This is a genomic window from Methanorbis rubei (genome assembly GCF_032714495.1).
Classification (GTDB): Archaea; Halobacteriota; Methanomicrobia; order Methanomicrobiales; family Methanocorpusculaceae; genus Methanocorpusculum; species Methanocorpusculum rubei.
This window is the reverse complement of sequence record NZ_JAWDKB010000004.1, coordinates 1-113,862: the sequence shown is the minus strand read 5'-3', so window position 1 is coordinate 113,862 and position 113,862 is coordinate 1. Positions and strand designations below refer to the sequence as shown.

General features: G+C 50.7%; 114 protein-coding genes and 3 tRNA genes (1 of these 117 only partly in view). 56 read left to right on the top strand and 61 right to left on the bottom strand.

All coding sequences use genetic code 11. The features are described from left to right. The 7 genes from McpCs1_RS05505 to prf1 form a co-directional block, all read right to left on the bottom strand. On the bottom strand, positions 1–1,034 hold the 5' portion of the coding sequence (locus McpCs1_RS05505; protein WP_338096259.1) for an NADH-ubiquinone oxidoreductase-F iron-sulfur binding region domain-containing protein. Its footprint begins 760 nt before the window's first position; 1,034 of the gene's 1,794 nt are visible here — the first part of the coding sequence; the start codon lies at positions 1,032–1,034; its stop codon lies beyond the left edge, outside the window. Then, on the bottom strand, positions 1,031–1,579 hold the full coding sequence (gene nuoE / locus McpCs1_RS05500) for an NADH-quinone oxidoreductase subunit NuoE (protein ID WP_338096258.1): 549 nt from the start codon (positions 1,577–1,579) through the stop codon (positions 1,031–1,033). Before nuoE ends, McpCs1_RS05505 begins: the two co-directional genes overlap by 4 nt. Before the next feature lie 12 nt (positions 1,580–1,591). Further along, positions 1,592–1,864, bottom strand: coding sequence for a MoaD family protein (locus tag McpCs1_RS05495; RefSeq protein ID WP_338096257.1), 273 nt, complete (start codon positions 1,862–1,864; stop codon positions 1,592–1,594). Positions 1,865–1,871: 7 nt separating this feature from the next. Then, on the bottom strand, positions 1,872–3,668 hold the full coding sequence (locus McpCs1_RS05490; RefSeq protein ID WP_338096256.1) for an aldehyde ferredoxin oxidoreductase family protein: 1,797 nt from the start codon (positions 3,666–3,668) through the stop codon (positions 1,872–1,874). After that, entirely contained in the window at positions 3,665–4,081 is a 417-nt protein-coding gene (locus McpCs1_RS05485) for a 4Fe-4S dicluster domain-containing protein (protein ID WP_338096255.1), read from the bottom strand. The genes McpCs1_RS05490 and McpCs1_RS05485 overlap by 4 nt, the downstream gene beginning before the upstream one ends. Before the next feature lie 715 nt (positions 4,082–4,796). Next, positions 4,797–6,473: an arginine--tRNA ligase gene (argS, locus tag McpCs1_RS05480; RefSeq protein ID WP_338096254.1), complete on the bottom strand. Its 1,677-nt coding sequence runs from the start codon at positions 6,471–6,473 to the stop codon at positions 4,797–4,799. 4 nt (positions 6,474–6,477) lie between these two features. Further along, entirely contained in the window at positions 6,478–7,764 is a 1,287-nt protein-coding gene (gene prf1 / locus McpCs1_RS05475; protein WP_338096253.1) for a peptide chain release factor aRF-1, read from the bottom strand. 145 nt (positions 7,765–7,909) lie between these two features. On the opposite strand from prf1, the gene McpCs1_RS05470 reads away from it, so the two are divergent. Both McpCs1_RS05470 and McpCs1_RS05465 read left to right on the top strand, forming a co-directional pair. Then, the gene (locus tag McpCs1_RS05470) at positions 7,910–8,560 is read left to right on the top strand and encodes a hypothetical protein (protein ID WP_338096252.1); all 651 of its coding nucleotides are present in this window, start codon (positions 7,910–7,912) and stop codon (positions 8,558–8,560) included. A 279-nt stretch (positions 8,561–8,839) separates the two neighbouring features. Further along, positions 8,840–10,522, top strand: a complete 1,683-nt coding sequence (locus McpCs1_RS05465; protein WP_338096251.1) for a sodium:solute symporter family transporter — start codon at positions 8,840–8,842, stop codon at positions 10,520–10,522. Between the two features lie 446 nt (positions 10,523–10,968). Here the strand turns inward: McpCs1_RS05465 and McpCs1_RS05460 are convergent. The 5 genes from McpCs1_RS05460 to McpCs1_RS05440 form a co-directional block, all read right to left on the bottom strand. After that, positions 10,969–11,040 (bottom strand) — tRNA-Ala (locus tag McpCs1_RS05460). A gap of 32 nt (positions 11,041–11,072) precedes the next feature. Then, positions 11,073–12,092: a transcription initiation factor IIB gene (locus tag McpCs1_RS05455; RefSeq protein WP_338096250.1), complete on the bottom strand. Its 1,020-nt coding sequence runs from the start codon at positions 12,090–12,092 to the stop codon at positions 11,073–11,075. A gap of 436 nt (positions 12,093–12,528) precedes the next feature. Further along, a complete protein-coding gene (locus McpCs1_RS05450) occupies positions 12,529–13,173 on the bottom strand; it encodes a histidinol phosphate phosphatase domain-containing protein (RefSeq protein WP_338096249.1) in 645 nt (214 codons plus the stop codon). A gap of 7 nt (positions 13,174–13,180) precedes the next feature. After that, positions 13,181–13,453, bottom strand: coding sequence for a signal recognition particle subunit SRP19/SEC65 family protein (locus McpCs1_RS05445; RefSeq protein WP_338096248.1), 273 nt, complete (start codon positions 13,451–13,453; stop codon positions 13,181–13,183). 79 nt (positions 13,454–13,532) lie between these two features. After that, positions 13,533–13,886 carry a hypothetical protein gene (locus tag McpCs1_RS05440; RefSeq protein ID WP_338096247.1) on the bottom strand — a complete coding sequence of 118 codons (354 nt, stop codon included), beginning with the start codon at positions 13,884–13,886 and terminating at the stop codon, positions 13,533–13,535. Between the two features lie 226 nt (positions 13,887–14,112). On the opposite strand from McpCs1_RS05440, the gene hypB reads away from it, so the two are divergent. The 4 genes from hypB (at position 14,113) to McpCs1_RS05420 (ending at position 16,226) form a co-directional block, all read left to right on the top strand. Then, complete coding sequence (hypB, locus tag McpCs1_RS05435) at positions 14,113–14,760, top strand: hydrogenase nickel incorporation protein HypB (RefSeq protein WP_338096246.1); 648 nt, start codon at positions 14,113–14,115, stop codon at positions 14,758–14,760. A gap of 113 nt (positions 14,761–14,873) precedes the next feature. Further along, entirely contained in the window at positions 14,874–15,251 is a 378-nt protein-coding gene (locus tag McpCs1_RS05430) for a 30S ribosomal protein S8e (protein WP_338096245.1), read from the top strand. An 85-nt stretch (positions 15,252–15,336) separates the two neighbouring features. Beyond that, positions 15,337–15,759, top strand: a complete 423-nt coding sequence (locus tag McpCs1_RS05425) for a hypothetical protein (RefSeq protein ID WP_338096244.1) — start codon at positions 15,337–15,339, stop codon at positions 15,757–15,759. Further along, complete coding sequence (locus McpCs1_RS05420) at positions 15,756–16,226, top strand: DUF2240 family protein (RefSeq protein ID WP_338096243.1); 471 nt, start codon at positions 15,756–15,758, stop codon at positions 16,224–16,226. Before McpCs1_RS05425 ends, McpCs1_RS05420 begins: the two co-directional genes overlap by 4 nt. Positions 16,227–16,288: 62 nt before the next feature. Here McpCs1_RS05420 and McpCs1_RS05415 read toward each other — a convergent pair whose 3' ends face one another. Together McpCs1_RS05415 and infB are read right to left on the bottom strand one after the other, a co-directional pair. Beyond that, positions 16,289–16,687, bottom strand: coding sequence for a 30S ribosomal protein S6e (locus McpCs1_RS05415; protein ID WP_338096242.1), 399 nt, complete (start codon positions 16,685–16,687; stop codon positions 16,289–16,291). A gap of 71 nt (positions 16,688–16,758) precedes the next feature. Continuing rightward, complete coding sequence (gene infB / locus McpCs1_RS05410) at positions 16,759–18,531, bottom strand: translation initiation factor IF-2 (RefSeq protein WP_338096241.1); 1,773 nt, start codon at positions 18,529–18,531, stop codon at positions 16,759–16,761. 684 nt (positions 18,532–19,215) lie between these two features. On the opposite strand from infB, the gene McpCs1_RS05405 reads away from it, so the two are divergent. Further along, positions 19,216–19,288 (top strand) — tRNA-His (locus tag McpCs1_RS05405). Between the two features lie 387 nt (positions 19,289–19,675). Here the strand turns inward: McpCs1_RS05405 and McpCs1_RS05400 are convergent. From McpCs1_RS05400 to McpCs1_RS05385, 4 genes are all read right to left on the bottom strand, one after another. After that, positions 19,676–20,035 carry a winged helix-turn-helix transcriptional regulator gene (locus tag McpCs1_RS05400; protein ID WP_338096240.1) on the bottom strand — a complete coding sequence of 120 codons (360 nt, stop codon included), beginning with the start codon at positions 20,033–20,035 and terminating at the stop codon, positions 19,676–19,678. 73 nt (positions 20,036–20,108) lie between these two features. Continuing rightward, positions 20,109–22,022 (bottom strand): ABC transporter ATP-binding protein, encoded by a 1,914-nt coding sequence (locus McpCs1_RS05395; protein ID WP_338096239.1) that lies wholly within the window; start codon positions 22,020–22,022, stop codon positions 20,109–20,111. Next, positions 22,022–23,758 (bottom strand): ABC transporter ATP-binding protein, encoded by a 1,737-nt coding sequence (locus McpCs1_RS05390; RefSeq protein WP_338096238.1) that lies wholly within the window; start codon positions 23,756–23,758, stop codon positions 22,022–22,024. The genes McpCs1_RS05395 and McpCs1_RS05390 overlap by 1 nt, the downstream gene beginning before the upstream one ends. Continuing rightward, positions 23,755–24,198 carry a MarR family winged helix-turn-helix transcriptional regulator gene (locus McpCs1_RS05385; RefSeq protein WP_338096237.1) on the bottom strand — a complete coding sequence of 148 codons (444 nt, stop codon included), beginning with the start codon at positions 24,196–24,198 and terminating at the stop codon, positions 23,755–23,757. Before McpCs1_RS05385 ends, McpCs1_RS05390 begins: the two co-directional genes overlap by 4 nt. A 204-nt stretch (positions 24,199–24,402) precedes the next feature. Between McpCs1_RS05385 and hcp (McpCs1_RS05380) the strand changes: the two genes are divergently transcribed. Continuing rightward, positions 24,403–25,941, top strand: a complete 1,539-nt coding sequence (gene hcp, locus McpCs1_RS05380; protein ID WP_338096236.1) for a hydroxylamine reductase — start codon at positions 24,403–24,405, stop codon at positions 25,939–25,941. A gap of 14 nt (positions 25,942–25,955) precedes the next feature. Here the strand turns inward: hcp (McpCs1_RS05380) and McpCs1_RS05375 are convergent, their stop codons facing one another. Next, complete coding sequence (locus McpCs1_RS05375; protein WP_338096235.1) at positions 25,956–26,588, bottom strand: GyrI-like domain-containing protein; 633 nt, start codon at positions 26,586–26,588, stop codon at positions 25,956–25,958. A gap of 69 nt (positions 26,589–26,657) precedes the next feature. Beyond that, positions 26,658–27,116: a peptidylprolyl isomerase gene (locus McpCs1_RS05370; protein WP_338094288.1), complete on the bottom strand. Its 459-nt coding sequence runs from the start codon at positions 27,114–27,116 to the stop codon at positions 26,658–26,660. 103 nt (positions 27,117–27,219) lie between these two features. Between McpCs1_RS05370 and McpCs1_RS05365 the strand changes: the two genes are divergently transcribed. The 3 genes from McpCs1_RS05365 (at position 27,220) to McpCs1_RS05355 (ending at position 29,512) form a co-directional block, all read left to right on the top strand. Further along, positions 27,220–27,624, top strand: coding sequence for an acyl-CoA thioesterase (locus McpCs1_RS05365; RefSeq protein ID WP_338096234.1), 405 nt, complete (start codon positions 27,220–27,222; stop codon positions 27,622–27,624). A gap of 243 nt (positions 27,625–27,867) precedes the next feature. After that, entirely contained in the window at positions 27,868–29,022 is a 1,155-nt protein-coding gene (locus McpCs1_RS05360; RefSeq protein WP_338096399.1) for a TIGR04083 family peptide-modifying radical SAM enzyme, read from the top strand. 1 nt (position 29,023) lies between these two features. Next, entirely contained in the window at positions 29,024–29,512 is a 489-nt protein-coding gene (locus McpCs1_RS05355; protein WP_338096233.1) for a VOC family protein, read from the top strand. A 167-nt stretch (positions 29,513–29,679) separates the two neighbouring features. Here McpCs1_RS05355 and McpCs1_RS05350 read toward each other — a convergent pair whose 3' ends face one another. Both McpCs1_RS05350 and McpCs1_RS05345 read right to left on the bottom strand, forming a co-directional pair. Continuing rightward, the gene (locus McpCs1_RS05350) at positions 29,680–30,771 is read right to left on the bottom strand and encodes a hypothetical protein (RefSeq protein ID WP_338096232.1); all 1,092 of its coding nucleotides are present in this window, start codon (positions 30,769–30,771) and stop codon (positions 29,680–29,682) included. An 88-nt stretch (positions 30,772–30,859) separates the two neighbouring features. After that, a tRNA-Val gene (locus McpCs1_RS05345) sits at positions 30,860–30,933 on the bottom strand. A 111-nt stretch (positions 30,934–31,044) separates the two neighbouring features. On the opposite strand from McpCs1_RS05345, the gene McpCs1_RS05340 reads away from it, so the two are divergent. Beyond that, a complete protein-coding gene (locus McpCs1_RS05340; protein WP_338096231.1) occupies positions 31,045–32,241 on the top strand; it encodes an MFS transporter in 1,197 nt (398 codons plus the stop codon). Positions 32,242–32,263: 22 nt separating this feature from the next. Here McpCs1_RS05340 and serA read toward each other — a convergent pair whose 3' ends face one another. Next, the gene (gene serA / locus McpCs1_RS05335; protein ID WP_338096230.1) at positions 32,264–33,847 is read right to left on the bottom strand and encodes a phosphoglycerate dehydrogenase; all 1,584 of its coding nucleotides are present in this window, start codon (positions 33,845–33,847) and stop codon (positions 32,264–32,266) included. 211 nt (positions 33,848–34,058) lie between these two features. On the opposite strand from serA, the gene ppsA reads away from it, so the two are divergent. Both ppsA and mfnA read left to right on the top strand, forming a co-directional pair. Further along, positions 34,059–36,344, top strand: a complete 2,286-nt coding sequence (ppsA, locus tag McpCs1_RS05330; RefSeq protein WP_338096229.1) for a phosphoenolpyruvate synthase — start codon at positions 34,059–34,061, stop codon at positions 36,342–36,344. A 30-nt stretch (positions 36,345–36,374) separates the two neighbouring features. Then, on the top strand, positions 36,375–37,472 hold the full coding sequence (mfnA, locus tag McpCs1_RS05325; protein WP_338096228.1) for a tyrosine decarboxylase MfnA: 1,098 nt from the start codon (positions 36,375–36,377) through the stop codon (positions 37,470–37,472). 146 nt (positions 37,473–37,618) lie between these two features. Here the strand turns inward: mfnA and McpCs1_RS05320 are convergent, their stop codons facing one another. Then, positions 37,619–38,329, bottom strand: coding sequence for a YkgJ family cysteine cluster protein (locus tag McpCs1_RS05320; protein ID WP_338096227.1), 711 nt, complete (start codon positions 38,327–38,329; stop codon positions 37,619–37,621). Between the two features lie 123 nt (positions 38,330–38,452). Here McpCs1_RS05320 and tsaA point away from each other — a divergent pair, with 123 nt between their 5' ends. From tsaA to McpCs1_RS05275, 9 genes are all read left to right on the top strand, one after another. Beyond that, complete coding sequence (tsaA, locus tag McpCs1_RS05315) at positions 38,453–38,959, top strand: tRNA (N6-threonylcarbamoyladenosine(37)-N6)-methyltransferase TrmO (RefSeq protein WP_338096226.1); 507 nt, start codon at positions 38,453–38,455, stop codon at positions 38,957–38,959. 74 nt (positions 38,960–39,033) lie between these two features. Further along, entirely contained in the window at positions 39,034–39,243 is a 210-nt protein-coding gene (locus McpCs1_RS05310; protein WP_338094297.1) for a TOBE domain-containing protein, read from the top strand. Between the two features lie 182 nt (positions 39,244–39,425). After that, on the top strand, positions 39,426–39,611 hold the full coding sequence (locus McpCs1_RS05305) for a hypothetical protein (RefSeq protein ID WP_338096225.1): 186 nt from the start codon (positions 39,426–39,428) through the stop codon (positions 39,609–39,611). Beyond that, entirely contained in the window at positions 39,608–40,813 is a 1,206-nt protein-coding gene (locus McpCs1_RS05300; RefSeq protein ID WP_338096224.1) for a molybdopterin molybdotransferase MoeA, read from the top strand. The genes McpCs1_RS05305 and McpCs1_RS05300 overlap by 4 nt, the downstream gene beginning before the upstream one ends. Beyond that, positions 40,804–42,315 (top strand): molybdopterin-binding protein, encoded by a 1,512-nt coding sequence (locus McpCs1_RS05295; protein ID WP_338096223.1) that lies wholly within the window; start codon positions 40,804–40,806, stop codon positions 42,313–42,315. The genes McpCs1_RS05300 and McpCs1_RS05295 overlap by 10 nt, the downstream gene beginning before the upstream one ends. Positions 42,316–42,414: 99 nt before the next feature. Next, positions 42,415–43,230, top strand: a complete 816-nt coding sequence (modA, locus tag McpCs1_RS05290) for a molybdate ABC transporter substrate-binding protein (protein ID WP_338096222.1) — start codon at positions 42,415–42,417, stop codon at positions 43,228–43,230. Positions 43,231–43,246: 16 nt separating this feature from the next. Further along, positions 43,247–44,068, top strand: coding sequence for an ABC transporter permease (locus tag McpCs1_RS05285; RefSeq protein ID WP_338096221.1), 822 nt, complete (start codon positions 43,247–43,249; stop codon positions 44,066–44,068). After that, positions 44,061–45,125 carry an ABC transporter ATP-binding protein gene (locus McpCs1_RS05280; RefSeq protein WP_338096220.1) on the top strand — a complete coding sequence of 355 codons (1,065 nt, stop codon included), beginning with the start codon at positions 44,061–44,063 and terminating at the stop codon, positions 45,123–45,125. The genes McpCs1_RS05285 and McpCs1_RS05280 overlap by 8 nt, the downstream gene beginning before the upstream one ends. A gap of 1 nt (position 45,126) precedes the next feature. Further along, positions 45,127–45,657 carry a nucleoside-triphosphatase gene (locus McpCs1_RS05275; RefSeq protein WP_338096219.1) on the top strand — a complete coding sequence of 177 codons (531 nt, stop codon included), beginning with the start codon at positions 45,127–45,129 and terminating at the stop codon, positions 45,655–45,657. A gap of 254 nt (positions 45,658–45,911) precedes the next feature. On the opposite strand, the gene McpCs1_RS05270 is transcribed toward McpCs1_RS05275, so the two are convergent. Both McpCs1_RS05270 and McpCs1_RS05265 read right to left on the bottom strand, forming a co-directional pair. Continuing rightward, positions 45,912–46,595, bottom strand: coding sequence for a hypothetical protein (locus McpCs1_RS05270; protein WP_338096218.1), 684 nt, complete (start codon positions 46,593–46,595; stop codon positions 45,912–45,914). Further along, positions 46,592–48,313: a formylmethanofuran dehydrogenase subunit B gene (locus McpCs1_RS05265; RefSeq protein WP_338096217.1), complete on the bottom strand. Its 1,722-nt coding sequence runs from the start codon at positions 48,311–48,313 to the stop codon at positions 46,592–46,594. The genes McpCs1_RS05270 and McpCs1_RS05265 overlap by 4 nt, the downstream gene beginning before the upstream one ends. 105 nt (positions 48,314–48,418) lie before the next feature. Between McpCs1_RS05265 and mobB the strand changes: the two genes are divergently transcribed. Next, complete coding sequence (mobB, locus tag McpCs1_RS05260; protein ID WP_338096216.1) at positions 48,419–48,844, top strand: molybdopterin-guanine dinucleotide biosynthesis protein B; 426 nt, start codon at positions 48,419–48,421, stop codon at positions 48,842–48,844. 263 nt (positions 48,845–49,107) lie between these two features. Here the strand turns inward: mobB and thiC are convergent, their stop codons facing one another. Further along, entirely contained in the window at positions 49,108–50,373 is a 1,266-nt protein-coding gene (thiC, locus tag McpCs1_RS05255; protein WP_338096215.1) for a phosphomethylpyrimidine synthase ThiC, read from the bottom strand. A gap of 38 nt (positions 50,374–50,411) precedes the next feature. On the opposite strand from thiC, the gene McpCs1_RS05250 reads away from it, so the two are divergent. From McpCs1_RS05250 to mutM, 5 genes are read left to right on the top strand one after another with little or no spacing between them, the layout of a single operon-like run. Beyond that, on the top strand, positions 50,412–51,014 hold the full coding sequence (locus McpCs1_RS05250) for an MBL fold metallo-hydrolase (RefSeq protein ID WP_338096214.1): 603 nt from the start codon (positions 50,412–50,414) through the stop codon (positions 51,012–51,014). Further along, the gene (locus tag McpCs1_RS05245; protein WP_338096213.1) at positions 51,007–51,510 is read left to right on the top strand and encodes a GIY-YIG nuclease family protein; all 504 of its coding nucleotides are present in this window, start codon (positions 51,007–51,009) and stop codon (positions 51,508–51,510) included. The genes McpCs1_RS05250 and McpCs1_RS05245 overlap by 8 nt, the downstream gene beginning before the upstream one ends. Next, the gene (locus McpCs1_RS05240) at positions 51,507–52,433 is read left to right on the top strand and encodes a DUF1848 domain-containing protein (protein ID WP_338096212.1); all 927 of its coding nucleotides are present in this window, start codon (positions 51,507–51,509) and stop codon (positions 52,431–52,433) included. The genes McpCs1_RS05245 and McpCs1_RS05240 overlap by 4 nt, the downstream gene beginning before the upstream one ends. A 9-nt stretch (positions 52,434–52,442) precedes the next feature. Then, positions 52,443–53,348, top strand: a complete 906-nt coding sequence (locus McpCs1_RS05235) for a radical SAM mobile pair protein B (protein ID WP_338096211.1) — start codon at positions 52,443–52,445, stop codon at positions 53,346–53,348. Further along, positions 53,326–54,165, top strand: a complete 840-nt coding sequence (gene mutM / locus McpCs1_RS05230; protein ID WP_338096210.1) for a bifunctional DNA-formamidopyrimidine glycosylase/DNA-(apurinic or apyrimidinic site) lyase — start codon at positions 53,326–53,328, stop codon at positions 54,163–54,165. Before McpCs1_RS05235 ends, mutM begins: the two co-directional genes overlap by 23 nt. 224 nt (positions 54,166–54,389) lie before the next feature. On the opposite strand, the gene fmt is transcribed toward mutM, so the two are convergent. Further along, the gene (fmt, locus tag McpCs1_RS05225; protein WP_338096209.1) at positions 54,390–55,322 is read right to left on the bottom strand and encodes a methionyl-tRNA formyltransferase; all 933 of its coding nucleotides are present in this window, start codon (positions 55,320–55,322) and stop codon (positions 54,390–54,392) included. Next, positions 55,319–55,810 (bottom strand): peptide deformylase, encoded by a 492-nt coding sequence (gene def, locus McpCs1_RS05220; RefSeq protein WP_338096208.1) that lies wholly within the window; start codon positions 55,808–55,810, stop codon positions 55,319–55,321. The genes fmt and def overlap by 4 nt, the downstream gene beginning before the upstream one ends. Positions 55,811–56,629: 819 nt before the next feature. Between def and McpCs1_RS05215 the strand changes: the two genes are divergently transcribed. Continuing rightward, entirely contained in the window at positions 56,630–58,315 is a 1,686-nt protein-coding gene (locus McpCs1_RS05215) for a hypothetical protein (RefSeq protein ID WP_338096207.1), read from the top strand. Positions 58,316–58,577: 262 nt separating this feature from the next. On the opposite strand, the gene McpCs1_RS05210 is transcribed toward McpCs1_RS05215, so the two are convergent. Together McpCs1_RS05210 and McpCs1_RS05205 are read right to left on the bottom strand one after the other, a co-directional pair. Then, entirely contained in the window at positions 58,578–58,850 is a 273-nt protein-coding gene (locus McpCs1_RS05210; protein WP_338096206.1) for a type II toxin-antitoxin system YafQ family toxin, read from the bottom strand. A gap of 3 nt (positions 58,851–58,853) precedes the next feature. Then, complete coding sequence (locus tag McpCs1_RS05205; protein WP_338096205.1) at positions 58,854–59,129, bottom strand: type II toxin-antitoxin system RelB/DinJ family antitoxin; 276 nt, start codon at positions 59,127–59,129, stop codon at positions 58,854–58,856. Between the two features lie 121 nt (positions 59,130–59,250). Between McpCs1_RS05205 and McpCs1_RS05200 the strand changes: the two genes are divergently transcribed. The 4 genes from McpCs1_RS05200 to McpCs1_RS05185 all read left to right on the top strand — a co-directional run bounded on the left by McpCs1_RS05200 (position 59,251) and on the right by McpCs1_RS05185 (position 65,906). Next, positions 59,251–59,916 (top strand): HAD family hydrolase, encoded by a 666-nt coding sequence (locus tag McpCs1_RS05200; RefSeq protein WP_338096204.1) that lies wholly within the window; start codon positions 59,251–59,253, stop codon positions 59,914–59,916. Positions 59,917–59,969: 53 nt separating this feature from the next. Then, a complete protein-coding gene (locus tag McpCs1_RS05195; protein ID WP_338096203.1) occupies positions 59,970–61,940 on the top strand; it encodes an ATP-binding protein in 1,971 nt (656 codons plus the stop codon). Between the two features lie 88 nt (positions 61,941–62,028). Then, on the top strand, positions 62,029–65,235 hold the full coding sequence (ileS, locus tag McpCs1_RS05190) for an isoleucine--tRNA ligase (protein ID WP_338096202.1): 3,207 nt from the start codon (positions 62,029–62,031) through the stop codon (positions 65,233–65,235). Positions 65,236–65,423: 188 nt separating this feature from the next. Continuing rightward, positions 65,424–65,906 (top strand): GNAT family N-acetyltransferase, encoded by a 483-nt coding sequence (locus McpCs1_RS05185; protein ID WP_338096201.1) that lies wholly within the window; start codon positions 65,424–65,426, stop codon positions 65,904–65,906. 468 nt (positions 65,907–66,374) lie between these two features. Here McpCs1_RS05185 and McpCs1_RS05180 read toward each other — a convergent pair whose 3' ends face one another. Together McpCs1_RS05180 and cls are read right to left on the bottom strand one after the other, a co-directional pair. After that, the gene (locus McpCs1_RS05180; protein WP_338096200.1) at positions 66,375–67,031 is read right to left on the bottom strand and encodes a flavodoxin family protein; all 657 of its coding nucleotides are present in this window, start codon (positions 67,029–67,031) and stop codon (positions 66,375–66,377) included. 50 nt (positions 67,032–67,081) lie between these two features. Beyond that, positions 67,082–68,584, bottom strand: coding sequence for a cardiolipin synthase (cls, locus tag McpCs1_RS05175; protein ID WP_338096199.1), 1,503 nt, complete (start codon positions 68,582–68,584; stop codon positions 67,082–67,084). Between the two features lie 63 nt (positions 68,585–68,647). Here cls and McpCs1_RS05170 point away from each other — a divergent pair, with 63 nt between their 5' ends. The 3 genes from McpCs1_RS05170 (at position 68,648) to purC (ending at position 70,647) form a co-directional block, all read left to right on the top strand. After that, positions 68,648–68,845, top strand: coding sequence for a hypothetical protein (locus McpCs1_RS05170; protein WP_338096198.1), 198 nt, complete (start codon positions 68,648–68,650; stop codon positions 68,843–68,845). Between the two features lie 70 nt (positions 68,846–68,915). Next, positions 68,916–69,890 (top strand): 7,8-didemethyl-8-hydroxy-5-deazariboflavin synthase subunit CofG, encoded by a 975-nt coding sequence (cofG, locus tag McpCs1_RS05165; RefSeq protein WP_338096197.1) that lies wholly within the window; start codon positions 68,916–68,918, stop codon positions 69,888–69,890. Between the two features lie 43 nt (positions 69,891–69,933). Then, on the top strand, positions 69,934–70,647 hold the full coding sequence (gene purC, locus McpCs1_RS05160) for a phosphoribosylaminoimidazolesuccinocarboxamide synthase (RefSeq protein WP_338096196.1): 714 nt from the start codon (positions 69,934–69,936) through the stop codon (positions 70,645–70,647). Between the two features lie 285 nt (positions 70,648–70,932). On the opposite strand, the gene McpCs1_RS05155 is transcribed toward purC, so the two are convergent. From McpCs1_RS05155 to McpCs1_RS05130, 6 genes are all read right to left on the bottom strand, one after another. After that, the gene (locus McpCs1_RS05155; protein ID WP_338096195.1) at positions 70,933–71,769 is read right to left on the bottom strand and encodes a PHP domain-containing protein; all 837 of its coding nucleotides are present in this window, start codon (positions 71,767–71,769) and stop codon (positions 70,933–70,935) included. Between the two features lie 119 nt (positions 71,770–71,888). Continuing rightward, positions 71,889–72,653 carry a protease inhibitor I42 family protein gene (locus McpCs1_RS05150; RefSeq protein ID WP_338096194.1) on the bottom strand — a complete coding sequence of 255 codons (765 nt, stop codon included), beginning with the start codon at positions 72,651–72,653 and terminating at the stop codon, positions 71,889–71,891. Positions 72,654–72,872: 219 nt separating this feature from the next. Further along, positions 72,873–75,071: an elongation factor EF-2 gene (locus McpCs1_RS05145; RefSeq protein ID WP_338096193.1), complete on the bottom strand. Its 2,199-nt coding sequence runs from the start codon at positions 75,069–75,071 to the stop codon at positions 72,873–72,875. Between the two features lie 32 nt (positions 75,072–75,103). Continuing rightward, entirely contained in the window at positions 75,104–75,691 is a 588-nt protein-coding gene (locus McpCs1_RS05140; RefSeq protein WP_338096192.1) for a 30S ribosomal protein S7, read from the bottom strand. A gap of 5 nt (positions 75,692–75,696) precedes the next feature. Continuing rightward, positions 75,697–76,125: a 30S ribosomal protein S12 gene (locus tag McpCs1_RS05135; RefSeq protein ID WP_338096191.1), complete on the bottom strand. Its 429-nt coding sequence runs from the start codon at positions 76,123–76,125 to the stop codon at positions 75,697–75,699. A gap of 202 nt (positions 76,126–76,327) precedes the next feature. Further along, complete coding sequence (locus tag McpCs1_RS05130; protein WP_338096190.1) at positions 76,328–77,467, bottom strand: type III PLP-dependent enzyme domain-containing protein; 1,140 nt, start codon at positions 77,465–77,467, stop codon at positions 76,328–76,330. Between the two features lie 57 nt (positions 77,468–77,524). Here McpCs1_RS05130 and McpCs1_RS05125 point away from each other — a divergent pair, with 57 nt between their 5' ends. The 3 genes from McpCs1_RS05125 to queC are packed head-to-tail and all read left to right on the top strand — an operon-like array spanning position 77,525 to position 79,211. Then, positions 77,525–77,932 (top strand): 6-carboxytetrahydropterin synthase, encoded by a 408-nt coding sequence (locus McpCs1_RS05125; protein WP_338096189.1) that lies wholly within the window; start codon positions 77,525–77,527, stop codon positions 77,930–77,932. After that, entirely contained in the window at positions 77,929–78,546 is a 618-nt protein-coding gene (locus McpCs1_RS05120; protein ID WP_338096188.1) for a 7-carboxy-7-deazaguanine synthase QueE, read from the top strand. Before McpCs1_RS05125 ends, McpCs1_RS05120 begins: the two co-directional genes overlap by 4 nt. Beyond that, on the top strand, positions 78,543–79,211 hold the full coding sequence (gene queC, locus McpCs1_RS05115) for a 7-cyano-7-deazaguanine synthase QueC (RefSeq protein ID WP_338096187.1): 669 nt from the start codon (positions 78,543–78,545) through the stop codon (positions 79,209–79,211). Before McpCs1_RS05120 ends, queC begins: the two co-directional genes overlap by 4 nt. 215 nt (positions 79,212–79,426) lie before the next feature. On the opposite strand, the gene McpCs1_RS05110 is transcribed toward queC, so the two are convergent. The 3 genes from McpCs1_RS05110 to McpCs1_RS05100 are packed head-to-tail and all read right to left on the bottom strand — an operon-like array spanning position 79,427 to position 81,246. Continuing rightward, the gene (locus McpCs1_RS05110; RefSeq protein ID WP_338096186.1) at positions 79,427–79,771 is read right to left on the bottom strand and encodes a hypothetical protein; all 345 of its coding nucleotides are present in this window, start codon (positions 79,769–79,771) and stop codon (positions 79,427–79,429) included. Between the two features lie 9 nt (positions 79,772–79,780). Continuing rightward, the gene (locus tag McpCs1_RS05105; protein WP_338096185.1) at positions 79,781–80,293 is read right to left on the bottom strand and encodes a GNAT family N-acetyltransferase; all 513 of its coding nucleotides are present in this window, start codon (positions 80,291–80,293) and stop codon (positions 79,781–79,783) included. Further along, positions 80,242–81,246, bottom strand: a complete 1,005-nt coding sequence (locus tag McpCs1_RS05100) for a 2-hydroxyacid dehydrogenase (RefSeq protein WP_338096184.1) — start codon at positions 81,244–81,246, stop codon at positions 80,242–80,244. The genes McpCs1_RS05105 and McpCs1_RS05100 overlap by 52 nt, the downstream gene beginning before the upstream one ends. A 136-nt stretch (positions 81,247–81,382) precedes the next feature. On the opposite strand from McpCs1_RS05100, the gene McpCs1_RS05095 reads away from it, so the two are divergent. Then, entirely contained in the window at positions 81,383–81,883 is a 501-nt protein-coding gene (locus tag McpCs1_RS05095) for an NUDIX hydrolase (protein WP_338096183.1), read from the top strand. Position 81,884: 1 nt separating this feature from the next. Here McpCs1_RS05095 and McpCs1_RS05090 read toward each other — a convergent pair whose 3' ends face one another. Continuing rightward, the gene (locus tag McpCs1_RS05090) at positions 81,885–82,991 is read right to left on the bottom strand and encodes a hypothetical protein (RefSeq protein ID WP_338096182.1); all 1,107 of its coding nucleotides are present in this window, start codon (positions 82,989–82,991) and stop codon (positions 81,885–81,887) included. A gap of 64 nt (positions 82,992–83,055) precedes the next feature. On the opposite strand from McpCs1_RS05090, the gene McpCs1_RS05085 reads away from it, so the two are divergent. Beyond that, complete coding sequence (locus McpCs1_RS05085) at positions 83,056–83,988, top strand: cation diffusion facilitator family transporter (RefSeq protein ID WP_338096181.1); 933 nt, start codon at positions 83,056–83,058, stop codon at positions 83,986–83,988. Between the two features lie 504 nt (positions 83,989–84,492). Here McpCs1_RS05085 and hcp (McpCs1_RS05080) read toward each other — a convergent pair. The 4 genes from hcp (McpCs1_RS05080) to McpCs1_RS05065 all read right to left on the bottom strand — a co-directional run bounded on the left by hcp (McpCs1_RS05080) (position 84,493) and on the right by McpCs1_RS05065 (position 89,612). Further along, positions 84,493–86,106: a hydroxylamine reductase gene (hcp, locus tag McpCs1_RS05080; RefSeq protein WP_338096180.1), complete on the bottom strand. Its 1,614-nt coding sequence runs from the start codon at positions 86,104–86,106 to the stop codon at positions 84,493–84,495. A gap of 559 nt (positions 86,107–86,665) precedes the next feature. Then, the gene (locus tag McpCs1_RS05075) at positions 86,666–88,312 is read right to left on the bottom strand and encodes an ABC1 kinase family protein (RefSeq protein WP_338096179.1); all 1,647 of its coding nucleotides are present in this window, start codon (positions 88,310–88,312) and stop codon (positions 86,666–86,668) included. 54 nt (positions 88,313–88,366) lie between these two features. Then, positions 88,367–88,885 (bottom strand): DUF367 family protein, encoded by a 519-nt coding sequence (locus McpCs1_RS05070; protein WP_338096178.1) that lies wholly within the window; start codon positions 88,883–88,885, stop codon positions 88,367–88,369. A gap of 10 nt (positions 88,886–88,895) precedes the next feature. After that, complete coding sequence (locus McpCs1_RS05065) at positions 88,896–89,612, bottom strand: nucleotidyltransferase domain-containing protein (RefSeq protein WP_338096177.1); 717 nt, start codon at positions 89,610–89,612, stop codon at positions 88,896–88,898. A 626-nt stretch (positions 89,613–90,238) separates the two neighbouring features. On the opposite strand from McpCs1_RS05065, the gene McpCs1_RS05060 reads away from it, so the two are divergent. Next, a complete protein-coding gene (locus McpCs1_RS05060) occupies positions 90,239–91,057 on the top strand; it encodes a nucleoside 2-deoxyribosyltransferase (RefSeq protein ID WP_338096176.1) in 819 nt (272 codons plus the stop codon). Positions 91,058–91,318: 261 nt separating this feature from the next. On the opposite strand, the gene McpCs1_RS05055 is transcribed toward McpCs1_RS05060, so the two are convergent. Genes McpCs1_RS05055 through McpCs1_RS05030 form a run of 6 tightly spaced genes read right to left on the bottom strand, consistent with a single transcriptional unit; the run spans position 91,319 to position 96,061 of the window. Next, the gene (locus tag McpCs1_RS05055; protein ID WP_338096175.1) at positions 91,319–91,591 is read right to left on the bottom strand and encodes a DUF3781 domain-containing protein; all 273 of its coding nucleotides are present in this window, start codon (positions 91,589–91,591) and stop codon (positions 91,319–91,321) included. Continuing rightward, positions 91,591–92,436 carry a deoxyribonuclease IV gene (locus McpCs1_RS05050; RefSeq protein ID WP_338096174.1) on the bottom strand — a complete coding sequence of 282 codons (846 nt, stop codon included), beginning with the start codon at positions 92,434–92,436 and terminating at the stop codon, positions 91,591–91,593. Before McpCs1_RS05050 ends, McpCs1_RS05055 begins: the two co-directional genes overlap by 1 nt. Further along, a complete protein-coding gene (locus tag McpCs1_RS05045) occupies positions 92,429–93,244 on the bottom strand; it encodes a DUF7714 family protein (RefSeq protein WP_338096173.1) in 816 nt (271 codons plus the stop codon). The genes McpCs1_RS05050 and McpCs1_RS05045 overlap by 8 nt, the downstream gene beginning before the upstream one ends. Before the next feature lie 48 nt (positions 93,245–93,292). Further along, on the bottom strand, positions 93,293–94,252 hold the full coding sequence (locus McpCs1_RS05040) for a radical SAM protein (RefSeq protein WP_338096172.1): 960 nt from the start codon (positions 94,250–94,252) through the stop codon (positions 93,293–93,295). Continuing rightward, positions 94,237–95,124 carry a methanogenesis marker protein 11 gene (gene mmp11, locus McpCs1_RS05035; RefSeq protein WP_338096171.1) on the bottom strand — a complete coding sequence of 296 codons (888 nt, stop codon included), beginning with the start codon at positions 95,122–95,124 and terminating at the stop codon, positions 94,237–94,239. The genes McpCs1_RS05040 and mmp11 overlap by 16 nt, the downstream gene beginning before the upstream one ends. Next, on the bottom strand, positions 95,108–96,061 hold the full coding sequence (locus tag McpCs1_RS05030) for a tRNA(Ile2) 2-agmatinylcytidine synthetase (RefSeq protein WP_338096398.1): 954 nt from the start codon (positions 96,059–96,061) through the stop codon (positions 95,108–95,110). The genes mmp11 and McpCs1_RS05030 overlap by 17 nt, the downstream gene beginning before the upstream one ends. Before the next feature lie 522 nt (positions 96,062–96,583). Here McpCs1_RS05030 and McpCs1_RS05025 point away from each other — a divergent pair. Genes McpCs1_RS05025 through McpCs1_RS04980 form a run of 10 tightly spaced genes read left to right on the top strand, consistent with a single transcriptional unit; the run spans position 96,584 to position 106,520 of the window. Continuing rightward, positions 96,584–96,865, top strand: a complete 282-nt coding sequence (locus McpCs1_RS05025) for an indolepyruvate ferredoxin oxidoreductase subunit alpha (protein WP_338096170.1) — start codon at positions 96,584–96,586, stop codon at positions 96,863–96,865. A 28-nt stretch (positions 96,866–96,893) separates the two neighbouring features. After that, positions 96,894–98,063: a 4Fe-4S binding protein gene (locus McpCs1_RS05020; protein WP_338096169.1), complete on the top strand. Its 1,170-nt coding sequence runs from the start codon at positions 96,894–96,896 to the stop codon at positions 98,061–98,063. Positions 98,064–98,072: 9 nt separating this feature from the next. Next, positions 98,073–98,657 (top strand): CoB--CoM heterodisulfide reductase subunit C, encoded by a 585-nt coding sequence (gene hdrC, locus McpCs1_RS05015; protein WP_338096168.1) that lies wholly within the window; start codon positions 98,073–98,075, stop codon positions 98,655–98,657. Continuing rightward, positions 98,657–99,583 carry a CoB--CoM heterodisulfide reductase subunit B gene (hdrB, locus tag McpCs1_RS05010; RefSeq protein WP_338096167.1) on the top strand — a complete coding sequence of 309 codons (927 nt, stop codon included), beginning with the start codon at positions 98,657–98,659 and terminating at the stop codon, positions 99,581–99,583. Before hdrC ends, hdrB begins: the two co-directional genes overlap by 1 nt. Position 99,584: 1 nt before the next feature. Continuing rightward, positions 99,585–101,630, top strand: a complete 2,046-nt coding sequence (locus McpCs1_RS05005) for a 4Fe-4S dicluster domain-containing protein (protein ID WP_338096166.1) — start codon at positions 99,585–99,587, stop codon at positions 101,628–101,630. After that, entirely contained in the window at positions 101,630–102,064 is a 435-nt protein-coding gene (locus tag McpCs1_RS05000; RefSeq protein ID WP_338096165.1) for a hydrogenase iron-sulfur subunit, read from the top strand. The genes McpCs1_RS05005 and McpCs1_RS05000 overlap by 1 nt, the downstream gene beginning before the upstream one ends. A gap of 1 nt (position 102,065) precedes the next feature. Further along, the gene (locus McpCs1_RS04995) at positions 102,066–102,638 is read left to right on the top strand and encodes a molybdopterin dinucleotide binding domain-containing protein (protein WP_338096164.1); all 573 of its coding nucleotides are present in this window, start codon (positions 102,066–102,068) and stop codon (positions 102,636–102,638) included. Then, positions 102,631–103,998 carry a formylmethanofuran dehydrogenase subunit B gene (locus tag McpCs1_RS04990; protein ID WP_338096163.1) on the top strand — a complete coding sequence of 456 codons (1,368 nt, stop codon included), beginning with the start codon at positions 102,631–102,633 and terminating at the stop codon, positions 103,996–103,998. Before McpCs1_RS04995 ends, McpCs1_RS04990 begins: the two co-directional genes overlap by 8 nt. A gap of 2 nt (positions 103,999–104,000) precedes the next feature. Further along, entirely contained in the window at positions 104,001–105,710 is a 1,710-nt protein-coding gene (locus McpCs1_RS04985) for a formylmethanofuran dehydrogenase subunit A (RefSeq protein WP_338096162.1), read from the top strand. A 3-nt stretch (positions 105,711–105,713) separates the two neighbouring features. Continuing rightward, positions 105,714–106,520 carry a formylmethanofuran dehydrogenase subunit C gene (locus tag McpCs1_RS04980; protein ID WP_338096161.1) on the top strand — a complete coding sequence of 269 codons (807 nt, stop codon included), beginning with the start codon at positions 105,714–105,716 and terminating at the stop codon, positions 106,518–106,520. 282 nt (positions 106,521–106,802) lie between these two features. On the opposite strand, the gene McpCs1_RS04975 is transcribed toward McpCs1_RS04980, so the two are convergent. From McpCs1_RS04975 to McpCs1_RS04940, 8 genes are all read right to left on the bottom strand, one after another. Further along, the gene (locus McpCs1_RS04975; protein WP_338096160.1) at positions 106,803–107,702 is read right to left on the bottom strand and encodes a 4Fe-4S dicluster domain-containing protein; all 900 of its coding nucleotides are present in this window, start codon (positions 107,700–107,702) and stop codon (positions 106,803–106,805) included. 69 nt (positions 107,703–107,771) lie between these two features. After that, entirely contained in the window at positions 107,772–108,293 is a 522-nt protein-coding gene (locus McpCs1_RS04970) for an OsmC family protein (RefSeq protein WP_338096159.1), read from the bottom strand. A gap of 39 nt (positions 108,294–108,332) precedes the next feature. Further along, positions 108,333–108,551, bottom strand: a complete 219-nt coding sequence (locus McpCs1_RS04965; protein WP_338096158.1) for a hypothetical protein — start codon at positions 108,549–108,551, stop codon at positions 108,333–108,335. A gap of 22 nt (positions 108,552–108,573) precedes the next feature. After that, complete coding sequence (locus tag McpCs1_RS04960; protein WP_338096157.1) at positions 108,574–108,798, bottom strand: sulfurtransferase TusA family protein; 225 nt, start codon at positions 108,796–108,798, stop codon at positions 108,574–108,576. A gap of 10 nt (positions 108,799–108,808) precedes the next feature. Then, positions 108,809–109,330, bottom strand: a complete 522-nt coding sequence (locus tag McpCs1_RS04955; protein ID WP_338096156.1) for a YeeE/YedE thiosulfate transporter family protein — start codon at positions 109,328–109,330, stop codon at positions 108,809–108,811. A 1-nt stretch (position 109,331) separates the two neighbouring features. Then, positions 109,332–109,865, bottom strand: a complete 534-nt coding sequence (locus tag McpCs1_RS04950; RefSeq protein WP_338096155.1) for a YeeE/YedE thiosulfate transporter family protein — start codon at positions 109,863–109,865, stop codon at positions 109,332–109,334. A 780-nt stretch (positions 109,866–110,645) separates the two neighbouring features. Further along, positions 110,646–111,281: a formate dehydrogenase accessory sulfurtransferase FdhD gene (locus McpCs1_RS04945; RefSeq protein ID WP_338096154.1), complete on the bottom strand. Its 636-nt coding sequence runs from the start codon at positions 111,279–111,281 to the stop codon at positions 110,646–110,648. A gap of 2 nt (positions 111,282–111,283) precedes the next feature. Beyond that, positions 111,284–112,492, bottom strand: coding sequence for an aminotransferase class V-fold PLP-dependent enzyme (locus tag McpCs1_RS04940; protein ID WP_338096153.1), 1,209 nt, complete (start codon positions 112,490–112,492; stop codon positions 111,284–111,286). A 142-nt stretch (positions 112,493–112,634) separates the two neighbouring features. Between McpCs1_RS04940 and McpCs1_RS04935 the strand changes: the two genes are divergently transcribed. The 3 genes from McpCs1_RS04935 to McpCs1_RS04925 form a co-directional block, all read left to right on the top strand. Beyond that, a complete protein-coding gene (locus McpCs1_RS04935; RefSeq protein WP_338096152.1) occupies positions 112,635–113,201 on the top strand; it encodes a hypothetical protein in 567 nt (188 codons plus the stop codon). A gap of 48 nt (positions 113,202–113,249) precedes the next feature. Further along, positions 113,250–113,423: a rubredoxin gene (locus tag McpCs1_RS04930; protein ID WP_338096151.1), complete on the top strand. Its 174-nt coding sequence runs from the start codon at positions 113,250–113,252 to the stop codon at positions 113,421–113,423. 328 nt (positions 113,424–113,751) lie between these two features. After that, on the top strand, positions 113,752–113,862 hold a 111-nt coding region (locus McpCs1_RS04925; RefSeq protein WP_338094946.1), incomplete at its 3' end, for a hypothetical protein.

Genomic DNA, 113,862 nt, shown 5'->3' with positions numbered 1-113,862 from the left:
GTACTTCCCTCGGTGCCGATCTCGGCAAACTTTTTGCCGCCAGCATTAATGATGAACGGAATGTTGGTCCAGGTCTCCACATTGTTGATGACGGTCGGGCATCCCCACAGACCCTTCTCAACACTGTGGATGTACTTTGCCCGCGGCTCACCAACGTTTCCTTCAATAGATGACATCAAAGCGGTTGACTCGCCGCAGACAAATGCTCCTCCGCCCCGGACGACGGAGAAGTAGAGTTTTCTGTTGGTTCCAAGAATGCTCTCGCCAAGAAGTCCGCGTTTTTCTGCGGCACGGATGGCTTTTTTCATGCTCTTCACTGCCTGAATGTACTCGTCGCGGATGTAGAGGAATCCCTCTTCAGCACCAATAGCAAGAGCGCCGATCATCATTCCTTCAAGAACGCTGTGCGGATCGCCGTCCATGATCGAGCCGTCCATGAAGGCGCCGGGATCGCCTTCATCGCCGTTACAGATCACATACTTCGGCGACGACTCAAGGACTGCCGCACTCCGCCATTTTCTGCCGGTCGGAAACCCTGCGCCTCCGCGTCCGCGGATACCTGACTCTTCTACTTCGCGGATGATTTCATCAGACGTCATCTCAAGAGCGCGGGCAAGCGCTGAGTAGCCGCCGTGTGCGATGTACTCATCGATACTGCGGGAGTCAATGATGCCGACATTGCGAAGAGCGATTTTTTTCTGATGGCCGTAGAACGGATTGTCTGCCTGATGCAGAACATGATTGCCGGAGCTGTCTTTAAACAGCAGACGCTCGATCGGCTCACCCGCAAGAACGGTTTTTTGAATGATCTCATGAGCGTCGAAAGGTCGGACGCGGTAGTACATGATATCATCAGGCATGATGCGAACGAGGGGCCCAAGTTCGCAGAGGCCGCTGCATCCAGTCTCGGTCACGCAGCAGACGTTGGCGTCAGCCGCAGCTGCGGCAACTGCCGCAGTAAGAGCGAGTGATACATCCATGCTGCCGTTTGCCCGACAACCCGTGCCGCAGCAGACAAGAATTGTCCGCGTCATGATGCTTCCTCCTTCTCGTTCTTCTCCCCGTTCTCCATCCCGCTCTCCTTCTCTATCTCCTTCTCCCGCTCCTCCTCCATCTTCCGATATTTATTCAGAATAGCCGGAAGATCAGCAGGCGTAAGTTTTCCGTAATAGGTCTCGTCGATCAGGATTGCCGGAGCTATCGCACAGGTTCCGATACAGTTGACCAGCTGAAGAGAAAACAGCCGGTCGCTGGTGGTCTCGCCGTCACGGATTCCGAGAAGTCTCGTGATCTCGTCCCGCAGCTGGACGGATCCTTTGATGTGGCAGGTTGTTCCGTCGCAGAGTCTGATGACATGTTTGCCTTGAGGAACAAGCGAGAGCGCTTTGTAAAACGTTGCCATCGAGTAGAGGTGGGCCTCGGAACAGGAAAGGTAGAGGCCGATTTTTTTGAACGCATTGCGTGGAATGTAGCCGAATTTCTTCTGCAGATCCTGCATGATAGGAAGAGAGTTCTGACGTTCCGGCGGATAAGCTTTGATAACTTCGTTGATTTCGGTGTCTGATTCGTTGAGGTTCATGAATATATTCGCTCATCCTCCGGCTACAAGCGGAAATAGTGCGACGGTATCGTCGTCGGTGATTTTGGTGTCAACACCATTCAAGTGAACGATGTTTCTGCCGTTTACCAGAATGATCGCTTCAAGGCCAATGTCGGTTCCTTCACTGTTGAGGATTTTATTCCGAAGGCCTGGATAAATTCTGGAGACCTCGTGCAGAAGAGAGAGGATGTCCTCTTCTGCTGGGAGATTTGTTTCGCTGCAGCGGGTGATCGCCCGATAGGTTGCAAAAAATTTGATTTTCATGAAACCATCAGATGCTGAGTTCGTCCTTTTTGTCTTTTGACGGAACTCCTTCGCTGTCCCAGCCGCGGAGTTCATAATACTCCTTGAGCATCACGTCAAGCTCGGCAACTTTTCCTTTGGCAGGGCCGGACGGGAGTTGCTCCCGCAGAAGCCGCGGCGGCAGGGTATCCTTCTCAACACCTGCGGTGATGTTGAAAAGTTTTTCAAGATTCCAGCACCGTTCTCCTTTCAGGAGAATGTCAGCATCCGACTCATCGCTGCCGATGCATTCGCGGTACTGGGCTGCAATCTCCGGAAGGCCGAGGGCGAATGTGGTGAACAGACACATGCCGAGGCTGTCGACGAGAGCGGTCAGGTCCTGGAATGTTTTCAGCAGAGACGCTTTTCCTTCGGTGACGAGCGGATCGGTCTTGACTGGAATGCCGAGAATCTCAGGGGACGTGAGATAGCCGCGGACGTGACAGCCGCCGCGGTTGGATGTCGCGTACTCAAGCGCCATTCCCTGAATGGCACGACCGTCGTAGGCAGGCATCTCCTGTTTTTTCACGCTCATGGAGAGTTCGGGATGACCGTACTGTTCTGCGAGCCGATAGGATCCAAGCGAGAGAGTTTTCCCGAAACCTTCGTTTCTGCCGACCAGCTCGGTGAGTTTCACCACGGCCGCGGCATCGCCGAACCGAAGCGGCATACCGATATCTTCCTCAGGGAGTGCACCCATCTCGAACAGCTCCATCGCACAGGCAATGGTTGACCCGAGCGTGATCGGGTCCATGCCGTACTCGTTGCAGAGATGGTTTGCCCGAACGATTGCGGCGAGATCGCTCACACCGCTGTCGGCACCAAACGACCAGCCTGCTTCGTACTCGGGTCCTTCGCCAAAGGATTGATAGGGTCCGGTTGCAACGCGGGTGATGCGGCCGCAGGCGATTGAGCAGCCGAAACATCCTTTGTTTTTGAGCAGGAACTTATCGGCAAGCCGTTCGCCTGAGGTGTCATCGGCTTTGTCAAAGACCGAGCCGTCACGCCAGTTGTGAAGCGGAAGAGCGCCGCTTTCATTGATGATGTTGACGAGGACTTCGGTCCCGAGCAGACCAAGTCCCTCTCCTGCAACAGGATGTACGGCAATTTTTGCACGGGCGTCGCTGAACGCTTCGTAGAACTCTGCCAGACGGGCAACACGAACCGAACCGGTTCCTTTCACTGCGACCGCCTTGAGATTTTTTCTGCCCATGACGGTGCCAAGGCCGCCTCGTCCTGCTGCCCGGTGTTTTTCATTCATGACGCAGGCATACAGACAGCCGTTCTCTCCGGGAGGGCCGATGCAGGAGATCCTGAATGATTGCCCAAGAGCTGCATTCAGCTCGTCGGTTGTTGCATGGACTGACTTTCCCCAGAGTTCGGCAGCGTCACGAAGTTCAACATCTGCATCATTGATGTAGAGATAGACCGGTTTTTCACTGACGCCTTCAAAGATGATTCCATCATATCCGGCAAACTTCAGCTCTGGTCCGAACTGTCCGCCTGAGTTTGCGGCACCTATTGTTCCGGTCAAGGGAGACTTTGCGACGACTTCGTATCTGCCGCAGGATGCAGCAGCTGTCCCCGTTAAGGGACCGGTCATGAAGATGAGTTTGTTGTCAGGGCCGAGCGGGTCGACTCTTGGGTCAACTTCGTCGCAGAAGTATTTGGTGCCAAGGCCGCGGGCACCAACATAGTCTGTTGCGTGCTGTTGGTTGAGCGGCTCTTTGGTTATCACTCCCGTGGCAAGATTTACTCTGAGTATGGTTCCGATATAGCCGTTCATGACTTCACCTCCGAGAATGCTTCTTTGAACTGATCAGCGATGCGTTTCTTGCGGTCCGAGTCTTCGTGCGGATCGACATATACAATTGCCCCTGCATGGCAGTATCTTGCGCACTGAGGCGTGCCGCCGCAGAGATCGCACTTGAAGACCGAACGCGTGATCGGCGAGAACTTCATGTTTCCGAGCGGGCACGCGTTGACGCAGAGTTTGCAGACGATACATTTTGCCGGATCGATGACGACCGCGTCGTTTTTGTCGCGGTAGATTGCCCCGACCGGGCAGACGTTCTGGCAGACGGCGTCCTCACACTGCAGGCACATGAGTGGTATGGTGACTGCTGACTCAGGATAATCGATGACGCTCACTGAGGAGAGACGCGGATTGAAAACTCCGTTGTGGCCAAAGGAGCACATGAGCTCACAGGTTCTGCATCCTACGCAGTTTTCCGGTTTGAGTATGAGTTGTTGTGTCATTATAGTATGATTGAGAAGCGCTGCGGCTCCTTTGTACCTCCAAACAGATATGTTGTTATGGTACCTTATGAAATGAACGCTCACTGCAGATTGGGGGGTGCGGGTTGGGAAATTATTTTTTGTTTTTTGGAATTTTTTGTATGTGGTTACTCCAAACAAAGCGACATGTCAAAGATCAAAATCAAAAAAATTTCTGCAAAAAAATTTCACAAAAATATTTTCAAATAGGAGTTACGCGGTGATGAGTTTCATTGTTTGGGATTTTTCTGTAGATAGTCTCGCTTGGAGTAACCACGGAATGCACTGAGCACACAGAGCTTCACGGAAAAAAAATGAAATGCACGGAGAACGCCTGCGGCGCCGGAATGCACGGAATATATTTTTCATATTTTGAGAGAGTAAAAGAGAATAAATTGTCTTGGAAATCTTTCCGTGCATTCCGGCGCCGCAGGCGTTCTCCGTGCATTCAGTGAAGCTCCGTGATATTTCCGTGCATTCCGTGGTTATTTCAAACAAAACTCCATGTCACAGAACCACACCGCGTAAGTTCTATTCAAAAAAATTTCTGCGAAAAAAATCCGCGAAAATATTTTTCCACAAAAAAATAATCCGATCAATGGCGAGAAAAAAAATTTCCACCCCACTGATTCAGAAATCACATCGACTTCAGTGCTTCAATGCCAAGAACATCAAGCGCTGATGCAAGCGTGTTCCGGCTTGCATCAACAAGCGTCAGCCGTGCATCGCGGACAGAACCCTCAGCCTTCAGCACAGGAGCGAACCGATAGAACGAGTTGAAGAGATCCGCAAGATCGCGGACATAGGTTGCAAGAAGATGCGGACGAAGCTCCATCACCACTTTCTCAATCACATAGGGGAAATGTGCGATGTGTTTGGCAAGTGCAATCTCGTACGGATCTGCATACGAATAATTCTCTGCAAACCCTCCTTCGGCTTTTGCCTTCTCCAGAATCGAACAGGCACGGGCGTGGGCGTACTGAACGTAAGGCGCACTCTGCCGCTCAAAGTCCAGTGCCTCCTTCCAGTCAAACACCGTCGACTTCTCAGCAGACACCTTCACAATATCATACCGCACCGCACCAATCGCGACTGCGGATGCGATTTGCTGACGTTCTGATTCAGAAAGTTCAGGGCGACGGACCGTCACCTCTTCAAGAGCACGCTTCTTCGTCTCTGCGATCAGCTCGTCAGCCGTAATGAACACGCCGCCGCGGGTCGTCATTGAGCCTTCCGGCAACGACACAAACTCAAAGTGCACAATCTCCGGCGGTCGCTCACCGATCAGTGAAAGCGTTGCCTGAAGTTGTGCGCCGATCAGTTTGTGGTCAGCACCAAGCACATCGATGCTGCGGTCGCACTGACCATTCTTCCAGAGATGGAACGCAAGGTCGCGGGCCGCATACACCGAAGTTCCGTTGCTGCGGCGGAGCACGTACTTGTTGCCGAACCCTTTGTCCGAAAGATCCAGATACATCATCTGATCTTCGTGATTGGCCTCGGGCAGTTTTTCGATTCTGGCCATAACCTTCTGCATCTCGCCGTTCCAGAGGAAGGTCGTCTCGCGGACAAATCTGTCGTGATGAACATTCATCGCTGCAAGAGTCTCTTTGATGCCTTCAGCACAGATGTCAACCGAGTCATGGAACAGCTTCACGGTCTCAGGGTCGCCTGCCTCGATCTTTTCCATCATCACATCAAACTCAGGCTCGATCTCAGGTTTTTCCTTCGCGATTTTATTGGCCTCCACATAATGGCGCACAATAAACTCATCGCCCTTCTCGTTCGGCAATCTATCGTAATGGAGATTTTTCACGCCCCATGCAACGATTGCAATCTGGCGGCCCATATCATTGAGATAATACTGGGCCTCAACCGAATACCCTGCCTTTCGGAACGCACGCACCAGCGTGTCCCCGATAACAGTGTTTCTGATGTGGCCCACATGCAGAGGACCGTTCGGGTTCGCGCTCGTGTGTTCAAGAATTACCCGCTCGGTCCGTGCCGGAAGCTGGCCGTAGTCCGCTCCGCGAGCAGCACGAACAGAGTCTGCCACATACTCTCCGCCGAACACGAAGTTAATGTACGGACCTTTTGCAGAAACCGCAATTCCCGCAGCGTCAGGCCGGGCGGAAACTTTTGCGACAATCTCTGAAGCAATTGCCGCAGGATTTTTTCGTTCTTTTTTTGCCAGAGCAAACGCAACGGTCGATGCAATATCGGCATGGTCGCCGCCGTCAGTAAGCAGCACATCCTCTTCTCCGGTAATTTCCCGGAGAAGAGCCTCAACTTTTTGAATATATTCCCGATACATAAACTTACATCCCTGTTGGGTACCGCAGCACTGCGGCAATTCCGCCGAATGCATTGAACAGCATGGAACCTTCCTCGAAATCATCAGAGATGATCTCAACGCGGGTGTTGGACGTATCCGCGAGGTTCGTCAACTCATCAATAATATCACTCTCGTCAGCAAGGATAAGCGGCGACTGACACTTCGGGCAGTGGCCGAGCGGAAGGTCCTTGAACTTTTTGCCGGCTTCAACCTGCATTGTCTTGATCTCCTGATAGCCGCAGTTGCCGCACTGAATGGTCAGCCGTGCTTTTCTGAGTTTCTCGGAAAGCAGCAGAGTGTCAACTGCTCCTGCGTCAAGGTTTGCCCGGACGCTGTCCTCACCATATGCTGCGCATCCGTTTTCTTTGATGAGCTCTTTGAAGAACCGCGTCATCTCCTTCTTCTCGTCCATGATGCCGACACCGCGAAGGGCGTCTTGGGCATTGTCGACGAGTTCACGCAGACCGAACTCGTTGGTGTAGGATGCGTCAAAGAGACCAATAAGGCGCTTCTTTACCTCGTGATGCAGGAAGTCGCCTTCGGCGAACTCTTCTTTGGTCGGCATCGGGCCGCCAATGAGGAGGCCTTTGAACTTTTCGAAGAAGTTCGGTTCAGCCAGGAATGCTTCGGATGCACGTTCGCCGACTTTTTTATAGAAGTCATGGATGGCGATCAGACGCAGGCGTTCGAAACGAATACTTGACTGACCACCTTTACGCTGTTTGCCGGGAACGGTCGAGGTGGTTCCATTGATTGGTTCGATGTGGGTACCGCGTAAAAATCCCCAGTAGGCTTCACGGCGGTCGATGACAAGAAGTCCATAGACGAACTTGTCGTCCAGCATCGCTTTGAGAGGTTCAAGCTCGAAGCTTGAACTGCATCGGTAGCTGTAGGTGCGGATTACCTCCGGCGGTTCAACAATGATCGATTCGAGATCGGTTTTGTCTCCACCGATGTTGATGGCTCCGCAGAAGACTGCCATGCCGTTCGGCGGCGGGTTTTTGAAATATTTCAGCCGTGCGAGAATCGAGGAGATTGCACTCTGCACGTTTGACCTTGTTTGTTTGCTTTTGATGTTGGCGCACTGGCCGTACTCGTCGCGGAGCTGGGCGGTGACGTCGTAAATCTGCTTGTCCGGCGGGATGTATAAGGAGATCAGTTCGGTTCCTGAGCCCTCTTTTTCTTCCAGCTTTTCCAGCGATTTTTTGAATTCATACCGCTTTCGCGCTTCGTCCTTCTCAATTTGTGCCTGGGGTATTTCCTCTGCCATTGTATATGCAAATCCTGAAACTGTATTCGTTTATAGAATGTGGTGTATCATTTGTCTGGAAAGATGATTAATTAGAGGGTATCCGCAGTGTTTTCAGTCAGCCTTTCCATAAGCTTGTTAATGTATAGTAACCTATACATTACGCATGAAACATATCGCAGCAATTCTTGCTGTTCTTCTTCTCGGCGGTCTTGTGTTTGCTGCCGGTTGTATCGGGACGACCCCGTCAGAGCCGATACAGGCAGGCGACAACGTCACCGTCGAGTTCACTATGTACATCGGTGACACCGTCATGGTCACCTCAAATGAAACAAAGTACAAGGAAATTCTTGATGCAGGAAAAATGCCGGTCCCGATTATTTTGACCGAAGACCCAGTAATTACCGCTGGGGCAACCACGGAAAATGACGACCTTACTATCCCGACCAAGACCCACAAGAGTCCGTACTGGTTCCTGATGGGAGAGTATAATGTCATTGCCGGAAACGTCATGGGACTTGAAAAGGGCGACACCATTCGTATTCCGATTTATGCCGAAGGAACCGAGAAGACTGGCTTCTGGACAAATGAAGAATGCGAGGAAAAGGGCATTGACACACGAATGGTAAAAGCAGGCGATCGGCTTACCTACACACGGACGATTGGTGATGCAATCGATGTCGGTGACGGCCAGTACGATCAGAATAATCTTGCTAACGAACAGACCATGATTCGTGATATGCTGATAACCAAAGTTACCGCAGACGGCATTGAGTATCAGGAGATCTATGACACTATAGAGATCACCATCGTCTGAGACCCGGAGATATCTGCGCGGCAGAAGATATCTGCCGATAAAAAAAATATTTTTTTCAAAAAATAATTTTCAAAAAAATTTTGTGACGAAACAAATACATTTTTTCCAGAAAAAATTCCGGGCCGGATGTTTCACAGACCACAGAGTATCAGACACAATGCAGGAGACACCTTTAAGAAATTACGAGGGCAACAAAGTTAGTATAACACGTGTGATGTCACGGGGGTGGCAGCAGGCGTTTATCCAATATATTTTCCCATCAAATCTGGAGTGTGGTCTATGGGTTTAGAGCAGGTAAGTCAGTTCTTTATCGACAATCTCGTACTGATAATTGTCGTCATTTACATGGCATCGATGATTGCCATCGGATACTTTGTACAGCGGAAAGGCGCAGATAAAAGTGCAGCAGATTATCTGGTCGCAAGCAAAGGTGTCGGCCCCTTAATGGTCGGCGGAACAGTTTTTTCTACCAACTGGTGCGGCGGCGTACTTCTTGGAGCTGCGGGAACCGCATATACAGGATACGTAGTATCCACCATCGCAGACCCCTGGGCAACCTGTCTGACGCTTGTCTTGATGGCGGTCTTCTTCTGTGCGATTCTTCGAAAACTCAAGATCGCATCCTTAAGCGAGATGTATCGTCTGCGGTTTGGCAAGCGAGGCGCAACTGTTGCCACGCTGATGTGCATCCCTTCCATGATAACCTGGACCGCGGCAAACATCGTCGCCCTGACCACCATCTTCAAACTGTTTCTGGACTTTGATCCTCTCATCTGTGCGATCATCTCAGGACTCATTGTGGTATTGTACACCTATCTTGGCGGAATGCTTGCGGTCGTCTACACCGACAACATTCAGGCAGTGATGATTATGCTTGGACTGATCATCCTGATTCCGACCGGAATCATCTTTGTCGGAGGACTTGAGGCCTTGAATGCTGCAACGCCGTACAATTTCTGGAATTTGTTCCCCAATGACGGGGCAGGCGCAGTGAGTACCGGATTCACGGTTGATCCTCTCGGTATCTTCACCTGGATTGCAGGCCTTTCGGGAATGGGATTTGGATATCTTGCCTCGGTTGAGCTGACGCAGCGCGTTCTCTGTGCTCGCGACACTAAATCCGCACAGCAGGGTCTTCTTATCGGCTCAGGAATGTATGCAATTGCAGGATTTTTTTCGATGCTGATCGCCTTGATTGCAATCGTGATGGTCTCGCAGGGAGCGACAACTGCTTCGGGTGCTCCCATGGCAGACGTTCTTGCAGAGGATGGAAACTATGTTCTCTTGGTTCTTGCGGAGAAGCTGTTTGATCCAAGCGTGATGGGCATGATCGGTGTTCTTCTGATGGCAGTGTTTATCGGCTCGCTTCTTGCGGCGATTATGTCAACCTCAAGTTCCACGATCTTTGCAGCGTCAGCGGCAATCTCTACACTGATGCTGCATGGTTCGCTCTCCAAATATGCAACGACCTCGTTGCAGGTTCTTCGACTTACCCGTTTGCTGGTGCTGGTGATAGGCATATTCTGTGTGTTCTTCAGTTTCGTAATCGATAGTTTGTACTGGATGATGATCTTCTCGTTTACGATTCTCTTCAACTGCATGTTCTGGGCACTGATAGGCGCTCTCTTCTGGAAGAGATGTAATGCATCGTCTGCGATCGCGTCGATTGTTGTCGGATTTATTGGTGTGATCGGCTGTATTATTGCCCAGTCGATTTACTTCGGCCAGATTGCAATCGAGCCGCAGGACAATCTCTGGATCGGTATTCAGACCTTCGTGCCCTGGGCAATGAGTGGTATTGCAATGCTGGTGACGGCATTCCTGACTCAGAAGTCCGACCCACCGGTTGCTCTCTGTGATGTCGATGGTGACCTGGTTAAGTGGGAGGATCTTCCTCTTTCAGCAGATACTATTGCTGTCCGTAGACATATCGCAGAGATCAATGCAGCGGAAGAAGAGTAGAAATATTTTTCAACCAATTTCATTTTTCTTTTTTTGTGTCTTTGGTCTCGTTTGGAGTAACCACGGAATGCACGGAGCACACAGAGTTTCACGGAAAAAATGCACGGAGAATGCCTGCGGCGCCGGATTCGCATGCCTTCGGCCTGCTCACCGCTTTGCGGGAATGCACGGAAAAATAAGGAAGTCTGAGTCTTTGATCACACAAAAATCATCTTCGCCCAACATCTCCTCCAAAAAAACGAACTAAATTTTTTGTAGAATCAGAAAGTTTCCAACCTCCTTAGGTCTTCCGTGCATTCCCGCAAAGCGGTGAGCAGGCCGAAGGCATGCGAATCCGGCGCCGCAGGCATTCTCCGTGCATTTTTTCCGTAAAGCTCCGTAAATTTCTGTGTGATCCGTGGTTACTCCAAGCAAAACCACATCACAGAAAATGAAATAAACAAAAATGGACCCGGCGGGATTTGAACCCGCGGCATCTACGTTGCGAACGTAGCTATCTACCCCTGATATACGAGCCCGATAAAAAGTATTGTTGGGAAGTTAATCCCGATCAGAGAATAATCTCAATATCTAATTGTTCTGCCAATTCCTTATATCTGTTCCGAATCGTGACCTCGGTCACACCCGCAACATCAGCGACTTCACGCTGAGTTCTGCGTTCTCCGGAAAGAATTGAGGAGATATAGATGGCAGCGGCAGCTACACCCGTTGGACCGCGCCCGCTCGTAAGCTCGCGTTCGCCTGCCTGCTTCAAGATCTCCATCGCACGCGACTGGACCTCACCCTTCAGGTTCAGACCTGAACAGAATCTCGGCACATAGTCGCCCGGAGAAGTCGGCAGAAGTTTCAAGCCAAGCTCACGGGAAATGAACCGGTAGGTTCTGCCGATCTCTTTTCTTGAAACACGCGACACTTCCGCAATCTCATCAAGCGTTCGCGGAACATTACACTGACGGCATGCCGCGTAAAGGGCGGCTGCTGCCACTCCTTCGATACTTCTTCCGCGAATCAGGTTCTTGTCAACCGCGTCACGGTAAACAACTGCTGCGGTCTCACGCACGTTTCTTGGAAGACCAAGAGCAGATGCCATACGATCCAGTTCGGATAAGGCAAATGCAAGGTTACGCTCGGTAGCATTTGAAACTCTGATACGGCGCTGCCACTTTCTCAGCCGGTAGAGCTGGGCACGGTTCTTCGAAGAGATTGCACGACCATAACTGTCGCGGTTTCTCCAGTCGATCATGGTGGAAAGACCCTTATCGTGAATCGTAAAGGTCATGGGCGCTCCAACACGAGACCTCTTCATTCTCTGATCATGATCAAACGCACGCCATTCCGGTCCGCGGTCGATGAAATCATCGTCCAGCACAAGACCGCACTGCTGACAAACCAGTTCTGCACGCTCATAGTCATGGACAAGCTGGCGGCTGCCGCACTCTGGACAGACCGTCGCGGTAGTGTCATTGCCTCCCTGCTTCTCCTTTACCTTTTCCACAGCGGTGTTCTGCCGCTGTTTCATCTTTTCGCGCTCTTCTTTTAACTGTTTCAGCTTCTCGATTTCTTTTTCCATATTGAACCCCCGGTCTTCGGGCGGCGGTTATTGTCCGCCCCCGTGCGTCCGGACGCATGATGATGTTTTTTCCCTGGCATTTCTGGTTTTGACTCGGGGATCACGTAAAGATCATCCCCAATACCTGTACAAACACCTTCATTGCACAGAACGGTAAGATATGGGCGTGAAACACTTCCATAAAGATCTACAATTCTACCAACAGGGCGATTTTTTGCATCGGCGACCCCGGTGTAGAGAGGAGGAAGCTGGCCCGCATCACTTCTGACAACTAACAGTCGTCGACCAAGTACTGCTGTAACACTTCCTGCAAACTTCACAAATCAGCCTCGAATATCATACCGCATATATCGCAGATTCAAACCACAGAATATATATGCAATATATTATGATGAGCGAGACCCATATAAACTTATTCCAGAATAGTAAAATAGAGTCAGATATTTCTGACTTCATTTGCCGAAAGGGAAAGAACCGCTCTGGCCTCTTCCTCACTCATCCCGGCCCCCCGCGCAACAAGATACTTCACCGATTCACTCAACAGATCGTCCGGACCATGGGCATCAGACTCGACGACAAGAGATGCGCCCGCGCGACGGGCTTCGGACACCACATGACCGTTTGTTCGGTTGTGTCCGCCCCGCGCAGTAATTTCCAGAAATATATTGTTCCGTGCGGCAAGTCTGGCCTCTTCTTCGGTGATGAGGCCAGGGTGTGCGAGGATGTCCACATAACTGCTGGAGAGTGCTGCCATATTAGTTCCCGGAGCTACCGGTTCAGAAACCGTCTCGCCATGTACCACCACAATCTCTGCCCCAAGCACTTTCGCATATCCTGCCAGTTCATCGATCTGTTCTGGTGGCACATGCGTAATCTCAATGCCTGAGTAAAGACAGAGACCATAAAGTTCTGCGGATTTTTTTACCGCTGCCTGCGCAGAAAGCAGTGCTTTGACATTGGAGAAGTCCGCATGATCCGAGATGGCAACTTCAGTATAGCCGAGAACAGAAAGTCTCCGAAGAAGTTCGGTTGGCAGAAGCTCTCCGTCGCTCATGGTGGTGTGGCAGTGGAAATCGTACATGATGGTGTTAGTTCCCGCTCAGTTTGTGTGCAACTTTCTGGAGAAGTTCCTCTTTGCTTCCCTCATACTCAACCCGCAGCCTGCCTTCCCGGGAGAACCAGTGGGCAGGATGCATGATATCGCGTTCTTCGTCAAGAACAGTTACACTGCATTGTTTGACCGCACGCGCAACCTGGGCAAGGTTCGGTGAGGCTACGGCAAGAGTCTTTGCCACGCGTCTGCCTTGAGCGCGGGTCAGTCCTGCGTTGAAATAACAGGGGTAGAGAAAACGAATCGCCATGGATGGAGTACTGTTTGGCGTGAAGATCTATAAGGTAATTGGCGGGGCCCTGAAAAAAATTGGATATTGATATTTTCGTTTACGGAATTGCCGCATACTCGTACGTTACCGATGCAGCAGTGTTGTCTGAAACAGTGCTTGGCCGAAGCGTAGTCATTTCGGTCATGATCATATTTTCATCGGTTGGACGATCTTCAGCATCAATGACCACGAACTCAGGATCACTGTCCCGGAAGTAGGGGCGAAGTTCCATGTGTTCGGGGATTTTTTCATGCTCATCGAGTGGAATGTATTTCAAATATGCAATAGGGTGGTCTGCGTCGGTAGACACGACGAAAATGCCGTGTTCCCCCTCTGTTTCGACTGCTGCTATCGGCATGACCAGCAATGTCAGTGCAAACAGAACCGCAGTAATTTTTGCCAGAGTGTTCATAATGACGTTTCTCCTTTATCGTGTGTCTATTGGGGTGTCAGAATTTTTCTGACATAACATAATGGATCGTTTATGTTAATATAACTTTACACATTGTTTTCATAAGATTACTTTGTGTCAGCACAACTCGACCAAAAACATATTTTTCTTGTTTTCGGTATGACGCACTCATACGCAGAATAAAAATAGTGCATCTATAAACCAGACGCACACCAATACTACGATTATGCATCACGTGGATGTTCACATGGAAGCCGAGATTTACGGCGCAAACAACCGTCTTGCGGAACATAACGCAGAACATTTCAAGGCGCACGGCGTTCGCGCATTTGATCTTCTTGGAGCTATTGGCTCTGGCAAAACCTCTCTTGTCGAACAGGTAGTTCCTGAACTCAAACGCCGCAACCTCAATGCCGCAGCAATTGCAGGCGATGTTTACGGAGACGACGACTTCCAGAGAATCGTCAAGACCGGCATTCCGGCATTCAATGCAAACACCGGAAAAGAATGCCACCTTGACGCGCATCTCGTTCACCACGCACTTGACCACCTTGACCTGCATGGAATCGATGTCGTCTTAATCGAAAACGTCGGCAACATGGTCTGCCCGACCGACTTCAAGCTTGGCGCAGAGAAACGCATCGTCGTTATCTCCACCACCGAAGGTGACGACGTAGTCAACAAACATCCTATGATGTTCCGCGACTGCCAGATTGCGGTCATCAACAAAGTCGATCTCGCAGAAGCGGTCGGCTGTAATGTCGAACGCATGATAAACGACATCAAACGCTACAACCCTGAGATGATCATCATCAAAACCAATCTCAGAAAAGGTGAAGGTGTCAAAGAAGTCGTCGACGCGATCCTTGCCTAAAGGATTTTAAATATTCGGAGAACCAACACATATAGGACTCTGTAAAAGACTGAGATGTCTGGACACTTCCAGACATTCGTTCAGAGAAACACATTATAGGAGATAATTAATTCATGCTTTGGCAAGGAAGATCCGTTAGAAAGTCTACCGGCGGCCGCTACCACGCAAACCGTGGCAAGAAACGGTTCGAGATCGGCAGATCCCCGGCAGACACCATCGTTGGGGTAACCCGCGTAAAGACCATCAGAGTTACTGGCGGCAACACGAAAGTTCGCGCACTCCGCTGTGAGTTCGCCAACGTCAGCGACAAGAAGACCGGAAAAGTCCAGAAGGCAAAGATCACTTCTGTGGCAGAGAATGCAGCAAACCCGAACTATGTTCGTAGAAGTCTGATGACCAAGGGCGCAATCATCATCACCGATCTCGGTAAAGCCCGCATCGTCAGCCGCCCAGGTCAGGACGGCGTTATCAACGCAGTCCTGCTTGAATAACCATAATATTTTTTTTCTTTTCCCGGTGCTTCGCCGGTTTCACAGCAGAATATACTTATCCGTAGCAGATGCCAATATCTGATACATGAGAAGAGTGTCCTATCAGTTCCCCAACCGCTGCGATCTTGAGTTCGAAGCAGACGTTCACTTTCCGGTATTTCTGAATGCGGTAGAGTCCCTTGCCGGACGGCAGGACAACTTCCGGACAGAGCGCGGACCTATCAAGCGGGAGATCAGCGTTTTGCTCGCGAATGACCGGCTTGGATTTGAAAAGATTGAACAAGGCTCTCAGATGAGCAAAATTGCAACCGATGCTGCTGACATTGTCGTCATCCTCACCGACACCGTGCTCAAGGCGTCCGGCAATGTGCCGTTAAATGATCACCGATTTATGATCCGGACAATTGAGAAAGGCGACAGAACAGAGGTCTTCATCACCAAGTCCCCGTCGATTGAAGGGTTCGACTCAATGGACATGAAGAAGATGATTCTTGAGGCTCTTTCGTGAACGAGCTGGAAACCACTATCGCCGCACCATTCAAACATGGAAGAAAAGAGAAGCTCACCAAGATGGAGCTGGTGTTCTACTATGTGCAGGACAAACGGTGGATGAGTCAGGATCAGGCAAAAAAGCTGATCGATATCGCGGAAAAACGCAACCTCCTGAATAAAGACGGCTCGGAAGCGAGCTACCGCTTTACCGGCACGCTTGCAGACGTCACGATTCCTTTGGGATTTCGGCCGGGTGATGAGATCTTTTCTGCAACCGAGGCGGAAAAAGATCCGGTCGAAGCACTCTTCGATGACATTGTGAATGCGACCGGCAAAAACAAAAAAGATCTCGCTGCTGAACTTCAGGAGATCAATCGACATTTCGACAATCTTCTGCTGCCGCAGGCTGCCATGGTTCTTCTGGCAAAAAAATACCGCGTCGCGTACGATGCATACTTGCCGGCTCTAAAAGAGACGGTGTAGATTCAGAAACAATAACTTTTTTTGAGAAATTTTGAAGAAGAGAAAAAGTATTGATGAGAGATTTACTCTGCTGCGGCTTCTGCCGATGCAAAGATCTCTGCGACCGGCTTTTCGCCGTAGGTGGAGATTTTGGCATTTACCTGAACGAAGTCAGCTGCGATCTCGTTGCCGCGCTGGGTCTTTCTTCTTCTCTCACCGTTGTGGGTTGCGTGGAAACCAAATCCATCGGATAAGAGAAGGTGTCTCTTGCCGTTGCCTGGAAGGTCAGCGCGTGCCGGAATTCCGGTTTTATCGGATCCGCCGGTGATTGTAATCTTGTAACCGTTCATACCAAACGGAGCGCCGTCAACTTCAGTGCCGATCTTCTTTCCCAGAAGTGCACCTGCTGCTGCGCCCGTGGCATCTATTTTGTACGAAAGACCGGATTTCGGGTCTGACAGTACGACCTTAAAGTCTACCATTGTATTAGCACATCTCCTCGATATCAATAGGATGCCGAAGTACCCATATAGTTAGTCTCTCCCCATTAATACTACTTCCCCCAGAAGTACTCGGTCTTGCGGAAAATATTGGCATACTCCTCAAGAGCCTCTTTGGTACCCGGGTTTAAATGGGAGTACATTTCAGTCTCTAAAACCTTCACATGCCGCTCGGGAACGGCAACGTAAAGCGTCTCTCCGACATCGATTTGCCGCCCGATGATAACACCGTCAATGGAGATCGCAACTTCTGCCCCTTCCTTTGCTTCCTGAATGCTTTCTTTGTTCAGTTTGATCTGTTTGATCTCACCGACAACCTTGCCTTCGCGCGTCGAGACATTGACATGCGGCCGGAGAATTCCTCCCAAAATCCGCACGCCGACAACCGCAGGGCCGCTCTGGCGGAATACGCAGCCGGGAAGAATCGAGAACTTTGCAGGAAGCACAACGGTCTCAAACTGTTTTGCCTCACGCGCACGGGTAAGTTCGTCGCGCCATGCGATGTACTCGTCGATGAGTTTGTAGATGACGCGGTTAGAAAAGACCTTGACATCCACCTCACCGTCGCGGATCATTGCCTCTGCGTCTGAGAGGAGAGGGACATTGAAGCAGAGCACGGTTTTGTAGAACTCATCCTTCATCACGCTGATCTCAATCAGGTCATGACGGCTGACCGGCCCCACTTCGGCGCGCATGATTGGGATGTTCTTTCCTTCCAGCTCTTTGGAGAGGGCTTCAAGGGCTCCGATCGTGTCGGCGCGAACCGTGATACCGACTTCGGAGAGTTTGACATTGATCTCCTGCATCTCCTGATCGATTTTTGCAAGCACTGCGTCGCGATCATCGCGGATGACCCGAAGGGGAGAGCCGGCAATGACGGTCTCCAGATTCGGCGCAGTTATTTTGACTCCGGCTGCGGCAGTCACGGACTTGACGCGTTCAAACCGGTCTTCGATGAGGATCTCCTTCATCGGCCGCGGCTGGAGAAGTGCCCGCACTTTGGTGGCGATGGGACCATCAGCTCCGGCAACGGCTATTTCATCGCCGAGGTTGATGATGCCGTCATAGAGGATGACATCCAAAGTGGTTCCAAGGCCTTTTTCTTCTTTCACTTCAAGGACAGTGCCGACGCCCGGCCCTTCGACCGTCATCTTGAGGCCGTCAGTTAAGAAGCGCTGGGCGAGACCGATCATGACCATCAGCAGATCACCGATGCCTTCTCCGGTCATACTGCTGACCGGAACGATCACAAGGTTTCGCTGGAAGTCACTCACGCGGTCGAACCGTTCGGAGTTGAAGCCGAGATCGGAGAGTTTGCCGACGAGTTCGTAGACGCGGTTTTCACACTCGGTCTGGGCGCGTTCGTTCTGGCTTTTGTATGATTTCAGGAATCCTGCGTTCTGCTGCGGCCGCCAGCCCGGGATGCGGTCGATTTTTGTTGCGGCAATGATGAACGGGGTTTTGCAGTTTCGAAGAATCTGTAGTGCTTCGATCGTCTGCTGTTTGAATCCCTCATTCACGTCAACCACGAGAATTGCGATGTCGGCAAGTGCTCCGCCGCGGGCACGAAGCGTGGTGAATGCGTGGTGTCCCGGTGTGTCAATGAAGAGAAGGCCCGGGACGGTGGTCTTCATCTTTCCCAAGTCACCGCTTATTTTCTGGATGGAGTCGATCGGTATCAGGGTTGCACCGATATGCTGGGTGATGGCCCCAGCTTCGCCTGCGGTAACACGCGAGCCGCGAATCCTATCCAGAAGCGATGTTTTCCCGTGGTCTACGTGCCCGAGCACGCAGACGATCGGGGTCCGGAAGTGTTCTTCTGTCATATTTCTTTTCCCTCGCTCTCTGAAATCCAAAAACAGAGACAAAAACTACGTAACTATTGGTGGTGGACAGTAATAAACGTGAATGGCTTCCGGGACTTTTTTTTCGGGTGAATGATTTTCGTTTGTTGGAATTTTTTTATGTGGCCGCATTTGGGGCAACCACGTGAAACCACCTACAGAGAATCACAACTAACAAAATTTATTTCCAATAGGAGTCACGCGGTGATGAGTTTCATTGCGGATTTTTCTGTAGATGTTCTCGCTTGGGGCAACCACGGAACACACTGAACACACGGAATTCCACGGAAAAAACACAGAATACCGCTTCGCTTACGGAAAACACGGAAAGCCTAAGTGTACGGGTATTAGTATATGTTACCGTTTTGAGATGCCAACTTCCTTAGGCTTTCTGTGTTTTCCGTAAGCGAAGCGGTATTCTGTGTTTTTCCGTGGAATTCAGTGTGTTCAGTGTGTTCCGTGGTTGCCCCAAATAAAATCAAGGACAAAGAATCCCTTTTCCTTATGCTATTTCATATACCGCGTAAGTCCTATTCCAAATCAACGAACACATCCCGTCCCCACTGCAATCCAAAGGATATGTTAATATTTGGGAACACCCTATCTAGTAGAGTGTTTCACACGGCGGTGTGAAACCGAATTCATTCCAGAGAAACTGGTTTTCAGGCTAAGGTAGGGTAGCTGGTCATCCTTTAGGACTGTGGATCCTTAGACCCGGGTTCGAGTCCCGGCCTTGGCCCTTTCATATTTTCACAGAATATTATGTATGCGTAATGTTCGTGAGGTTTTTCGTATAGTTGAAATCATTGTATTTTGCATATTTTTTGATTTTGTTGTGTTTGGTTGCTATTTCGTATAGTGCGTATAGTTGGAGTGTGTTTTGCCTGGATCTCTTTGGGGCTATTGATCTCTATTTGGTTAATGGAAGTGAATTTTCGTTTTCACTATACGTATATACGAATTCCTTTCATATGGCATTGGATTTTGGTTTTAGTCTTTATGATGCGGCAAACGGTTGCGTATAGTTGGCGCAGAGTTGGCGGAGTTTTGCATGGTGTAGCATGTGAAAGGCATGATTTTTCGCGAGAAGGCGACGTGTAACAGACACCGCCTACAGAATGAATCATCACAACTTACAGTGCTTACACTCCTGATCGCCGCAGGGAATATTATCGATCTTCCACTTCAGCGCCCAGTACTTAATCCCCCGCACAACCTCCATCAGCTCGATACCGCTCGCAGTCAGCGTGTACTCTGATCTGATAGGAACAACGCTCGCATCAACATGCTTTGAGACAATTCCCTCTGCCTCCAGTTCCTGCAGCCGCTCGGACAGAACCTTCGCCGTAATATCAGGCAGCCGGTCTTTCAGCTCCGAAAACCTTCTGGTATGATTATCTCCCTTAAACAGCTCAAGAATAATCAGCAGCATCCACTTCTTCGTCAGATACCGCACCGTCAGATTCACCGTGCAACACTCGTCCATGCAAAGAGTATAGCATTTACACCCCTATCTATTTTTGTATCTTTTAGATACCATCTATCAAAAATAGAGTATGTTACTCCAGCTCAAACGCGCCCGTATAGAGCTGGTAGTATTTTCCTTTCTCCTGAATCAGCTTATCATGACTGCCGCGCTCAATGATTCTGCCGTCCTCAAGAACCAGAATCACATCCGCATTATGAATTGTTGAGAGTCGGTGCGCAATCACAAACACCGTCCTTCCCTTCATCAATGAATCCATACCTGCCTGCACAATCGCCTCAGTTCGCGTATCAATACTCGACGTTGCTTCATCCAGAATCATCACCGGAGGATTGGCAACCGCCGCACGTGCAATCGAAAGCAGCTGACGCTGGCCCTGCGAAAGACTCCCGCCATCCCCTTCAAGCATCGTCTCATAGCCCTCAGGCAGCATTTGAATGAACCCGTCAGCGTTCGCAAGCTTTGCCGCAGCATACACCTCATCATCAGTAGCCTCCAGCTTCCCGTACCTGATGTTCTCCATCACTGTTCCGGTAAACAGATTCGTATCCTGCAAAACCATCCCGAACGACCAGCGAAGATCGCTCTTTTTGATCCGCGAGATATCAATGCCGTCATACAGAATCGTTCCTTCCGAGATGTCGTAGAATCGGTTGATGAGATTCGTAATCGTCGTCTTTCCGGCTCCGGTCGCGCCAACGAGTGCAACCTTCTGGCCGGGTTTTGCATACAAACTCACGCCGTGTAGAACCTCTTTGTCAGGTACATATCCGAAATGCACCTGATCAAATTGCACGTCCCCTTTCAGCTGCGTGTAAACTGTTCCCTCAGGGGTCTCCTCCTTCCATGCCCAGATGCCGGTCTCGTCTGTTGTCTCGACGAGGGCATTGTTCTCAATCTTCGCATTCACGAGCCGAACGGTTCCTGCATCCTCTTCGACCGGCTGATCAATCAGTCCGAAGATACGCTCGGCTCCGGCAAGCGCCATCACGACTGAGCTTATCTGCTGGGAAACCTGACTGACCGGCATCATGAAACTCCTGCTCAACAGCATAAACGCCGCAATCGCGCCAAGCGTCAGACCACCGATACCGGTAATCGCAAGAGCGCCGCCAATGATTGCCACCAGAACATACTGGATGTTGCCGATGTTGACCACGATTGGCATGAAGATGTTAGCAAACGTGTTCGCCGATTTCGCATGACCGTAAAGTTCGTCATTCAATGCATCGAACTCATGCTTTGACGCATCCTCATGACAGAACACCTTCACCACTTTTTGGCCGTTGATCATCTCCTCGATGTAGCCGTTTACGGTTCCAAGCGACTTCTGCTGCTGCACAAAGTACTTCGCACTCTTGCCGCCAACAAACTTTGTCACAAAGTAGAATATCACAAGCATCGCAACAACAATAAGCGTGAGATATCCGCTCGTGTAGATCATTGCCGCAAACACGGCGATGATTGTTACGACCGAGGAAAATACCTGCGGAACGCTTTGTGAGATCATCTGTCTGAGCGTGTCGATGTCGTTGGTGTAATGGCTCATCACGTCGCCAAAGGTGTGCGAGTCAAAGTAGCCGACCGGCAGCTTTTGCATATGCGAAAACATCTGGTCACGGATCTTTTTCATAATCCCCTGACCGATGACCACCATCGTTCGCGTGTAGACTAACGTCGACACAACGCCGATCACGTAGATTACGGCCATGAAGGTTATCGCAGTCAGAAGACCGGTGAAGACCGGATTTTCTACGCCGATAAGCGGCGTGATGTAGTCGTCAATCAGCACTTCCATGAAGAGCGAGCCGATAACTCCTGCGATCGCACTGAGAACGATTGCAATGAGCGCAAACGCAAACTGAATTTTGTACGCACCGGTCAGATACCCAAGCAGACGCTTCACGGTCTTCATGGCATCGCCCGGCTTTGTGCCGGCAAATCCCGGACCGCGGTTATGACGGCGGCCTGATCCCATTGGCGGCATTACTCCTCGCCTCCTTTCATCTGCGAGTGATACATCTCGCGATAAACCGGATCTTTCTCCAGAAGTTCTGCATGGGTTCCTTCGGCAGTGATGCGGCCGTTGTCCATCACAAGAATCTTGTCGGCATCCTGAATCGAGGAGATTCTCTGTGCGATGATGATCTTGGTGGTCTCCGGAAGCTCGGTCTTGAACGCAACGCGAATCAAAGAGTCGGTTTTGGTGTCAACCGCACTGGTTGAGTCATCGAGGATGAGAATCTTCGGCTTTTTCAACAGCGCCCGTGCGATGCAGAGACGTTGCTTCTGACCGCCCGAGATGTTTGAACCGCCCTGCTCAACATGGGTGTCGTAGGTTTCCGGTAAAGCACTGATGAACTCTTCAGCCTGCGAGAGTTTGCAGGCATGAATGATTTCTTCCTCAGTTGCATTTGGATTTCCCCATCTGAGATTGTCGCGAATGGTTCCTGCAAAGAGGATGTTCTTTTGCAGCACCATTGCTACCGCATCGCGAAGTGCTGCAAGGTCGTACTCTCTGACATCTCTGCCGCCAACGAGGACTCTGCCGTCAGTTGCGTCGTAGAGACGGGGTATCAACTGAACGAGGGTTGATTTGGAGCTGCCGGTACCGCCAAGGATACCGACGGTTTCTCCTGACGCGATTGTCAGAGAGATGTCTTTGAGGGCGAGCCGTTCGGCATCTTTGGTGTAGCTGAAGCTCGCATGATCAAAGATCACGCTGCCGTCCGCGACTTCGTAGATTGGGGACGCGGGATTTACCAGGTCCACTTCTTCGTCGAGCACTTCGGTGATTCGTTTCGCAGACGCACGGGCCATAGTTATCATGACAAAGACCATGGCAAGCATCATGATGCTCATGAGAATCTGCATGGCGTATGCAATCAGGCTCACAAGTTCTCCGGTAGTGAGGTTGCCGAGCACGATGAATTGCGCACCAAACCATGAGATGAGAAGGATACTTGCGTAGATTACGGCCTGCATGAGGGGGCTGAAGAATGCAAGAAGTTTTTCTGCGCTGCTGAAGTAGCCGTAGATGGTGGTTGAGACGTCGCGAAACTTTCGTGTTTCATAATCCTCGCGAACATAGGATTTGACGACCCGGACGCCGCGAAGGTTTTCCCGCACGACTTTATTGAGATGGTCGTAGGTTTTGAAGACGAGTTCAAAGAGCGGATGGGCTTTGGTGATGATCAGATACATGCCGATTCCAAGCACCGGCAGAAGTATGAGGAAGATGAGCGAGAGTTCGGCGTTGATTCCGACCACCATGAGAAACGAGAAGACCAGCATTAAGGGACAGCGAATGGCGATTCTGATGATCATCTGATACGCATTCTGGACATTGGTGACGTCGGTGGTCATGCGGGTGATGAGGCTCGCGGTTGAGTATTTGTCGATGTTTGCGAAGGAGAAGTCCTGAATGTTGTGGAAGATGTCGTGTCTGAGGTTTTTGGCAAATCCGGCAGACGCGGATGCAGCATACTTTCCGGCAAGTACGCCAAACACAAGGGACATGATGGCAAACAGCAGAAGTACTAGGCCGAGCTTGAGGATGATCGGCATGTTGCCTCCGGTTATGCCGTCGTCGATTAATCCTGCGAGGATTAAGGGGATGAGTACTTCCATTACGACTTCAAGCGCGACAAATACGGGCGCGAGAAGGCTGTCGCGTCGGTATTCGCGGATGGATTGTGAGAGGCGTTCTACAACATGGTTCATGGATTGTCTCCTGCGAGGTTTTTCTGCATTCTGGCAATCACGGAACAGAAGAACTCAAGTTCGTCAGATGTTAGGCCGCTCGTAAGTCGGGAGTCGATGCGGTTCATTTCACCGGCAACTCTGCGATGGATCTCTCGTGCTTTTTCGGTGAGGATGAGTTTTTTGAGTCTGGCATCATAAGATACAGGTTCACGAGTGATGAGGCCGTTTTTTTCCATGAGCTGGAGGATGCCGCTTGCGGTTGAGCGTCTGACTTCAAGCTGTTCTTCGATGTCTTTTTGAAAAATGTCCTTTTCCTGGTGATGAAGATAGCCGATAATCCATCCTTGGACTCCGGTGAGGTTTTCGCATTGGGAAAAACTGTCTGAGTTGTGGAGCTGACGTTTTATCTGGTTGGCGAGTTTTTTTATTTCGATGATGACGTGCGGCTGCGGATCCATTGCTCATGATAGTTAGGAAGCTAACAATATAAACATCTTGGCTGGGGTGAAAAATGATTTCCGTTATTTGGGAATTTTGTCCTTGGTTACCCCAAACAAAACCAAGGACAAAACTCCCATAGTATGTTTTTGGAAACTTTTTGCTATATAACTAAGTATCAACCATATACATACTATCCAAAAGAAACCAAGGTGAAAATAATCATGTACTGTACACAATGTCAGGAATCAAAAGAGCCCTGTTCTCTGGGCGGTGTCTGTGGAAAGAACAAAGTCGTTGCCGGAGCTCAGGATGATGTTCTCTACGCTCTTTCATGTCTTGCCTATCGGGCAAAAGCGTCAAACATCGATCTTCAGCCCTGCGTTCTTGAAGCACTGTTTGCCACGCTGACAAACGTCAACTTCGACGAGCAGTGTTTTGCCGAGTATTCCTCCTGCATCACCGCACACTACAACTCCCTGCCCAAGGCCGCGGGCGAACCCGCCTTTGACGCCCCCGCAGGACTTGACGAGATCGCAGATGTCAACGTCCGGTCGCTCTACTCAACACTGCTCTTCGGCATCAAAGGTCTCGCCGCCTACTACTCGCATGCAATCGTGCTCAACAAAACAGATGACAGCATTCTCACCTTCATCCGAGACGCACTTGCCTCAAGATTTGAGAACCTCACAATCGAAGAGAGAACCGGACTTGTGCTTGAGTGCGGAGCCTATGGGGCAAAAGTTCTCGCTCTGTTAGATGAAGCGAACCAGACCTATGGAAAACCGGAAATCACGAGCGTCTTCACGAGTGCCGGAACAAAACCCGGAATTCTCGTTACCGGCCATGACTTAAAAGACCTTGAGATGCTGCTTGAAGCAACCAAAGATGCGGGTGTTGACATCTACACGCACGGCGAGATGCTGATTGCCCACGCCTATCCGGCCTTCAAGAAGTATCCGCATCTCCGCGGACACTTTGGCGGATCATGGGCAGAGCAGAGAAACGAACTCCCGAAGTTCCATGGTCCGATTCTGTTCACAACGAACTGTATCGTCCCACCAGCACCCGCCTATGCAGACAAAGTGTTCACGACCGGTGCCGTCGGCTTCCCCGGAACGCCCCACATCGAAGCAAAACCTGACGGAAGCAAAGACTTCTCTGCAATCATCGCGCTTGCAAAGACCTGCCGCTCGCCTGAGGAACTCGGACGCCCCGACCTTCTGACCGGCTGTGCTCACGATGCAGTGCTTGCCTTAGCGCCGAAAGTTATCGAGCTGGTTAAGTCAGGAAAGATCCGGAGATTTGTAGTGATGGCAGGCTGTGACGGCCGCGATAAACGCCGCAGCTACTACACCGAGTTTGCCAAGGCGCTTCCCAAAGACACGGTTATTCTGACCGCAGGATGCGCCAAGTACCGCTACAATGCCCTGCCGCTCGGCGATATCGAAGGTATTCCCCGCGTGCTTGATGCAGGCCAGTGTAACGACTCGTACAGCCTGGTGGTTGTGGCACTCGCCCTTGCGGACGCATTCGGCTGCGGTGTAAACGATCTGCCGATCTCCTACAACATCGCCTGGTACGAGCAGAAAGCGGTTCTCGTCCTGCTGACGCTCCTGCACTTGGGCATTAAGAACATCATGATAGGTCCCTCTCTCCCGGCATTCATCACGCCTGATATCCTGAATGTTCTTGTCGAAAACTTCGGACTTCAGCCAAGCTCCACGGTCCAGGAAGACTTAGTGAAGCTCTCCTGCGTGTAAGGAAAACCTCACACTCACACTTCTTTTTTTCGGACCGTCCACCGAAGCACGGTTTTTTGTTTTGCAGGGTCACTCTTTCTGGCGTCTGAGATGTAGATCTCCCGATGCAGAAATGAGGTGCGTTCGAGATGATTTTCTTCAAGGAATGCGGCGAGGCGTGCAAAGCTTGCCGGTTCATCATCGTATGGTCCGATATGCATCATCTGGGCGGCAAGTCCCTCTTCGAGTTCGTCGAAGATCACTTCATTAACACGTGCGTCAGGATTTTTCTTTCTGACCGACTCTTTTGCGCGGGAGATTACGTCGTCAGTGACGAACTCGGGCTGGCGAATCATCAAAGTGTAGGAGAAGTTGTTTTTGTCGGCTATTCCAAGCTCCGGGTTGACGAGTCCCCAGACTCCTTCGAGCGGGTAGACGGTGTAAGGCGCGTAGCCTTCAGGCGTGAATCCCTGTTTTGGCATCATGCGCACAGCATAGGAGAGGGAGTAGAGAAGGCCGATGTGGTCGGCAAAGGTCTGACTCGTATTTGGGTCGCCGACTCCTTTGACCATGAAAAATTTCATGGCAGGGATAGTTATCAGTTCCGGCTGATTTTTTGGGAGGTAGAGGGCTTTGTCCTCTTTGCGCCACTCATGTTTTTCGGTCATTGATTTTTCTATATGGCGCTTTTGCTATATGAAGGATAGACCGCGGGGAGTGAAAGTGCGAAAAAAAGTTTAGAGAAGGGTTGCCATTTTGATGGCGACTTCAGTGACCGGTTTGTCGCCAAAGTTGGTCTTGACTTTGCCGATTGCGTCGACCACGTCCATTCCTTCGACAACTTTGCCGAATGCGGGATGTGCTTTGTCGAGATAGTTGTTGTTGACAAGGTTGATGAAGAACTGGCTTCCGCCGGTGTTCGGCCCTGCGTTTGCCATGGCGATGGTGCCGCGGTTGTTTTTGTTGTCAGGCATGAATTCATCTTTGATTGCGTAGCCGGGTCCGCCGCGACCGGTGCCGGTCGGGTCTCCACCCTGAATCATGAATCCGTCAATGACACGGTGGAAGATTACGCCGTTATAGAATCCTTTTTTGACAAGGTCGGTGAAGTTGCCTGAGGTGACCGGCATGTCCTCGCGAAGTTCGAGGACAATGTTGCCAAGTGTTGTTTCCAGTTTTACTAACTGTGCTGTCATGATTACAGGTTGTAGTTGGACCGGCAATAAACATGCATGTCTGAGGAGTCGTTTCCACAGATTTACCTGATCATCACACCTATCTGTTTGAAGGAGTTGTTGAGTGCAGCTGAAAACAGTGATTCGCGTTGACTGGGACGATCTCGATGCGTATGGCCATGTAAATAATCTGATAATTCTGCGGTATGTGCAGACATCCAGAATTCATCTGTGTGAAGAGGTGGGTCTGATGAAGGGAAGTACGCGACCTGCCCATGCCCCGATTCTTGCGGCAACCAGCTGTCGGTACTGTAAGCCGTTGTATTATCCGGGAACGGTGACGGTTGATTCTGTGGTGACCGAGGTGAAGAACACGAGTTTTTTGATCAGCCACTCGATCTATGATTCTGATGCAAATCTTATCGCGACTGCTGAGGATGTTTTGGTCTACTTCGATTATGAGCGTGAGTGCAAGACGCCAATTCCTGATGATCTGCGGGAGAGACTGCTGCGGTTCTGTGCTGAGTGATTAGCTTTTTAAACGCGAATAGCGCGAATGGCGATTTTTAAAAAATGACTAATATTATTTTTTATGTTGCTCTCTTTTCCTAGAGATACACTGATTATTTCTTTTCCTCGAAAAATCGCCATTGGCGATTTTTTATTCGCGCTATTCGCGCCCTTCGCGTTTTAAAAATTTATCATGCCGCAAGGAAAAACCACCAAAGACCGACAGAAACTTATCTCCCAAAAAACACCAGTAATGATATCGATGAAAAATCCCTTCCATGTGATGATCATCCCAACCCTCGGGTGCCCCGGGCGATGCAAATACTGCTGGAGCTCAGACGTCAACTCGCCAAAAATGACCCTGGCAACAGCAGAAGCAATCGTTCGCTGGCTTGAACCATTACAGGACCAGCGGGTGACCTTTACCTTTCACGGCGGAGAACCCCTTCTCGCAGGCCCGGAATTCTACCGCGAAGTTCTGCCAATGATTGAAAAACGTCTGCCGCATCTCAGTCCGGAGTTTGCCATGCAGACCAATCTCTGGCTGATGACTGACGAGCTCGCAGAAATTCTGAGCAGTCACCATGTTCCGCTCGGCTCTTCCATTGACGGGCCAAAGGACCTGACCGACTACCAGAGAGGCGACGACTACTTCGAGCGAACCCTCGCCGGCTACCGAACAGCAACAGCCCACGGCCTCCTCGTCAGATTCATCTGCACATTCACCAACTCCTCGGTCGAGAGAAAAGAGGAGATCGTCGAGTTCTTCCGAAGTCAGGGATGGGGAATGAAGCTGCATCCCGCTCTCCCCTCCCTCAAAGGCGACAACCCAAACGAATGGACGTTGTCCCCAACAGAGTACGGAGAGCTTTTAGTGTATCTTCTGGACGCAGCGCTTGCGAATCCAGATGATCTTGAGATCATGAACATCAACGATCTCTGCCGGTGCGTGTTTACCAGAAGCGGATGCGTATGCACGTATGCGGACTGCATGGGAACAACGTTTGCGATCGGGCCGAACGGGGACATCTATCCCTGCTACCGATTTGTCGGAATGCCGGAATGGGTGATGGGCAATGTGCATGACGCGCCAACAGTAGAGATGCTGATGCAGACGCAGGCAGGAGTGCGAATGCTCGCATTCAAGGATCATGTGGATTCTGCCTGCAAAGACTGCGCCCACATCAACTACTGCCGGGGCGGCTGTCCTTACAACGCGCTCGCGGGAGACGCGGACGCGTCTGGTGTTGATCCGCACTGTGTTGCATATAAAAGAATTTTTGATGAAATAACCGCACGAATGGAGGCCGAGATGCAGGCAGCACCCGCAGTTCCTGCGGGTGCCCGTGTCTCACGGGTGAGGCGAAAGGAAAAGCCGGGCGTTATGATGCTCATGAGAAAAATTGTGGAGAAGTAAGATGAAGTTTCTCGGGCCACTAATTGTGGTAAAAGATATTGCTGCGTCAGTGCAGTTTTATCAGAATCTGTTCGACCTTGTGATTGTGTATGATTTCGGCGAGAACGTCTCCTTCACGAACGGCATTTCCTTGCAGTCAGTTGCATCGTTTTCGCAGCTGGCAGGAGTGAGTGATGATACGATTCTCTGCCGGCCGCATAATATGGAGCTCTACTTTGAGGAGGAGGAGTTTGATCTTTTTCTGTCACGCCTGGATACGATGCCTGAGATCAACTATGTCCATGAAATGATTGAGCATTCGTGGGGGCAGCGGGTTGTGCGGATCTATGATCCGAATCTGCATATTATCGAGATCGGCGAGAGTATGGAGATGGTTATCCGCCGCTGCCTTCAGAGTGGGATGAGTGTTTCAGAGACTGCGGCAAAGACCCAGCATCCAATTGAGAGGGTGGAGAGGGTGGCGTTTGGAAACGCAAATACACGCGAATAAAAAATCGCCAATGGCGATTTTTAAGATTTTATTAACATAATTCATTTTTAAACTGTTCTCATCTCTTGGAGAAACACTGATTATTTTTTTTTTGAAAAATCGCCATTGGCGATTTTTTATTCGCGTTATTCGCGCCATTCGCGTTTAGAAAAAAATTACCACGCCCATCACGGCGCGTTGAACACGCCAGTCTCAGCGATCACGTCTCCGTGCAGATTGCCGCCGGTAAGAACCGCAGATATCTCCGCCTGCTCACGACGGGGGAGATTGATCTTTCCTTCAACCCGAACACTATCATGCTCGCGGCAGTCGTCGAGATAAAATGTCTGGTTGTCATACACCCTATCGCCGACCCACACTGTTACCTCCAACCGGGCACCGTGCAAGGTACCTGGGCCGAGATTTTTCGCGGTTGCAACCATCCGATACACCGCCGCATCCCATGTGGAGGTGTCGGGTTCAGCCATGAACTCAAGATCCATTACCGACCGCTGTTCGAGCGGGAGCACCTCGACCGAAACATCAGTAAACTCTTTGGGCAGGTCACCAATGCCCCAGCCTTTGGCAGTAGTCTCCTGATAGTAGTAGCGCGTGCCGTTATAGGGATAATAGGTCCCCTCAAACATCTCATCGCCCGCAATGCCGACCGCCATATGCTCAGGGAGTTTGAAAAGCACAGCTCCGTGCCCCATCTCATGAAGAACTGAGGCGATAAGGATAGCAACATCCTCGCAGTCGCCGCCTTTGTCCACAAGGGTCTCTAAAGGATAGCGCGGATACTCCTCAATGCCTGTGGTTTCCATATCTGAGGTGTAAGAAAGCGACTGCACGAATGCGATGAAGTTTTCAATTGTCTCCTTCTCGCTGTACCCGGCTTTTGCACCCATCGCGGTAAACACATCAGCAATCTCTTTGACGTAGGTGCGGTCGTAGTCTGAGAGAGCGTAACGGACGTAGTTGCTGTTTTTGGTGTGATCCTGTTTCTTGAAGTACTGGTATGCGGTTTTGGGGACGTCGATAGAGTAGCTGTGATTGGTATTCTGATAAGTCCAGGAGAACTCAGAGCGCAGCATTCCCCATGCAGGAGTTGGAAGAGGTTCTGGAGTCTGGGTAGGGGTTGCAGTAACTTCCGGGGTTGGTAAAGGTGTATCTTCCGGCGTGGGGATTGGCAGTGTCTCTAATTCCGGTTCAGAAACATAGGTGATGCAGCCAGCGCTGAAGCTTATGAGAATGAGGAGAAGCAGGAGAAGTACGAACATGCAACGGGAAAACTGCAAAGTAATGAGATACTATGTAGTGGATGGAAAAATACTTACCGAATATTTTGGAACTCTTTCAGAAAAGAAGTGGACCCGAAGGGAGTCGAACCCTTGATCTCCGCCATGTCAAGGCGACGTCATAGCCAACTAGACCACGAGTCCACGCATGTTTTGCACCTGTGTGCTCTAATACATTAGACATTCCGAAATATAAAGATTTTCAAGTGATTTTCACCGCTGTTTTATCCGACATTCCCGCCAATAAAGTACACCATGAACTTCGCGGACGGTGACACACAGAAAAAACGACTGATACAATACCTCTGCATTATCGGTCTTTTTGCCATATTCTCCACAACCATCGCGAAAAACCCTGTGCTTCCCCTCTACGCCGAATCCCTTGGAGCAGGCAGTGCAACTATCGGCCTCATTGCTGCAGTCTCCCCTTTTGCAGGAATCCTTCTCAGCTTTCCGGTTGGTGTTCTCTCTGATCATCTCGGACGGCGCAGGCTCCTCATCCTCGCGGGTGCAGTATTTCTCATCGCTCCCCTTCTCTATCTCGCAGCGGTTGATCCTCTCCTCCTCATTCCAGTACGATTTTTCCATGGCATGGCAACCGCCATTCTCGGGCCCGTAACCGGTGCTGTGATAGCCGAACGGTTCGGTGAACACAAAGGAGCAATGATGGGAGCCTACAGCTCATCAACCCTCATCGGACGATCCGCAGCCCCTCTCATCGGTGGCGTAGTCCTCTCACTGTTCGCCGCAGCCCCGGCAGGATTCGCCTACTACGCGGTATACCTCATCGCATTCATCGCAGGAATTCCCGTGTTCTGCCTAACGCTTTGGTATCATGACACAGGACCGGCACAACCATTATCCTCCGTCACCCTTGCAGCATTTCGGGAGAATCTTCTGATCTTCCTCGGCAACCGAGGACTTCGGTCAGCATCAGGTGCCGAGATGGCGACCTACTTCTGCTTCGGAGCCTTTGAAACATTTCTTCCCCTTTACCTTCTCAGTACAGGTATTTCCGCATGGCAGACCGGTATCATCTTTTTTGTACAGGTCATCGTCATTGCCGCAACAAAACCGTTTTTTGGAAAACGTGCCGATCAAAAAGATCCTGTCCGTCAGATGCTGTTTGGACTTTTCCTGACCGGCTGTTCGCTCGGTGCTTTTATCCTCACAGGAAACTTCTGGTTCCTGCTTGGCATCAGCTGCATCTTTGGTATCGGCATGTCACTCTCTACCGTTGCCGCGAATATTTACGCAGCAAATATCACCGAACAGAACCGACTCGGTGCGTCCATGGGTGCACTCTCCTCTCTTATGGACATCGGTCACTCAGCAGGCCCACTTATTGCAGGAGTTGCCGTAGCGCTTGCCGGTTATGCGGCAGGATTTTTACTTTGTTTTGTTCTCGCCCTCGCGATATGCGGCTACATCGCTCTTGGCATGCGGCAGTAATAAAAAAAGTATGAGGAAATATTTACAGCTGCATGAACTTCGCAGAAATGATGCCGTTGCTTTCCGCAACTTCCTGCATCACATTGGATGGAACCAGATCATCGACCGCGAGAATCATCAGAGACTCTGAGCCGACATCCACACGTCCGACCTGCATATTCGAGATATTAATATTGTATTTGCCAAGAAGCACACAAACCGGACCAACAACGCCCGGGCGGTTGATGTGATCTGCAATAATCACATTTCCTTTCGGCACCAGATCCATCGAGTAGCCGTTAATTGCCGTAATACGGGGGCCGACACGGGTAACAATACCGGAGATCGTCTGCTTCCCTTTTGCCGTCTTGAAGCTCATCTCAACCAGAGATTTGTAGTCTCCTGCATCAGCCGACGTCTTCTCAACGACCGTCATGCCGCGCTGTTGTGCAATAAACTCTGCATTCACCACATTTGCCGGCTCGTGCAGGGCCTTGTCCAGCAGACCCTTCAGGCCCATTCGGGTGGCATACTTCAGATTCTGCTTCATCTCAGAGACCTCGCCAAGATAGGCAAACTCTACCTCGGTGATAGCACCGTCCGCAAGCTGGGCCGCAAGGCTGCCCATCTTCTCGGTAAGCAGTGCGAATGGCTCAAGCTTCGGGCGAATCTCAGGAGCAATAAGCGGAGCATTGACTGCGCTTCTGGCAGAACCGCCTTTCAGCACCTCAATGCACTGTTGGGCAACCGAGATCGCGACGTTCTTCTGTGCCTCAACCGTGCTTGCGCCAAGATGCGGCGTGACAATGACTTTGTCAAGCGTCAGAAGCGGAGAGCTGGTTGGCGGCTCCTCCTCAAATACGTCAAGAGCGGCTCCGGCAATCTTGCCGGAAACGACTGCATCGTAAAGAGCTGCTTCATCAATGATACCGCCGCGGGCACAGTTGATGATACGAACGCCGTCTCTCATCGTTGCGATCGAGTCCTTGTTTACCATGTGCGTGGTGGACGGGATAAGCGGGGTGTGAACCGTAATGACGTCGGCCTTGGTGAAAAGCTCGGCAACGCTCATCATCTCAACACCCATCGCAGCACCGACTTCGGCAGGGATGAACGGGTCGTAAGCGATAACCGTCATCTGAAGAGCCTGTGCACGTTTTGCAACTTCTCTGCCGATTCTGCCGAATCCGACAACACCGAGCGTCTTGCCGTTCATCTCGTTGCCCATGAATTTGGAGCGTTTCCACTCGCCCTTCTTGAGGGATGCGGATGCCTGCGGGATGTTTCGTGCAAGCGCCATCATCATGGCAACCGTGTGTTCGGTTGCGGCAAGGGTGTTTCCTTCCGGAGCGTTCGAGACGATGATTCCTTTTTTGGTTGCAGCGTCGCAGTCGATGTTGTCCACGCCAACGCCGGCACGGCCGATGTATTTCATGTTGTCAGCCGCTTCGATGATGCGAGCGGTGACCTGCGTGCCTGACCGGACAATCAGTGCGTCATACTGGCCAATGATCTTGACAAGTTCGTCCTCGGAAAGGTCGGCTTTTTCATCAACATCACAAAAGCCCTTTAAAATAGCAATACCCTCTTCTGCAAGCGGGTCGCTGACAAGTACTTTGAAGCTCACGGATAATCCTGTAGGTATTGGTGTTTGAACGGTAATAGTATTGTCCTGCGTTGGGTGGGGATGTTCTTAGTATGAGGAAGAGGTTGTTTTTCGTAGGCGGTTTCGCTTGGAGTAACCATCTACAAAAAATACCCGCTTCCCTCTACCACCATACACCCGACCCAACGCAATCTATTATTGTTGTTTGGCACCAATGTAATAGCGAGTGTCTATGGACAAATCACCCGATATCTTATGGCTCAACGAAATCCGTAAAGATGACATCCCTTCTGTTGGAGGGAAAGGCGCCTCTCTTGGTGAAATGACCTCCATTGGTCTCCCTGTTCCACAGGGTTTTGTCGTGACCGCCCAGGCTTTCCGCAAATTTCTGCAGCTGACAAAACTTGAGGATTCCATCTTCGATATACTGGAAAAACTCAATGTCGATGACAACGATGCCCTCAACTCGACCGCCGACATGGTCAAAGAGATGGTAAGTTCCGTCAAGATACCTGATCAGATCAAAAAAGAGATCTCCGCATCCTACAAGAAAATGGGATCCGAGACGGTCGTAGCTGTCAGATCCAGCGCAACCGCAGAAGACCTGCCGGACGCATCCTTTGCCGGTCAGCAGGAAACCTACCTGAATATTCTCGGCGATGAAGACCTTCTTCAGGCCGTGCAGGACTGCTGGGCCTCCCTCTACGGTGCCCGCGCCATCTACTATCGTGCGAAACAGGGATTCGATGACCGCACCGTCAATATCGCGGTCGTCGTCCAGCAGCTGGTTTTCTCAGAAAAAGCCGGAGTCATGTTCTCGTCCCACCCGATTTCAGGGGCAGCAAACGTCATCATGGAAGGCTCATGGGGCCTTGGCGAAGCAGTAGTTTCCGGAACCGTTTCTCCTGACAACTATGTCTATGACCGCAAAAACAAGCGGATCACGACCAAAACCATCGCCAACAAATCCGTGGAAATTATTCCTGACGGAAACAAAGGAACCAAAACCGTAGCCGTCCCGGCAAACCGCCAGGACGCTCAGGTTCTCTCCGACAAAGAGGTCGCAAAACTCGCAGAGTTTGCCGTAATCTCTGAAGAGCATTACAAGATCCCGCAGGACATGGAATGGGGAATTGTGGGCGACACCATCTACATCCTCCAGTCCAGACCGATCACCACGATCCAGAAGAACGGAACCGCAAAGAACGGCGAGTCCTGCGGTGACGTCACTCCGGACGCAGAAGTGATCTTACAGGGATACGGAGCGTCCCCTGGTGTAGCGTCCGGCCCAGTCATTATCGTGACTGATGCACGCGACACCTCCCGTGTCAAAGAAGGCGACATCATGGTTTCTCCCATGACCAACCCTGACATGGTTCCAGCCATGCGCAAAGTAGTTGGTATCATCACTGACGAAGGCGGAATGACCTGCCATGCGGCAATCGTGTCCAGAGAACTGGGCACACCCGCAGTTGTCGGCACAAAGAAGGCAACAACGCTCCTCAAGGAAGGACAGATCGTCACCATCGATGGAGAGAAAGGTCTGATCTATGACGGAAAGCTCGCAGCAGCAGTTCCGGCAGCAGGCGCGGCCGTAACCGCAGCGGTTGCAGCAGCCCCGATTATTACGGCAACATCCGTGAAGGTCAACGTCTCTATGCCGGAAGCTGCCGCACGTGCAGCAGCTACCGGTGCTGACGGGGTTGGACTGCTCAGAATCGAGCATCTGATTATCGGTATGAACAAGACTCCCGGCTGGTACATTAAGAACAAGAAGGAAGAGGAGTTCATCTCTGAACTTTACAATGGTATCAAGACTGTGCTGGACGCATTCCGCGGCAAGCCGGTCTGGGTAAGAACGATCGATTCCCCGACCGATGAGTTCAGAAATATGGCGGGCGGCGAGGACGAGCCTGACGAGCACAACCCAATGCTGGGATTCCGCGGTATCCGCCGCGATCTTCGCCAGATCGATCAACTGAGAATTCAGGCTGCTTGTTTCAAACGTCTTTGGGACGCGGGATACGATAATCTCGGTATTATGTTCCCGCTCGTTCAGCACCCCCGCGAGTTTATCGCGGCAAAGGAGGCGTTCCGTTCCTGGGGTATTGATGTGGACAACCGTGTGCTCGGTATTATGGTGGAGGTCCCAGCGTCCGCTATTATTATTGATGAGTTCATTAAGGCAGGCATCAACTTCTGTTCGTTTGGAACAAATGATCTGGTTCAGTATACGCTTGCGGTGGACCGCAATAACGGTCTTATCGGCGATATGTATGAACCGGAGCATCCTGCGGTTATGCGGCTGATTGCAAGCTGTATTGAGCAGTGCCGCGAAGCAGGTGTCGAGTGTTCGATCTGCGGTCAGGCAGGTTCAGATCCGAAGTTTGTGAAGTGGCTGGTGAATCAGGGTATTGCGAGTGTTTCGTCGAACATTGATGCGATCCAGAAGATTCGCGAGACTGTCGCAAAGACGGAGCGCCAGATTCTTTTGAATGCGGCGTTGAAGAAGAATTAATTTTTTCCAATTTTTTCAGGCGTTATTTTTATGGAGGAGAGAGGATGCAGTAGGGAGGAGGTAATCTCCTTCCTTTCCGGTGTTCGGGCTGAGGATGTGCATCATGATCATATCCTGAGTTCGATGTGTACGATTCCGCATCCGATTGCGATTGCGGTGCAGGAGATGTTTTGTGCGACGAATCTGGGAGACCCTGGTCTGTTTCCCGGGACGATGAAAATCGAGGATCTGTTGATCAAATCCTTAGGCGATCTGATGCATCTGGGTTCTGCCGGAGGTTACGCGACTTCTGGGGGGACCGAGTCAAATCTTCAGGCGATTCGTATTGCAAAGAAGCAGAGACCTGATGCAAAGCATCCAAATATTGTGGTTCCTGCGTCTGCGCATTTTTCGTTTGATAAGACGTGTGATATGCTGGGTCTTGAGATGCGGGTTGCGCCATACGGGAAAGACTACATGGTGGATACCGAAAAAATGGCGGAGCTGGTGGATGCGAATACGATTGCGGTGGCGGCAGTTGCCGGGACGACCGAGTATGGTATGGTGGATGATGTGCAAACTATTGCAAAAATTGCAAAGGAGCATGATTGTTTCTGCCATGTGGACGCGGCATTCGGGGGACTGGTGATTCCGTTCCTTGAGCGGCCGATTCCGTTTGATTTTGCGGTGGCGGGGGTTGATTCGATTTCTCTTGATCCGCATAAGATGGGGCTTTCGACGATTCCGTGCGGGTGTCTTCTGCTGAGGGAGCAGGAGATGCTTGGGTGTTTGAATGTTGATACGCCGTATCTGACGGTGAAGAAGCAGTGTACGCTTGCGGGAACGCGGCCAGGGGCTGATGTTGCGGGGGCGTATGCGGTGATTCGTTATCTGGGCCGCGAGGGGTTTTCTTCGATGGTTGCCGGTTGTATGGAGAATACGCGGCGATTGGTTGCCGGGATGGAGGCCTGCGGGTTTTCCCGAGTGGTTGATCCGGTTATGAATGTGGCGGCGTTTTCTGGTGGGGGTTGTGTGCCTGAGGGGTGGAAGGTTTCGCATACGCGGGATGGGCATCTGCGGTTTGTGCTGATGCCGCATGTAACAAGGGATGTGGTGGAGCGTTTCCTTGCTGATGTGGCAAGGGGATAAGTTTTCTTTTTTTGTGTTTGGATAGTAAGGATGTTTGGGTTTTTGATATGTGGTCTCGATTGTGGTTACCCCAAGCGAGACCACCTATTGAAGCCTCAGATCCCCTTAGACTTTTCGCGTCAACCCCATCCCGCAAAAGTCAAAAGTTACCGATAATCCCCAGGCATCGCCTCTTCTAGGCAAAGCTCCTCCCCATTCCAGACGTAAACAGACACAGCGTCCTCCCCACGCAGAAACTCCCGCATTCGCAGATCATGATCGCGGCGGACGAATCTGATGCCCTTCTCAGAAAACCTCACGAGAACCGCCTCATGAAATTTGATCTCCTGCACAAGATACGCGGTCTCGTATGCGATGACCTCACCTGCCGCAGCGTCAGCCGCGGTTGTCGATATCTCCACATCATACTCGCCATGTTCGTCAAGCCCGCTGATCTGCCGCCAGTCGATACGTCCACGTGCGTCTGGTTCGCGGTGCAGCATATAGGGATAAATCCGGCAGATGGAAAATCTGCGGTCATAGATCGTGCAGCGTTTCTCTTCAGAGAGGAACACGCAAGAGCCGTCAGGTTTTGTCCTCAGTGCGTAGCCTGAGACATAGAAGTTTCCTTCACTGTCTGAGTAGGAAAAATCCGGCGCCGGCATCAGCGCTTCGGGGGCAAACGCGGCCGCGTTTCTCGCATCGGATGAGAGCAGAAACACATGGCCGTTAAAGTCACGGGTGCAGCATTTGCCGCAGCAGATGCAGGAAAATCCGATGTCCCGAATAATATCTGCAAGCTTCTCCTTCGGATAGGCATTGAGGAGAGAGAGCTCGCTCTGCAACGCAGCAAGTTCAGCTTCGGGACGAATCGGCATAATTGATCACTACTTGGACGTAGCGGAATATAGAATAGATTCTTTGTCCCTGACCTCTTCAGATTTCTCAAACCTGATCACCAACACCAGTATTTTTTGAAACACGAGCGCCAACAACATAGTATGGACTCAGTCACCTACCAGCCAATCGGCATCATCCATTCCTCGCACACGAACCTGCAAGGCATGCCGATTCAGCCGCCTGCCGCAAAAGCATGCACCGGCATCCTTGAGCTGCGGCCTGATCTGGAGGAGGGACTGCTTGGCATCGAAGGATTTTCCCGCATTATTCTGATCTATAGTCTGCACAAAAGCGAAGGCTTTGCCCTCACCGCAACGCCGTTTCTTGACACTGAGTCGCACGGCGTGTTTGCAACCCGGGTTCCCCGCAGGCCAAACCAGATAGGATTTTCGGTGGTCAGGCTGATTGAGCGGAAGGGGAGAAATCTTGCGATCGGGGATGTGGATATTCTTGACGGAACGCCGGTGCTCGACATCAAGCCGTATGTGCCCTTATTTGATGCGTATCCGAACGAACGATGCGGATGGTTTGAGGGAAAGCTCGGGGAAATCGAGTCAGCAAGATCTGACGACCGGTTTATGCGGCCTTTGTCAGAGACCAAACTATGAAAAGTTAATGAAAATACATTGTCACCTAAGCATGAGTTTATGATGAATCAGTGCATAGATATCAAGTGATTATCATGAAAATTAGTGCAAGGAACCAGATCAAGGGAAAGATTGTCAAGATTACGGAAGGCGCAGTAAACGCTGAAGTCGTGATTGAGATAACGGGCGGCCAGCAGATCACATCAATCATCACCAAGACCGCGGTAAAGAGCCTCGGACTCGCTGTAGGAAAAGAAGCCTACGCGATTGTCAAGGCAAGCGAAGTCATGGTCGGTATCGAATAACGAAATAATTTTTTTTCTTTTTTTTAGGAGTTCTGTGATGTGGTTACCCCAAGCGAGGCCACATATAAAAAATCCCAACCTCCTCAATCTCAGTTCTCGCGGATCGCAAGCCCTCCGGTCTTGCTCTTCATCCCCCGAACATATCCTAATCATTATTTATTCAGTCAACCATCATTTTAGATATGAAAAGTGAAACCAAAGAGAAGATCAGATCCATCTTTGCAGAGGAAGGCATCACCTCTGAGATCACTTGTGAACAAGCCTCAACCCTGTGCGAAAAATACCAGATCGACCCGTTTGACATCGGCAAATACTGCGACATAGAACACGTCAAATTCAAACACTGCAAACTCGGGTGCTTCAAATGAGATTCCTCAGGCTGCAAACAGCAACCGCAGCAGAAGACGCACTCCTCGCAATCACCAAACCCCTATCAAAGGAAACAATCCCCTTAGACCAGGCCTGCGGCAGAATCCTCGCAGACACCATCACCGCATCTGAAGACATCCCCGGATTTGACCGCTCAGTCAAAGACGGCTACGCAGTCCGCTCAACAGACACCCTTGGGGCCTCAGAACAAAAACCAAAAACCCTCACACTCACCGGAAAAATCCTCATGGGCCAGAACAACTCTGGCTTCCTCGACGAAAAAACCGCCAAATACATCCCAACTGGCGGCGTCATGCCTGAGGGCGCAGACGCAGTCATCATGCAGGAAAACACCGAACTCGCAGGCGACCTCGTCATCATCAAAGGCCCCGTAAACCCGGGAGCAGACGTCCTTGCAAAAGACGAAGACTTCGCCAAAGGCCAGACTGTATTTCTTGCTGGAACAAAACTCACAGCTCAGGCAGCAGGCGTCCTTGCAGCACTCGGCATTGATCCCGTGAGCGTAAGCCGCAAGCCAAAAATCGGCATCATCTCAACCGGCAACGAACTCGTAGCACCCGCAGCAGAGCTGCATATCGGCCAGATAAGAGACGCCAACAGCACCCTCCTTCAGCACTTCGTCACCGAAGCTGGCGGTGTGCCCACGTTCTACGGCATCATCCCTGACATCGCAGAAACCCTTCAAAGCATGCTTGCAACCGCAGTAGCAGAATGCGACGCAGTCATCATCTCAGGCGGCAGCTCCAAAGACGAACGCGACGTCACCGCAAAAGTCATCGCAGAACTTGGCACAATCCACGTCCACGGCATCTCAATTGCGCCCGGCAAACCAACCATTATCGGATCCATTCACCAAAAACCCGTCATCGGACTACCCGGGCATCCGGCATCCACCTACATGATCGCAACCGCCTTCGCAAGACCCATGATGGCAAAAATGACCGGCGAACAATTCAACGACCGCATCGTCTCAGCAAAACTCGCCATGAGCTTCCCCTCAGAAAAAGGACGCGAAGACCTCATCCGAATCAAAATCTTACCGGACGGGCGAGCAGAACCAGTCCTTGGCAAATCCGGTCTCTTAAACACCCTCATCCACAGCAACGGCTACATCCGCGTCCCCGCAGGACTCGACGGACACGAAGCAGGCGAAACAGTGGAGGTCCACCTATGGCAATGAAACGCTACTTACACCAGATAACCGTCAATGAAGCGGTAGAAGTCATCAAAAGCATTCCACCGCACACCACCATCCGCCGCGTTCCGGTCATTGAATCGGTCGGCCACAAACTTGCCCAGTCGATCTACGCCGAGTACTCGGTTCCCGAAGTTCCGGTCTCTGCGATGGACGGCTTTGCCGTCAAATCATCACAGACAGTAAAAGCAGGCGACCAGACGCCCCTCACCCTCAAAAACTTCGCACAGGTCAACACCGGCAACGTCATCCCCAAAGAGTTCGACGCAGTCATTCGCGTCGAAGACGTATGGTTTGAAGGATCTTCTGAAGCAATCACCATTCGCAAATCCGTCAATCCGGGCACAAACGTCCGGGCCGCAGGCGAAGACATCAGAGCAGGCCAGCTCATCCTTCCTGCCGGAACCATCATCCGCCCGTTCGACGTGGGAGCAATCGCCTCCTACGGAATCACCCACGTAAGTGTCAGATCTGTCTCGGTCGGCATACTCCCGACCGGTACCGAACTCATCATGCCGGGCGAGCGGCCAGCTCCCGGTCAGGTCGTTGAAAGCAACACCACAATGGCAGAAGCCTACCTCCGCCAGTTCGGTGTTGGCGTCATCCGCTACCCGCCAGTCGTTGACAATCCGGTCCTCATCCGGGGAGCACTCGAAAAAATTCTCGCGGAAAATGATATCGCCATCGTCTCTGCGGGGTCCTCAGCCGGCACCAAAGACTTCACCGCAAAAGTCATCGCAGAACTTGGTGAACTCCTCTTCCACGGCGTCGCCGTCAAACCGGCAAAACCTGCAATGTTTGGACTCGTCGGAAAAAAACCGGTCTTCGGACTGCCCGGCTACCCGCTCTCGGCACAAACTGTTCTCCGCCTCTTTGTAGGTGAACTCCTCGAATCATGGGGATGGAAGAGACCCAGACATGCCTACATCAATGTCAGACTCGGCGACTCCATCTCGTCCGAAGGCGGCATTGATGAGTTCAGTCTGCATGCAGCAGCAAGAATCGGCAGCGACTATGCCGCAATTCCTCAGTCGCGAGGTGCAAGCGTCCAGATGACAGGCGTTCGATCCAACATTGTCATTCAGATTCCAAACGGCATCGAAGGATTCGAAGCAGGCGAAATTGTGCCCGCCCTCCTCGCCGTCCCGATCGAAGAACTCGACCGAACCGTTTTGATTGCGGGCGTCTATGACGCCTCTATCGAAGCGCTCACCGAACTTGCCGTCAAAAAAGATATCCGCATTAGAACCGGCAACTTCAACGGACTCTCAGGACTCATGCTTCTGATGAAAAACGCCTGCCATCTCGTCTGTATCACAGATTCCTCTGACCTCGCCGTGCTCGGCGACCTGCCAATCGTGCAGCATAAGATCACCAAAAATGCAGTTCTGGTCTGCCGCAAAGAGATGGAGAACGATCCACTCACAAAAACAGTACTCGAGCTTGCAGACTCAGCAGAGTTCAGGAAAAAACTCTCCCGCTCCTGACCGGCTTTGGGTAAGTTTGTTAACAATGTTAAATTGACTTGTTAACGAAAAACACCTTACTCTTAAATATCATTCAGACGAACAATGATCTGAATACGTATGAGACTGAACAAATCTTTCATTTTTGCAGCACTGCTGGTGTGTGTAGTGCTGACAGTCGCGATCGCCGGTTGTATCGGAACAACGACTCCCGAAGAGCAGACGCCGGTCGAAATCGACGTCTATGCCGCAGCATCACTGACCGGTGTCATGACCGAGCTTGGCAACAAGTTCATGGCAGAGAACAAGAACATCAAAGTCAACTTCAACTTCGCCGGAAGCCAGACCTTAAAGACCCAGATTCTCGAAGGTGCTGACGCTGACCTCTACATCTCGGCAAACAACGCACAGTTCACGCCGGTTGTTGACGCAGGCCTCATTGGCGAGAAGAAGATTCTTCTCAAGAACAAGCTCGCAATCGCCGTCCCGAAAGCAAACAACAAAAACATCACTGACCTTGCCGGCATGGCAGAAAAAGACGTTGTGCTCGTAATCGGTAACAAAGATGTTCCGTTCGGCCAGTACACCCGCGATATCATCAACAAGTACCAGAACGACAGCCACGATGGATACGTTGACGCATTCATGGCAAACGTGAAGTCAGAAGTTGACGCAGTCGACAAAGTCAAGCCGCTGCTTGTCCTCGACGAAGCAGATGCATCCCTTGTCTACAAGTCTGACATCTCCAAAGCAGACAAAGATGATATCACTTTAATTGAACTCCCAGACAAGTACAATGTAATTGCAGACTACCCGTACGGTATCATCAACACAACAAAGAACCCTGATGCAGTCAAAGCATTTGAGTCCTATATGACCGGTCCTGTTGGAACCGCACTTCTGAAGGACTACGGATTTGATCCGGTAGCCGCATAAAGACAAAGGAAAATCTATGAGTCAGGCACGCGCAAAACATCATCAAGTTTCCCGCATCGGAACAAAGGCGATTGTTGCCGGACTCATCTTCCTATTTCTTATTTTTATTACCATTCCGCTGGTCTCGCTGTTTACGCGAGTCAGTCCGGAAGATTTCATCACAGCCCTCTCAAGCCCTCTTGCCCGCGACGCACTCTGGCTCAGTGTTATTACCGCAACGTTCAGCACGATTGTGGTGGTAATTCTTGGAACCCCTCTTGCGTATGTGAATGCACGCTTTTCTTACTGGGGCCGTGATATTGTTGATACATTAACGGATCTGCCGATTGTGCTGCCGCCAACCGTCGCAGGTCTTGCACTTCTGATGGCGTTCGGGCGAAACGGTCTTTTAGGCCAGTATTTGAGCGTCTTCGGCGTCCAGATTGCGTTTACGACGGTTGCGGTCGTGATCGCCCAGATATTTGTTGCGTCACCGTTTTACATTCGTCAGGCGCGGTCGAGTTTTGAAGGAGTAGATCAAAATCTCGAAGCTGCCTCACGGACACTTGGCGCAACGCCGATTCAGACATTTTTCAAGGTGACGATGCCGCTCGCGGCAAGTTCACTGTTGTCAGGTATTATCATGACGTTTGCAAGAGCTCTTGGCGAGTTTGGCGCAACGCTAATGTTTGCCGGCAATTTCCAAGGAAAAACCCAGACGATGCCGCTCGCTATCTACAGCGAGCTGCAAAGCGATATGGCGGTTTCAATTGCGCTGGCAATTCTTCTGGTGGTGTTTTCGTTCGCGATCATTCTTGCCGTAAAGTATATCGGAAGAAGGGAGAACACGTATGCTTGAAGGATCGTTTTCTGCACAGCTTCGCGATTTCGATCTGAACGTAGAAAATTTCACGGTGAGAGAGGGCGAGACGCTTGCTTTGATCGGGGAGAACGGAGCAGGAAAGTCAACGGTCCTGCGGATTCTGTCCGGCATTTTAAAGCCAGCATCAGGAAAGATTTCGCTGAACGGCCGCATTTTGTATGATTCAAATACGGGCGTCCTTCTGCCGCCCGAAGACCGCAGAATCGGGTATATGTTCCAGAACTATGCGCTGTTTCCGCATATGACGGCTAAGGAGAACATCGCATACGGCCTCAAAGTGCAGAAGATGCCGCAGGCTGATATCGATTTTCGTGTTGGTGAACTCTGCGAGCGGATGGGTCTGTCAGAGGTTGCGGATCAGCGGGTGACGCGGATGTCGGGCGGGCAGCGTCAGAAGACTGCGCTTGCCCGTGCTCTTGCACCAAGGCCTGAACTGCTACTCTTGGATGAACCGCTGTCGGCACTTGATGTGCGGACGCAGGAGCAGATGCGGCGAGAGCTTGCGTCCGTGATTCGGGCTGAGCAGATCCCCTGTATTCTGGTGACGCATTCACTCGTCGACGCTCTTTCGTTTGCGAACCGGATTGCGGTGATTGAGCGGGGCAGAATTGTTGGATCGGGGATACCGGAAGAGATGATTCATAATCCGGTTAACGGGTTTATGTCGACGTTCTCGGAGAATCTGAATCTGTTTCGAGGAAAAGTGGTGGTCAGCCGCAGCGGAGTTGTCTGTGTGGATGTTGGGGGCGTGAAGATTCGTGCGGCAACCGCTCTTTCCGGCACGGTGAGTGTTGGCATCCGGCCCGAGGAATTAATCATCTCCCGCGAGCGGTTTGTGTCGAGTGCAATCAACTCGTTTACGGGCACGATTACAAAAATCGAGGATACGGGTCTGTACCAGTTAGTGCACGTGGATATCGGTATTCCGCTTGCGGCGTCCGTGACGCAGCAGAGTATTGAGCGGCTCGGCCTCGCGACCGGCCAGACGGTTGCGGTGACGTTTAAGGCGACTGCGGTTCAGGTGTTTGTCTGAAATGCAGCGGCATCTGTTTCTGACCGGAGATATTCAAGTCGGGAAGAGTACGATTATCAGCCGTGTTCTTGCGGAGCTGGATGTTCCGGTTTCCGGGTTTTTGACGGTGGCAGTGCCGGATGCCGAAGGCAGTTCGAATATTTTTTTGGTTGATGCACAAGATCCGGTTTGTTCAGAGAAGTGCCGTCTTGCTCACCGCGTGCCGGGAAAAATGCCTGAGGTGCGTGAGGAGGTGTTTGTCGCTATCGGGATTCCGCTTCTTCAGGACGCCGCAGGCCCGCTTATTCTGATGGATGAGCTTGGGTGGATGGAGAGTTCGTCGTATGCGTTTCAGCAGGCTGTGTTTGCGGTGCTGGACGAGGATGTACCGGTTCTGGGGGTTGTGCGGGATAAGCGACTTGCTTTTCTGAACGCTGTGCGGGATCACCACGCGGTTGAGGTGCTTGTGGTGACGCGGGAGAATCGGGAGGAGATGGTTGATGTGGTGAGGGAGAGGGTGTTGAGGGCGATGCGGGATACTCGGGGAACCTGAATAATTTCGTAAATGCGTACTGTTGAGTGGTAAATGATGTTTTATTTCGAGGGAACCACGAACCACACGAAATGACGCGAAAACCGTAAACTCACGAAACATTACGAAAAACACGAAATGATTTAGTTGGTTTTTTCTGCAAAAACCGTGATGAAATTATTTCGTGTTTTTGTATTTTTGTATTTTTTCGTGTGGTTCGTGTTTCCTACAAAGCAAAGCCACGCTCATCATTCAACAACAAAAAAGAAAAAAAATTATCTGCGCCAGAGCAGCAGAAGTGACAGAGCCGCAATCAATCCGGCACCGAAGTAGAACGAACTCGCAGGCGTTGTCGGGGGTGTTGTTGGAACGGTTGTCGGAACCTCAGTCGCCACAGTTGTCACAACAGTTGTCGGAACAGTAGTGAAAAACGTATGCGGCGGAAGCGTCTCAACCGTTCTCACAGTCGTAACCGGCAGAGTAGCCGCTGTCGGCGCAGGTTTGCTCTCCACCGTTACCGGCGTTGAAACAAACGTATCCTTCGTCGCACCATTCGCCATCATTACCTTCATCTGCCAGAGGATAATCTCCTGTCCGACATCATAGCTCGCAGGCGTTCCGGTCAGAGTCGTCGTCAGCTTCGTATCATTGTCATCAGTAGAGATCGTAAACCCGCTGATCGTCCCGTGTTCGTACGGGAAGTCCCAGGTCTGCGTAACTCGTCCGCTCACAACAAGATCAATCTTCCAGACTGGGTCTGAAAGCTCGGTATCAAACTCCAGCGTATAGATCGGAGAGAACCGCTCGCCGACAAAGATCTCCTTATACACCGTCATCTCCTGACCCGCAATAACCGGGCCTGTCGGAAGATAATCTGCATCAAACTCCGTCACTCCTGCTGCTGCCGGAACTGCCAGAAGAGCAGCTGCAATCAGCAGTATTACTAAACTACGTATCATTTTCGTTCCTCCTTGATTTTCTTGATCTCCTCTAACAAACGGGTCAGAACAACCTCGTCTGAGGGCATACCTGACGTAAACGCCTTTCGTACATGAATCGGCACCCCGTCAAGCCGGTATGCCGTTCCTTCCGCATCAAGACCAACAGACGCAACCGGAATATGCAGTTTCGCAATCGCGGTCGAGAGTGAGATGAACGGATCGATCACCACCGTATTGATGCGGGCGAGATGGGCGACCGTCTCGCGGGGAAAGTGCGCGCCGAGATCGGTTCCGATAATCATCACCGCGTCAGCCTCGTGCTTGGCGAGGATGTCAACTCCGCTCGTCTCGCCGGGATTGTAATGGACGATGCCCCGCGAGTAGTCCACCGCGTACGGATATCCTGCCGCAAGCGAAAACATCTGGTTCGTGCCGTCCACATTCCAGTGACCGCGAAGCGGCGTTAACGTGTACTTCGTGTGCCGGTTCAGTTCATCCACCAACTCAATGCCGGCGCGGACATTCTTGTACTTGCCCCGCGACTGGGTCAGACCGATACCAGTAAAAAACGCGCCGAACTTTGCGTTCAGTAAAATATCTGCGACCTTGAAGAGGACGCTTCGTTCAACTCCCGCGACAGTGTCAGGAATCACATCACGCTCGCCCCGGACAATCGCCCGAAGCGCATTGAAGAGCGCGTAGTCTCCGCCGGGTTTTACCTGAATGAAGATGTCGGCAAGTTTTGCGGTCTCTGACTCGCGGATATCCACCACAATAACCGTCCGGTCGGCTCGTCCTTCGGGCCGGAACGCACCGGTTGAGTAGGTTGAATAGCGGGAAAGATGACGGGGATGCGCCGCGATCGGATTGCAGCCCCAGTAGACAAGGACGTCTGCGCGATTTTTCACCTGTCCGAGAGTGCAGCCAGGGTGGCCAACTTCCTGCACCGCCATAATGGTCGGGCCGTGACACTCAGACGAACAGTTGTCCATCACGGCGCCGATCTCTTCGGCGATCTCAAGACCGATATGCATCGCTTCAGTCGAGGTCCCTGACCAGCCGTAGAAGAGCGGACGTTTCGCATTCGCAAACATCTCGGCCGCAGTTTTGATGGCTTCATCAAAACTCGTCTCCTTCCAGTCGTCTCCTTCGCGGCGGATAGGGACAGCCATTCTGCCATGGGAACGGAACTTTCCCGCGCAGAGCAGACAGCCGTTTACAACGTCAGTGACAATGCCGTCAGCGATGTGGAGTTCGATATCGTCGCAGAGGCAGCCGCAGAGCGGGCAGGCATGGTTTTTGAGTACTTTTTCGCCTTGTTCAAGATCGGGGATTATTGTTCCCGTAGGAATCTTGTATCTTCTGCCGCCAAGCTCTTCCATCAAGTCCCATGCTGACTGGAGCGGAAGCTCAGTCTGCGTGACTTCAACCGGGACTCCTTTGAAGTCCGGCGCTCCTGTTGAGTGGGTGAACTCGTGAAGAATGAAGTTTGCGTACGGGCCGCAGGGGAGGTAGGCGACACCTTCGGGGGTTTCGGGAGACTCGCGAACCGAAAAAACGGTTTTCCCAGCAGTACTCTCGATGAGAACATGCTCGCCATCTTCGACGCCGATTTCCATTGCATCCATTGGATTGAGGAAACAGTAGGAAGTTTCGCGTGAGTAGGATTCAGAGTCTTTATAGTACAGCTGGGCACCCTGTTCGGGTGTTCGTCCGCTGCTCATAAGCAGTTTCATGAGAGTTGTATCCCGACCGTTCAGGCTTATTTTGTCCGGTCATCTTATGAAGTATGTATCCGGGTGTAAATTAATAAAGTGATCTTAGGGTGCAATACTATAGATATGCGGATCATCAATATCATCGGCCACTCGAACTCGGGGAAGACAACCATGATCACGAAGCTCGTGCCACTTCTTGCAAGGGTCGCAACCGTTGCCACAATAAAACATATGGGCCATCACATCTGGGAGCTGCCGAAAGGAAAGGACACTACGGTGCATTTTGAGGGGGGAGCTATTGCTACGACCGGCATTGATGCAGAGAAAGCGGTGATGAGTCTTCGGACGATGGATGTGTATGAGATTCTGGACTTTTATGCATGGAAGGGATACGAATACGCGGTTGTCGAGGGGTTTAAGGAGGAAGGGTTCTCCTGTGTGGTGCTTGGCGATCTTGCGGCGAAAAATGTGGTGATGCGGGATGCGAATGCTGAGGAAGTGTTTGCGATGCGGGATCAGTTTGATGTGTATGTGCCGAAAAATCGGTGATGCTGGTTCAATAAGGTCTGATGTATAAAGTCTGGACCATCTCAAACTTTTTTTTATGTGGTCTCGCTTGGGATAGCCACGATTCGCATGCCAAAGGCATGCTCATTGCTTCACAGCTTCGCAGGAAAACACTGAACACACGGAATTCCTTTTTCTTATGCTATTTCATATCGCGTAAGCTCTATTCATAAGACAAAACATTCGTCACTTTGTAACTCTCATTCAAAAAATTTTCCAAAAAAAAAATTACAAAAAAATCCTTCTCAGATCTTCTTCTCGAGCGCCTTCTCAACGATCTTAATCGCGCACAGATCCCCGCACATCGAACAGGTTTCGCATGCGCCATCGCGGTCATGCACCGCACGGGCATGATCACCGAACAGCGACAACGCATACTGCCCTTCCCAGTCAAGCGTTCTGCGTGCCTCAGCCATCGCAGCCTGACGCGGCAGCTCAGCATCCCGTCTGCGGGACAGATCGCCCACATGCGCCGCAACCTTTGCGACCCGCGTCCCCTCAGTGATATCCTTCGTATCAGGCAGCGCCAGATGCTCTGACGGCGACACCATACACAGGAAATCTGCCCCAGCAGCTGCTGCCGCAGCCCCGCCGATAGCGCCTGTAATATGATCATACCCGGGAGCAATATCCGTTACCAGCGGTCCGAGCAGATACAGCGGAGCAAAACCCGTGATCTCCTTAATCATCTTCACATTATACGAAATCTCATTGTAGTCCATGTGTCCCGGCCCCTCAATCATCCGCTGCACTCCTCTCGCGTGCGCAACGCGGGCAAGCTTTCCGAGCGTCAGATACTCCTGCGACTTTGCAAGCCGTGTTGAGTCCACATATGCGCCGGGACGCATCCCGTCCCCAAGCGACAGCGCAATCTCATACTCATCCAAAATCTCCAGCAGATACTCATACTCAGCATACAGCGGATTCTCCTCGCCGGATGCAAGCATCATCGCCGTATGAAACGACCCGCCGCGGGAAACAACGCCCATCACTCTTGGGTCCAGACGCAGCGTCTCCACCACCTCAAGATTTACCCCGCAGTGCAGCGTCATAAAATCCACACCCTGCTCAGCCTGCTCGCGGATAACCTTGAACAGCAGATCAGCAGACAAATCAATCACATTGCCCGCACGCCGGACCGCCTCGTAGATTGGCACCGTTCCGACCGGAATCGGGAGCTTCAAGATCTCCTTACGCATCGCCGCAAGATCGCCGCCGGTAGAGAGATCCATAATCGCGTCCGCACCGTTCGCAATCGCTGCGTTCGCTTTCTCTATTTCCATCGCCGGATCGCATCGCTGACCCGACGTTCCGATATTTACATTGATCTTCACCCTCGCCCCTTCGCCTATCACGCAAGGAGTGTAGGGACGGCGGGCATTCTTCAGAAGAATTGTTCTGCCCGCGGCAATATTTCCGGCAAGCGCCTCAGGCGTCATGCCCTCGGCCTTTGCTGCCTCCATCAGACCAGCAAGGTCACCGTTTCGGCAGTCACGAAGAATTGAGTGCATTCGAATATATCATTTGTCCTCACGACTCATTATAATATATGAGTGAACCCATTCGCTGGCTGCGTGAGATAGGCTGGCGTTCCAACTCCTATGTATGCGGCAGCATTCTTGTCGATGCTTCCCAACCGGTGACGGCAGTCGCCCCCTATAAAGACCAGATAACCACGATCGTCTTAACCCACGGCCATTATGATCATATGGCAAATGTCCGTGCTCTTGCAGACCTCTGCGATGCAGAGGTCTGTGTGGGTGCAGGCGATCTGGCGTTTCTCTCGGACGACTCGCTCTGCCTCTCAACACATTTCGGCGAACATGCCCCAGGCATTTCAGCAACCCCGCTGAACGATGGAGACCGCATCGGTGAGTTCGTGGTCATCAATACCCCGGGTCACACCCGCGGCAGCATCTGTCTCTACCGCGAGGAGGACGGCGCATTAATCGCAGGGGATACGCTGTTCCCGCACGGTTCGTTCGGCAGAACCGATCTTCCGACCGGCAATCATCCTGATCTCGTCACTTCCGTGAACCGGCTTGCAGGTCTGCGCATTGAGTCGCTCTGGTGCGGTCATGATATGCCTGTTCCGTCCGGTGCGATGCGTGATGTTCTCCTGTCTCAGGCGGAAGTTCCGAAGTATGGATAAGGGGATTTACTGTCTGATTCTTGAGTGCACTGCTCCGCAGACGGTGCGGGTCGGTGCTCTTGGGGAACTGGATTTTCCCTCAGGCTGGTATTTGTATGCAGGCTCGGCCCTTGGGAGCGGCGGTCTCTTGCGGGTGAGCCGCCATGTTCGGTTCTATCGCGAGCAGTACCGAAGACCGAAGTGGCATATCGATTATCTTCTGGCGTCGCCTGAGGTCCGGCTCTGTAGGACGGTCTGTGCAAAGACTGAGTCGGATCTCGAGTGTGTGCTTGCGGCTTCTCTTGGAGGGGACGGGGTTCCTTCCTTCGGCTGTTCGGACTGCGACTGTGCAACGCATCTGTTTTATCGCGAAGAGATGCCGGAGGCTGAGGTTCTTGCGGCGTTTGAGAGAACAGGGCTGTGCGGGGTGGTGCATGACGTCCTGCCTCCCACGGAAAACACGGAGCACACAGAAAAATTAAACATCACGACACACAATAAGGAGCATAATCGATGATACTCAATACCGGCGGACGGACAGACACCGTTCAATACTATACAAAATGGCTGCTGAAACGGATTGAGGAGAGATATGTCCTATCCCGCAATCCGCTATTCCCGAACAAAGTCACGCGCTATGAGCTGACGCCGGATGCGGTGGACTGCATGGTGTTCTGCTCCAAAGATTACACACCCATTCTGCCGTATATCAGAACGATTGCCGACCGGTTCCATACGTACTTCCACTACACCATCACCGCCTATGGCAAGGATGTGGAGCCGGGCGTTCCTTCTATTGACGAGAGCATGGACACGCTTGTCCGATTATCTGAAATTGTCGGCAAAAAACGCGTTACTTGGCGTTACGATCCGGTACTGTTGACCGAAACCTACACGGTGGAAAAACACCTCGACACCTTCGCCTACATGACAGAGCGGCTTGCACCCCATGTTGACCACTGCATTTTCAGCTTTGTGGAGATGTACAAAAAACTGGAAACCAATATGCCGGAACTGATTTCCCTGACTGAAAATGATCGGGAGAGGCTGGCAGAGGGATTGGGCCGGATTGCGGGACAAAACGGCCTGCTCATTCAGACATGCGGCACCAATGGAGATTACACCCGGTATGGAATACAAACCTCCGGCTGTATGACGCTGGATACTCTCGGCAGCGCCAACAATGTTCGGTTTCGCAGCCTCAAACACAAAGGTATGCGGGAAGGTTGCCACTGCATCGAAAGCCGGGACATCGGTGCCTACGACACCTGCCTCAACGGATGCAAATATTGTTATGCCAACAAAAACCCGCAAAAAGCCCGCGACAATTATAAGCTACATGATTCAGATTCCCCCTTACTGCTGGGTCATGTGAAATCCACCGACATCATTCAGCAGGGTAACCAGAAAAGCTATCTGCAAAACGATTCCCGGAGATAGGCGATGGATATGGAGATCAAGCCCATCGAAACCAAGGATGTGATATCCAAGTCCAATCTGCCGGTGTGCGACTACTCGGCCAACCCTTATGTCGGCTGCCCCCATGCCTGCAAATACTGTTATGCCTCTTTTATGAAACGGTTCACGCATCACCCTGAGCCGTGGGGCAGCTTTCTTGATGTGAAACACTGGCCCGAAATCAAAAACCCGCAAAAATATGCAGGCAAGGAAATTTTCATCGGCTCGGTAACTGACCCTTATCACCCCTATGAAGAACAGTACGGGCGCACAAGGGCACTGCTGGAGCAGCTTGTCGGCAGCGGGGCAAAAATCAGCATAGCCACCAAATCGGATTTGGTGCTGCGGGATTTGGAACTGATCAAATCGTTTCCTGATGCCCGTGTTTCATGGTCAATCAACACACTGGACGAAAATTTTCAGTCAGATATGGATGAAGCCGTTTCCATTGAGAGGCGGCTCGCCGCTATGAAAGCATTTCACTCCGCAGGCATACGCACCACCTGTTTCATTTCCCCGATATTTCCGGGAATCACCGATGTAAAGGAGATCATTGTGCAGGTTAAGGGGCAATGTAATCTTATTTGGCTGGAGAATCTTAATCTGCGCGGTAGCTACAAGTCAGTCATTATGGAGTATATTCAGCAAAAATATCCTAAACTTCTGCCTTTATATCGGGAAATCTACAATCAAAATGATCATCGATACTGGAAGCTTCTTGATGCCGAGTTACAAGCATATGCTGCTGAAATCGGGCTTGACTATGTGACAAATGACGACAGCATGACAAGAACCATTGATGTTCCGCCTGTTATCGTCAATTTCTTTTATCATGAACAAATCAAAAAATCTGCGAGAAAGGAGGGGGAACGCCATGCCCGAGCTGCCGGAGATTGAAACAATTAAACGTGTTCTTCTGCCGCAGATGAAAGATGCGACGATTAAGACGCTGACCGTCAAGCGTCCCGAAGTCATCGCGTATCCGACAGCTGGCGAGTTTTGTAAACGGCTTGCCGGACAAAAAATATGTGATGTGAACCGGCGTGGAAAATTTTTGACCGTTCTTTTGGAGAGCGGTGATAGTTTCACGCTGCATCTGCGTATGACAGGTTGCTTATTGGTCACTCCGTCTGATTATCCGGCAGAGAAACACACGCATATCGTCTTTGAGCTTGATAACGGCAACGAAATCCGATTTTCCGATACACGCCGTTTTGGACGTTTTTGGTTTTTCCAAAATGGAGAAACAGACAGCTACAGCGGCATAGATAAATTGGGGCTTGAGCCGTTTGACCGCCGTCTTACCTCCGAATATTTGAAAGATCGTTTTGGTACAAGGAGAAAGTCCATCAAAGAATGTCTGCTTGATCAAAGTGCAATAGCTGGCATTGGCAACATTTATTCTGATGAAATTCTGTTTGCTGCAAAGTTGCTCCCCAAACGTCCGGCAAACACTCTGATCATCGATGAATGGCAGCGGTTGATTTCAAAAATTTCGGAAGTACTGATCTATTTCATCGAGAAAAATGCCGTCACGCCGGAAGAGTACTTGCAAGGCAAGGGACAGGAGTACCGCAACACACCGTTCCTACGTGTTTATGGAAATGATGATAAGCCTTGTCCGATATGCGGAGAGCTTCTTTGTAAAACTGTAATTGCAGGACGGAGCTGTGTCTATTGCCCTACGTGTCAGGGGGAGACAGAAGGTATATGATGCGTGCGTAAGACGATACTGCATTTCACGGAAAAGCGGAACGCATGCCCTTGGCCTGTTTACTGCTTCGCAGGAAAACACAGAAATAAAAACATCACGGAATCCGAAAACAATTCATTTCCGTGATGTTCACGTCTGCTCCGTGATATTTTTTTCTGTGGGACTCCGTGTGTTCCGTTTTTCCGTGGGCGACTCAGAAACAAAACTGAAACACCACAGAACTTTTACCCAAATCTGTCCCCGACACTCAGGTAATGCCCGTTCACCAGTTCAAACCCGGGCATCTCCTTCTTTCCTTCCGGTTTCGCCGACAGAATACACAAAGCCCCGTCTCCGGTCATCACCACCGGTCCCTTTCGTTTCAGAGCGTCCACCACCTGCCCGGGCTCCCCTGCATACTCCCCGAACACTCGCTCGCTCCGGTAGACCAGCAGCCGTTTTCCGTCAGGAAGCCTCGTGTTCGCACACGGTGCCGGTGACAGTCCGCGAATCCGGTTATGAATCATCCTTGCAGGCATCAACCAGTCAATCACACACTCCTCCTTTGTGATCGACGGAGCAAACGTCGCCTTCGCATGATCCTGCGGCGTTGCGCAAACCTCCCCGGACGAAACTCTCTCCAGCGCCTCAATCAGCGCTTCGGCCCCGAGGGCAGCAAGCCGGTCATGCAGCTCCCCAAACGTCTCATCATCTCCTACTGCAAGGGACTTTGAGAGAATCACGTCCCCTGCATCCAGGTCCTTTGTGATGTACATGATCGACACTCCCGCCTCCTCATCCCCGTTCAGCACCGAGTACTGCATCGGTGCAGCGCCGCGGTAGCGGGGCAGCAGAGAGCCGTGAATATTGATGATCTTCTGCGGCGGCAGATTGATGATCTCATCAGGAATCATCATGCCAAACGCCACCACCACGCCGATATCAGCATGCAGCGCCGCAAGATCCGTGAATAACTGCGGATCCCTCATCGACTCAGGCTGAAAGATTGGAATATCATGCGCGAGCGCATATTCCTTCACCGGCGAAAAAACAATCTTGTTCCCGCGTCGGTTCGGCTTGTCCACCCTTGTCACCACTCCGACAATCTCATGATCAGCCGCGACCGCCTCAAGAGCCGGAACCGCATACGCAGGCGTCCCCATAAACAGAACTCTCATTCGGTCTTCTCCCCGGCAAGCCGCTCCAGATCGCGGGCTACCATCTTGCGTGCGATCGGCGTCAGCCGGTCGACGAACAGAACCCCGTCCAGATGATCGTACTCATGCTGAAACACCCGTGCCGGAAAATCCTTCAGCTCCTCTTCGACCGTCTCCCCTGTCTCGTTCTGATACCGAACCATGATCCGCTTCGGCCGTCTGACTTTCTTGTGAACGCCCGGTATCGAGAGACATCCCTCCTCCATCTCAGATGTGGAGTTGCCGGATGAAAGTATCTCGGGATTGATCACTTTGCGGAGTTTGTCGCCTGCATCCATCACAAAAAACCGTTGAGGGACGCCGACCTGCGGTGCGGCAAGTCCGACGCCGCGGCTGTTTCGCATGAAAGGTACCATCTCTTCCAGCTGCAGCAGCAGTTCCGGCGTTATTGCATCGACCGGCGTGCATCCGGCGGACAGGACCGTTTCTCCGTATATATAGACCCGCATGTATGGGATATATTGAACGGCAGAAATCATGAACACTTTGTTTTGGGGAATATTTCTGATAAAATAGGACTTATGCGGTGGCAAGTTGTGATACCACGAAAAGATTTAGTCGATTTTTTCTGGAAAAAAAGTAAGTGGGTTAGTGGTGAGTGGGCATGATGAGAAAAAGAAAACCGCAAATCCACGCAAATCTCGCCATTCGGGCTCCACAAATCGCATTTGCGAACCATCGCTCTCATCCCGCCGGATTCCGGCGGGCTCGTTGCTATCGCAACCGCGACTGCAAATGCTGGACGGCGCCTGTCGGGCGCCGCCATGGGTTGAATGGATCGCCTCCGAAGTGTAGAACGATCTAAAAATTTTTGACGTAACGACATTTCACGCAGTGACACACCATGAATATTATCGATAAACAACAGGCGACGCGCGAATCGCGTCGTCCAGCGTTTGCCGTCGCGGTTGCGATAGCAACGAGCCCGCCGGAATCCGGCGGGATGAGAGCGACGAAATAGCAAACGCGATTTGCGGAGCGAGCATCAGCGAGCGAGATTTGCGTGGATTTGCGGTTTTTTTTCAAGCGAAACCACGCTCACCACTAACCCGCTTACATTTTCAGAAAAAACGGATCAAATCTTTTCGTGGTATCACACACCCCGTGGACATCTCAAAAATAATAGTACAACAACAACCAAAAATATACAATTATCATCTCAGAGAGCGCTATATATAGATCCGGGTTCTGACCCGCAGAACTCCCGCCAGCATACCGAAGCGGAACCATTCCCTCATCCCCATTCACCCACTCCCAAGGTGATATTCATGCCAAACAGCGAACAAATCCTCCCCCCTGACACTGGTCAGGACTCCGGCAACCTTGCCGATTTTCTGACCCCGTTTGAACACAGCCAAGACGCCTACTCTTCTTCCGAAGACTCTCCGGTGTTTCCCGCCGTGTTCTATCTTCATGAAAAGATCACTGATTCAGTCAAACAGGTGCATCTTGCACTCGCGCGGTTCAATGCCTCGGGCCAGGGTCCGAGCGTATTCCGGCAGGACGGACATCTTGTCCGTGTCGTTCAAAACGAAGACGGTAGCTACGCTGTTGTCCCGCTGGACCGCAACCGGCTTCGCCTGATCCTCTCAGAAGCCGGCACATGGAAACGTTTTTTGAAGGACGTCATTGTCGAGCCGCACAATGCCCTGCTGGACACAGCGATCGCCGCTCCTTCGGAGCGGTATCGGCTGATTCCTGCGCTTGCCGGTCTGCACTCCGGCGTTCTGCTTAGAGCCGACGGAACGGTTGCATGCACGGCAGGGTTTGATGCAGCGTCAGGATTTTTTCTGACCGCATCGCACACGCTTCCGCCGGTGCCTGAGCATCCGACCGAATCTGACGTAGAGTTCGTCCGCGAGATGTTTGCCAACATCTTCGGCGAATTTTTGTTTGCAGGCCCTGCGGATGCAGCGAACGCGATTGCAGCGCTGATGACTGCCGTTCTTCGTCCGACCATGCAGGGTCCGGTTCCCATCTGGGCGATCGACAAGAACACGCCGCGTGCCGGCGGGAGTCTTCTGGCCCTCGCGGTAGGTGCGCTTGCGCACGGCGAGGTTCCGTTCGTGCATGCGGCGAGCAGGCGTCGCGATGAGATGGAGAAGATTGTGCGGATGACCGTCCGCGAGAATCTCGGATACGTTGTTCTGGACAATGTGGTTGCCGGAACCGACTGGACGCCTGAAGTTCTGCTTTCGGCGACTTCCGGGTCAGGACGGGTGATGTCCCGAAACATGGGGACCTACTCTTCGTTTACCGGAAAAAACCCGGCGTTTTTTGTGGTGAACGGGGTGCATATGAGTATCCGGGCTGACGTGACCGGCAGAATGTTTCTGGTGCGGCTGGCTGCACCGAAGGCCTGGCAGGAGATTCGTTTCTCCCGCACGAAGACCGAGCTGCTGGAACCGGCATCCGCGATGCATCCGCAGGCGGTGTGGGGCGTTGCGGTGCTGCTCCGCAGCTGGCGCAACGCAGGCGAGCCTGCATTCAGGCTTGTGTCCGGGAATCTGTCTGAGTTTCCTGAGTGGCTGCATGTGGTGGGCGGCGCTCTTGCGCATGCCGGATGGTCTGCGATTCTTGCCAATCAGGGCGAGATGCAGAGCGAGGAGAACGAGGCGGATGTTGAGGGGACTGAACTGATTGAGGCACTGTATGCAACGTTTGGCGAGAGAGCGTTTTCGGCGAAGGCACTGTTGAAGATTCTGGTTGCGGAAGGGGCAGCCCGAAAAAGCGGGACCGGGCATGAGGGTCTGCTGAATTATGCGGATGAAGTGATGATCCGGTCCGCGGTTTCGGGGACGCTCTCTTCGGTGAAGGTGGGAATGTGGCTGAAAGAGTATGTAGGCACACGGTTTGCAGGAGCAGAGTGGTATCTGGAGAAGTCAGAAACCCGTTCCGGCAACTTCAAGATGTATTCTCTGCTGCCGGTCGAGCGGCAGGCAACGATTGCGTAAGGTTGTGCGCAATGTTGGGACACCAACAATTCCCTCATTTTTTTCGTATTTTTAATTTTTATGACTTTTTATGGGTATTTCGTATACTGCGTATAGTTGGAGTGTGTTTTGTCTGGATTTTCTTAGGGCTACCATATTATATTTAGATATGAGGTGAGTTTTCGTTTTCACTATACGTGTATACGAGCTCGCTCAGTATGAAGTTAAATGGTTATTCTGGTCTTTCTGCTGCGGCAAACAGTTGCGTATAGTTGGCAGAGTTTCAAAAAAGATCGCTGTGGGTGCCGGTCCTTGTCAGTGCGAGAATGAGAATCTCCTCGTCTATCCGATAGATGAGTATCCAGTCAGGCTGAATGTGGCACTCGCGAAAGTCCGACCATTCACCGTTCAGCCCGTGATCATAGTAGTTTTTCGGAAGTTTCTCTCCCAGTGCGAGAATCTCTATGACATTTTTCAGAAGAGAGATGTCGTATCCGCGTTTTCTGAGATTTTTTATATCTTTTTTGAATCTGCTGGTTACCGTTATTTCATACATGCGTCAGTCCAGCAGGTCTTTGATCAGGTCATCCGCATTTTTGTATCGTTTTGCAGATCTTTCGCGGGAAATTTTTCGCGCTTCCTGCATCGCCTGCATGGTTTCCTCATTGGACGTTTCTATTTTGAGTTCAAAGGGAAATCCATTGCAGCGGACGAGTGAGGCGAGGAAGATGTTGACCGCGTTGGACAGATTTGTTCCCAGCTCTTTGCATACGGCTTCGGCTTTGTCTTTTGTTTCCGTCTCGACGCGAATGCTGAGTGAGGAGGTTTTCGTCATGGACTTTTGTACCTGTTATGTATAGTATTTGTATGACATTTATAGTTGATTGTAGGGAGTGCTGAGGCACTCGGATATCTTCATCCCGCCTGCTGTCTAAGTATAATGAGATATCTGATCTATGCCCGCCTCCTTCCCCAAAGCCGTCATCTTCGACCTCGACAACACCCTGCACAGCCTCCTCCTTGCCCGCATCCGTGCAGCAGAAGTCCTGGCAATCCATCTCGACGACCCTTTGGGCGAACTCACCTTGCGGTTTTTGAACGGCGACAAACCAACACTCGTCACCGACACCCTCACACCCTATCTTACGGAGCGTGACAACCTCTCCGACGACCTGCTCACCACCTGCAGCTGGCTCTACTTTGCCGTTGAACGAAACTGTCTGGAACCCTTTTCCGGCATCGCCGAACTCCTCTCTGCCCTGCGCAGCGCCGAAGTCCGGCTCGCCGTCATCACCAACTCCAAAGAAGTTGATGCCCTTGACCGGCTGAAAACGCTCGGACTCCTCGAATACTTTACCGCAGTCATCGCTCCTGAGACCTTCGGCGTCAAAAAACCAAACCCGCTTGTCTATCAGAAAACCCTTGAACTGCTTGGTGTTTCTGCTGATGAAGCAGTCATGATTGGCGACCGGCTTGACCGCGACGTAATTCCGGCCCGGGAAGTCGGCATGCGTGCTGTGCATGCGGTGTACGGATCGTTCGAGGCGGGCGAGGAAGGAGCGGTGGAGGATGTGGAGGGGATATGGAAAATACTTGAACAGACTTCTGTTCAAAAGCAATAATCATTATATAGAGAACCCAACCATCTTTTACATAAATAGGAGGATATTTTTCGATGGGATATATTCGGGACACAGATATTCAGCAACTCTTCGAAGAACTCAACACTCTTGACGAACATACCCGCATCGAAGCAAAAAGCGTTACCAACCAACTGGGAGAATCCATAAAAGAGACCATAAGCGCTTTTTCCAATGAACCAGGACTCGGTGGCGGCTATATCCTCCTTGGCGTATCTCATCAGAATGATCCTGAAAAACCTGCATACTATCCATCCGGTGTAAACGAACCTGACAAACTTCAAAATGACCTCAACAGTCTCTGTGCAAATATCTTCTCCTCCCAGATTCGCCCTCAGGTTGCAACTACCATAATTGACGGAAAAGTAGTAATCGATGTCTTTATTGAAGAAGCTCCTGATGGATTGAAACCAATATCATTCGAGAAAAAAATTGGAGGGAAAAGCCACCCAAAAATCATTACTGCCGCCTATCGCCGGAATGCTTCAGGAGACATACTCTGTACTGACACTGATACTGCGTATTTATACACCCTTCGCAAAATGCGGCCCTACGACGAAACAATCATCTCAGGGACCTCGTTTGCGGATATTGAGCCTCATGCAATAAGCGAATATCGCAGGCTGCGAGCAAAACGAAAACCCAACGCATCTGAACTGCAGCTGAATGACAGCGATCTTCTTGATGCACTGCATTGCACGAAAATTGTTGACGGAGTAGTACGACCAACTGTTTCTGGACTCATCCTGTTTGGAACAGAAAAAGCTCTGAAAAAATATTTTCCCATGACTCGATTGGATTATCTACGAGTAAAAGGGCGTGAATGGGGAGAAGAAATGAGTGAATACTACACACTTGAGCTGCGTGAAGGGCTCATGACTCTCCTCCCCAAGGCAGAAGTTGCCATTATGGATGACATGATACGGGAGTTTTCTTTTCCATCGGGTTCTCTCACGCGATCTGAACAGACTCCTATCCCCTACGAAGCTATTCGTGAAGTTTTGGTTAATACTGTCATGCATCGGGATTACGAAGTTTCAGGGCCAACCCTTGTCATCCGATTCGCGGATAGAATCGAATTTCATAATCCTGGGTATTCACTGAAGTCTCTGGACAAAATAGGAACTCCTGGTTCTAAAACACGAAATCCGAACATTGCCGATGTTTTACACGAAACAGAATACGCTGAAAACAAGGGGACTGGTATTGCTAAAATTCGCGATTTCATGAAAAAAGCCAATCAGGATCCTCCTGTGTTTCAATCAGACAGATTTGAAAACACCTTTAGTGCTATTCTGTATCTTCATCAACTCATGGACGAAGATGCAATGAAATGGCTGGAACATTTTAAAGATGCAAATTTGTCCAGCGAAGAGTCCCGCATTTTGGTGTATGCGAAAAAATATGACTATGTTTCCAATGAAATCTGTCGGGATATCACTGGGCATGACACTCTCAAAGCCAGTAACATTCTGAAAAAACTTAGAGAGAAAGGACTGCTCGTTCAGCATTCTCATGGTTCTGCAACCTACTACACTCTCCCACAACGACATCTGGATAATAACACTGATTTCAGCTTATCACCCCAGTTATCGCCACAACGCATCCAGTTGCAAGTAGATAATAACGCTGATTTCGGCTTATCACCCCAGTTACTACCACAACGCATCCAGTTGTTAGGGGAAGATGGAGATAGCGAACGACAGCAACTCTTTAGAACCTTACCCGAATCTCTCAGAGAAGAAATTTTCAATCTCGGGCAAAGAATCACTCCGGAAAAAAAAGAGGAACTCATCCTGAAAATCTGCTCTTCACGAAGCGAAACGACTGCCGCAGAGCTCAGCATTATTTTTGGAAAAACTCGGGATTGGGCAAAAAAATCGTTGAAACCACTGGTTACGATCGGAAAAGTGGCTCAGACTGTTCCCGATAAACCAAACAGCATCAATCAGGCATATTACGTTCCCAAAACAGATGGTCAACGTTTCATCACCGAAAAGTGGTAACTTATCTTTTTTTTGACAAATCTTTCCCAAATCACTATCTATCATCACCGCCAACTTATACAGACACTATACCTGAGGGAACAATACCGTGAAAGAAATCACCGAAAGCTACGTCCCTGCAAACGTAGAAAGCGGCGTCCGCACCTACTGGGACGCCAACAACACCTATCGAAAAACCCGTGAACTCCGTTCCGGAGGAAAACCCTGGCTGTTCGTCGACGGCCCGCCCTACACCACCGGCTACATCCACTTAGGCACCGCCTGGAACAAAATCCTCAAAGACAGCATTCTCCGCTACCACTCCATGACCGGCAAAAACGTCGTGGAACGTGCAGGCTACGACATGCACGGCCTCCCGATCGAGGTCAAAGTCGAAGAAAAACTCGGCTTCAAAAACAAAGCCGACATCGAAAAACACGGCGTCGCAAACTTCATCGAAGAATGCCGCACCTTTGCTCTCACCCACAAAGACCTCATGTCCGAGCAGTTCAAAAACCTCGGCGTCTGGATGGACTTCGACGACCCCTACCAGACGGTCGACTCCGGCTACATCGAAGCTGCCTGGTACACCCTGAAACGGTGCGAAGAAGAAAAAATGCTGGAACGCGGCAGCCGCGTCGTCAACTGGTGTCCCCGCTGCGGAACCGCCATCGCCGACGCCGAAGTCGAATACTGGGACGAAACTGACCCCTCCATCTTCGTCAAATTCCCGATTACCGGCCGCGAAAACGAATACCTCGTCATCTGGACAACCACTCCCTGGACCCTTCCGGCAAACGTCGCAGTCGCTGTTGGCGCTGACTTCGTCTACGCCAAAGTCCGCGCAGTCAAAGACGGTGTTTCCGAAGACCTCTGGATCGCCAAAGACCTTGCCGAGCAGATCCTCAAATACGGAAAATATCAGGACTACTCGATTATTGAAACCAAGACCGGCGCTGAACTTGCCGGAACCAAATACACCTCCCCGCTCGCAGAGCATGTTCCGGTCCAGCAGCAGGTAGAACACCGCGTCGTCATTGCAGACTACGTCGCGCTCGAAAACACCGGAATGGTCCACATCGCGCCCGGTCACGGCTGGGACGACTATCTTGTCGGTCTCCGTGAGAACCTTCCGATCATCTGTCCGGTTGACGGCAACGGCAATTTCACCGCTGATGCAGGCGTCTTTGCAGGCAAATATGTCAAGGATGAAGAGACCAACAACGCAGTAATCGAGGTGCTCGGCACTGCAATGCTTGCAAAACGCAAGATCACCCACCGGTACGGACACTGCTGGCGGTGCAAGACCCCGATCATCTACCGCGCAACCTCGCAGTGGTTCCTCAGAGTCAAAGAGGCACGCGACAAGATGCTTGCCGAGATCGCTGACGAGGTCACTTGGTATCCGGAGTGGGCAGGTTCTGCCCGGTTCCATGACTGGATTGAGGAGGTACGCGACTGGTGTATCTCCAGACAGCGGTACTGGGGTATCCCGATTCCGGTCTGGGTCTGTCCGGTCTGCAACAAGTATCATGTGATCGGCAGATATGCAGAGCTTGAACAGATGTCTGGTCAGAAGATGACCGATCCGCACCGACCGTATGTGGATGATATCACGATTCCCTGCGAATGCGGCGGTGCGATGCGGCGTGTGCCCGACATCTTTGATGTCTGGTATGATTCCGGTGTTGCGTCCTGGGCAACCCTGCATTTCCCGCATGAGACCGAGGCGTTTGAGAACTCCTGGCCGGCTGAGTTCATTCTTGAGGGGCAGGATCAGACCCGCGGCTGGTTCTATTCGCAGCTGGCACTGTCAACGATTGCGTTCGGCAAGGCTCCGTATAAGTCTGTGCTGATGCACGGATTTTCGCTGGACTCAAACGGCAAGAAGATGAGCAAAAGCCTGGGGAATGTTATCACTCCCGAGGAGGTTGTTGCCCAGTTTGGTGTGGATGTTCTTCGCCAGTATATTCTTTCGGCGAGTGCGCCGTGGGATGATCTGCGGTTCTCGATGGAGGGCGTGAAGACGGTGCACCGGATGTTCAATGTGCTGTGGAATGTTTACCGGTTCCCGCTGCCGTATATGCAGCTGGACGGCTACACTCCGGCGACGACTGCGGCAGGAGTCTGGGATCCGTCTGTGGTCGAGGATCATATCGCAGAGTTCGGTCGTGAGGACCGCTGGCTGGTCAGCCGCGTGAACTCTCTTGCAGAAGCAGTTACAAAAGAGATGGAGGTCTGCAATCTGCACCGTGCAACGCGTCCGATTGCGACGTTCGTGCTTGATGAGCTGTCGCGCTGGTATGTGCAGCTTGTGCGTCCGCGGATGTGGCTTGAGGAGGATTCAGTTTCGAAGCGTCAGGCGTATGATACGATGTACTACGTGCTGCGGAGACTGATGACGATTTTTGCGCCGTTCGCCCCGCATATCACAGAAGAGATGTATCAGAATCTGAAGTGTTCCGGCGACTCTCCTTCGGTTCATATGCAGGACTGGTTCTCCGGTGTTCCGCAGCTGATCGATTCTGCTCTTGAGGAGGAGATGACGATTGTGCAGGAGTTTGATGAGGCGGTGGCCAATGCCCGGCAGAATGGTAAGCGCAAAGGGCGCTGGCCGGTCGGTGAGGTTGTGGTTGCTGCTGCGTCGCCGGCGGTTGCGAATGCGGTGTTGGTGATGAACGATCTCTGTTGCGACCGTGCGAATGCACGGTCGGTGCGTGCGGTTTCCGGCATCTGGGACCGCGTGGAGTGGACTGCTCTGCCGGTGATGAAGGTTATCGGCAAACAGTTCGGTCGCGATGGTCCGAAGGTGAAGGCATTCATCGAGGAGTCGGATGGAACAGCCCTGAGGGCAGCCCTCGCTGCTTCCGGTAAGGTTGCGATGGAGAAGGATGGTTTTGCGACAGAGCTTACTGATGAGCATATGACATTCGAAGAACGGATGCCGGAGAATGTGTTCTCGTCTCCGCTTGGTGACGGCAGTATGGTGTATGTGGATGTGACGCTGACTGCTGAGCTTGAGTCTGAAGGATATGCCCGCGAGGTTATCCGCAGAATTCAGGAGATGCGCAAGCAGGCTGATCTTGCGGTGGATGCGAAGATTTCGTGCGAGGTTGTGGTGATGGACGACCGTGTTACGAAACTCGTTGATGCGAAGCATGATCTGATTGCTGATGAGGTTCGCTCGTCGTGTCTGAAGATCCGGTCGCCTGAGGAGAAGCCGTGTTCGTGTTGTGTTGCCGAGCATGCCCTGCTTTCAATGGAGTGGGAGATTGATGAGCTGAAGCTGTCGATCAGTATTGCGAAGGCAAACTGATCTTTTTCTTTTTTCGGTAGATATGATTCGATTAAGAGAGGAAACACCGGAAGATTATTTTGAAACTGAAAATGTTATACGGGAAGCGTTTTGGAATCATTATTCTCCTGCTTGTGCCGAACACTATTTGATTCACATAATGCGGGATTGTCTGACTTTTATTCCGGAACTTGACCTTGTGGCAACAGATGGTGAACAAAATTGTAGGTAATGTGATGTGCCTGAAATCCTCTATTGCCGGTGACGACGGAAAACAGTACGAGGTAATCAGCCTTGGTCCGATCGGTGTTTTGCCGGAGTATCAGGGGAAAGGTATTGGTGGTATGCTGATTGCACATACCAAAAAAATTGCAAAGGGCCAAGGTTTTCGAGGTATTTTGCTTTTCGGAGACACTGATTATTACACTCGTCAAGGATTTGTCGTCGCTGAGAGTTTTGGTATTCGAAATGCTGAAAATATGTACGCCGATGCGCTCCATGGATGTGAACTGTACGAGGGCGCACTTACCAGTGCCAGGGGGCGCTATTTTGAAGATGACATTTACAATGTGGCGGAAAGTCTCGTTTCGGAGTTTGATACACTGTTTCCGTTCAAAGAAGTCATTCACGACACCCCGATGCAAAAGAAATTTGAAATGATGGTGAAAAAGGTGAAACCATCTGAGTTGTAATTCCCCGATTATGAGGATACTCTGCTTTCAACAGAGTGGGAGATTGATGTTCTGACGTCGTTTCGCGAAAGTTTTTGTTTCTGCGGATATTTTCCATTCAATCAATTTACAGGAGTATTTTTCAAGTTCATCGCGTTTCGCAGGACTTTCTGAAAGCCACCATGTAAATTTCCTGCAAATTTCGAAAACAAATTCTAACCAAACGTGAATCTCAAATTCTGCTTCATTCAATAGCGCTCACTCCCCGCCTCACACACATCCCCACCGAATTTTTTCATTCAACAACACTATTTTTCCTCAACCAAGCTGTGATTCAAGGAAATTATCCCCACAACCCTGCATCACTGTACGAAGGAGTATATATGTTCTCTGACCAAAGTCTCGTTAGTAACATTATGAACATTCAAATAAACCACAAACATCGCTCACATTCCTGATCTAAACCTCAAAAAAAGTTATTTGTCTTTTTCACTCAGATACATGCGAAGCTGCCGCAAGACGTGCTCCTAACTCAAACGCCTTTTTGCAGTCAAGAGGGAACACCTCCTCACGCTGTTTCGTCTTTTCCGGAACATTCCATGACGACGAAACCACTTTGGCATAATCTGCAAACTGATAGGTATTGCAGCTTGTCAGCAACTCGGTCGGCCCGAACGTTCTCTCTAAAATTCTCGTGTTGAACGCAAAATGCGACTCAAGTCCTGACTGTTTCATCTGTTCTTCTGTAATATTCATCGTATAGATGAATCCACTCTGCATCTTTTTCGGGAACAGCGTCTGCTTTGGTCCGTACTCCAGATACTGAAACACCAGCCGGTCCAAAAATGCCGCCATCTCGCCGGACACGCGGCCCAGATAGATCGGAGACCCGAAGACAAGCGCATCTGCCTCCTCCACTTTCGTAAAAATCTCCTGAAGATCGTCCTGCACCGCACATCTTCCGTAACTTTTTCCTCCGATCATTTTGCAGGCAAAACAGCTTTTGCATCCCTTAAAATTCAGATCATACAGATGAATCAACTCGGTCTCCGCCCCTATTGCCTCCGCTCCCTCCAGAGCATTCTTCAGCAGGGTTGCCGTGTTCCAGGACTTTCTCGGACTTCCATTGAACGCAAGAACTTTCATTGCTACTATATGCTCTCTTGCTCTACAAAAAAGGAATGAATAGAGATAATTTAGAGCAGTGGAGAGACCAGCCGGCAGATGCCTTCCTTGAACTTGATCCAGGTAGGCCGGTTGTTGTAGATCTCAGCTGTCACCAGCGTGCACTTCTCTTCCATCTCTTTGGTCATGATCTCATTCATCATCTGTCCGAATGTTTCGTCATAGACGAAAGCATTCGTCTCAAAGTTCAGTTTGAAACTGCGGATATCCCAGTTTGCCGTGCCGATCGTTGATGCAACCCCGTCGATGATTGCTGTTTTGCTGTGGATGAACCCGTTGTCATAAGTGTAGCCCTTTGCTCCCGCACGAACGAGGTCGCCCAAGTACGAGTAGCTTGCCCAGTAGACGAACGGATGATCCGGCTTGCAGGGAATCACAATCCGCACATCGATTCCTGCACGGATCGCAAGCAGAAGTGCGGTGAAGATTGTCTCGTCAGGAATGAAGTACGGCGTGTGAATATAGATCGATTTTCTCGCATGGCCGATGAGGCTCACAAACCCTGAATAAATTGCCCTGCCTGCACTGTCCGGACCGGACGACGCAATCTGGACTCCTGAGGTTCCGTGCGGTGCAAGAAGCTCCTTTATCGGGTAGTACCGGTTGTTGTCGTCTCTGTCGACTTCGAGAACTACCGGAGCGTTCGGCATAGTGTAGTTCCAGTCCATAATGAACCGCGTCTGCAACGACGCGACTGATGCTCCGTGAATCCGCAGGTGTGTGTCGCGCCAGTAGCCCAGGGGGCCTTTGCCGAGATACTCATCACCGATGTTGAAGCCGCCGATGAATCCGGTTTTTCCGTCAACCACGAGAATTTTTCGGTGGTTACGGAAGTTGATGCGGGTATTGAGGAACGGAATTTTCAGCGGGAAAAAGATCGCGACCTGTCCGCCTGCTTTGGTGAGATTTGCATAGAACTCTTTTTTGACCTTCTGGACACCGACCGCGTCAAAGAGCACCCGCACCTCAACACCTGCTGCGGCACGTTCTGCGAGAAGGTCGATGATCTCCCGTCCGAGTGCGTCAGCACGGAGAATGTAATACTCCATGTGGATGTGATGCTCTGCGGATTTGATCGCCTCTTTGAATGCGGCGAACTTGTCTTCGCCGTGAATGTAGACGTCAACTTTGTTGTTGTCAGAGTATGCGGCATCGTCCAAGTTGAGGAGGAGTGCGATGGTACTGTCGAAGCGCTCAACCTCAGAGGGAAGTTTCAGAGTTTTTTCCTGAATCTGTTTGTACTGGTACTGGGCGATCTCTGCGAAACCTTCGTCGGCGAGGGTCTTTTTGCTGAAGATGTGTTCTCCATACAGGTGTCTGCCAAAGAACAAATAGACGACGAATCCGATTATCGGAACGAGCAGGATGAGCAGCAGCCAGCCGGCGACCACCTGCGGGTTTCGCCGTTCAAGAAAGAGCAGGGTTACAATGGCCCCGATATTCACGAGGATGACGATGATTGCGACAAACCATACGACTCCTTCCCCGATAAGATTCCAGAGAATATCAATCATGAGATACTTTGTAGTTATATGTCCAGAGAGATATATTTTACACACACGGCTGGTGAGATATCGATGACACTTTCCTACAAACAGTTTTGTCTACTCTGGGGCAAGGGACTGCTCGTTGCAGCGATTATTGCGGCGGTGGCAGGTTTGCTGCTTGGCGACGGCGACTGGGTGATTGTTCTGTATCAGTGTGCGGCAATTTTACTGGTGCTTGCGGTGGTGTTTCTGGTAATGGGACGAATTATGCAGAAGTTTTCTGAGTGAATACTTCCTCTCCCCACTCCAGACAACCGATCAGATTAATATCCCCTTGCAACCCAATCTTAGAAGAGCTATGGCCCAAACGATTACGTTTTCCCGCAACGTGTTTCTCCCGTTAACCAATGTGTGTGCGAATGCCTGCGGCTACTGTTCGTTTAAATCGCCCGTCAGGGACGGTTGCGTGATGCCGGAGTCTGAGGTTCTTGCAACACTCAGGCGCGGCAGCGAGTTCGGCTGCACGGAAGCGCTGTTCACATTCGGGGAGCGGCCGGAAAACGAACCCGGGTTCGGGCAGCACATTGAAAAAATCGGATACCCGGATATTTTGTCCTACTGCATGGCGATGAGTCGGGCCGCCATTGACCTTGGAATGTTGCCGCACACCAACGCAGGTATCCTGACGTATGAAGAGATGGAGCGGCTGCGCACGGTGAACGCAAGTATGGGGCTGATGCTTGAAACAACCGCTGAAGTTCCTGCTCACCGCCACAGTCCGGGAAAAGACCCTGCGGTCCGGATTCAAATGATTGCTGATGCAGGCAAGCTGAAGATTCCGTTTACAACCGGTCTTCTGCTTGGCGTCGGCGAGACCGCTGCGGACCGTGAGGAGTCGCTTATGGTGATCCGGGACTTGCAGAAACAGTACGGCCACATTCAGGAGGTCATCATCCAGAACTTCTGTCCAAAACCGGGAACCGAGATGGCGGATACGCCGGGTGCGACCGCAAACTCCATTCGCGAGACACTGATAATGGCTGCTGAGATTCTTCCAAAAAGCATCTCGATTCAGATCCCGCCGAACTTAGCGGACGCGTCAGCTCTGCTCTCCTGTGGCGTGAGAGATCTGGGCGGCGTGTCTCCGGTGACGATCGATTACATCAACCCCGAACATCCCTGGCCGGCACTGGACGCCCTCCGCGGCATCGCATCAGGATATGAACTGCGTGAACGGCTGTGCGTCTACCCGCAGTACTGCAACGCGGAATGGGTTTCTCCTGAGCTTCTGCCGCTGGTCCAGAGCCTTTCGAAGCAAACGTATGATCTGTGATGTGTGCTAACACTTATCACAACTCCCGTGAAATATATGGGATATGAAGCAGGGCGATCTTCTCTATGTGGGTAAGGCAAAGTCCGTGTATCTGACCGACAATCCCAATGAACTTCTGGTGGTGTTTCGCGATGATATTACGGCGTTTGATGGGCAGAAAAAGAACGTCCTGTCGGGAAAGGGGGCCTACAATGCAGAAGTCACTGCGTATTTTTATCCGCTGCTTGAGGCCGCAAATATTCCAACGCATTTTTTCTCTGCGGTGTCAGAAAACACTCATCTGGTCAGAAAACTCTCCATGATTCCGCTGGAGGTCATTGTCCGCAACCGTGCGGCAGGCTCTCTTGTGAAAAACTATGGATTTACCGAGGGGCAGCTGCTTTTCCCGCCGGTGATCGTTCTTGACATGAAGGATGACTCCCGTCATGACCCGATGGTGAACGATGATATTGTTCTGGCTCTTGGTATTGCAACTGCTGGAGAGCTTCGGGAGATTAAGAGGCTCGCTCTTGCGGTGAACGCTCTCCTCCGCGAGAATCTTGCGAAAAAGGATCTGGATCTTATCGACATGAAGTTTGAGTTCGGCAGGGATGCATGCGGCGTGATTCGGTTAGGGGATGAGATCAGTATGGACTCGATGCGGCTGTGGGATCACGGCTCTGTCGGGGCATCGCTTGACAAGGATGTCTACCGCAAAGAGCTGGGCGATGTGATGGAGACGTACGCTGCTGTTGCAAAACGCATCTGCAGCGAATAATTTTTTCGATGTGTTGGTGTGTGTAGGCTTTATTCGCAGCTCCGCCCACGGAACACACTGAACACACAGAATAGGCACGGAAAAAACATCACGGAGCAGACGTGAACATCACGGAACTCTCCTTCAAAATTATTTTTATGTACTCTCGCAAAATAATTTTCAGTTCTCCTGTTGAAAAAAAACCAACGAAATTATATTTCCGTGAAGCTCTCATCTGCTTCGTGATGTTTTTCTGTGAAATTTCCGTGTGATCCACTTTTCCGTGGGCGGAGCTGCGAAGTGATCCTATTTTCTCAGCCGCATTTTTCCCTGCCGCAGATGCACGGCAAGCCCCGGCCCGAGATAGGGCACGTACTTGGCGAGGACCTGCGTGCCCATGAGGAGATTGTTGACAGGCCCCCGTTCGCAGCCGATGACATCAGTTCTCTGGAGGCGGACTGCTTCAAGAAATTCTTCCACAGGAAGCACTTCGTCTGCAACGGTGACGGCACGTCCTACTTCGCGAAGCGTGTGGGCGTCTGAGCCTCCGGTCATGCAGAAGTTGTTCAGAGCAGCGTAGGCTTCAGCGCGTGTGTTGAGAGAGTGTGAGAGGCCGCCGCAGATGACCTCAAGCCCGTCGATGCTGTCGAGAATAATTGGAGACACGATGCCGACATCAATTGCCTTCAGGGCTCCGCGGACCAGCATGGCGTAACCGTACGGATGTGCGGCGACGACGAAGCCGCCGCTTTCGTTTGCTTCGATGACAATTTGTTCGGTGGTGAGATCGGTTGCCATGTGGGGGCATGCCCCCTGATGGTCGTGGACTGATGACTCGTAGTAGGACTGCAGGTCGCGAACGGTATCAAAATAGATCAGCATATGCGGTCCGTCAACTGCAGAGACCTCAATGCCCGGGATGATCAGGTTGCCCGCATCTTCATGTTCGTAGGCTTCACAGACACCAGTGATGACATTGTGATCCGTGATTGCGGCACAAAGGTTTCTGCGCCTGAGGTAGGCAAGTAGTTCGGGGATGCGGACGAAGCCATCGGAGTGATTGGTGTGGACATGCATGTCAAATGCACTGCCGTCGTTGAATACGATCGGACAAGCTGATGCATGCTGAACTGACCCGGACATAACTGCTCTGTATGTTGGCTGGCGAAAAAGAAAAAGTAGTTTATCTGGGACTAACAAAAACCGTGATTAAAAAAAGTACCGGAGAGTTTCCCCGGCTTTCCCAAGAGATTTTGTATTGATTATTCGATGAAGGTCAGATTCACGGCAAACTGCTCAGCCGCAGTCGTATCCCATGAACGCTTGTATTCTGCGTTGAAGGTGTAGGTTCCTGACTTCTCTGCGGTTACGTACCAGACATAGGTTCCACCGAACCCGGTCATGCCGCTCTCATGTTCGTAAGGAAGGTACTCTGACTTCAGAATTGTCAGGCCCTCTGCTGCGGCTGCGTTCCATGCATAACCTGTCGTCGGGTTGCCCGGAATTGTGATCTTTACGACTTCATTCACCTGCGGATTCATCGTTCCGTCAAAGGAGACGACATACACCGGCTCCTCTGCTGATTCGCTCGAAGCTTCCTTCACGACAACGGTTTGTGTAAAGGTGTAGACTGGTTCTGCATCAGTTTCCCACGACCGTTTGTACTCAGCGGTGAAGGTGTAGGTTCCTGCCTTCTCTGCGGTCAGGGAAAACACCTGCCATCCTCCGGTTCCGGCCATGCCTTCCTCGTGTTCTGCCTGGATGAAATCTTTCTCGGTCACGTTCAGACCTTCAGCATCCGTCACAATCCATTGATAGCCGGTAGTCGGGTTTGACGGAATGATGAACTTCACCTGCTCGCCTGCGGAAACTGTCGCGGCCTCTTCAACCGTAATCGTGAGTTCTGGAGTCAATACTGTTGTATTACCGCTCTGCGGCTCATGACTGGCCGCGATTGCCGTTCCCACAATGCAAACTGCGAGCACCGCAAGAACGAGGCCAATGAAGAGTATGCTGTTTTTCTTCATAGCAAGTAATTACCTTGCTGAAGATAAACCGTTTCCGTAAACTACGAGTTTATTTGCTGTTATTTTCTGAAAATCTCGCCAGATATGAGTAATTTGCTGTTGTGATGAAAATAATCTCTCACAGTATCGCAAACGAAAACAAAGAAAAAAGATAACAGAGGAAGGGGTTGACTCCCGAATTTCCCGGGAGAAGTATTCTCTGTAATTTGTCCGAAAAAATTACTCGAGGTAATCTTTCGGAGTTGGGATCTGATCTTTGAGACCCTTTCTCTTTCTGATACCGATAACGATCTCAGAAAGCATACCCTGCGGAACCGGAGAGAAGCCTGCGAACTCAGTGGACCACATTGCGCGGCCTTCCGTTGCAGAGCGGATGTCGCCTGCGAAACCGAACAGCTCTGCAACCGGTGCTTCGCCGTTGACCACAATCTGGTCACCCTCAGCCTCGGTCGTGGACAGCTGGCCGCGGCGTCCCTGAATCTGGGAAATTGCCGCACCCATCTGATCCTGCGGAACAGTGATCTGGATCTTCTGCATCGGCTCAAGCAGTGTGTCGCCTGCCATTAACAGAGCAGCCTTCAGACCACCACGGACTGCCGGAATAACCTGTCCCGGACCACGGTGGATAGCATCCTCGTGCAGCTTCACATCGTGGAGCTTAATGAGAACGTTCTGCACCTGCTCATCTGCGAGCGGTCCGCCGTCGAGTGCCTCGTGTATACCATCGATGACTAACTCCATCGTCTCATTCAGGTACTGAATACCTTTCGTGCAGTCGATGAGCATGTTCGAGCCATAGATATCCTTCACGCTCTTTGCCTCATCCTTGTCGAGACCAAGTGCGAAAAGCGCATCACGGCGTGCGATGTTGTCCATGTTCATCGAGATCTCACTGGATCGGATTGCCTCAAGAATGTTCTCCGGCATCGGCTCAACCGACAGGAAGAATCTGTTGTGTCTGTTCGGGGACTTACCCTCAACAGTTCCGTCAAGTGCTTTGGACACAGTCTCACGGTATACAACGATTGGCGGGGAGGTAACGATATCCACACCCTTGTCTCTCTTGATACGACCAGTAATGATCTCAAGGTGAAGCTCGCCCATACCTGCGATAAGGTGTTCTCCGGTCTCCTCATTGATGTTGACACGAACAGTTGGGTCTTCCTTTGCAACCTGGCGCAGAACCTCGATCAGCTTTGGCAGATCTTTGGTGTTCTTTGCTTCGACTGCAACGGTCATAACCGGCTCAGAGTAGTGCTTCAGGGACTCGAACGGAGTCATGTCCTTAATGGAAGAAACAGTCGATCCAACAATAGCATCGCTCATACCAGTAACTGCGGCAATGTTACCTCCAACAACCTTGTCGACATCCACACGGGTCGGGCCCATGAAGATACCAACCTGCTGAAGTCTGTTCGGCTTGCCTGCAGTACCGGAGATGTAGACCTCCATACCGCGGGTCAGCGTTCCCGAGAACAGTCTGCCGGTTGCAACCTCTCCTGCATGCTTGTCAAAAGAGATGTCAGTAACCATCATTGCTGCCGGACCCTTTGCATCGCAGGCATACATTGCCTTACCGATCTCAGACTCAACATCGCCGTGCCAGATAATGTGGCATCTCTTACCCTGTGCCTGAAGCGGGTTCGGCAGGAAGGTAACGACCATGTCAAGAAGAACAGCGTGCAGCGGTGAGGTCTTTGCTAAGTACTTTGTATCTCCCTCGTTACACTTGTCGATGATCGTCTGAAGGCTCACACCGGACTTCTTCATGTACGGAATTGAGATTGCCCAGTTGTAGAGAGCGGAACCGAATGCAACGTTTCCTTTCATCGGGTCAAGTTTCCATCCGCCGTTGTTGTAGAGATCCTCGTTCATTCCTTTAATGAGCTTGTTAACCTTGTCAATAACCTTGCCAAGGCGGATCATCATCTCCTGCGGGTCAACTTTCAGTTCATTGATAAGGCGGTCAACCTTGTTGATGAACAGAACCGGGTGGACACCCTCTTTGAGTGCCTGACGCAGAACCGTCTCGGTCTGCGGCATCGGCCCCTCAACAGAGTCGACGACAACGACAGCGCCGTCAACCGCACGCATTGCACGGGTAACGTCCCCACCGAAGTCAACGTGACCGGGAGTATCAATCATGTTGATGAGGTACTCGTGGTCGCCGATGGTGTGAACCATGGACACGTTGGATGCATCAATTGTGATTCCACGCGCCTGTTCTTCCTCGTCAGAGTCCATCCAGCATGCCTTGCCGGAAAGTTCCTCGCTGATCATTCCTGCTCCGGAGAGGAGGTTGTCAGAAAGGGTGGTCTTTCCGTGGTCAATGTGTGCAACGATACCGATATTACGGATGTACTGGGGCTCGTTCATGAGCTCAGTAATCTTTTCAACCATCTTCTTTCCGCGTGACATTATACACCATTAAAAAAAGAATTAATATTTGTTTACCGAGCCGACTTCGCAATCCGCTCGACTTCTTCCTTCCTTCCGACCGAGAAGCATTTTGCATCTCCTTTTGCTGCCATGATCAGCTCATTGGCGAGCACCTGTGATGCCGGTTTCTTGGTTTTGTGGGAACCTTTCCAGGTTGCCATGGCAATGTAGCGGAGTGCTGTGTTGACACGACGAATTGGAGCGGAGTCCACGGATTTCGGGACGTTGATACCGCCGTACTTCAGACGAACGGTTTCTTCGCGTGGGCCGGCGTTGGCGATTGCATCAACAAGGACCTGAAGCGGGTTCTGCTTGGTCTTCTTGTTGATCTCATCGAAGGCATCCATAACCATACGGGTGCACATCTGTTTCTTGCCGGTGTTGCCCTCTTTCTGCATCAGACGGTTGATAAGCCGCTCAACAATTGCCATCTGGCTTTTGGTGAACTGCTGCTGGGTCAGTCTGCCGCAGGAGCTCGGGACCTCGGTTGAGGTAACCGTGACGTAGCGGATAAGACCCGCATCTTTTACCACAACTTCGCTGGTATCCCACTTGTTGAACAGCAGGATTTTGCTGGTTGCAGCCTGTTCTTCTGTCATATTATTTACCTCCGTGACTTCTCTTTGCGTCCGATGACAAGCTCATTGAGGGTGACACCGTTGACGCCGATAACGACGAAACGGACTCCGGGGATATCTCCCATGGAACGTCCTGCACGACCGCCGATACCGCAGATAGTGACTTCATCGTGTTCATCGATGAAGTTGATTGCACCGTCGCCCACTGCGAATGCAGTGACCTGACGACCGTTTTTGATCAGCTGAACACGAACGCACTTTCTGATTGCTGAGTTCGGCTGTTTTGCTTCAACACCAACTTTTTCAAGAACGATTGCACGTCCAAGCGGTGCGCCTTCAAGTGGATCTGCTTTCAGCTTCAGTTTGAGCGCTCTGCGCGCATACACTGAGTCACTCCACCGGAATTTCTTGGCGGAGCGAACAAGCTTTCTTGCTGCGAATTTTCCCTGTCCCATTCAATTACCTCTGTTAAAGTAGATTTTTGGATAGATGAATCTTTATACGCAGTTTCCTGCGTGGTTTGTTCCCCAAAGAACGTGCACGTAGTTTGGAGAAACTATTCCTCTGTTGGAATATTGTGAATGCGGGGGCCTAAGTCCTTACGGATACCTTACCCTCGTATGTTCCTATACTTATGAGCAGGCTGTGTTAATAATCTTAATGGGAAGACCCCTCCGGGAGTATCAGTGTCTCCTCCGGTGCTTGCTGACCTCCAAACTGCTGAAAGGAAAGTGTGCAGGCGTAGCTTCCTGCGTTGGTGATGGTGATGCGGTCGCCTATCTCTGCCTTTGGCAAAAGAAAATCTTTTGCAAGAATGTCAGACGCGGTACAGAGGTTTCCAACGATGTCGACCATCTCCATTTCATCAGACTTCCCGTCAAGCGTAATCGTCCATGCATGATGTTTGGTGAAGAGTGGCTCTGTCGCTACATGATCTTCTTCGAGAAGAGCTGCAACCGCAGGTCGTGCAAATCCATTGAGTCCTCCGGCAACGATGAGGTACGTCTTTCCCCGGGATTTTTTGATGTCAAGAACTTTGGTTGTGTAAGTCCCTGCCTCGCAGACGATGAACCTGCCTGACTCGATGAGAAGTTTTGCCGGAATTTTCGATTGATATTTTCTCACGAGGAGGCCGCATGCCGTGCTGAGTTTTGCGAGGTCCACAGGTTTGTCGTCTGCGGTGTAAGGGACACCGATGCCGCTCCCGAAGTTGATGAAAGAAAGTTTTTCTCCAAGCTCGTTCTGAATTTTTTCCGCGAGAGCAAATACATTTTCATAGTATTGGTAAATCTTCTGCCAGTCAAGCTCCTGAGATTTGACATGCACATGAATGCCTGCTATCACAAGATGTGGATACCGAGAGAAGGCATCTCTCGTGCACAGCTCTTCATCGATGCCGAACTTTCCTGGCGTTCCAAAAAAAGATGGATTGATCCGGATGCCGACGGATTTTTTTATGCGGCGTGAACTTGCGATACTGTCAAGGAGTTCGAGTTCATGAAAGCTGTCGGCGATGATGATGCATTTGTCAAAAGTTTCCTCAAGGTCTGCAGCGGTTTTTCCGGGACCTGAGTAGTAAATGTTTTCCGCGGGAACTCCGGCAGCCTCCGCGATCAGGACCTCCTTCTTCGCGGCAGCGTCTGCCCCCACGTTCTGCGAAGCAATATAGGCGACGAGAGGCGCGTACGGGTTTGCCTTAATCGAGTACAAAATCCCGAACTCCGGCAGTGTGTTTCTCAGTTCGGCAATCTTTTTCCCAACGATATTTCCGTCATAGATGTACTGGGGTGCGGTCATGATACAGGAACTCTACCTCTATTATTATAGTTCACCAAAGGCAATATATTGAGAGCTATGGCTACCCGGATATTTAAAGAAACACATTTTGATGCATCCCACCGCCTGATGCATTATCAGGGTAAATGCTCCCGTTTGCACGGTCACCGCTGGGGAGTTGAGGTCTGGATGGAAGGAATAATTGATGCGACCTCCAAGATTCTGATCGATTACAATATTGTAAAGCAGGTTGTGGAGGTGTACGATCATCAGGTGATTCTGAACAAGGATGATCCTCTGGCAGCGGCGATTTTACCGTTCCAGCAGCCGGTCTTAACGAACGGCGACCCAACCAGTGAGCTCCTTGCCGAGGATATCAGATACCGGCTGAACTGTTTCTGCCGCGAGAATAGTATGGACGCTCAGGTAACCAAGGTCCGGGTCTGGGAATCTGACGGCTGTTACGCCGAGGTTGATGCGGAATGAAGATAACTGAGACGTTTGTCAGTCTCCAAGGCGAAGGGCTTCGTCAGGGCATGCCCTGCATGTTTGTGCGGCTTGCAGGATGTAATCTTCACTGTGCATGGTGCGATACAGAGTACGCTCTTGGCAATGCGATCGGTGTTGAGACGACCGCAGAGGAAATTATGGAAGCGGCAATCGCATCCGGAGTTTCGTACGTCTGCATCACGGGCGGCGAACCGCTTCTGCAAAAGGAAGAACTCGCCCCCCTCATTGCAGCGATGCATGAAGCAGGAGTCGTCGTGGAGATTGAGACGAACGGAACGATTCCCTTCATTGAGTTGCGGGATTACGCTTCCATCTGTATGGATGTGAAGTGTCCGTCATCCGGCGAGATGAGCGATCTGTCGCTGCTTTCCTCTCTTCGCGAGACTGACACGGTGAAGTTTGTGATCGGTGATGAGGCTGATTATCTGTATATGGTTGAGGTGCTTGCGGCGAACCCGAAGCTTCGCGCTCCGGTCTGCATCACGCCGGTTTACGGGACCGATACGAAGTGGCTGGTTGAGACGATCATTGCAGAGAAGCTTCCGGTAAGATTCCAGCTTCAGCTGCACAAAGTGGTGAACATTCCGTGAAGGCAGTCTGTCTGATGTCGGGCGGCATGGACTCAACCACGCTCGCATATATTGCGAAGGATATGGGATATGATATTCTGGCGCTTCACATGAATTACGGTCAGCGGACGCAAAATAAGGAACTTGCCTGCGCCCGCCGTGCTGCGGAAGCTCTCGATGCGGCGGACTTTGTTGAGATCTCGCTTGATTATTTTACGAGGTTTGGGACGAGCAGTCTGACCGACATGGATATCGCGGTGGAAGAGGGAACTCTCGGCAGAGCAGACCGCCCGAACACGTATGTTCCGTTCAGAAATGCGAATCTGATTTCGATCGCGACATCGTACTGCGAGTCGCGTGATGGCGATGCGATGTTTATCGGCGTGCAGTCAGGCGATCATATCGGGTATCCTGACTGCACTCCTGAGTTTATTGCGGCGATGCAGAATGTTATCCGAATCGGAACGCAGACGGAAAAGGAGATCAAACTGCTGACGCCGTTTGTGTCGATGAACAAAACCGACATCCTCCGCGAGGGCCTGCGCCTCGGTGTGCAGTACGAGGATACCTGGTCCTGTTATGATACTGAGGATACAGCGTGCGGTGTGTGCAGCTCCTGCCTCTCGCGGCTGAAGGCGTTTGCGGATCTGGGAATTGCGGATCCTATCCCGTACGCTAATCGTTGATTAAATGAAACGCGAAGAACGCGAATAAAAAATCGCCAATGGCGATTTTTAAAAATTATTAATGTTGGATGGTTATCTGTTTTGCAAAAACATTGATTTTTTTTATTCGCGCTATTCCGCGAAGCTGCGAAGCAGTGAGCACGACGAAACGGCGTGCGAAAAGGTGAGCAGGCCGTAGGCATGCGATTCGCGTTTTAAATTCTCATTCCAGAAAATTACTGATGATATTTCTTGTAGATCCGTAAGTACGCGAAAACCAGCACCGGCAGTCCGCCAACACAAACGATCACCAGCAGAATTCCCGCGATGGTGGTCTCAACGAAAAAGCCGAGAACACCGATAACAAAGTACGGAATACTGTAGACAGTCCAAAGGACTGCGTTTGCTTTGTTGTATGCAGAAACATCAGAAATTTCTGCCGGAGAAACAGTCGAGCCTGCCCAGAAGTGTATCGGTTTTTTGCTGCGGTATGCCCAGATACCGATGCATAAAAAAATGAATCCGCATATCCAGCAACAGAATGCCATAATAAACGAATCCGCGCCAAGTTCGGTAATCATTCAGTACACCTATGCGGGAAACTCCACGTATCCATTGATGCCTGCAAGAGCTCCGGGCACCAGTTCAACTCCGAGAACATACATCGATGGAAAATCTTCCGAGTGACTGATGCCAAAACCAGCAAGCTCGGTGAAGCCGAAGCGGCCATAGTACAAGGGACTGCCGACGAGAATCACCGCATCGTATCCGAGAGCTTTTGCACGGGCAAAACCTTCACGGATCAGGGCTGATCCGATACCCTGACTCCGGAACTCTTTCACCACTGCGATTGGTGCGAGAATCAGAACTGTATGTTCCCATGTGCCTCCAGTAATCCGGAGTTTCGTGAACATGACATGGCCGATGATTTTTCCGTCCGCCTCTGCAACGAGTGCGAGGTCGGGAACATAATTTTCTCCGGCCCGAAGACGGTCCGCGAACTCCTGCTCGGTTCCGGATGCTACCTCGGCGGTTTTGAACGCAGTTTCAATCAGCTGATAGAGCTCTTCAAACTCTTCTGGGGTTTCTGGTCTGATGAACATAGTTTACAGATATTTTGCGGCGTACCATTCAGGTAGGCACGGATGTTTTCAAAGACGATCTCTGCCCTTCTCTTCATCGACTCCTCTGAGGCAAAAGCGATGTGCGGCGTGAGGATGGTGTTTGGCGCATCAAGCAGAGGATATTTTTCCGGTAGTGGCGGCTCCATGTCAAAGACATCAATGCCTGCACCGGCAATTTTTCCCAGTCTGAGTGCTTCTGCGAGCGCTGCATTGTCCACAATCGCTCCTCTTGCACAGTTGATGAGAATTGCGTCAGTCTTCATCAGACTGATTCGTTCTGCATTGATCAGATGTTTTGTCTCGGCTGTGCTTGGAACATGCAGCGAGATGATGTCGCTTTCTTTCATCAGCTCTTCAAGCGTTACATAGGTCACGCCGAGTCGCTCTGCCTCTGCGGATTTTGTCCGCGAGTAGGCAATCACACGGGCACCGAACGCGGCAAACAGTCGTGCGGTGACTGTCCCAATCCTTCCGGTGCCAATGATGCCAACCGTTCTTCCGGCAATCTCTCTGCCGGTAAGTCCGAGACTTGTTTTGCCGACTCGTGTGGCAATATCACCTGTCGGGATTTTTCTGAGAACTGCAATCGTCAGACCAATGACGAGTTCTGCGACCGTTTCGTTTGAGTAGTTTGCAGCATTGCAGACGGTGATGCCGCGGCTTTTGCAGGTCGTTGTATCAACATGATCGATGCCGGTAAATGAAACATCGATCATCTTCAGCCGCTCTGCTGTGTGAATAACTTCTGCCGGATACGGATTGTTTGCGATGATCACAATGTCCTGATCCTGTGATCGTTTTGCAAGCTCGCCCGCGTCAACAGTTTTTGTATCATAATACGTGAAACGGTGTCCCTGGGCTATCAGATCTCCGGCGAGTTCATCGATGATGTGTTTTGAAACGCCGATTGGTTCAAGCAGACTGATGTTCATGGCGAGATTTTTCCGTAACTACTCATGAGACGGCAGATTTCATATACTAATGTGATTTTTTATTCGCGTTTCAGATTCTCATCCTGAGGATTTTTATCATCTCGCAACCAATTCACCAAGCAGAGAGCATGCTGTAATGCCGATCATTTACGATACCCCGCGCCTGAAAATTTCCACAAAGCCTGTACATCTTCCGAACGGTTTTGATCGTGAATACTTATTTGTCGAGCCGGTTCCCGCGGTCTGCATCCTTCCGACCGACGAACACTTCGTGTATCTTATCCGCCAGTACAGGGCGGTGATCGACTCCTACATCTATGAGGTTCCGGCAGGCGGCATGGAGCCTGAAGATACTGATCCTGTCATTGCCGCCCGACGTGAACTCGCCGAAGAGGCGAAACTGATTGCAGATGAACTTATCCCGCGTGGCTTTGTCTACTCGTCGCCGGGATTCTGCACGGAAAAACTCTGGCTGTTTGAGGCACGCGGCCTTTCCTCATGCAATGCATTCTGCTGCGACGAGGATGAGATCATCGAGGTTGTCCGCGTGAAAAAAGAAGAGGCTTTACAAATGGTAATCGACGGACGCATCTGCGACGCGAAAACCATCGCGCTTATAACGCGGAGTCTGCTCTAACTCAGAGCAGCTCCCTGATCCGTTTGGTGTCCCCCGTCGTGTTCAGCACCTCGCGTGCGGTCGGGTCGCCAATCAGCAAAAAGTTCGGCACCAGAGCATATGCAGGGAACCGCTTGAAGAACTCCTGCACCATCAGCTTGTTCATCTTGAGCAGCAGAAACTCCCGCAGCAGCTCATCCAGCTGATCCGGTTCTGCGGCTTTGACCCTCACCAGAAGATCATCCTCTAACACCGCAAGATGGCGGCTGTTAAGTTCAGCCATCAGTTTTCTGCTCTCAATCCCTTGCAAATACCGGACAATCACCGCCTGGGTTACCAGCACAAGGATGAGAATAATCGGGAACTCTGTTGGAAGAATCGTTATCTCAGCAAGATACTGACCAAGCGTCAGTCCCGGAAACATCATTGCCCCGACAATCAACAGTCCGGTAAACATAGCAAATCCGCTGATGTAGAGCCAGATCTTCAGCTTTGCCACCTCGCCCTCATCATTCTTTTTCGCTGAAAAGGATTTTCCGATGAAAAATCCGGGAGTATCAGGCTCTGCCATCACAATTTTTGTATAAAAGATCAGTATCACTGCTATCTGAACAATGATGATCAGCAGAAGATGTAAGTCGATCACATGGTAGAAGTAGAGAATCCCTGCACAGATGAGATCGGTCAGATAAATTACCGCAAATCCTTTGGCAAGCGGCTTGGCATTGATCAGAAATGCGTTCCAGAATATTTCAAGAAACGTAACCTTATTTTTTCTGACGGTTCGCAGAAGATTTGCGAGCCGCAGAAACTCTCTGATCTGTATTGAACTGCTGCCGTCAAACAGGCTGCTCGTTGAGTCAGAGCCAAGGGAAGGGATCATCATCAAAAAGAAGTAGAACATGTAGATGAAAAAGCTCCCGACAACCCAGAGCATCATAATATCGATTGGCGGGATGCCGTTCGCTGCACTGATGAGGCCCCAGATGATGAGAATTACTGCAGGAATGGGCACCCAGTATTTTGTTCTTGCAAGTCTGAGTTTTCCTTTCTCAAGTGTTCTGCCGTACTCTTCTTCAGTTTGAATCTGACTGGAGATGCGGGTAATCAGTAAATCTTTGGTGATCATGTTCTCATCCGGACCGCTTAACTTATTTACGTGACTGGAACCTATAATCTCTACTATAGTGATCATGGATACCGAGGAGAATAACCGAAAAAAACAGAACGCGGTCCGGTTGTCCATATTTTCAAATCTTTTTCTCACCATTGCAAAAATTGTGACCGGTTTGTTGATAGGCTCGGTCAGTATTATCTCGGAAGGCATTCACTCAGGAATGGATCTTCTTGCTTCGTTTGTTGCCTACTTTTCGGTGCGAAAATCTTCTGAGCCCCCAGACGCGGATCATGCGTTCGGTCACGGGAAGTACGAGGACGCATCAGGCCTGATTGAGGCTCTCTTAATTGTTCTTGCGGCAGGCATCATCATCTGGGAAGCGGTGCAGAAGCTGATTCACGGCGGAGATCTGATCTCGTTTGAGCTGCTGTATGCAGGTATGATTGTGATGGGAGTTTCTGCGGTGATGAACTTCTTTGTGTCGCAGAAACTGATGCGGGTTGCAAAGGAGACCGAGTCAATCGCTCTTGAGAGCGATGCATGGCATCTGCGGGCTGATGTTCTGACGTCATTAGGCGTGCTTGCCGGACTCATTCTGATTCAGCTGACGCACTTGGTGTTCCTTGACTCGGTTATTGCGATCATTGTTGCGCTGTTTATTCTTCGCGAGGCATACTTCCTGATCCGCAGAAGTTTTGCGGATCTGATGGATCAAAGTCTGGAACCTGAGGAGATTGAGAAGATTGAGGTGATCATCTGCCGGCATGCGAATGAGTACACAAACTTCCACAGTCTGAAGACCCGCCGCTCCGGGCCCGGACGGTTTGTTGAGTTTCATCTGATGATGCCGCATGCGACTCCTCTCAAAGAGGCGCATGCGGTACTGAAGGAGATCGAACATGATCTTGAAAATGAAATTTCGCGTGTCACGGTGATTGTGCATCTTGATCCATGTGATGGAAGATGCAGCGAGTATGTGTGTTCGTTTGTATGCAAACGGAAAAAATAATTTTTTATTTTTTACGTAGGACTTACGCGGTGTGAAATAGCATAAGGAAAAGGGATTCTCTGTCCTTGGTTTTATTTGGGGCAACCACGGAACACACTGAACACACGGAATACCACGGAAAAAACACAGAATACCGCTTCGCTTACGGAAAACACGGAAAGACTAAGAGTGCGGGTATTGGTATATGTCACCGTTTTGAGATGCCAACTTCCTTAGGCTTTCCGTGTTTTCCGGCGCCGCAGGCGTTATTCGTGTTTTTTTCCGTGGTATTCCGTGTGTTCAGTGTGTTCCGTGGTTACTCCAAGTGAGACCACCTACAGAAAAATCCCAAACAATGAAACTCATCACCATGTAAGTCCTATCCGAAGAAATTTTTCACGACATCATCCAAAAAAACAAATTCATCCACGATCGACAAAGCCGCCGGAGATTATCCGGCGGTTGTCACGGTCGCTGAAGATACCGCACAAACTATCGTTCATGCCAGCTATCTTCTCGTCTGATTCAGACGATGTGGAGTTTCTTCAGATCTGCTTCAACGGTGCTGTTCGGTTGTACGCCAAACAGCTTCACCAACGTGTTCAGCACATCAGGCGAGACGCATGCCGGTAAATTCGGACCGATCATGATATCCTTGATGCCAAGGGAAAGCAGAGTCAGGAACACAAGAATTGCCTTCTGCTCATACCAGGCAATGTTGAACGACAGAGGCAGAGCATTCACATCGGTCTTGAGCACCTTTGCAAGCTCTAACGCAATCACGACAAGTGAGTACGAGTCATTACACTGGCCGGCATCCAGCACGCGGGGAATTCCTTCGATATCGCCGAGGTCAAGACGGTTGTACCGGAATTTCGCACAGCCTGCGGTGAGAATGATCACATCTTTGGGGAGAGCCTTCGCAAACTCGGTGTAGTAGGCACGCTCTTTGTGTCGTCCGTCACAACCTGCCATCACGACAAAGCGCCTGATCTTTTTCTCTTTGATCAGCTGCAGAATCTTTGGTGCTGCCGCAAGAACCGCGTCGTGTCCGGCACCTGTTGTGACATCCGTCAGTTTAAGGTCCTGCGGAGCTTTGCATTTCTTTGCCATCGCAATGATCTCAGAGAAGTCTTTTGATCCGTCAGCCTTCTCAGGAATATGTACTGCTCCGGCAAATCCGACCGAACCGGTTGTGAAAATTTTCTTGCGGTACTCTTCGGGCGGGGGAACCAGACAGTTTGTGGTAAACAGAATCGGTCCGCCAAACTTCGGGAACTCGTCCTTCTGATTTGCCCAGGATGTACCGTAGTTGCCGATCAGATTATCATACTTGGCAAAGTCTGGATGTGCGTGGGCGACCAGCATTTCACCATGCGTGTAAACATCGACTCCGGTCCCTTTCGTCTGCTCAAGAAGCATCTCTAAGTCTTTGAGATCATGGCCGGTCACGAGAATTCCCGGTTTCGTTCCAACACCGCAGTGAACTTTGGTGATAGCGGTCGTTCCGTAGTACTTGTTTGCTTCATCAAGCAGTGCAAGCATCTTCACTCCCATCTTTCCGCATTCAAGAACCAGTGCTGTGCGTTCCTCAATGCTGTGCTTCTCAAATCTTGATGCAAGGCCTTTGTAGATGAATGCTACAATATCTGCATCGGTTTTCCCGAGAGCTTCGGCATGCGAGTAGTAGGCACACATTCCTTTCAGTCCGAAGAGAAGCAGGGAGAACAGCGACCGCTCGTTCTCGTCTTCGATTGCAAGAAGCCCGATGCCTCCCTCAAGATGAACGATGTCCTCTTCGGATGCAGGAATCCAGGAACATTGTTTTGGCTCTCCGGAAATTTTCGGATATGCGTCGCGGTAGCTGATTATTGTTTTCAGATATGTTTTGAACCGCTCTTTATCGAAGTTGACGTTGGTGAGGGTCGAGAACAAAATTGCGACAACATCTTTATCCTGTTGAACAGTATTGGCCGGAACTTTTGCCCCGGCAGGCTGGTGGATTTTCCGGTACGCAAGGCCGGAAAGCGCAAAGTTTACTGCGTCCTGATAACAGGCAGTGTCGTTGTCTTTTCCGCAGACGCCACCTGCTGTACAGCCGAGACCACGTGCGGTCTCTTCACATTGCTGGCAGAACATTTTTTTTCATCTCCTGTTTTTCCATTCAAAGGGGTTCGAACGGATACTACTGTATATGAGTCTTTGATTAGATGTAGTTGGAGATAGTACTAAAGATGGTGCTGACTCGCGTTTCAGCCCACGATTCCCACGACGGAACGGCGTGCTCACCGCTTCGCGGGAAAAACAGACGTACGTTCTGCCTCCCACGGAAAAACGGAGCACGCAGAAATTTCACAGAAAAAAAAACATCACGGAGTAGACGTGAACATCACGGAAATTTTCAAAAAAAAATTTAAAAATTATTTTGTGAAAGTCCGAAAATATTTTTTTGAGTAAGAGTTCCGTGATATTTTTTTCAGTGAGATTTTGTGGCCTACCACATTCACAAAATATTTCTGAAAAAAGTTTTAAAAATTATTTTGTGAGAGTCAGAAAATATTTTTTTGAATGAGAGTTCCGTGATGTTCACGTCTGCTCCGTGATGTTTTTCTGTGAAGCTCCGTGTTTTCCGATTTTCCGTGGGCGGCAGAACTTAATGAAAAAACCACTAAAAATAAAAAAATGAATAGAAAAAAAATTAATCCTTCTTGGATTTGTTTCCGCGGGTCTGCATCTTATAGAAGACAATCAGAATCACCACGATTGCCGCAATATAAGAGAGCAGGGAGAAGTATCCGGCTTCAGCAGGCTGACTCATCAGAACAAGTGAGAGACCGACCACAATTGCCGAGAGCATCAGACCAATAACCAGCTTGTCAATCGAACTCTCAAGCGTAACTCTGAGATCGCCGATCTCTTTTGCCGCCACATCGATTCTGAGTTTTCCTTCGGATGCCATCTCCAGAACCGCAGACAGCTGCTGCGGCACACGCGAAAGATCCTCGAGTCTGACTTTTGCGTCAAGAATTTTCTTCTGCACATTCTCTGGATCGCGGACATCTTCAGCGATCAGCTTCTTTAAGTACGGCTCTGCTTCCTTGGCAAACTCAAGCTCAGGGTCAAGCGTGAACGCAATGTTTGAAACAAGCATCAGCGCCTTCAAAAGTTGCATAAGATTTGGCGGAACACGAATATTGTTTCTCTGGAACAGCTCCTGAATTGCGCCAACGAGTCCCGAGAAGTTCATCTGGGCTCCCATGTCTTTGCTGTCCTGAAGAGCCAGATACAGTTCGCCGCGGAACTCATCGATGCCTGATGCAGGAATTTTCACACCGAGATTTTTGACATAACGAATCGTCATGTCGGTGTCAGCAGAGAACAGCGCAAGCATGAGAGAGATGAACTTGTTTCGCGTGTCCTTCATCAGAACACCGCAGACACCAAAGTCAAGGAAAACCAGATCACCTTTCGGCGAGACACGAATGTTTCCTGCATGCGGATCGCCGTGATAAAATCCGTTCTGGAAGATCTGAACCATGAAGGATTTCAGTCCGCGGCTGGCGAGATCTTTTGGATCCATACCCATCGCAACGATATCCTCTACCGCGTCGCATCTGACTCCTGAGACGAACTCCATTGCAAGCAGGCGTTTTCCAGAGAACTCCCAGTAAATTTTCGGGACCTTGATGCCGGGAATACCTGAGACCCGCATATTTCGTGCGAGCCGTTCCGCATTCATACCGTCGCGGGTAAAGTCCAGCTCTTTTTTGATCTGAACAGAAAAGTCATCGACAAGGGTTACCGGATTATAGAGACGAAGGTCAGGCCGTTTCTCCTCAATTTTTTCGGCAAGGGATCTGAGAAGTACGATGTCCTGCTCGATTCTCTCCTGAATGTTGGGGCGCTGAATTTTCAGAGCAAGCTCGGTTCCGTCCTGCATGACGGCCCGGTAGACCTGGGAGATGGATGCTGCGGCAAGCGGTTTTGGATCAAGCGAGGTGAAGACATCACGCCAGTCAGGGATGTACTCATCCAGCGTCGGGATAACCTCATCGAACGGAACAACACCAACTCTGTCCTGCAGCTTGGAGAGCTCATCGATCATCTCGGGCGGGAAAAGTTCGGTTCTCGTACTCATCAGCTGGCCGAACTTGACAAAGGTCGGACCAAGTTCTTCGAGGGCCATGCGGACTCTTGCATATATCGAGTATGAGCTGAAATCGTCCTGCGATGACTTCTTGGTGTTGATGAATCCCGGGAAAAGTTCGTTGAGATAGTAGGAAAATCCGTACTTCATCAGTACATCAAAAATTTGTCCGTATCTCCGGATGCTTACGCTTGCCATTGTATAGGTGTTATTTAGTCGTTTCAGATGTTAATAGTCACGGTGGGGACGGCTTTATCCAATATACTCGCTTTGTATTTTTAGTACCTCTTCACTGTTCTTTGCCTGTGCATACTCGGCGAGCGGTTCAGCGTTGAGAGCAAGGAAGTTTAAGCCCCAGTGAAATTTTGCGAGCACTGCTTTTGCCTGTTCTGCTTCTCCGAGGATGTGCAGGGTTGCGGCGATTGCTTCGACTGAGGTGAGGGTGAAGGGTTTGCCGAAGTTGACCGGATTTGCGGCGACGAGGAAGGGAAGCGCCCGCCTTCCTTTCCATGAGCTGAGGTTTGCGGTGTCGAGTACTTCCCATGAACAGTCAAGAGCGGTGATTGACCGCACCCAGTTTCTGTCGGCAGGCGAGATGACATCTGCGGTCGGGTCCAGAAGAAGTGTGGTTTTTGGAATTTCCTGGATGCGGGTGACTATGCGCATCATGCCGAACCGTTCCAGTTTTTTCATGGTACATTTTTTCGGATCGCAGGAGTTGTCGCGGTATGCGATGAGAGGTATTCCTTTTGTCCGTGTTTGGTCCGCCATTGTTTGTATGTTATTGGGCCTGTACGGTTATTCTGATTTCGGGTGATGCGTCCTGCATCTCTCTGAGAAGGTCTCCGGCAAAAGAGATCAAGCGCTGATACCACAAGTCAGGATTCTCACGGCGGACAGCAACTTCGTTGTCCCAGTTCATGAACGAGAGGAGTATCTCCTGCTCGGTTCCTAATAGTGTAGGCAGGAGATCTTTTCTGGTGGTGATGTACTCGTACGTTCTGAGATAATGTACGAGTTTGAGGAGGAAGGATGAGGTTTTGTAGGCATTCTGAAGATTTTCGACCCTGTCGTCTTCTTTGTCATAGAGGTACCTGTGGCATGCTTCATGATAGAGGTTTGCCGCAGAAATTCTTACGCTGTCACAGATGTCTTCTCTTGTGACCGGCGGAAGAAGTTGTGCAAGGTCTCCGTGCCAGTTTTTTGTTTCTTTGGCGAGCTGGAAGAGTTCATGTTTGGGCCAGGCGAGAAGTTCTTCTTTCCCACAGATAAATCCGCATGCCTTTTCTCCTTCAGGCATTTTCGCAACGATTGTTTTGTATGCGGCAAGGTCTGCGAGCGCAAGCTGGTCAAGGACGATCATGACGTCGATGTCGCTTTCTTCGGTTGCTTCTTCTCTCAGGTAGCTTCCCTGAAGTCCTGCGAAGATGAGCCTTTCGCCAAACTGCGAGAGCAGTTTTGCGGTGAATTCGTTCATCCAGCTCTGTGTTTCTATCATGATCTCTTCTCTGCTATTTGCGGTACTGTGTCTGTATGAAATGCGGATAAGTTTTGTGTCTGTCGTGGTGTTGTAGCTTCAGCTCCGCCCACGGAAAACACGAGACGCATGCCTTCGGTCTGCTTACCGCTTCGCGGGAACACACGGAGTTTCACAGAAAACATCACGGAGCAGACGTGAACATCACGGAAATTTTCAAAAAAAATTTTAAAAATTATTTTCTGAAAGTACGAATATATTTTTTTGAGTGAAGTTATGTGACCGATTACATTCACAAAATATTTCTGAAAAAAATTTCAAAAATTATTTCGTGAGAGCCTGAAAAATATTTTTTGAGTGAAAGTTCCGTGATGTTTTTTTTTCTGCGAAATTTTCTGGTCGATCTCGTTCACAAAATATTTCTGAAAAAATAATTTCAAAAATTATTTCGTGAGAGCCTGAAAAAATATTTTTTTGAATGAGAGTTCCGTGATGTTCACGTCTACTCCGTGATGTTTTTTTCCGTGCCTATTCCGTGTGGTCAGTGTGTTCCGTGGGCGGAGCAGAACGTAATGGACAAACAGAAAATAATACCAACATACCCTCCCGCGAATTTTATCCCTCATGACTTCCTATGAAAGTAATTAATGTACGTTCTTGCCTCGCCCTGCATTCAGAATGAAAAACTTCGTGCTGAAGGAATCACTACTGACGCAGACCGTACTGACTGGGCAGCGGCTGCCAGGAGATGCGAGAAATTCAACATCGAGATTGTTCCGCTTCCGTGTCCAGAGACTTTGTTTCTTGGTGTGCCCCGTACTCCCGGATCTTTTCTTGATCGGTTGAATGTACCGGAGTTTTCTCTGCTTCTTGATCGGCTTGAGGCTGAGGTGAGATCTCTTATTGCAGAGAGAGTCGAAGCCCCGCTTGCGATTATTGGCGTGAACTCTTCACCGACATGTGGTGTTACGACGACCTATTACAGCGATGAGAAGTCCGCAGGGCCCGGAGTATTTCTGAAGCGATTTTCCGATATTCCGCTGATTGATGTAAGGCAGTTTGCGCAGTACCGGATTTATCTTGCGGCACCATTATTTTCCGAGGCACAGCGAGTTTACAATCAGGCTCTTGCGGATCTGATCTCCTCACGGTGTTATTGTGAAGTTCACCTGCCACAGGAACTTGATACCGGTGAGTCGCGTGGTGAAAAACGTGAGGAATTCATCTATCGCCAGAATCTTTCCGGTGTGCGGAACAGCGATATTGTGGTTGCGGTAATTGATGGGTCCGACGTTGACTCCGGTACCGCATGGGAGATGGGGTATGCAACCGCTCTTGGCAAACGGGTGATTGCTGTCCGGACGGATTTCCGAAAGTACAGTGAGAGGGAGCTCGTGAATCTGATGCTTGAGACGGATGCGGAAGTGGTGAGAAGCAGTGAGGAGTTGCTGGCGCTGTTATTTTGAATGGGTAATGTCGTGAAAAAAGTATTTGGAAAAAAACGCGAATGGCACGAATCGCATGCCTTCGGCCTGCTCACCGCTTCGCGGAATAGCGCGAATTAAAAAAATCGCCAATGGTGATTTTGAATAGCTTACTAAAATTATTTTTTTATACAGATCTACCTATTTAGAGGAACATAGATCATTTTTTCTATTTTGAAAAATCGCCATTGGCGATTTTTTATTCCGCGAAGCGGTGAGCAGGCCGAAGGCATGCGATTCGTGCTATTCGCGTTTAAAAACGACATGTGCAGTGATGATACTACAACTGCGGGCATGAATCGTTATCTCGCAGCCGTCAAGATAAACATAGAAGTTTTTTCCTTTCCTCGAAATTTTCACATCCGGATTTGTAATTTGTTCCCTGCACCAGCCTACCACATCATCCTCCGACTCAAGCGAAAGATTTCTTCTGATTCTTTCCGCACCAAGTTTGGTTGTGTGAAGTTTTGAGAGACCCGCGATCAACTCCTCTGAAGCTGCGGTTTCCACTCCCATCACATCCCGGCAAGTTTTCGTGCGACGGCCATGTTTCCTGCATCATCACGGCGATCATCTGACGGTGTCTCCATGATGAAAGAGCAGTGGGAAATTTTTGGGAGCGTCAGCACATCGCGAATTGTTTCCTCGCCGAGCGACCCAAGACCGATATGTTCGTGGCGGTCGAGATGTGAGCCCACGCCTCCCTTCATATCGTTTAAGTGAATCACTTTGAGACGCAAAAGATCACCCGCCTCATCAGCAAACCAGCCGAAAACCGTTGCCGCACCATGACCTTTGAGATCATATCCTGCCGCTGCCGCATGGCAGGTGTCAAAACAAAAACCAACTCTTGGCTCGCGACCAAGCCCATCAGCAATAACACCGACATCCGTGAACGTTCCGCCAACCGTATTTTTTTCGTTCGCCGTATTTTCAAGAAGAATCATCGTGTCGCCTTCAGCATTGTCAAGCGCCTGGCCGATCGCAGCAATCACTCTCTCCTGTCCTTTCTTATGCCCCTCTTCGCCGTGATGGCCGAGATGGGTCACAAGATAGGGGATCTTCAGCATCGCACACCGATTCAGCTCCTCGGTGAGCGTTGCAATCGACCGATCGTAAATCTCCGGTTTTTCTGCCGCAGGGTTTGGCAGGTACGGCATGTGATCCACCACGGGGCCGATACCGGACGCGGCAAGAGCTGTGACGAAAGCATTTGCCACTGAAGGTTCGATCGGCTTTGCCGCCCAGACCCGCGGACTCCGTGTAAATATCTGAAATGTATCACAGCCAAGCGCCTGCGCCCGCTCAACAGAATTCGCCATTGCCCCGGCAATCGAAACATGCAGTCCAAGCTTAACCATGCGTCTCCTCCTTTCTCTTATGCCACTCCTCAAGCATCGCGTCAACCGCTTCGAGCATCGTTCTCGGAGATGAACCCCAGTGAACCACTGCCCCGAACTTTCCATTGTAGATACCGATTCCGCTTCGGTCGGCACGACAGCATCGTGCGATGAAGGGCTCTTCTGCAATCTGCGAAAGCGGACAGGTGTCTTCATAGACAAACTCATCCTCATAACACTCGCTGCAGATGTGGCGGCCGGTTACACAGCAGGCAATATGCTCGCCGCCCTGCAGCTCGTCGCGGTCAAGGGTTTTGGGAAACCCTCCGGCTCTGCATGGATACACATCAGCCGGAATTTCGGAGATGTCGCGGACGTGATGGTCGAACATAATATTTTGCTGGCCGAAGAATCCTAAGTCTTCGAGAATGTGAATCGTTGCCGAAAGGTTCGGACGCGGCGGCTTGATGTCATAGACATGCACTGTTTCAAGCCCTGCAAAATCCGGATCCAGCACGAACGTCATATGTTCGTCCTGTGCTCCAAAAATCGTGCACCGCTTGCCGGTCGAGAGTGCTTTTCTGATGAGACCAACTCTGTCGTGGGGGGTGATTGGCCCTTCCCAAACTGCAATATCATTTGGGCCGACCAGCTGTCTGACCGACTTTACCGGTCTCATGTATCCGCTTTCCCCAGCATGTTCCACTTCCAGAATTTCAAACCCTTCCGGTACTGGATGTATCAGATATTTTGTCAGGAAATACACGGTGTCTCCGTGCGGTTTTGTCGCCGCACTGCCGATGTATTTGCATTCGCTGGGGAAGATCATAGAGCTACTCTACTTATGTCATCTGGAGTGTTAAATGCGACTATCGGGTTAGTCAAGGCCCGGCACCATATCGCATCCGGTGCAGGCGATGCACATGGTTTCTGCCTTGGCGGTGTCAAGTCCGTTTGCCGCAAGGGCCGCACGATGGTGTTTGTAGAGATTCATGAACCGCTTGAATCCCGGACGGGGGAGGTCCTTCAGATCTGCTGCGGGAGAGAATGGACGAAGTGTTGGAATAATGCCGCGTCTGCATACCTCATCGATTGCTGCCTTCATCTCATCATCGGTCTCGCCGAGTCCGAAGATGAGATTGGTGAAGACATGATTTTTTCCAAACAGCGTCACGGCCTCATCAAGTTCTGCGTTGATGAGGTCGCGGTCCATACCTGGGCACATCTCTTTGAAGAGTTCGGGAGTTGCGGTTTCAAGATTGAATTTTACTTCGCCTGCTCCTGCTTCATGGAGTCTCTGTGCGGTTCCCGCAACCGGATAAATGGAAACTCCGATCGGGAGGTTGAACTGTTTCAAGGCTAATACTGCATCAAGAGCACGCTTCTCTTCCTCTTCAACAGTTCCGACAACGCCGCTTGTGAGTGATATCGCATGAATGTCGCCGGCATTTTTCACGAGCGTGACGATCTCGTCAATGGATTTTGTCGGCGCTGCATTGCCCGGGACCGGACAGTATCTGCAGTGGTAGATGCATGAGCCGCTAATGGTGATGTAGGCCTGGCCCGGGCAGTGGCTTCCCGGCTTTTCGAGTTTTCCCAAAACCTCGATGCATCCGTAAGTCAGCATCACGGTTCCACCGCCGATGTGGCGGATGGTGATCGGTGAGTCTTCGGCGACCGCGAGCCGCACGCGGTGTCCTTCGTAGCTGAAGAACACCGAACCGCGACCTCCTGCTCCCGGTCCTGCGGTTGACTTTGATTCGTACTCGGTCGCGTCAGCTCCGGTGAGTTTCACCGTGCCAACCTCAAGCAGTTGGGCTTTCAGAGATGTCCACATAGTAACAGTGCCTCTTCAAATCTGGTGTAGAGCGGAATTGCTGCGGCCGCCCCGATAATTCCCGGCCCGCCGATGCGAATCTCGATGTATTTTTTGATCGCTTCCATCTGATCCAGTGTGATCTCACCGCGCTTGACCATCCATGCGTACTCTTCGAGCGGTGACGGATCAAATCCGCGGAAGACCACCATGCCGGTTTTGTCGGAGAGCGTGTACTTCTCCACAAGTTTCTGGACGTTTGTGATCAAGGTCTCAGGCTCGGTTGTGGCAAACTCGATCGCGACTGCGACACAGTTCTTCGTCCGCTGTGCTACCGGGAAGAGCTGGGTGATGGTGTGGGAGAGGTAGCGGGAGTTTTCATCTTCCACTTCGCGGGCAATGTTGTGGGTCAGTGCCCATGTTGCTCCAACTTCCGGCGTGTCGGTGTCGTCAATGCCGATAATGACACGTTCCATTCTTTTCAGATGCAAAGTTGAGCCGGCGAGTTTTCCTCCGCCGCATGGTGTCGTTTCCGCACGAAGGACGCCTCTTGCTCCTGCCCGACAGATGGACGCGCCGACTCCTCCTCCGCCCATGCCGAGGTATGAGATGGCAATTTCGTTGTCAGTAACCGCAGCTCCCGCAATTCCTGCGGGAAACTTTGATCCCACCAGATGCAGTTCTGCAGATCCTGGAGTTATGTGGTACCGGATTGTGGTTCCCACTTTTCGAACGCTGTTGACCAGCGGACTTTGGGCGTAATGTTTTGCGACCCACATTCCTCCGCCGATGCAGTCGAAGCATTCGATGAGTTCGATTTGTTTGCCGTCGCTTGATGCGACAGCGATGATCTCCTGATACGGAGCCTGATACGGATCATGGAGTTTCGCCATATAGCCCTGCAACTTCTACACCTCCGTTTGCCCACAGGAGTGCTCCAAGAGCACCTATTCTTCCCTTGCCGTTTGCTGAGTCGATGAATGACACACCAAGTTTTTCTGCTTCTTTGTTTGCTTCATCCTTTGTCAGCAGTTCGGTTTTGATCCGTTTTGCGTAGGATGATTCCGGCAGTTTGATTCCCGGCCAGTAGCAGATGCCGGTGTCAGGGCTGACTGATCTCTCTTCGACAAATTTTTTGACGAACGTTATGAGTTCCTCTTTTTTGTCCGGTCGCACTGCAAAGGTGATGACTGAACCCGTACAGTTCGTGGTTTTTTCCGGAGCTTTCGGATTGAGCTGGATAATTCTCATGCCAAGAAAGATTACTCCGTCAAGTGTGCAGGCCTCGCCGCATTTCATGGCGAGGACCCATGTTGCTCCGCTCTCTTTGGTGTCGGTGTCGTCGATGCCGAAGGTGATCTTTTCATATTTTGGCAAAACGATCGTGCTTCGGCAGATGTGTGCTCCGCCCACATGGAGATCCTCTTCTGAGTTGTACTCGGTTCTGATGACTCCTGGTGCCTGAGCAAGGCATGCGGCGATGCCGACTCCGGCTCCTGCCGCTCCCGCCCATTTGGTTGCGACTTCATCTCCATTCACGATGACTGCTTCCAATGCCTGGCCGCCGAGTTCAGTGTCCGAGGGACCGAACCGGATTGGATAGGATCCAATCCTCGCAGTCATGGTCATGGTGGTTCCTTCGGTCTTTGCAGAAATGAGTGCGCCTCCTGCCCTGCGGCGGTTCATGTGATCCCATTCAATGGGGCCGCGGGCATGACACTGTTCGTGAAGTTCGGCGACTCCTTCCTTTTCGTCGGTCATCACCAGCAGTCGGCGGCAGAACAGCGGTCCGAACCGCTCTTTTACCTGTTCCGGATATAGAGTAATCATGGGTATCCTTGAGTAGTCTCCGGTGGTTGTCACCGGAATTTTCGGTAACAAAAATATCGGTGGTGAGAGTATAAGAGGTAATCGATATCTGAACTTTTCGGGTCATAATTTTCACTATAATAATAGATCATTCAGTGCCTCTCACAACCCACTGATAATCCCACGTCCACCGGATAATCAAAGATTGTTGATATGTTGATCTATTCAACTACTCTCACGCCCTGTGTTCATCTATAAATACGCGCGCAAATGAGATATTCTCGGATTATTTCCCATTTACTTGGTTTATATTGAAATCCAGATGTTATCCTTTGCGCACGGTCATATTAGGTTTCCGGGGATTCTTTCGGGGCTTGTCACGGGGATTTATATTTACAATATGATGTTATCAATATAATTACGTTTACTTATGTCGAAATACGCCCGTATTCGGCCTGCATTGTATTAAGAAACTTTATCTATATTCTACCACAACCATTTCAGTAATCGATTTCGATCGATATAGGCTGGTGCATATAAGCAATGGCATTTGCAATGCATATCAACATGGAGCGATGTACCGGTTGTAACAATTGTGTGGTCGCCTGCCCGGTGAACGCACTGGAACTTAACACAGTAGATCCTGCCTCAACTGACAAGATCTATCTCGTACAGAATGGCAAGGCAATGATCCTTGACATTGATCACGAGCTGTGTGCTGGTTGCGGTGTATGCGTCGAAGCATGCCCATATGATGTTATTAGACTGGTAGGACCGCAGGATGGACCTGTTGCAGCGAAAGCTGTCTCTGGAGCCACCCACTAAGTAAGATTGGAGAACCGAGGATTCATACATGGCAATGAGCACAATGTATCCAAAATACTCCACGAAGATGGAGAATGACACCGTCATCATGGAGCAGCGCCTCCTGAGTAAGGTGTCCAACCTCGTGTTAAACACGACCAAATGTACCGGATGCGGTATCTGTTCTGAAGTCTGTCCCAAGGACGCAATCGTTCTTGGCCTGGTCGGTGCAGTCTGCCGCGGCGCAGTCGAAGACGAAGCCGCAATCTCCGTTGACCCCGTAAAGTGTTCCTACTGCGGTGTCTGTACGATTATGTGTCCGTTTGACGCCCTTGAGGTCAGAGTTGACGGTGAACCGAGCCTTCCCATTAAGGAGCAGGAAGGTTTCCCGGAGTATGACTTCACCGCTGAGATTGATGAAAATAAATGCGTCCGCTGCACAACCTGCAGTGAAGCATGCCCGAGCGATGCTATCGTTCGCAACACCCCGATCTATGAGGGCGAGGTTGCTGACGGTGTCAAACGCCAGGCAGCTCTTGACGCTGTGACCACTCTTGTTGTCGACAAGGAAAAGTGCAGTGTTTGTGGTATCTGCGCCTCCCTCTGTCCGGCACTGAAGATTAAGCGGGTTCCGTTTACCGCTGAGCATGTCGGTTCCGCCGGTGAAGTCGTCTGGGACAAATCCCTCTGCGACGCATGCCAGATTTGCGCAACCGCCTGTCCTGATGACGCTATCACCGTTGAACGCGTGGTAAAAGCTGAGAGCAAACTCCCAGGTTACGTTGTCATCGACCAGGACCTCTGCATTACCTGCAGCTGGTGTGAGAAAGTTTGCCCAGAAGAAGCTGTTACTATTAAGAAATTCTTCGACGGCGACATCATCTTCAACCCTGACAAATGTCCGGGAGGATGTTCCACCTGCGTTGACATCTGCCCGTGCAATGCGATCTATCTGCCGACCCCTGTTCCTGCTCTTCAGCTGAAGAAGAACGGTATCGAAGCGAATATCGCTGTCAACAAAGACCTCTGCATTCTGTGCGGTGCCTGTGTCAACGCATGCCCGTCGGAAGATGTCATTACCATCAAACGTACCGGCATCCATGTCAAGGGTCCTGAGACCGACCTGTACAAGACCATCGTTGCCAAGCTGTGTGTCCCGCGTTCCTCCAAAGTCCGCGAAGACAAGTTCGGCCAGGTTGAATTAAAATCTCTGGAGTGAGGAGAAAGAATGGCAAGTGCAAAAGCATACAAAGATGCAGCGTTATCCAAACGCCTTGCAGACCGGTCTTACCGCCCTGCTCTGGACTCTGACCCGACCTTCGTCGGCGACGTCGAAAGAATCAGCGGTACGACAGCCCACCTCTGTTACCAGTGTGGTACCTGTACCGGTTCCTGTCCGTCTGCACCCCGCAGCAGCTACCGTATCCGGAACTTCATGCGGCGAACCAACCTTGGCTTAAAGGAAGTCAGTCTTAACGACCCGGACCTGTGGCTGTGCACGACGTGCTACACCTGCAGTGACCGCTGTCCGAGAGACCTGATCCCGACCGACGTCATCATGGCAATGCGCAACATGGCAGCTGCCCAGGGCGTTCTCCCGAAGAACATGCTCGGCACGGTCAACTTCATCTACCAGACCGGCCACGGTGTTCCAAACTCTGACGGCAACCGTGCCGCAAGAGTCAAACTCGGTCTCGAACCCGAGCCGGAAACTACCTCCAAATACCCAGAATATCTGCCGGCCATCCGTAAGATCCTTGAAGCCTACGGAACCAAACAGCTCGCAGACAAAGTCCTTGCGGAGGGTCAGTAATGTCAGGCAACAATCATCAATTCGCATTCTTCCTCGGCTGCATTGCACCAAACCGATACCCTGGTATTGAGTCTGCTGCAATCCGCACCGGCAAAAAGCTCGACATCGACCTTGTTCCCTTAAAGGGTGCATCTTGCTGTCCGGCTCCCGGCGCATTCGGATCCATCGATCTGAACGTCTGGTACGCCATGGCAGCCCGTAACCTGGTTCTTGCCGAACAGATGGGCATGGACATTGCATTGATTTGCAACGGCTGTTACAAGTCCATCTGGGAAGTCAACCACAAATTAAAACACAACGCAGAACTCCGCGACGCCGTCAACGAAGTCTTAAAAGAAGTCGACATGGAATACAAGGGCACCATCAACGTGTACCACCTTGCCGAACTCTACTACAACGACGAAATCTGCGGACTCGCCAAACTGAAAGACAGTGTCAACACGCCCCTTACCGGTGTCAAAGTTGCCTGCCACTACGGCTGTCACCTGCTGAAACCAAGAAAGGATCGTGAGTTTGCCGGCGACGTCATCGGCGACACCGAGCACCCGACCTGGTTCGAAGAGCTTGTCGATGCCCTTGGTGCAGATGCTGTTGAATACCGCAACAAAATGGAGTGCTGTGGTGCCGGCGGAGGTGTCCGCGGCTATGACATCGCTCATGCCCTTGACATCACCAACGAAAAGCTGATCAACATGACCGACGCAGGTGCTGAGGCAATCGTTGACACCTGTCCGTTCTGCCAACTGCAGTTCGACCGCGGTCAGTATGAGATTCAGGAGAAGTTCGGTGTCGAATGGAACCTGCCGGTTCTTCACTTCTGTGAAATGCTCGGACTCGCTCAGGGCATGAGCCCGGTTGAACTCGGCCTTGACCTGCACCAGATCTCCTGCAAACCATTCCTTGACAAGATTAACGGAGGTCAGTAACATGGTATACTCTGGTAAGAAAGCTTCTGAATCAAACGAAGCGCCAGTTGAACCGAGAATCGGTGTGTTCATCTGCCACTGCGGAACGAACATCGCCGGCTCCCTGGATGTCATTGCTGTCAAAGAATACGCTCTGACTCTCCCGCACGTCGTCGTCTCTGAAAACTACGCATACATGTGTTCGACCCCTGGTCAGAACATGATCCACGACGCTATCGAAAAAGATCACCTCACCGGTATCGTCGTCGCAGCATGTACCCCCCGTCTTCACGAGCCTACCTTCCGTACGGCAACTGCAAACGGCGGACTCAACCCGTTCCGGTTCGAGATGGCAAACATCCGTGACCAGGGATCCTGGGTTCACATGCACGACTGGGACGGTGGAACCGAAAAGGCCAAAGACGCAGTCCGCATCGCTGTTGCAAAAGCAACCATGCTCGAGGACCTCTACCCGATGGCAGTTCCGGTTGAACACCGTGCAATGGTTATCGGTGCCGGTGTTGCCGGTATTCAGACCTCCATGGACCTTGCAAAAGCCGGTATCGAAACCTATCTCATTGAGAAGGAACCGACCATCGGCGGCCGCATGTCCCAGCTCGACAAAACCTTCCCGACCCTCGACTGCTCCCAGTGCATTCTGTCTCCGAAGATGGCAGAAGCCGGACGTATGCCGGGCATCAAACTCTACACCCTCGCAGAGGTTGAAGCAGTTGAAGGTTACATCGGCGCATTCGACGTTACCATCCGCCGTCACGCCCGCGGTGTTCTCACTCCGGACGAGGCAGCAGCAAGGGGAATCGTTGGTGGAGGATGTACTGGTTGTGGCGACTGTTCACAGGTTTGTCCTGTCGTAAGACCGAACTCTTGGGAATTCGGCATGGCTCCGCGTAAGGCAATCTACATCCAGCACGCTCAGGTCGTTCCGCTTATCTACACGATCGACTTCGATGCATGTGTGAAATGTGGTCTTTGTGAGACCGCGTGTGGTACCAAGAAAGCAATCGACCTCAACATGGAAGACGAGCTCTTCACCATCAAGGTCGGAACTGTCATTCTTGCAACCGGTTACGAAACCTTCCCGATCGAAGAGAAGTCTGAGTGGGGTTACAAACTCTACGACAACGTCATCTCCTCTCTTGAGTTCGAGCGTTTAATCTGTGCATCCGGACCCACCATCGGTCACCTTATCCGTCCGTCCGACGGCGAGACACCGAAATCCGTTGGATTCGTGCTTTGTGCAGGTTCCCGTGACAACACCGGTATCGGCAAACCGTACTGCTCCAGATTCTGCTGCATGTACTCGCTGAAACACGCCCACCAGGTCATTGAAAAGATTCCGGGATGTAGAGCATACATCTTCTACATGGACATCCGTTCCTTCGGTAAGGCATACGAGGAGTTCTACTACCGTATTCAGGAAGAGGGTGCAAAGTTCATCCGTGGACGTGTCGCTCAGATTCAGGAACTGCCGAACAAGAACCTTCTCGTCGTTGCCGAAGACACGCTCCTTGGTATGCCGGTCGAGATCGAAGTCGACCTTGTTGTCCTCGCAGCAGCTGTCCAGCCGACCGCAGAGACCGAAGTCGTCCGCAGACTCTTTGGTGTCTCCTGCTCTGCAGACAAATGGCTACTTGAAGCCCACCCGAAACTTGACCCGTGCGGAACTACTACTGCCGGTGTCTATCTTGCAGGTGTCTGTCAGGGTCCAAAAGACATTCCTGACACTGTAGCACAGGCAGAAGGTGCCGCGTCCGCAGCATCCATCCCAATCCATTCCGGTCAGGTTGAACTTGAGCCGTACTACGCCCAGTGCGTGGAAAAGCTCTGTGCAGGCTGTGGAATGTGCGTTGGCCAGTGCCCGTACTCTGCTCTGTCGATGATCGTCGCTGACGATGGTCGCACGGTCATGACCGTCACTGCAGCAAAATGTAAGGGCTGCGGTACCTGTGGTGGATTCTGCCCAGGCGGAGCAATCCGCATGCAGCACTTCACGAGCCCGCAGATTCTTGCCCAGATTGATGCATTCTTCCTGGGAGGTGAGCAGTAATGGCTGACGAGTGGAAACCCAAGATTATCGGTATCATCTGCAACTGGTGTTCCTATGCCGGAGCAGACGGTGCGGGCTCAGCCCGTACTCAGTACCCGCCGGACGTAAGAATTGTCCGTGTGATGTGTACCGGACGTATCGACACGCTCTTTGTCCTGAAAGCATTCGCTGACGGAGCAGACGGTGTTCTCGTTTCCGGCTGTCACTTCGGTGACTGCCACTACCTTGCAGGAAACTACAAGGCAGCAAAGAGAATGTTCCTCGTAAAGAGTGTTATGCAGAACATGGGTCTGGAACACAAACGTTTCAGAATGACCTTTGTGTCCGCATCAGAAGGTGCAAAGTGGGCAGTCGTCATCAACGATGTTATCAACACCGTGAAAGAGATCGGACCAAGCCCCATTGCAGCAGAAAGAAAGAGAAGAGGTCTTTAAAATGGCAGAAGGAGAATACTCCCCCCTACCAAACCTTTTTCAGAAGGAAAACTTCGGAGACTGGTCCAAGCCACACCTCGTCGGCGGAACCACCGAATACTCCTCAGCTCTCAAACTTCAGGCAATGAAGGAAGGAGGACTGAGAAAATACGGCAACGGTATCATCGTCAGTGTCGTCACCTGCACAGAAATCAAGCAGGGTGTTGCAATCGAAACCGGAAAGACATCTCAGAAGTACTTCGACGCATGTTCACTCATTGAACTCCACGAAGAAGACTTCAAAGCACTCGGAATCAACCAAAACACCAACGTCAGAGTCACCAGCGCAGCAGGAAGTGTTATCCTCAAGGCAGTTACCGCAACCCAGAGTCTGTATCCAGGACTGGGCCACATCCCAATGGGACCGTGGGCAAACATCCTTGTTCCATCATACACGTACTCAACCGGTGAGCCATGCTTCTGTGGATTTGACTGTCTCATCGAACCAGCTCCGCAGGAAAAGATTGAGAAAGCTGTAAAGATGATGCACGATAAATGTGGTCTGAAATATGTAGGAGACCCGCACTATGACTAAAACAATCAAAAACGTAATCTGTACATTCTGCGGTACACTTTGCGATGATCTTGAAGTCGACGTCACCGACGACGGAAAGAAGATCCTGCAGGTAAGAAACGCCTGTGCGATCGGAGCAGAAAAATATCTTCACGTTGGCAACCCGGGTCGTGTCGTTGTTCCACGTATGCGTCAGGCTGACGGAACCTACAAGGACATCTCCTACGACGAAGCAATCGACTTCACTGCAAAGACACTTCTCAAAGCAAAGAAGCCGTTGTTCTACGGATGGTCATCCACCAACTGTGAAGCAATCTCCGCAGGTAACGTACTTGCAGAGAAGACCGGCGGTGTCATCGATAACTGTGCAACCGTCTGCCATGGATCCTCTCTCCTCGCAATTCAGGATACCGGAGTACCATCCTGTACCCTTGGTGAGGTCAAGAACCGTGCTGACCGTATCATCTTCTGGGGATGCAACCCTGCACACGCTCACCCCCGTCACATGTCCAGATACTCTATCTTCCCCCGCGGATTCTTCACCGCAAAGGGACAGAAAGGAAGAAAGATCATCTGTGTTGACTGCCGTGAAACCGACACTGCAAAAGTTGCAGACACCTTTGTTCGCATCAAACAGAGCTACGACTACGAAATCATCGATGCATTCAGAACCGTTCTTCGCGGTGAAGAGATCCCTGCCGAAGTCGGCGGAGTTCCAGCAGAGAAGATTAAAGAAGTCATTGAGATCCTCAAGTCCGGTCGTTTCGTGACCCTCTTCTTCGGTATGGGACTTACCCACACGCTCGGAAGAAACCACAACATCGACGAAGCAATCAACTTCATCCGCGACTTAAACGACTACACCAAAGCAGTGCTCATTGCAATGCGCGGTCACTACAACGTTACCGGTGCCGGTCAGGTTCTCGGATGGCAGTATGGTTACCCGTTCGCATGCGATCTGTCAAGACTGACAATGGCACGCCACAACCCGGGAGAGACCACCTCTGTGGACTTACTCGTCCGTCACGAAGTTGACGCCTGTGTAGTCATTGCAAGCGACCTTGCCGCCCACTTCCCGTTCGAGGCAACCAGAGTTATGGCAAGCATTCCAACGATTACCATCGACCCGCACATCAGCATGTCGACAGAACTCTCGGACCTCCATATCCCAGTCGCAATCGTCGGCGTTGAAGTCGGCGGATGCTGCTACCGTATGGACAACGTCCCAATCGAGACCCGCAAATGTGTCGATGCACCCGAAGGTGTCCTTGAAGATGAAGAACTCTTCAACCGCATCACGAAGAGAGTCGACGAGATTCTCGCAGAGAACGGTGTAAAGGACGCATCTGAGTATCTTGCAAAGCTTGAACAGGAGACCTAAATATGACAGAATATATCATTAAAAACGGTCACGTGTTCGATGCAGTAACCGGTCACAAAGGCGACGTCGCTGACGTCTGCATGAAAGACGGCAAGATTGTTGACAAAGTCAGCAACTCCGCAACCGTCATTGACGCAACCGGCAAGACCGTCATGGGCGGTGCACTCGATGTGCACACCCACGTTGCAGGTCCGAAGGTCAACCTCGGCCGCTGGTACCGCCCGGAGGACAAGTTCCGCCTTGGCGAGCGCTGCTCTGCAAAGATCGACCCGAAGACAAAGATCGAGGGTGGATTTTCTATTCCGACCGTCTACAAGACCGGATACGAGTACGCACGTATGGGTTTTGCCTTCCTGATGGAAGCAGCAATGCCGCCACTTTACTCGCGCCACACGCACGAGGAGATTCGCGACACCCCGATCGTTGATGAAGCAGCAATGCCGGTTTTCGGTAACAACTGGTTCATGTTCGAGTACCTGAAGAACGGCGAGATCGACAATGCAGCAGCATATGTTGCATGGATGCTCCGCCAGACCAAAGGATACGGTATTAAGTGTGTGAATCCGGGAGGATCCGAGGCATGGGCCTGGGGTCTGAACTGTATGACCGTCAATGATCCGGTGCCGTACTTTGAAATTACGCCCAAAGAGATCATTGCAGGTCTTATCACCACGAACGAAGAGCTGCACCTGCCGCACTCCGTCCACCTTCACTCCAACAACCTGGGTAACCCCGGAAACTACACGACGACCCTTGACTCTCTGAAGATCGCAGAGGACTTTAAGCCGAACAACAACTTCGGCCGTAAGACTGTTCTGCACCACACCCACATTCAGTTCCACTCCTACGGCGGAACCGGATGGGGCGACTTTGAGTCCAAGTCCAAGGAAGTCATGGATTATGTGAACAAGACTCCGCAGATCTCTATCGACTCTGGTAGCGTCACCCTTGACGAGACCACGACGATGACTGCCGACGGTCCGTTCGAGTACCACCTTGGTGCCCTGAACCACCTGAAGTGGGGTAACGTTGATGTCGAGCTTGAGACCTCTTCTGGTGTCGTTCCATATGTCTACGACCCGAAGGTAAAGGTCTGTGACATTCAGTGGGCAATCGGTCTTGAGGTTCCACTGTTCGCAGCAGATCCGATGCGGACAATGATCACAACCGACCACCCGAATGCAGGTCCGTTCACCCGCTACCCGCGTCTCTACGCATGGCTGATGGACAAGAAGTATCGTGACGATCTCCTGAACAGCTTCAAGTACGCAACCAAAGTCATCGACGCAACCTACCTTGCAGAAATCGACCGTGAGATCAGCCTCTACGAACTTTCCCAGATGACCCGTGCAGGACCTGCACAGGTTCTTGGTCTGTCCGGCTCTATGGGCGGTCTCGCACCAGGCATGAATGCAAACGTTGCAATCTACAACATCAACCCTGACAATATGCAGAAGGGTATTGAGCTTGAGAATGCATTTGCAAGATCTGCATACTTCTTCAAGGACGGCGTCAAGGTCGTTGAGAACGGTGTCGTTCTCGATGCTGATCCGGTCGTTAAGAAGACCTACTGGGTCAATGCAAAGGTACCTGAGAACAAGCAGGTCATGCACGATATCAACGAGAAGTTCCTGAAGTACTACAGTGTCAACCTTGACAACTACGAGGTTATTGATCACTATGTTCCGCACCAGGAGATTATCGAGGTGTAAGACATGAAGACGGTAACCATTAAGTTAAAGAAAGTCCCGACCCTCTACCTCGAATGCGAGAGTGTTACTCCGGACAAGTTTGCCGGAAAGTCGCTTGAGGCGATTGCAGCACTTCCGTGTTCGGAAGGTAAGTCCAACTACAAGCTCGGCGACTGGTTCGAGATCTCCGGATCTGCCGGTGCAACCGCAGAAGAGACGAAGATCGATGTCTATGGCCCAGGAACTTCGAAGTGCAAGTACTTCGGTGCATGGATGAGCGCAGGCGAAGTTGTTGTCAACGGAACCGCAGATATGTTCACGGGTTCCTGGATGACCGGCGGCAAGCTCCACGTTAAGGGAGATGTCCGCTCCTTCTCCGGCCTTCAGATGAAGGGCGGAGAGATGCTGGTTGACGGCCGTGCCTGGAACTATCTCGGCGCAGCATACCGCGGCGACTGGCGTGGAATGCAGGGCGGTCTCATCCGTATTAAGGGTGATGCAGGCTCTGACCTTGGTACTTTCATGAACGGTGGAACGATCATCGTTGAAGGTAACGTGGATATCCACATCGGTACTCACGCTGAAGGCGGAACAATCATTGTCAAAGGCAAGGCTCACCGCCGTGTCGGCGGCCAGATGGTAAAAGGCGAGATCTACGTCTTCCAGGGCTGCGATGTGATGATGCCCGGTTTCAGAAAGATTGAGGAGCGGGAGATCGAGGTTGACGGTGAGAAGCAGGTCTTCAATGTGTTCATCGGCGATCTTGGCGAACGCCACTCAAAGAGCAAGGGCGAGGTCGTTTACGGCCACCTCTACACTCTGAAGGAGTAAATCCTTCTTTTTCTTTTTTTTGAAAATTCTTTGAATAGGACTTACGCGGTGTGAAATAGCATAAGGAAAAGGAATTTTCTGTCCTTGATTTTTTCCGTGGAATTCCGTGTGTTCAGTGTGTTCCGTGGTTACTCCAAGCGAGACCACCTACAGAAAAATCCCAAACTATGAAATTCATCACCGAGTAGGTCCTATTTGAACAAAATTTTTGTGAAAAATATTTTTTCGTTAGAATTTTTTTTCTGAAAAAAATTTTCAAAACAAAAAAAGAAAAAAAATTATTCAGATGCAGTACGCGTTGGTTGGGTCGATGCCTTCGATGCCAAGCGGCTTGAGACTCTTCTTTACTTTTTCGCGGAACTCGATGAACTCTTCGTCGGTCAGCTGTTCGGGAAGCATTTTGTCTGAGGCAATGCTGCGGAAGATCCAGTAGATAATTTTTCCCACGATTTCAACCACGTCATCCTCTGACTTTGCGATGTAAAATGTTCTGCCGATCTTTGGATGGCGTCCGCGTCTGCCGCCGAGCGTAATTAAGTAGAGCGGGTCATCGAAGTTGATGTACTGGAAGGGACATGCATGAATACAGAATCCGCACAGCATGCAGTCACCCTGATTGAGTTTGAGTTTTCCGTTCTCGATCAGAATTGCGTCTTCCTTACAGTAGTAGCCGCAGGTTCCGCATCCGGTACAGAGTCCTTCGTTTCGGACCGGACGTCGGAGACCCGTGATGCCGATCTCATTCAGCCGCTCGCTGGTGCATCCGTTCGGACAGCCCGAGATAGCGATACGAACTTTCACCGGCATCTCTTTGCCGAAATGTTTCTCATCAAGCCTCTTGGCAAGAGAGAGGGTATCAATCACCGAGAACTTGCAGTTCGCGTTGCCGAGACATGAAGTTATGTTGACTACTTCGTTACGTTCGGCACCGATCGGGGTGCCGTTCTTTTCAAGGTCGGCAAGAAGATCATCAAGGACTTCAGGACCTACCTGAAGCAGTTCGATCGTCTGGCGGGTGGTGAGATGGGTATTGGTTATTCCATATTTTTTTGCAATCTTTGCGATGCCTGCAAGAGCCTCGACGTCAAGCATTCCTGCCGGAACACGAAGCCGGATGATATAATGCTCGTTGTCCCGTTCCGGGATAACGCCGCCTTTTAAGTAGAGATTCGGATCAGCCATTGTACCTCGATATTGGAGAGGGAATGATAAAAGAATTGTCTTTACTGCATTTAAAAAAAGAATGAAAATTTATGCCCGTGTGTGGGTAACTTTGAGCGGAATGGCGTTCTTCACGGTGTACATTGCCATGCATCCGGCAAGAGCATCAGCCTTCAACTGCTCAACTTCTGCATCCGAGGCTTTGGAACTGATGATGAAGTTGATCCGGTACTCGCCAACCAGTGGCTGGTCGCCAAGTTTGAACTGTGCATGATAGTCGAGATCTGCTTCAATACAGGTTGAGAGAGCATCGATCTTGATCCCTTTCTTTTCAGCCGACGTCATCAGGGTTGCAGATGCACAGCCTGCAATCCAGAACAGACCAAATGACATTGGTGAAGGGCTGACGCCGGGCCCGTCAAAGTTCGGATGGGATAGCGTGAATACGACAGGTTCACCTTTGGTCTTTGCGGTTGCAGTAAATTGCGGCCCGCTCTCGTCAAAGAGCCAGGTCCCTTGCATCTTTGTGGTGAACTTTGCTTCTTCACCATCTGCTTTGATGTCTGCTTCGTACTGTTTTACCTGTGCTATATCGATATTATTGAGTGACATGAATATATTCTCCAAATATTTTTTGTAGGTGTGATGATTTCAGGTTTCTGCTGATGACAACGTGATAAGATAGCAGTCGTCTCCTTCTTTTGAGGAGGCAACCGTATAACCGCTTGCAGGAAACGATCCTTCCACCGTCTTTACCTGCGTCGCCGTTCCATAGAAGCTGAAAGGGGTTTTTTGGTCATGCTTTTTGAGCGCGACCTTTAATCTGAGCATCAGGTAGGTGCAGGATTCTTCACGGTAGTCCGGGATCATTGTCGCTATCTGTTTGGTTGCGTCAGCTCTTAGTAATGATGATCTCCCAGAGACCATGTTCGATGAGTTTCACGGAACTTTTCCATCCTTTCATTTCGGCATATTCAGGAATTGAGCCGGTAGCTGCTGATCCGTGATCGCAGAGTACAGTAAGGGTGTCCCCTGTCTGCATGGTTTTGAGTTTCTGGTCTACGGATAAGACGCAGAACGGACAGACTTTTCCAGTGATGTCTAATTTTTCTGTCATGATTTTTCCTTCAGAGTCCTATTGCGGTAAACGCTTGTACGATCCATGGTGAGAGAAGTGCGGTGAAGATGACTGCACCTGCAAGCATGCCGATCACGAAGATCAGGGATTTCATGTTTCCTTCCGAGGTCATTACCAGCTGACGCAGCGGGCATCCGCCAAGGAGTGTTCCAATAATTCCAACGAAAATTCCACCGATGATCATGAGGATGATGACTCCTACGGTACCAACTGCCGGCGCTCCGCCAATTGCGGTGAAGAGCTGTCCTTCCTGGAGACACCAGAAGAATTTGGGAATTGCTGCGGGAACGATTAAGGAGAAGATGAAGTAGAAGACAAATGCTGAGATGATGAGTGCGACGTATCCTTTGAGGAGACGGGTCTGGCGGAAGAGCATGTAGTCGCGAATACCGCCAATTGAACAAAATCCGCTTCTCTGACCAAGCCAGCCGATGACAAGTCCGAGGATGATCGTTGCGATTGGTACAAGAAGTACTGCTGTTTCTTTGGGAATTAAGAATCCGTCAACCATGTTATTTTCCCTCCATTCTTTTCATGGCGATTTTGATACCGATGAATACTCCAACGATGAGTGCGATGAGTCCGAAGACTGCGACGAGGTCGCCGTAACCGATTCTGAGTGCAAGGCGGTACGGGCATGCTCCCATACAGAGTGCGAAGATCATGAAGAGGATTCCGCCGACTCCATAGACAGCGTAACTCTTTGCGTCGCCTTTCTTGACTCTGAACTCTTTGTAGAGAAGCGCTGCTCCTGCAGCTCCGACTAATACGCCGATGATGGTTAAGACCGGCAGGGTTCCTGCGGCAACAGCGTTTGCGGAGAAGGGTGCAAGGAAGAGGTTGCTTCCGGTGAGGGAGTTTGTTATGTAGTTGATTAAGTCACGGCTGTGGCATGCGACACAAAATCCGTAAGCTTGCGGTCCGCCTGCGGCGAACAAAAGCGCCTGAATGAGTGCTGCGGCAAAACCGATGACGGCTCCACCCAGAAGTGGTATCTTGAGATAGGTGTCCACTCCTTTCTTTTTTTCAGAAATATCTGTTACCATGTGTATGATCTTTCTTTGGTAGTTTTTGTTTATTAATGTTATTGGGTATATTTTTATATGTGATTATTTTTGAAAAAAATTAATTATTCACATATATTAATATAGCATATGTATTTTTATATTTGTTTAGCCACTCCTGCTATTTTGATGCTTGATACCACTTCTCAATCGAAAAACATCAGACCAACACAAACCAAAAAAAATCCGCAGACTTTCAAAACAATAGATAGTGCTCCGTAAGTACTCTCGTGTCACATATTTCTTTCTAAAAGTATATAAATGTGTGTATTGTCTGGGTAGGAAAAATCATCAACTCCTCTCCTCTTCCAAACATTGTGAGAAGTGGTATCTAGCATCTAGCATCAAAATAAACAGAAGCTACTCCAAGTGAAGCCAAGGACAGAAAAATCTCAGACGATGAAATTCATCGCAGAACTTCTATTTTGAATAGGGCTTACGCGGTATGAAATAGCATAAGGAAAAAAGTTCCTTTTTTTTGGTTTTATTTGGAGTAACCACGGAAAACACTGAACACACGGAAAAAACACAGAATACCGCTTCGCTTACGGAAAAGACAGAAAGCCTAAGTGTACGGGTATGTGTATTTGTCACTGTTTTGAGATGCCAACTTCCTTAGGCTTTCTGTGTTTTCCGTAAGCAAAGCGGTATTCTGTGTTTTTTCCGTGTGTTCAGTGTTTTCCGTGGTTACTCCAAGCGAGACCAAGGACAGAAAAATCCCAAACAATGAGATTCATCGCGTAACTCCAATTTGAAAAAATATTACCGATTATCCACGCGAACAAGCGTAAGGTTTGCCTCTTTTGCAGTCTTTGCAGCGGTCGCGGTAACATCACCAGAAACTGCGATGAAGGGAATTTTTGCAATAATCGCTTTTCGGACCGTTTCAGTCACCAGATTGCCGGTGAGGACAACATAGGTCTCGGAAAACACTGTTCCAAGCGAAAGTCCGTGACCGATAAGCCGGTCGAGAACATTCTGGGAGCTGACATCCTCGACTGCTGCGAGCAGGGCACCATCTTTTGCAAAAAGTCCGCCGCTGTACCAGGATGACGTTGGGAGCTGATCAAAACTGCGGGAAATCTCTTCCTTTGAAGGAGTAAAACCGGCAGTCAGTTGTCCAAGCCTTCCTGAATCAAGAAACGACGAAGCCCCTCCGCATCCGGCAAGCACGGTCTTTCGGGAGAGCAAAATTCCAAATGGCTTTGACGTCACCACACTGACCTGGCTTCCGTCGCGGTGTATGGACGTAATATCTGCATACGTCTCCACCACACGTTCTGTAAAAATATGGCCGGTCACAAGATCCTTGGGATCTTCTGCTGATGTCATGAGCGTCATTGCGGCTCGGCCGTTGATAATAATCTGCACAGGTTTTTCTTTCATAGATTTTGTCATTCTTACTTCACCATCCCTGCAATCTCTTCGACCGTTGCAGTCAGCATATCGATGTCATCCTCGCTGTTGTAGCAGTAGGCACTCGCCCTCACTGTTCCGCCCGCAAGACCGAGGCCTTTCATCAATGGCTGGCAGCAGTGTTCTCCTGATCTTACCATGATGCCTGCCGCCTCGTCAAGAAGATAGGCGACCTCGTGAGGATGCACGCCTTCAAGCGTAAACGAAACCGTTCCGATTAAAGGCACGCCGCTTGGTGTGTAGATGTGAACTCCGGGAATCTCCGAGAGTCCTGAGATCATTCTCCTCGCAAGAGCTGCACTGTGGCTTGCGACATTTTCCATGCCAAGCCGCATTAGATACCGTGCGGCTTCTGCAAGACCGACCGCTCCGATAACATTCTGGGTTCCTGCCTCAAAGCGTGCATGCCCTTCGACGCAGGTAAACGAGGTTCCATCTACCTGTGCAACCATTCCTCCGCCGGCGAAGAGCGGTGCCGGAATGTCCGGCTCTGCGACATCCGGGCTTATCCAAAGTCCTCCGGTTCCCATGGGGCCGAGCATCTTGTGGCCTGAGAAACAGAAGAAGTCGCAAGCAAGCTTCTCCAAGTTAAGGGGCAGATGAGGCGCAGTCTGTGCTCCGTCAAGCAGCAGGAGAACACCGTAATCCTTGCAGATCTTTGCAATCTCTTCTGCCTCAGTAATCGTTCCAAACACATTGGAGGCATGACCGATCGCAACAAGCCGCGTGTCCTTCGTGATGCATGCCTCAACATCCTCAGGCAAAATCACGCCGGAGAGACCTCTGGCTACGTCAACTCCTGCAACCCTTCCCTCATTGTACAGCCGATACCAGGGAAGAAGATTGGAGTGATGGTCCTGGATGGTTGTAACAATCCGGTCGGTTTTGTTCCAGCGAAGTCCGAGCGAAACGGTGTTTATTGCTTCGGTTGTGTTTTTCGTGAAGGCCAGCGTTCCGTTTTCTCCGCCGAAGAACCGTTTGAGTATCTCGTGCGCTTCCAGATACTGATGGGTTGCGATGCGGGAGAGACGGTGAATGCCGCGGCCGACGTTGGCGCGGTAGTTATACTCGGCATCATTCTGTGCTTCGACTACCTGACGTGGGGAAAGAGAGGTTGCGGCGTTGTCAAGATAGATCAGTTTTTGCAGAATCGGGAAGTCGCCGCGTATGAGTTCAGGGTCGAATGCTGCCATTGGTTGGTTGAGTTTTGTTTTTCTCACTAATAAAGGTTACATCTTCTTTTAAATATAGATAAATGGACATTATTCAGATATTTAATAATTTCGACATTCTCGAACTAATTGTTTATATTAGTTGCTGACAAATATTGTACCAATGACAAAGAACGGTGAATACATGGAGGCATTCTTCGGCGTCGAGCTGTATAAGAAGTTCGAAGATGTCCTCGGTGATCTGGAGAATATCGAGGTCGATCTCAAGGATATTTCCAAAGAGGTCGGGCGCCTCGGCGGAAAAATTGATGATCAGGATCGTCTTGAGACCGCCCGCGAGATGCGTGCGGCAACGTACGAGTCAGCCCAGCAGGTGCGTGACGTGCGATCTTTCTTAGACTTCTACTTCACCCAGAGCCAGGAACTTTCCCAGGTGATTCTTGAACGCGATGCCTACATGCTGCTCTACCAGATCTTCAAATGGGATATGAATGATGTGCGTGACCTTCGCGGATGGATCCGCGACTTCAATCATGTCTGTAAGACGATCGGTTACCGGCCTGAGGATCTGCTCAATATGAATCGCCTGACTGTCAATCCTGTCCCTGAAGATGTTGTTCGTTATCCGGTCTATGCGGTTGACAAGCATGACTACTGTCTGTGCGGCAAAAATTACGATGATATTATGCATATCAGCGAAATCCGCGAAGAAATGCAGGATAAGAGCTAAGGGTGCCCTGACCCCAGAATATTTATCGACGTTGGGAGATATGAGATCATGGCAAAATATCTGTGCATTTTCTGTGCATACATCTATGATGAGGATCTGGGCGACCCCAAGCATGGTATCCCGGCTGGAACAAAGTACGAGGATATTCCCAACTCCTGGAAGTGTCCGACCTGCATGATTCCAAAAACCAAGCCCGGTCTTTTCAAAAAGATCGAGGACTAAATTTTTTTCAATAATTTTTTTTCCGGCATTCTTTTTTTTCATCTGATACCAGTACAGTTACTGATTTTTTCTCAACTTTGAAAAATGATTTACTTGGTTATGGTGTTTGGTTTACCTAATCTATCGTGATCTAAAATGGTGATCAAAATCGATGAAATGCGCGCCATGTCTGTAGATGTGTTTAACCAGTAAATCAAATCAATCTTAGAAATTGAATTTTGCTTCCTTCATTTTCTGATCAGACCCACCGTTAATACACAAAAAACTGAAAAAACTGGATAGGTATTTATGCCGTCTTTACAGAGTTTATAGTATCCGAGGTTTATCCATGGAAATTAAGTATGTAACCACTACCTGTCCTTACTGCGGTGCAGGCTGTACCTTCAACCTTGTCGTCAAAGACGGCAAGATTTGTGATGTCCAGCCGTGCCAGCGCGGC

Coding starts and splice junctions, on each gene's coding strand:
- nuoE (WP_338096258.1), bottom strand. CDS start 1,579: ATGAACCTCAACGAATCAGACACCGAAATCAACGAAGTTATCAAAGCT.
- McpCs1_RS05495 (WP_338096257.1), bottom strand. CDS start 1,864: ATGAAAATCAAATTTTTTGCAACCTATCGGGCGATCACCCGCTGCAGC.
- McpCs1_RS05490 (WP_338096256.1), bottom strand. CDS start 3,668: ATGAACGGCTATATCGGAACCATACTCAGAGTAAATCTTGCCACGGGA.
- McpCs1_RS05485 (WP_338096255.1), bottom strand. CDS start 4,081: ATGTGCTCCTTTGGCCACAACGGAGTTTTCAATCCGCGTCTCTCCTCA.
- argS (WP_338096254.1), bottom strand. CDS start 6,473: ATGTATCGGGAATATATTCAAAAAGTTGAGGCTCTTCTCCGGGAAATT.
- prf1 (WP_338096253.1), bottom strand. CDS start 7,764: ATGGCAGAGGAAATACCCCAGGCACAAATTGAGAAGGACGAAGCGCGA.
- McpCs1_RS05470 (WP_338096252.1), top strand. CDS start 7,910: ATGAAACATATCGCAGCAATTCTTGCTGTTCTTCTTCTCGGCGGTCTT.
- McpCs1_RS05465 (WP_338096251.1), top strand. CDS start 8,840: ATGGGTTTAGAGCAGGTAAGTCAGTTCTTTATCGACAATCTCGTACTG.
- McpCs1_RS05455 (WP_338096250.1), bottom strand. CDS start 12,092: ATGGAAAAAGAAATCGAGAAGCTGAAACAGTTAAAAGAAGAGCGCGAA.
- McpCs1_RS05450 (WP_338096249.1), bottom strand. CDS start 13,173: ATGTACGATTTCCACTGCCACACCACCATGAGCGACGGAGAGCTTCTG.
- McpCs1_RS05445 (WP_338096248.1), bottom strand. CDS start 13,453: ATGGCGATTCGTTTTCTCTACCCCTGTTATTTCAACGCAGGACTGACC.
- McpCs1_RS05440 (WP_338096247.1), bottom strand. CDS start 13,886: ATGAACACTCTGGCAAAAATTACTGCGGTTCTGTTTGCACTGACATTG.
- hypB (WP_338096246.1), top strand. CDS start 14,113: ATGCATCACGTGGATGTTCACATGGAAGCCGAGATTTACGGCGCAAAC.
- McpCs1_RS05430 (WP_338096245.1), top strand. CDS start 14,874: ATGCTTTGGCAAGGAAGATCCGTTAGAAAGTCTACCGGCGGCCGCTAC.
- McpCs1_RS05425 (WP_338096244.1), top strand. CDS start 15,337: ATGAGAAGAGTGTCCTATCAGTTCCCCAACCGCTGCGATCTTGAGTTC.
- McpCs1_RS05415 (WP_338096242.1), bottom strand. CDS start 16,687: ATGGTAGACTTTAAGGTCGTACTGTCAGACCCGAAATCCGGTCTTTCG.
- infB (WP_338096241.1), bottom strand. CDS start 18,531: ATGACAGAAGAACACTTCCGGACCCCGATCGTCTGCGTGCTCGGGCAC.
- McpCs1_RS05400 (WP_338096240.1), bottom strand. CDS start 20,035: ATGGACGAGTGTTGCACGGTGAATCTGACGGTGCGGTATCTGACGAAG.
- McpCs1_RS05395 (WP_338096239.1), bottom strand. CDS start 22,022: ATGCCGCCAATGGGATCAGGCCGCCGTCATAACCGCGGTCCGGGATTT.
- McpCs1_RS05390 (WP_338096238.1), bottom strand. CDS start 23,758: ATGAACCATGTTGTAGAACGCCTCTCACAATCCATCCGCGAATACCGA.
- McpCs1_RS05385 (WP_338096237.1), bottom strand. CDS start 24,198: ATGGATCCGCAGCCGCACGTCATCATCGAAATAAAAAAACTCGCCAAC.
- hcp (WP_338096236.1), top strand. CDS start 24,403: ATGTACTGTACACAATGTCAGGAATCAAAAGAGCCCTGTTCTCTGGGC.
- McpCs1_RS05375 (WP_338096235.1), bottom strand. CDS start 26,588: ATGACCGAAAAACATGAGTGGCGCAAAGAGGACAAAGCCCTCTACCTC.
- McpCs1_RS05370 (WP_338094288.1), bottom strand. CDS start 27,116: ATGACAGCACAGTTAGTAAAACTGGAAACAACACTTGGCAACATTGTC.
- McpCs1_RS05360 (WP_338096399.1), top strand. CDS start 27,868: ATGAAAAATCCCTTCCATGTGATGATCATCCCAACCCTCGGGTGCCCC.
- McpCs1_RS05355 (WP_338096233.1), top strand. CDS start 29,024: ATGAAGTTTCTCGGGCCACTAATTGTGGTAAAAGATATTGCTGCGTCA.
- McpCs1_RS05350 (WP_338096232.1), bottom strand. CDS start 30,771: ATGTTCGTACTTCTCCTGCTTCTCCTCATTCTCATAAGCTTCAGCGCT.
- McpCs1_RS05340 (WP_338096231.1), top strand. CDS start 31,045: ATGAACTTCGCGGACGGTGACACACAGAAAAAACGACTGATACAATAC.
- ppsA (WP_338096229.1), top strand. CDS start 34,059: ATGGACAAATCACCCGATATCTTATGGCTCAACGAAATCCGTAAAGAT.
- mfnA (WP_338096228.1), top strand. CDS start 36,375: ATGGAGGAGAGAGGATGCAGTAGGGAGGAGGTAATCTCCTTCCTTTCC.
- McpCs1_RS05320 (WP_338096227.1), bottom strand. CDS start 38,329: ATGCCGATTCGTCCCGAAGCTGAACTTGCTGCGTTGCAGAGCGAGCTC.
- tsaA (WP_338096226.1), top strand. CDS start 38,453: ATGGACTCAGTCACCTACCAGCCAATCGGCATCATCCATTCCTCGCAC.
- McpCs1_RS05310 (WP_338094297.1), top strand. CDS start 39,034: ATGAAAATTAGTGCAAGGAACCAGATCAAGGGAAAGATTGTCAAGATT.
- McpCs1_RS05305 (WP_338096225.1), top strand. CDS start 39,426: ATGAAAAGTGAAACCAAAGAGAAGATCAGATCCATCTTTGCAGAGGAA.
- McpCs1_RS05300 (WP_338096224.1), top strand. CDS start 39,608: ATGAGATTCCTCAGGCTGCAAACAGCAACCGCAGCAGAAGACGCACTC.
- McpCs1_RS05295 (WP_338096223.1), top strand. CDS start 40,804: ATGGCAATGAAACGCTACTTACACCAGATAACCGTCAATGAAGCGGTA.
- modA (WP_338096222.1), top strand. CDS start 42,415: ATGAGACTGAACAAATCTTTCATTTTTGCAGCACTGCTGGTGTGTGTA.
- McpCs1_RS05285 (WP_338096221.1), top strand. CDS start 43,247: ATGAGTCAGGCACGCGCAAAACATCATCAAGTTTCCCGCATCGGAACA.
- McpCs1_RS05280 (WP_338096220.1), top strand. CDS start 44,061: ATGCTTGAAGGATCGTTTTCTGCACAGCTTCGCGATTTCGATCTGAAC.
- McpCs1_RS05275 (WP_338096219.1), top strand. CDS start 45,127: ATGCAGCGGCATCTGTTTCTGACCGGAGATATTCAAGTCGGGAAGAGT.
- McpCs1_RS05270 (WP_338096218.1), bottom strand. CDS start 46,595: ATGATACGTAGTTTAGTAATACTGCTGATTGCAGCTGCTCTTCTGGCA.
- McpCs1_RS05265 (WP_338096217.1), bottom strand. CDS start 48,313: ATGAAACTGCTTATGAGCAGCGGACGAACACCCGAACAGGGTGCCCAG.
- mobB (WP_338096216.1), top strand. CDS start 48,419: ATGCGGATCATCAATATCATCGGCCACTCGAACTCGGGGAAGACAACC.
- thiC (WP_338096215.1), bottom strand. CDS start 50,373: ATGCACTCAATTCTTCGTGACTGCCGAAACGGTGACCTTGCTGGTCTG.
- McpCs1_RS05250 (WP_338096214.1), top strand. CDS start 50,412: ATGAGTGAACCCATTCGCTGGCTGCGTGAGATAGGCTGGCGTTCCAAC.
- McpCs1_RS05245 (WP_338096213.1), top strand. CDS start 51,007: ATGGATAAGGGGATTTACTGTCTGATTCTTGAGTGCACTGCTCCGCAG.
- McpCs1_RS05240 (WP_338096212.1), top strand. CDS start 51,507: ATGATACTCAATACCGGCGGACGGACAGACACCGTTCAATACTATACA.
- McpCs1_RS05235 (WP_338096211.1), top strand. CDS start 52,443: ATGGAGATCAAGCCCATCGAAACCAAGGATGTGATATCCAAGTCCAAT.
- mutM (WP_338096210.1), top strand. CDS start 53,326: ATGCCCGAGCTGCCGGAGATTGAAACAATTAAACGTGTTCTTCTGCCG.
- fmt (WP_338096209.1), bottom strand. CDS start 55,322: ATGAGAGTTCTGTTTATGGGGACGCCTGCGTATGCGGTTCCGGCTCTT.
- def (WP_338096208.1), bottom strand. CDS start 55,810: ATGCGGGTCTATATATACGGAGAAACGGTCCTGTCCGCCGGATGCACG.
- McpCs1_RS05215 (WP_338096207.1), top strand. CDS start 56,630: ATGCCAAACAGCGAACAAATCCTCCCCCCTGACACTGGTCAGGACTCC.
- McpCs1_RS05210 (WP_338096206.1), bottom strand. CDS start 58,850: ATGTATGAAATAACGGTAACCAGCAGATTCAAAAAAGATATAAAAAAT.
- McpCs1_RS05205 (WP_338096205.1), bottom strand. CDS start 59,129: ATGACGAAAACCTCCTCACTCAGCATTCGCGTCGAGACGGAAACAAAA.
- McpCs1_RS05200 (WP_338096204.1), top strand. CDS start 59,251: ATGCCCGCCTCCTTCCCCAAAGCCGTCATCTTCGACCTCGACAACACC.
- McpCs1_RS05195 (WP_338096203.1), top strand. CDS start 59,970: ATGGGATATATTCGGGACACAGATATTCAGCAACTCTTCGAAGAACTC.
- McpCs1_RS05185 (WP_338096201.1), top strand. CDS start 65,424: ATGGTGAACAAAATTGTAGGTAATGTGATGTGCCTGAAATCCTCTATT.
- McpCs1_RS05180 (WP_338096200.1), bottom strand. CDS start 67,031: ATGAAAGTTCTTGCGTTCAATGGAAGTCCGAGAAAGTCCTGGAACACG.
- cls (WP_338096199.1), bottom strand. CDS start 68,584: ATGATTGATATTCTCTGGAATCTTATCGGGGAAGGAGTCGTATGGTTT.
- McpCs1_RS05170 (WP_338096198.1), top strand. CDS start 68,648: ATGACACTTTCCTACAAACAGTTTTGTCTACTCTGGGGCAAGGGACTG.
- cofG (WP_338096197.1), top strand. CDS start 68,916: ATGGCCCAAACGATTACGTTTTCCCGCAACGTGTTTCTCCCGTTAACC.
- purC (WP_338096196.1), top strand. CDS start 69,934: ATGAAGCAGGGCGATCTTCTCTATGTGGGTAAGGCAAAGTCCGTGTAT.
- McpCs1_RS05155 (WP_338096195.1), bottom strand. CDS start 71,769: ATGTCCGGGTCAGTTCAGCATGCATCAGCTTGTCCGATCGTATTCAAC.
- McpCs1_RS05150 (WP_338096194.1), bottom strand. CDS start 72,653: ATGAAGAAAAACAGCATACTCTTCATTGGCCTCGTTCTTGCGGTGCTC.
- McpCs1_RS05145 (WP_338096193.1), bottom strand. CDS start 75,071: ATGTCACGCGGAAAGAAGATGGTTGAAAAGATTACTGAGCTCATGAAC.
- McpCs1_RS05140 (WP_338096192.1), bottom strand. CDS start 75,691: ATGACAGAAGAACAGGCTGCAACCAGCAAAATCCTGCTGTTCAACAAG.
- McpCs1_RS05135 (WP_338096191.1), bottom strand. CDS start 76,125: ATGGGACAGGGAAAATTCGCAGCAAGAAAGCTTGTTCGCTCCGCCAAG.
- McpCs1_RS05130 (WP_338096190.1), bottom strand. CDS start 77,467: ATGACCGCACCCCAGTACATCTATGACGGAAATATCGTTGGGAAAAAG.
- McpCs1_RS05125 (WP_338096189.1), top strand. CDS start 77,525: ATGGCTACCCGGATATTTAAAGAAACACATTTTGATGCATCCCACCGC.
- McpCs1_RS05120 (WP_338096188.1), top strand. CDS start 77,929: ATGAAGATAACTGAGACGTTTGTCAGTCTCCAAGGCGAAGGGCTTCGT.
- McpCs1_RS05110 (WP_338096186.1), bottom strand. CDS start 79,771: ATGATTACCGAACTTGGCGCGGATTCGTTTATTATGGCATTCTGTTGC.
- McpCs1_RS05105 (WP_338096185.1), bottom strand. CDS start 80,293: ATGTTCATCAGACCAGAAACCCCAGAAGAGTTTGAAGAGCTCTATCAG.
- McpCs1_RS05100 (WP_338096184.1), bottom strand. CDS start 81,246: ATGAACATCAGTCTGCTTGAACCAATCGGCGTTTCAAAACACATCATC.
- McpCs1_RS05095 (WP_338096183.1), top strand. CDS start 81,383: ATGCCGATCATTTACGATACCCCGCGCCTGAAAATTTCCACAAAGCCT.
- McpCs1_RS05090 (WP_338096182.1), bottom strand. CDS start 82,991: ATGATCACCAAAGATTTACTGATTACCCGCATCTCCAGTCAGATTCAA.
- McpCs1_RS05085 (WP_338096181.1), top strand. CDS start 83,056: ATGGATACCGAGGAGAATAACCGAAAAAAACAGAACGCGGTCCGGTTG.
- hcp (WP_338096180.1), bottom strand. CDS start 86,106: ATGTTCTGCCAGCAATGTGAAGAGACCGCACGTGGTCTCGGCTGTACA.
- McpCs1_RS05075 (WP_338096179.1), bottom strand. CDS start 88,312: ATGGCAAGCGTAAGCATCCGGAGATACGGACAAATTTTTGATGTACTG.
- McpCs1_RS05070 (WP_338096178.1), bottom strand. CDS start 88,885: ATGGCGGACCAAACACGGACAAAAGGAATACCTCTCATCGCATACCGC.
- McpCs1_RS05065 (WP_338096177.1), bottom strand. CDS start 89,612: ATGATAGAAACACAGAGCTGGATGAACGAATTCACCGCAAAACTGCTC.
- McpCs1_RS05060 (WP_338096176.1), top strand. CDS start 90,239: ATGTACGTTCTTGCCTCGCCCTGCATTCAGAATGAAAAACTTCGTGCT.
- McpCs1_RS05055 (WP_338096175.1), bottom strand. CDS start 91,591: ATGGGAGTGGAAACCGCAGCTTCAGAGGAGTTGATCGCGGGTCTCTCA.
- McpCs1_RS05050 (WP_338096174.1), bottom strand. CDS start 92,436: ATGGTTAAGCTTGGACTGCATGTTTCGATTGCCGGGGCAATGGCGAAT.
- McpCs1_RS05045 (WP_338096173.1), bottom strand. CDS start 93,244: ATGATCTTCCCCAGCGAATGCAAATACATCGGCAGTGCGGCGACAAAA.
- McpCs1_RS05040 (WP_338096172.1), bottom strand. CDS start 94,252: ATGTGGACATCTCTGAAAGCCCAACTGCTTGAGGTTGGCACGGTGAAA.
- mmp11 (WP_338096171.1), bottom strand. CDS start 95,124: ATGGCGAAACTCCATGATCCGTATCAGGCTCCGTATCAGGAGATCATC.
- McpCs1_RS05030 (WP_338096398.1), bottom strand. CDS start 96,061: ATGATTACTCTATATCCGGAACAGGTAAAAGAGCGGTTCGGACCGCTG.
- McpCs1_RS05025 (WP_338096170.1), top strand. CDS start 96,584: ATGGCATTTGCAATGCATATCAACATGGAGCGATGTACCGGTTGTAAC.
- McpCs1_RS05020 (WP_338096169.1), top strand. CDS start 96,894: ATGGCAATGAGCACAATGTATCCAAAATACTCCACGAAGATGGAGAAT.
- hdrC (WP_338096168.1), top strand. CDS start 98,073: ATGGCAAGTGCAAAAGCATACAAAGATGCAGCGTTATCCAAACGCCTT.
- hdrB (WP_338096167.1), top strand. CDS start 98,657: ATGTCAGGCAACAATCATCAATTCGCATTCTTCCTCGGCTGCATTGCA.
- McpCs1_RS05005 (WP_338096166.1), top strand. CDS start 99,585: ATGGTATACTCTGGTAAGAAAGCTTCTGAATCAAACGAAGCGCCAGTT.
- McpCs1_RS05000 (WP_338096165.1), top strand. CDS start 101,630: ATGGCTGACGAGTGGAAACCCAAGATTATCGGTATCATCTGCAACTGG.
- McpCs1_RS04995 (WP_338096164.1), top strand. CDS start 102,066: ATGGCAGAAGGAGAATACTCCCCCCTACCAAACCTTTTTCAGAAGGAA.
- McpCs1_RS04990 (WP_338096163.1), top strand. CDS start 102,631: ATGACTAAAACAATCAAAAACGTAATCTGTACATTCTGCGGTACACTT.
- McpCs1_RS04985 (WP_338096162.1), top strand. CDS start 104,001: ATGACAGAATATATCATTAAAAACGGTCACGTGTTCGATGCAGTAACC.
- McpCs1_RS04980 (WP_338096161.1), top strand. CDS start 105,714: ATGAAGACGGTAACCATTAAGTTAAAGAAAGTCCCGACCCTCTACCTC.
- McpCs1_RS04975 (WP_338096160.1), bottom strand. CDS start 107,702: ATGGCTGATCCGAATCTCTACTTAAAAGGCGGCGTTATCCCGGAACGG.
- McpCs1_RS04970 (WP_338096159.1), bottom strand. CDS start 108,293: ATGTCACTCAATAATATCGATATAGCACAGGTAAAACAGTACGAAGCA.
- McpCs1_RS04965 (WP_338096158.1), bottom strand. CDS start 108,551: ATGATCCCGGACTACCGTGAAGAATCCTGCACCTACCTGATGCTCAGA.
- McpCs1_RS04960 (WP_338096157.1), bottom strand. CDS start 108,798: ATGACAGAAAAATTAGACATCACTGGAAAAGTCTGTCCGTTCTGCGTC.
- McpCs1_RS04955 (WP_338096156.1), bottom strand. CDS start 109,330: ATGGTTGACGGATTCTTAATTCCCAAAGAAACAGCAGTACTTCTTGTA.
- McpCs1_RS04950 (WP_338096155.1), bottom strand. CDS start 109,865: ATGGTAACAGATATTTCTGAAAAAAAGAAAGGAGTGGACACCTATCTC.
- McpCs1_RS04945 (WP_338096154.1), bottom strand. CDS start 111,281: ATGACAAAATCTATGAAAGAAAAACCTGTGCAGATTATTATCAACGGC.
- McpCs1_RS04940 (WP_338096153.1), bottom strand. CDS start 112,492: ATGGCAGCATTCGACCCTGAACTCATACGCGGCGACTTCCCGATTCTG.
- McpCs1_RS04935 (WP_338096152.1), top strand. CDS start 112,635: ATGACAAAGAACGGTGAATACATGGAGGCATTCTTCGGCGTCGAGCTG.
- McpCs1_RS04930 (WP_338096151.1), top strand. CDS start 113,250: ATGGCAAAATATCTGTGCATTTTCTGTGCATACATCTATGATGAGGAT.